This window comes from Rhizobium sp. P1_B8, from assembly GCF_056406515.1.
In genome coordinates, this window is sequence record NZ_JBFTZZ010000012.1 from 110,052 (window position 1) to 219,572 (window position 109,521).

A 109,521-nucleotide genomic window follows, 5' to 3' on the forward strand; every position below is an offset into this window, starting at 1 on the left:
CCTGCGGCGCCAGCGTCCGCAGCACGGCATAACCGTCCGGCCGTGCCATTTCCACCAGGATCGCCTGCTGCAGCTCCTGCGGCAGGTTTTTGCGCAGGTCGGTCAGCTGGATCGGACTGCCGGCCACCACATCGAGCGCACCACCGACCGACGTCCTGTCGTTCATGCTGAAGACCTCGTTGGAGGCGCTGTCGTAAATCGCGATCGACCAGAAGGGCACATTGCCCTTGGCGGTGAAATGCACCGGCGCATCCTCGACATCGAAGGAGCAGACGGCGGTGCGCACGAAGGGGTCGCCATTGGCAAGGCCGGCTTCGTCATACTGGTTGCCGAGCAGGTAGAAATTGTTGAGGTCGCCCTCTGCCTCCACGCGGGTTGCCGCATCCTTGCCGGTGAAATGCGGCAGCGACAGGATGATGACGAGATGCAGCAGGGCTGCGCCGAAAAGACCAGTCAGGACGGCGAAGAATATCCTAAGCATTGCCACATCCGGTCTTGGTGAGTTTCGGCATGGCGAGGTCGATCACGCCGGAACTACCGGCGGTCGGTGTGTCGAACAGTGTCAGCACCAGCCGGAAAGTGCCGGCCTGTGGCAAGGCCAGCCAGTTGCCCGGCTGCGCCACGGCGGATATCTCGATCGAGAAACTGCTGTCTTGCTGGCGCAGCACCGTCCAGGAATTGAGCGCTGAGGGATGCCCGGTCGTCACCGCCGCCGGATTGCCGCCATTGTCGGCGGTAAACAGGGTCCAGAGCCGGGCAGGCGGTGTTTGCCCGCTGATGCGATAGCGGCAGCCGGCATTCAGCCGCGCGCCGTCGTCGTCGACGCTCGCCGTGAAGGTCAGGCCCTCGGCGCTGCCATAGAGCAGCTTGCCGGCGCGCGCCCGGTGCGATTTGGCATAAGGATCGGCCTCGACCGTCTGCAACGCCGGAAAGGCCTCCCAGGCGCCGAGCTTGATCGCCCCGAAACCCTGCGTCGCATCCAGCGCATAAAGCGAAATCATGATCCCGCCGCCAAAGGCGACGATCAGCGTGATCGCGATAAAGAGGGGGAATCGAAACACGTCAAGACCTTGGAAACCATATCGGATGAAAGGGTTACCACTGATTCTGGCAGGGTGGAATGCCACGCCACGACATAGAGGTCGATTGATCCACGGTCATGCCGAGTGTGCGGCAAAGCCGTCATGCCGCAAGCTGCGACGGCAATCCACGCCGATGCATCGATGCAGGCGGACGCTGATGGGAGATCAGGACGTCAGGCGTGGCCGGCTACTCCGCGCTCGCCACCTTCGCCGGCGCGAGCGGGGCGGCATCCTTCAGCTTCTCGCCGAGCTTCTTGAGGATGTCCGTCGATTGAACCGAAAGCATGCGCGGCCGGATAAGCTGCGGCAATCCGTCCTGCGGCTTGGCGGCGGCAGTCTTGGCGAGATCCTTGTCCGAGGGTAGGGGGTTTTCGATGCCTGGGATGGCCCGCAGCGTCACACCTTGATGGGCGTAGTCCATGGCGCGCTTGAAGGTCATCGCCGGCAGCGAGCCGCCGGTCATCTCGTTGGTCGAGGTATAGTCGTCATTGCCGAACCAGACGGCGCAGGTGTAATTGCCGGTGAAGCCGACGAACCAGGCGTCGCGATAGGCCTGGGTCGTACCGGTCTTGCCGGCTGTCACGATACCGTTGTCGAGGGCTGCCTTGCGCGCCGTGCCGAAATAGGGAACGCGCGACAGCATCTGGTTCATATAGGCATCGGCCTTTTCGGAGAGCACGCGTTTCGGCGCCGGCTCGTCGCGGTCGAAATCGTAGAGCACGTCGCCGTCGTAATCGAGGATCTGGGTGATGCCATGGCGGCGCGACTGGTAGCCGCCAGCTGGGAAGGTGGCGTAGGCCGTCGCCTGGTCGAGCACCGTCACCTCGGAGGTGCCGATCGGGATGGTAACGTCGTCGCGGATCGGCGTTTCGACGCCGAGGTTCTTCGCCATTGCCCGGATCGGCTGAATACCGAGCTTTTCCTTGGCGAGCCGCACCGGCACGGTGTTGATCGACTGGGCGATGGCGGTCTCGAGCGTGATGCGGCCGGCATAGCGATTGGCATAATTATGCGGGCTCCAGTTGCCCCAGGAGATCGGTGCGTCGACGATCGTCGTCTGCGGCGTCATCCCGCTCTCCATCGCCACCGAATAGGTGTAGACCTTGAAGGAGGAACCTGGCTGGCGCAGCGCCCTGGTGGCGCGGTTGAACTGGCTCTCGCCGTAATCCCGGCCGCCGACCATGGCGCGCACCGCACCACCGTTCTCGATCATCACCATCGCGCCCTGCTTGGCGTGATAGGCCTCGCCATATTCGCGCAGCGATGTTTCGACCGAATCCTCGGCTGCCTGCTGGATGCCCATGTCGATCGTCGTGCGCACGATCAGCGAATGCTGGTGGAAACGCGGTGAAAGCCGCTGCACCTCGTCGAAGGCCCAGTCGAGGAAGAAATCGGGCGATTCCACCTCGTTGCGGTCGACGACGGTGGCTGGATTGCGCCTGGCGGCGATCACCTGGCCCTCGGTCATCAGCCCGCTCTGCACGAGATTGGTCAGCACTTCGTTGGCGCGGGCACGCGCCGCCGGCAGGTTGACATGCGGCGCATATTTCGCCGGCGCCTTGAACAGGCCGGCAAGCATGGCGGATTCGGCAAGGTTCACATCGGTGATGTTCTTGCCGAAATAAAACTGTGCCGCCGCCGCTGCGCCAAATGTGCCGCCGCCCATATAGGCGCGGTCGAGATAGGTGGAGAGGATTTCCTTCTTGGAAAGGTTCGCCTCGAGCCACAGTGCCAGGAACGCCTCGGTGACCTTGCGGTCGATCGAGCGTTCGTTGGACAGGAACAGATTCTTGGCGAGCTGCTGGGTCAGCGTCGAACCGCCCTGGACGACTTCGCCGGCGCGTGCATTCTCGCTCATGGCGCGGAAGAGGCCGATGAAATCGATGCCGAAATGGTCGAAGAAGCGCCGGTCCTCGGTGGCGATCACCGATTTGATCAGCGAATCCGGCAGCTCGTCGATCGGCACCGAATTCTGGTGGATGACGCCGCGATGGCCGATGACGTTGCCATAGCGGTCGGTGAAGGTGACGGCGAAATCGCCGCGGTTGCGCCAGTCCTCCTTGGTCGCCTCGAAGGCCGGCTGGGCCAGCAGCAGCATCAGCACCGAGCCGGCCGCCCCGAGCGTCAGCCCTTCGCCGGCAAGTTCGAAGACCATGCGCTTCCAGCCGCGCACGCGGAAGCGGCGGAAGAAGATGGTAATGTCTTCCCAGATTTCGGCGGCGCGGAAGCCGGCGTTCCAGACGGTCGAATCGATCCAGGAATCGATGCGCAGCAGAATGTGACGGCTCTTCCTCGGCCGCTTGTCCGCCGCCTCGTTCGCCGCTTTTCCGGGCCTGTTTTCTGGCCCGTTTTCTGGGTTGTCCGGATCCTGCACGTCCTGTATTCCCGCCTGATCGCGCTTCGGTCATATCCGACGAAAGCGCAAGGCCCGCATATGGCCGCAAAGCTCTCCGATACCAGGAGAGAATTCTCCGAGTACCAGGAGTATACTGAGAATTGATTGATTTTGCGGCTGATAACAAGAGAGATGCATGAGGCTCACGCGAATTTGCGGGCCGCTGTTGCAAGAAACGAACGATGAACGATCTGCCCTTCTGGAAGAGCAAGACGCTTGCTGAAATGACCGTCGCCGAGTGGGAAAGCCTCTGCGACGGCTGTGGCCTCTGTTGTCTCAACAAGATCGAGGAATGGGATAGCGGCGATATCTATTTCACCTCGGTCAGCTGCAAGCTGCTCGACGGCGAAAGCTGTCGCTGCTCCAGCTATGAGAACCGCTGGGATTTCGTGCCGGACTGCGTGCAACTGACGAAGGAGAACGTGCCTGACATTGCCTGGCTGCCGCCCACCTGCGGCTACCGGCTGGTCAATGAAGGCCGCGATCTTTACTGGTGGCACCCGCTCGTCTCCGGCGACCCGGAGACCGTCCATGCCGCCGGCATTTCCGCGCAGGGCCGCGCGATCAGCGAAAATGAGATCGATATCGATGATCTCGAGGATTATGTCGTCGACTGGCCGCTGACGGTGGGTGAGGAGAAGGACGAAGAGGAAGCCTAGAACAGGATGATTTTAGGCCGGGTCGGCCTAAAATCTGAATCCTGTTCTAACTTAAAGAGTTAGAGCATGATGTCGTCTGAAAACCGCTTACACTTCTCGGCATCATGCTCTAGGCGGGCTCAGGACTTTATTGCCGCAAGGAAGCGCCGCAGTTCCGTCTCGACATAGGCAGCCACTGGCCCGTCTGCGCCAAAACCCCACCAGAGCAGCGATCCCTGCCATTGCGACAGCATCAGCCGGGCGATTGTCTCCGGCGCCTTTGCCGATCCGAAACATCGGGCGATTGCCGCCGTCAGTGCCGCTCCCCAGGCGGCACCCCGGGCACGCAGCACCGGATCGCGGAAATCCTCGCGAAGTACCAGCAGTCCCTCGCCATAGGCGGCGGCATTATCGCCGTAATCCTGCGACAGGCCGACGAGCAGCGCGACGGCGCCTTCCGGCGTTTTCGGCACGGTCTCGGCGAGCCGCGCCGTTTCCGCATCCAGCCGGTCCCAGGCGTGAAGCAGCGCTGCGCGCAGCATCGCCGCCTTCGTTGCGAAACGTTGCACCAGCGTCGAGCCGGAAAGGCCGCTCGCTTTCGCCACCGCCGCAAAGGTCGCCGCCTCCGGCCCTTCGGCGTGGATCAGCGCCAGCACCATGGCGAGAAGCTGTTCATCGGAAAGTGTGCGGCGACGCGGCATGAAATTCCTCTTGCATTCGCCTCGAATGTAAACGATCATTCGTTTATATACAAGCGGCGCCAGCTGGAGCAATTCCAGGAAAAGTGTGAAGCGGTTTTCCTTCCGGAATTGCGTAAAAACAAAGAGTTAACCCCGGGTGCCTACGGCATGAAGGCCGTTCTAGCGTGGAGGATGGAGAAGTGACAGCGAACTTGCGGGAGAAAGTTGCCTTGGTGGCGGGTGCTACGCGCGGCGCCGGTCGAGGCATCGCGGTGGAACTCGGCGCCGCCGGCGCCACCGTTTACGTGACGGGGCGCACGACGCGCGCTCAGCAATCCGAATATATGAGACCGGAGACGATCGAGGAGACGGCCGAGCTGGTGACATCAGCCGGCGGCAGGGGCATTGCCGTGCAAGTGGACCATCTCGTCGAGGAACAGGTCGAGGCGCTGGTCGCCCGCATCCGCGGCGAAGCCGGCCGGCTCGATATTCTCGTCAACGACATCTGGGGCTGCGAGAAACTGTTCGAATGGGACAAGGCCGTCTGGGAGCATTCGCTGGACAAGGGCCTGCGCATGCTGCGGCTCGGCATCGAGACGCATCTGATTACCGCCCACTACGCCCTGCCGCTGATGATCGAGCGGCCCGGCGGGCTGCTGGTCGAGATGACCGACGGCACGGCCGAATACAATGCCACCCATTACCGGCTGTCGCCCTTTTACGACCTCGTCAAAACCGGTGTCACACGCATGGCCTGGGCGCATGCGCAAGATTTGGCGAAACATGGTGCCACCGCAATTTCGATCACGCCCGGTTGGCTGCGCTCCGAAATGATGCTGGATGCTTATGGCGTCAGCGAGGAGAACTGGCGCGAGGCGACGAAGGTACAGCCGCATTTCGCCATTTCCGAAACGCCGCATTTCGTCGGCCGCGCCGTTGCCGCTATCGCTGCCGATCCCGACCGCGCCCGCTGGAACGGACAATCGCTATCGAGCGGCGCGATCGCCAAGACCTATGGCTTCGACGATATCGACGGTTCTCGGCCGGATTGCTGGCGCTACATGGTGGAAGTGCAGGAGCCCGGCAGGCCGGCGGACGTGACGGGCTATCGCTAGAACAGCATGATTTTAGGCCGGATCGGCCTAAAATCTGAATTAGAGCATGATGTCGTCTGAACCGCTCTCAAGTCCGTTACCGGGCGGCGGCGAGGCGCGCTGCGTCGCGAAACGAGACCAGTCGCTTCGTCTGTTCGTCCCACAGCACCAGCTTGACGCAACGCAGGCTTTCCATGAGCGTGATGCGGCCCATATCGGCAAGCTCAGGATGGTCTCGCAGCACCTCAGGCAGCCGGTAGTAGGGCACCCGGCTCGACAGATGATGCACGTGGTGGATGCCGATATTGCCGGTGATCCAGCGCAGCACTGGCGGCAGGTCGTAATGCGAGGCACCGTGGAGGGCCGCATGCTGGAACTGCCAGTCCGGCTTCTTCGACCAATGTGTTTCCTCGAATTGATGCTGCACGTAGAACAACCAGACGCCGGCAGCACCTGCCAGAAGCACGGTCGGCAGATGCACCAGTAAAAAGGGGACGATTCCGACCGCCCAGATCAGCAGCGCGGCGACCAGTGCGATGGCAAGATTGGTCGCCATGGTCGAGACCCAGGGCAGGGCGCCGGAGCGCATCATGCCGAAAGGCAGGCGCTGCTTGAAGAGGAACAGCCAGGCCGGTCCGATCCCGAACATCACGATCGGATGCCGGTAGAGCCGGTAACCAAGCCGGCCCCAACGCGACAGCGCGTTGTATTCGGCGATTGTCAGGGTTTCGATGTCGCCAACGCCGCGTTCGTCCAGGTTTCCGGCCGAGGCGTGGTGTTCCGCATGCGCCCGGCGCCAATAGTCGTAGGGCGTCAGCGTCAGGATGCCGATCGTGCGTCCAACCCAGTCGTCGACGCGGCGACGGGCGAAAAACGAGCCGTGGCCGCAATCATGCTGGATCATGAACAACCGGAGCAGGAAGGCGGCGGCGGGAAGGACGAGGATCAGGCCGGGCCAGAAGCTGTAATGAACCGCTGCCCAAGCGGCAGCCCAGAACAGCGCGAAAGGGATGACGGTGACGACAAGCTCGAAAGCGCTGCGTCCGGCTCGTGGCTGGCGATATCCGGCAAGGATCTTCAGCCAGCGTTTTTCAGCGAAAAGCTCGGCATTCGCCCGGGATCGCTCAGGGGTTTCGTTCTCCGGGTTTTCGTCAGACTCGCCCAAAGGGGCCACTTGGGTTTCCTCGCACTCGCTGCGGCGCGCAGATTCGATCACAGAGTGACGCCGTGAAAGGCCGCGATGGCCGAAAGGCCGAGTGCAATCACTACGGCCGAGCGAATGAGGAAGAGCGGATAGTCGAAGTGGTACATTGTATGAAGAGTGGTCATGGTTGCAGCAATTCCTTTTTCGAGAACATGTCAATGGGTGATGATGTCACGCCAGCGTGTCCGACAGGACGCGCTATCACTTGCGCCGTTACGCGCAGCGAGGGCGAGAGTGGCGGCTCGATAAGAGGTTCTATTTCTTTGGAGCACTGCCCTGCGGGGCGGTTTTGGTCGCCGTCTTCATCTGGTTGGCGAATGTGCTTTCCACCTTCGCTTCCTGCTTGTCCTTCTTCGGCTTCCGGACCTCGCGATTGCTTCTTACCTGTCCTTTTGCCATGGATAAAATCTCCCTTTAGATCGAAATTGAAAGCCGCAGCCTGCGTGGTATTCGCCCCGTTTGTCGGTCGCGATCGAGATCGCGGGATCGTCATGAGGGGCAACCCGACAACACCGGGCCGCAGGGATGGAATGAAAATGATGCCTGCTGAAACCGCATCGCTGTCTGGAGGCGGATGACCGGAGAGGTCACCGAAAGCCAAACCCGACGTTGAGACGGGACGTCACCATGCTTTCGCGATCGGGAAAATGGCGGGCCGGAAATCCGGTCACCGCAAATGCCGCATCGGCCAAATCAGCGAGCCCTCCTTATAGAGTAAAATTGAGGTGCCATTAAGGCCGTCGCCGCAGGAAAGCCATATTTCCACAGGGCATAACGCCTGTCGCACAAAAACTATGCAGCGGTTTTGCGATCACGACATGCGTGAAAACAAAGAGCTGAAGCGCGAGGAGCGAATCTGAAAGATTGCGACCGCCTTAGTCATTCACCGGAAACAGGCGGATCAGCTTCGTTCTTTCCATCTCCGCCAAGCCTGATGTCGACATGATGCCGCGGGCCAAACAGAGTTCTATGTCCCGTCCGATATCGAGCGGCACCAGCATACCGCCGGCCTTGAGCAGGCGGTCTGTCATCGACAGAAGCAGATCCACTTTCGCCTGGCAGCCATCGATTTCCAGGAGCGCCACCCGGCGCTCCCTGTCGATGTCTGCGAGATCCCTAGCCTGTTGCCGTTGTTGGTAAGCCCCGAATTGCACCCATCCGAAATAACCGGTCGCTGCGACGCAGATACAGAGCAAGAGGATTTTGCGCACAATAATCCTTCGGAGCCGGGCGGCTCGCTCGCCTCTACAGCGCCGTGCGTCTTTTTAGACGCGCAAAGGACGCTGTAGCAATTTGAATTGCTGCATAATTTTGCCCTTAAATCGATTCCGATTTAAGGAATTATGTAGCGGAGGATTTCCTGGTTTCTCCGAGTGACGGAAATGCTCGATCTTTTTGTTTTTGCGCTATCCGGAGGCAAAACCGCTGCGCACTTTTGTTGGTACTGCTCTAGCCGACAGCGCGTCTTTCGCGGGGCAATCCCTGTATCGCATATCGGTTAAAGACGGGGGTTACCGGTTTCGGCGGCGTCTTCAGCTTGCCGAAATGGTGTTCGAGCGCTTGTGAGAGCAAGGCCGGCGAGGTGACGCCCTCTTCGAACAGCCTGATCAACAGTATGGCCGCGACGTTGAAGACACGTTCGTTGCCGATCAGGATTTTGGCGTCGTAGCCGGCGTCGTCGAGCACGCCCTGCAGCATGTCGAGATCGGACGAAGTCAGATGCGGCTTTTCGAAAGTGGAAGACATCGGTCCTCCTTTCATCGGGGCAAGGGTATAAAAACCCTCAGTCGGCAGCGCCCGTACACTGGCTGCCGAAGTTGCGACCATGCGCCTTTCAACCAGGCAACGCAACGGGATTCTTGCAGCAAATATCGCTGCGGTTGATGAGTAGCCCGCACCGGTCAGGGTGCGGGCCGATGACGGTCATTCCGCCGCCTGATAGATGGGCCTCCGGGCGGCCGATCTCCGCGGACCGGCGGCTGCAAGCAGGGTGATCGCCACCGCAAGCAGCGCCACGAAAGCGATTCCGGCGATATAGGGGTTCCAGCCGAAATGTGGCGCGGCGCCGAAGACTGCCGAGGCGGCCGCGAGCACGATGCCGCCACCGATCTGGAAGGAGGCGAAAAGCAGTCCGGAGGCGAGCCCTGACTTGTCGTCTTCCACGTCGGAAAGAGCCGCGACCTGCACCGAGGGGTAGGTCATGGCGTAGCCGAGGCCGAGCGGGATCTGCGAAAACAGCACCAGTAGGATCGGGTCGACATGTCCGAGTGCTGTCACCCAGAAGATGTAGCTGAACGCCTGCAGGCCGACACCCGCCGCCATCAGCCCGGTGGCGCCGCGATTTTGCGCAAGCGTCGCAAAACGCGGCGCCAGGAACATCACGAAGACGCCGCCGAGCGCAAAGCAGAAGCCGGTTGTGAAGGCCGACCAGCCGATGACGTTCTGATAATAGAGCGTCGCCAGGAACTGGAAGCCGACATAGGCGCCCTGGAAGAGAGCGGCGATCGCATTGGCATGCCGGAGCTTGGCCCGGCGGAACATGCCGAGCGGCACCATCGGATCGGCATGCCGCGCTTCGACCACGAGGAAGAGCAGAATCAGCACCAGCGATGCCAGCAGCGAACCCCAAGTCGGGAAGGCTTGCCAGCCGGCGGCCGCAGCATTGGTGATGCCGAAGACGAAGAGCAGCAGCCCTGGCGTGATCGTCAGCGCGCCGGCCCAGTCGAAACTGGGCCGCGGTCCCGTCCTTTTGGGGTCGGCTGGCAGCGCCAGCGGCGCCAGAAAGAGTGTCAGGATGGCGACGGGCGCGCCCATGACAAGCGTCGCCCGCCAGCTGAAGATCGTCGCGGCACCGCCGAGCACCATGCCGAGCACGAAGCCGGTGGCGCCGGTAGAGGCGAAGACGCCGAGCGCCTTTGCTCGCGCGGTTCCCTCGCCGAAGACGGAGAGCAGCAGCGCAAGGGCTGCAGGCGCGGTGAAGGCAGCCGCAATGCCCTTGATCAATCGGGCAGCGATCAGTGTCGGCCCACTATCGACGAAGCCGCCGGCGATGCTGGCGCCGGCAAAGATCGCCAGCGACCAGAGGAAGACGCGGCGATGGCCGAAGACGTCGGCGACGCGGCCGCCAAGCAGCAGGAAGCCGCCATAGCCGAGCACATAGGCGCTGACGGCCCATTGCAGCGATGTCGCCTCCATGCCGAGTTCGGCCTGGATGGCAGGCAAGGCAACGCCGATGGTGGAAACGTCCATGGCGTCGAGGAAATTGGCGGTGCAGAGCAGCAGCAATGCCAGCCCCGCCCCGCTTCGCGATTTGGAAAGAGTCATCGAAATCGTTCCTTCTTTGCTGCCGCCTCATCGGGGGAGGTTGCCGGGCGGCAGGGAACGAGAAAATGTACAGCTTCCTTTCCTATTGCAAATTGATAGTAGCCATGCCAGGTATTACTGACGATGATGAATGACGCCACGCTTCGCAAGATCGACCTCAATCTCCTGCTGGCTTTTTCGGTGCTGATGCAGGAGCGCAATGTCAGTCGCGCCGCCGAGCGCCTGCTGCTCGGTCAGCCGGGCCTGTCGGCCGCATTGCGGCGCCTGCGCGAAGCGCTGGACGACGAGTTGTTCGTGCGTGTCGGCCGCGGCCTGCAGCCGACGCCGCGCGCTCTTTCCATCGCCCCGGCGATCGAGGATGCGCTGTCGGGCATCGAGCGCGCCATCCGCCCACAGGCCGAATTCGATCCGGCAAGCTGGCAGGGCGAGTTCCGCATCGGCATGTGCGACAATCTTGAATCGGCCTTCTTCGGCCCGCTCGCCGCCCGTCTTCTCCAGCTTTCACCCGGCGCCCGGCTGATCGGCATCGCTTCCGAAAAGCGCGATGCCGCACGCCGGCTGGATGAAGGCGTCTTCGATTTTAGCGTCGCGATGCATGACGAACCCGCCTCCTGGCACATTCGCGCGCCGCTGTTCGACCAAGTCTCGATCTGCATCTACGATGAAGCTCAGCTCGGGCTGAAGGCGCCGTTGAGCCTCAAGGATTTCGCCAATGTCGCGCATGTCACCGTCTCGTTTGAAGGCAACACCTCGACCGGTATCGACATGGCGCTGAACCGCACCGGCGATGTGAGACAGGTAGTGGCGACCGTCCCGCGCTTTTCCGCTCTGCCGATGGTGCTGAAGGCGATGCCCGCCATTGCCACCGTGCCGGAATCGATCGGTCGCTGCATGGCGCAGTTACATGGGCTGATGCTTTGCGAGCCGCCGCTTTCGCTGCCGACCGATCCCGTGACGATGCTTTATCGCCGAATCGACCAGACGGACGGCCGGGCGCGCTGGTTCCGTCGTCTGTTCATCGATGTAGCCAATAAGGCGCTCGAAGCTTCCGGCTGCTGCGTATCCATTCCGAGAGCCTCTGCCTGACGGTCAGTTATAGCTCGCCTTTGTGGAAATAAGCTTCGAGGCGATAGCCGTCGGGGTCGATGATGAAGGCGGCATAATAGAAGCGCCCGTAATCCGGCCGGATACCCGGTTCACCATTATCCGTGCCGCCAGATGCGACGGCCGCCGCGTGAAAGGCATCGACCGCAGCCTCATTCGGGGCGACGAAGCAGAAATGCAGCCCGGATCGCATGTCGGCAACAACAGGCTGTTCGACCTGCATCACCCAAAGGCCGACCCCTTCCGGGCCGTAGCCGATCGTGGTGTCGGAATTGGAGAGGCGCTCATATCCGAGCGGCGCCAGCGCCGCATCGTAGAAACGGCGGGCTCTTTCGAGGTCTTTTACGCCGATGGAAATGTGATCGAACATGGACTGCGAAACTCCCTATCTTCCGCTAATGACTGCTCACACCCAAGATGGCTCGACGCCAACATCTTTCAACCGCTGTTCTAAAGCATGTCGCGCAAAAGTGTGTGGGATAGGCAGTCCTACGACCGCTGCCGCCTGCGGCAAAGCCTGCGGCCGGACATTGCCGCATCCACCCAGGTCTGGTTTAAACAGCGCCCTCGGCGACGCTTTGCATCTGCTGCAGCTCCGTCACCTCATAGGTCCAGACTCGAAACGCCTTCAGCACATGCGGTCCGAAGGAATTGATGAGCGGTATGTCGGCGGCATCGCGCCCGCGTGCGACGATGATGCGACCGATCCGCGGTGTGTTGTTGCGCGGATCGAATGCATGCCATGCACCGTCAAGGAAGACCTCGATCCAGGCGCTGAAGTCCATCGGATCAACGACGGGAATGCCGATGTCGCCGAGATGGCCATTGATATATCGGGCAGGAATGTTGAGGCAACGGCACAACGCCACCGCGAGATGCGCAAAGTCGCGACAGACGCCGACGCGTTCGTGGAACGCCTCGAAGGCTGTCCGCGTCGATCGCGCCTGCATGTAGTCGAATTGGATATGGCCGTGAACGAAATCGCAGATCGCCTGAACGCGGCCCCAGCCGGGTGAGACGGTGCCGAACATATCCCACGCAATTTGACTGAGACGATCCGTTTCGCAATAGCGGCTGCCCATCAGGTAGACGAGGCAATCATCCGGCAACTCCGAAACCGGGAGTTCCCTGGCGCCTGGCAGCGACCTGTCCGGTTTGCCGTCGTCTTCGATCGTCGCATCGCCCCATATGGTCAGGTCGCCCGCTGGGGCAACCAGCCGAAGACAGCGGTTGCCGAAGAGGTCGCGATAAGTCGAAGTGGGAACATCGGGCGTGGTGAATACAGTTTCCGKAATTCTGATGTCGGCCGCACGATCCTCATGAACCGACAACAGGCATACCAATGCGGTCGGCTGCGGGCAGGTCAACGTCATTTCATAGCCATAACGGATCAACATGGAGCGTTCTCGCGCGTCCGGATCCGTCTAGCGGAAATCCGCCGCAGTTAGAGTATAGAAGGCGCGGCGGCGGTAGGAATAGGCTTTGTGCGCCACGTCCTGAATGGAGTTGCGCAGGGCGTCGAAGGAGGAAAGCCACCTCGTTTCCGAAGGCTCGGTTCTTTGCAATGAGGCATCGGATTTCGCCAGTGCGCCAACCTCGATGAAGAACAACACCTGGAACATGCCGTCATGGCCGACGAAGCGCACAGCATTTCTCACAGCATCGAAGCTTCGGCTTTGGTTCAGAAAAGCTAGCGCCATGGTTGGACCGGCGGGCTCTTACGAGCACTCCGAGCGGCGCCCGACAGCCTCAACCATTCCTTCCGGTATCCTATGTTGAGGAGATTGAAGGACATCATGTCCTTCCCGGCCTCAGAACGGCTCTTGCCGATCATGGCATGGTCGGCGTGCACGGGAACGCTTGCAGAAACACGATAGACGGTCCACGAACGGGCGGATTCGATCCGGCGGTCGTGTTCGATCTCCATGGAGTAGCGGCCGGGCGCTTCCCATGTGTGGACGGCAAAGGCATTCCGTCTTCGTTCGGCTTCGTCTCCATGGCTATTCACGATGTCAACCTTTCGTCATTCGGGCCGCGGCCTTGGCCAAACGTCCTCTCGATCAGTGTTGCGCCGCTGCCGGCGGGCGATAGGTTTACCAGTTCCAGGCTATCTTCCGTCGCGACCCGCTCATGACGTTCATCATCACTGCGGATGCGGTATTGCAGCACATTTCCTCTCAGAGGCAGCGTGGCGGTAATGCGGTATGTGTCGGGAAGCTTGGAGGGAACGACCAAGAACCCGTCCTTCACCCGGACAGTCTGCCCCACCTTGAAGATATGTGTCGCTGCCTCGCGCCGGACTGAGCGTCCATTGCGTTGCGGGATGCGCGTAGCGGTCATGACGGTTTGTGGTCCTTTTCGAGCACGGTTTCGAGATCTGACAGGTGGATAGGCATCATCTGCTGCGTCGAACTCTGCGCGGCGATCGCCGGCAGGTGGATGAAGGCACCGACCCGTCGCCAGGCAAGCCTGGAAACGCTTTCGATCAATTCCTCGTCATAATCGACGCGGTATTCTCCGGCTGGCTGCGCCCCGTCGAAACCGGGCAGGCGGAATGGGGATGAAAAGCGGACGACGGTTTGTGTGGTGCGACTTGTCACTGCTGAGGCCTCCGCAGGAATACACCGATGCGTTTCCTGTATCGTTGAGATCCGAACCGGACGAACTCGAGGCTGCCGGTACATCCGCGGTCAGCGCCAAGCTCATTCCGGATCGGAACAGGCGAACTCAACGCCGGAACGACGTCATGGATCGCTGTCGAGAATTCAGTGGTGATGGCGGGTCGTAGGTCTCTGACACCGCGAAGCCAAGTTGGCCAAATCGACGAGACCTATCATTGCGCCTCTATTGAGTTTAAATCAAGATAAATTCTGATTTATCTATAAAAAACGCCAAATTAACTCTTCGTTCAGGAAAATAAAATGAAGCGAGATGGCGTATAAAATTCTATTCATTTCCTGATTATTACAAAATATCCGGTCGGATTGATTTCCTGAATATCTCAAAAAAATTCCTCCGCGAATAATATTTCTTGGCACTCCTATCAATCGAGTGCCACGAGTGTTATTTATGAGTTGCAGCCGCCATACGCGCCGGCAGCAGAAAGACCTCTATGAAATTCCGTTCACTTCACGACCGCGTCGTCATTCGACGTGCGGAAGGCGATGTCAAATCCAAGGGCGGGATCATCATTCCAGACACCGCCAAGGAGAAGCCGCAGCAAGGCGAAGTGGTCGCAGTCGGCCCGGGTCTGCGCGACAAAAGCGGCAATCTGGTCCCGCTCGATGTCGAGGTCGGTGATCTCATTCTGTTTGGAAAATGGTCGGGGACAGAGGTCACGATCGATGGCGAAACCCTTCTGATCATGAAGGAGACCGACATCATGGGCATCGTCGAAAAGACCGAGGCGGCTGCCGACAAAGCCGCCTGAGAGTCGAATTTGTGACCGCATCTCAAGACTGAACTGGGAAGAAATATCATGTCTGCCAAGGAAATCAGATTCTCCAACGACGCGCGCGACCGCCTGCTGCGCGGCGTCGAATTGCTCAACAACGCCGTCAAGGTGACGCTTGGCCCGAAGGGTCGCAACGTCGTCATTGACAGGGCCTATGGCGCACCGCGCATTACCAAGGACGGCGTCAGCGTCGCCAAGGAGATCGAGCTCGCGGACAAGTTCGAGAACATGGGCGCGCAAATGGTGCGCGAGGTGGCTTCGAAGACCAATGATCTTGCCGGCGACGGCACGACGACGGCAACGGTGCTCGCCGCCTCCATCTTCCGCGAAGGCGCAAAGCTCGTCGCTGCCGGCATGAACCCTATGGATCTCCGGCGCGGCATCGATCTCGGCGTTACCGCCGTCGTCAAGGAAATCAAGGCGAGGGCGATGAAGGTCAAATCGTCAAGCGAGATCGCCCAGGTCGGCACCATTGCCGCCAATGGCGACGCCGCCATCGGCGAGATGATCGCCAAGGCGATGGACAAGGTCGGCAATGAGGGCGTCATAACAGTCGAAGAGGCGCGAACCGCCGAGACCGAACTCGACGTCGTCGAGGGTATGCAGTTCGACCGCGGCTATCTCTCACCCTATTTCGTCACCAATGCCGAGAAGATGCGCGTGGAACTGGAGGATCCCTATATCCTCGTTCACGAGAAGAAACTCGGCAGTCTGCAGGCGATGCTGCCGATCCTGGAAGCCGTCGTACAGACCGGCAAACCGCTGCTCCTCATCTCGGAGGACGTCGAAGGCGAGGCGCTGGCGACGCTTGTTGTCAACAAGCTGCGCGGCGGCCTGAAGGTCGCAGCCGTCAAGGCGCCGGGTTTCGGTGATCGCCGTAAGGCCATGCTGGAAGACATTGCCGTGCTCACATCAGGCCAGATGATTTCCGAGGATCTCGGCATCAAGCTCGACAACGTCACGCTCGATATGCTCGGCCACGCCAAGCGCGTGCTGATCGACAAGGAATCCACCACGATCATCGACGGCTCCGGCGAGAAAGCGGCCATCCAGGCACGTATCCAGCAGATCAAGGCGCAGATCGAGGAGACCACTTCCGATTACGATAAGGAAAAGCTGCAGGAACGCCTGGCGAAACTCGCCGGTGGCGTCGCGGTTATCCGCGTCGGCGGCGCGACCGAAACGGAAGTCAAGGAAAAGAAGGACCGCATCGACGATGCGCTGAACGCCACCCGTGCGGCGGTCGAAGAGGGCATCGTCCCCGGCGGCGGCGTGGCACTGTTGCGCGCCAAGTCGGCGCTCACGGGCCTGACCGGGGAGAACGCCGACGTGACGGCGGGCATCTCGATCGTGCTCAGGGCGCTCGAAGCCCCGATCCGGCAGATCGCCGACAATGCCGGGTTCGAGGGCTCCATCGTCGTTGGAAAACTCGCGGGCAGCAATAACCACAATCAGGGCTTCGACGCACAGACGGAGACCTATGTCGATATGATCGAGGCCGGCATCGTCGATCCCGCCAAGGTCGTGCGCACCGCTCTGCAGGACGCCGGCTCGATTGCGGCGCTTCTGATCACCGCCGAGGTGATGATCGCTGACATTCCCGCAAGAGACTCCGCCCCTGCAGCCGGAAATGGCGGCATGGGCGATATGGGATACTGAGAACAGCCTGAACCGTCCGGCGTGGCCGGACGGCGAACCCGAACAATAGACAGGGAGAATTCCAATGTCCGTTCAGAGCAGCAGCAAGACATCGATCACCCAGCGTTTCGACAGTTACCAGCCATCCAAGACGCTTCTCGTCTGGGCCTGCGTCGTCACGGCAATCGCCACGATGATTATCGGCTTCAGCTGGGGAGGTTGGGTAACAGGCGGCACGTCAAGCAAAGCGGCAGCCGCCGCCGGCGACGTTGCACGCGGAGAACTGGCGTCCGCCATTTGCGTCGAACGGTTCAATGCGGCGCCGGATGCGGGCGCTAAACTGATCGAGTTCAAGGCGATTACCGAAGGCTACAAGCAGCGTCAGTTCGTCGAGGCCGGCGGTTGGGCGACCATGCCTGGGCAGACCTCACCCGACAGCCGAAGTGTTCAGGCCTGCGCCACCGCGCTTGCCATCTGACACCATTTTTCAGAGCACTCCGATATCTGGGCGGAGCGCTCCCACTCTCAAAGCAGGAAATGACCAATGATCCGTTTTGTGAAAAAGAGCGACCCGCAGCCACCCGCAGACGACGCCGGCGACAACCGCTTCCAGAAAATCCGCGAGGCAGCTGCCGACGAGCATAAGAAAGCCGCCAACGACAGCACGCGTCGCCGCCCGCCGCAGGCAACGGAGGATGACGATCCGCTTATCTGAGAGGGTATGGAAAGGCGTCCTTGAACAGGTCTCCAGCGCAACCGTGTAAAGCCGGCATATGGCGCGATCTGAGGGCAGGGACGCACCAGGGCTCCTTGAAGACCTAGCGATAATCCAGCCAGATCCCGCCAGCGTCGGCGGAACGCACGCAGTTTTCCACCCAGCGTACCCCTTCCAGTCCGGCATCGACATCGGGAAAGACGAGGTCTTCGATCCCCGCAGGGGCGAGGCCGCGCTCTCTGTTGATGGCAAAGCCGAAGCGGCGATAGAGGTTCGCCCAGGCTTCGAAGAGACCTTCCGGGTGACCGCCGCCGATCCGGTCGTCGATCCTGGCTTGTGGATAGAGATAGCCCATGCCGCGCTCGAGGATGCGAGCCGGTTCGCCCTGGATCTCGTAGGAGAGCTGGTTCGGCCGCTCGTCCCACCATTCGATACTGGCCTTCGAGCCGACGATGCGGATCTTCTGGCCGTGCATGGAGCCGGCATTGACGGCGCTCGACCAGATGGTGGCGATCGCGCCATTATCATATTCCATCAGGGTCACCGCATTGTCTTCCAGCGGCGCGCGGCTTTTGACGAAGCTCTGGCGGGTGCAGAGCAGACGCCTGACCTTCAGGTGCGGCAGGATGACCTTGGCGATATAAAGCGGGTGGGTCCCGACATCGCCGAGGACATAGCTGGAACCTGCGAATTTCGGGTCGACGCGCCAGCGCGTCGAGGGGTTCTGCTCCTCCACCGCAGCGCTATGGAAGCCATGGGCGAATTGCAGGTTGACGATGCGGATCTCGCCGAGATCACCATTCCTGACCATGGCGCGTGCCTGCTCGATCATCTGGTGGCCGGCATAGCCGTAGGTCACGCCGACGATCCGGCCGCGCGCCCGGGAAAGCGTCTTCAGTTCTTCGGCCTCGGCGATCGTGAAGCAGAGCGGCTTTTCGCAGATCACATGCAGATCATGTTCGAGTGCCGCTTTGCAGATCGCGAAATGGGTGTTGTTGGGTGTCGCGATCGACACGGCCTCGATGCCGTCGGCGCGCCCGGCTTCGGCCGCAAACATAGTCGCATAGTCCCGGTAGCTCCTGGCTTCGTCGAGCCCCAGATCGAGGCCGAAGGCGCGGCCGCGTTCGGGATCGATATCGAAGGCACCCGCCATAAGGGTAAAGACGTCGTCGCGATGCGCTGCCGAGCGATGAATATAGCCGATCTGGCTGCCTTTGCCGCCGCCGACCATACCCCAGCGGATCGGTTTTTGCCTGTTATTCGTCATAGTTTTTTCCCTAGCAATTCCAGCAAAAGTGCGCAGCGGTTTTGCGTCCGGAATTGCGCAAAACAGAGATGGAGCGTTTCCGTGTTTCGAAGAAAACGGAAATGCTCTAGAACCCGACCGACCTGAGGTAATCGCGGCTTTGCTTCACATCTTCGAGGCTGCCGGCGACATTGAGCGGATCGCGCTCCTGCTCGACGGTGATGAAGCCGTGATAGCCGATCTCCTCGAGCGTCCGCTTGACGGCGGGATAATCGATGACCCCGCGGCCGATCGGGCACATGACGCCCTGTCCGCAGGCCTCGAAGAAGCGGATCCTTTCACCCAGCACACGGTCGAAGACGCCCTGGTCGATATCCTTGAAGTGGACGTAGTCCAGCCTGTCGGCATAGCGGCGAAGCATCTCGACCGGATCCATGCCGGCATAATAGCTATGGCCGGTGTCGAGGCAGAAGCCGGCGATCTCCTGCGGAATGTCACCTGCCACCCGCTCGATTTCATCGGCAAATTCGATATAGCCGCCCGCATGCGGGTGGATGACGGCGCGCACGCCGTATTTCCGCCGAGCGAGTTCGGCGATCGCCGTGATGTTGGCGACCATCCCGGCCCAGGCCTTGTCATCGAGACGCGGCGCACGATCGGAATGGCCGGCAGCATAGTCCCGTTCGTCGTGCCCCCAGTCCATGACCGTGAGATAGGGCGTCCTGAACCGCTGGCCCGCCACCTGTTCCGGCTGCGGCAGCCTGGTGATAACGGCGCAGATTTCGTCCGTCTGCCGCAGCAATGTCTCCCGATTTTCAGGAGAGACCAGATCGTCGAAGATCGTGCCGGCGACGATGAAGAGATTGCGCTCGGTGAGCGCCTTTGCGACGAGCGCATCATCGAGCGGCACGTAACCATAGGGCCCGAGTTCAAGGCCGCCATAGCCGGCTGCCGCCGCCTCGTGGAAGACGCGTTCCCAGGAGGGAAGGTTTGGATTGTTGACGTCATCAACGCCCCAGCAGCAGGGGGCTGTCGTAATCGTGATGGTCACGGTTTTATTCCTGAGTGGGTGCCGGGGCGGATGTTGGCGATCAGCCAAGTTTCCCGGGCCAGTATTTGTCGACATATTTTTGAATTTCGGAGCGCATGAAGCGCCCGGAATCGTCGGCGCGCTCCTCCCAGCCGAAGACGCAGGCGGTGATGATGCCGTCGAACCCGACTGCGGCGAGCGAGGAGAAGAAGACATCCCAATTGATCTCGCCCTGGTACATATCCATGTGCTGATGGATGGTGACCTTCGCGCCCGGTGGATTGATGATGTAGCGCAGCCCGGATGAGGCCTTGTGATTATAGGTATCGGCCACATGCACATGGGCGATCAGCGGGCCGGCATCGCGGATCATCCGCGCCATATCGTCACCGAAATAGAAGGTATGCGGCGCGCAGTAGAGGAATTTGACGTTCTTCGAGCCGATGGTCTTCAGCATGTCGATCGCCGGATGCAGCGTTTCGCACCAGTCTTCCGGATGCGGTTCCATGTTGAGCGTGACGCCCTCACGCTCGAACACCGGAACGAGCTCTTCTATCGAGCGCCACCAGGCAGCCTCGCTGTGCTCGTGGGTATGCATGCCGCCGCAGCAGCTGGCGCGGTGGCTGCGATCCGGCGACGGGCCGCGGCCGAATTCCGAGTTCATCGTATCGCAGCCCATTTCGGCGGCGATCGCGATCGCTTCTTTCCAGTAGCGCACCGCGGCCTGCCGCTCGTCCTCATGCGGGCTCGCCCAGCGATACATCGGCAGGATCGAGGCGAGCTGGACGCCGTGATCCTTCAGGGCCGCCTTGAATTCCGCGATGCGTTCCTTGTGTGCCCGCGGGCGCACCCACCAGGGCAGAAAATCGTCGCGCGGTGAAAGCTCGATATGCTCATAACCGAGCTCCGCCGCCTTGCGGCAGAGGTCGCGCAGGTTGAGGTGACGGTGCATATGCGGGTCAAGTGCGATCTTCATCTGGCTCCTCCGTCATCCCCGGCCGCTTCGCGCCGGCGGATGATCCTTGATCTCGTTCGTTTTGGACCGTCCGGTGCTCCTCCCGGATTGCTGGCACGATACTGCTGCGGCGCCCCGATACTCCAATGCTTCCTTGATCAAATTTGATCATTGACCCCAGAGCATGCCGATGCTCTGCTGTGTCAGCTTTGGGAGTGAGTGAGCCCTGATGAAGGTGACTTTGAAGGATGTCGCGAGGCAAGCCGGCGTTGGCACCGCGACCGTGGAGCGCGTCCTTAACCGCCGCGGCGGCGTGCGGCCGGAGACGGTGGAGAAAGTCTTCCTGGCGGCAAGACGGCTTGAGTACCGGCAAAGCCTGCCGGTCGCCCATCGCGGCCTGATCCGGATAGAGGTGATCCTGGTTCGCCCGGAGACCAGCTTCTATTCGCGTTTGAACCGGGCGTTCGAGCGCATCGCCGCCTCGCTTGACGACAGCATCACCGTTCACCGCACCTTCGTCCGCGAGAACGAGCCGGCGCAATTCGCCCGCTACATCGCCAACCCGATGGCACGCCGATCGGCGCTGATCGTGGTTGCGCCCGACCATGCCGATGTCGTCACCAGCGTGCGGAAGGCGGCCGGTCTCGGCATCCCCGTCGTTCAGATCATGACCCGTCCGGCCCCCGAACTGCCCTATGTCGGCATCGACAATTATGCTGCCGGACGCACCGCGGCTCACTACATGTCGGGCATGCTGGCGCAGCGCCCCGGTTCGTTCGTCGCTCTCTGCCACAGCGGCGCCTATGAGAACCATAAGGAGCGGATCCGCGGCTTCTCCAGCTATCTCTCGGAGAAGGGTTCAAACGAACATCGTTTCATCGAGGTCATGTTCGATCTCGATGATGAGCACAATGCCATGGAGCTGCTGCAAGCGGCCCTCCTGCGGGAGCCCGGCATCATCGGCGTCTATAGTGCCGGCGGCGACAACAAGGGTGTTGCCAGGGTGCTCGAGGCAAACAAGGCTAGGCGGCCGTTCTGGGTCGGCCACGAATTGACGGAGCAGACGCAGGACTACCTCCGCCACGGCATCATGTCGATCGTGCTCGACCAGGCGCCGGAGGTGCAGGCAAGGAGATCGATAGACCTTGCCCTGAACAGGCTGGGTCTCATCGAGGTGGAGGTCAGCGCCGAGCCGGTGCGCTTCCTGACGATCACATCGGAAAATCTCTGAGGCGGGATAAGGATGCCCGGACAATCCGCTCGACTGAGCGCTAGCGGCTTTCTCACGACGCTGGACGCAGCCTTACTGCAGCTGCGGCTTTCTGAGAAAGCTGTTGCGGTCGGCGGATTTGATGCGCAGCCAGGCTTCCCGGCCGTTCCTGAGAATCCGCATGGGGATTTCGGCGCCGGCCGGGCCGCTGCTCCAGAGCTTGCGGTAGAAATCGGCCAGGCCATCGACCTCTTCGTCGCGGATCTCCGATATGATATCGCCCTGACGCAGGCCCGCCTGGGCGGCCGGACCGCCTTCGGCCACGCTCATGACCACCACGCCGCCATTGCTCTCGGCAGAGAAGGCGCCGAGCCAAGGCCGCGGCGGCTTGTTGACCTGGCCGCGGTTCAAGAGATCGTCAAGGATCGGCGGCAAAAGGTCTATCGGCACGACCATGTTGATATCGGCAACCTCGTCGCCATCGCTCATCTGCAGGCGAAGCGAACCGATGCCGAGAAGCTTGCCGTCCGAACCGATCAGCGCCGCGCCGCCCCATGAGGGATGGGCCGGTGCCGTGAAAATCGCCTCGTCCAGCAGATATTCCCAATAGCCGGCGAATTCCTGCCGGGCGACGATATTTGCCTCGACGAATTCTCCGATCCCATCGGCAAGCACGACGGGATCGCCGGGCTTGGCTGTCGCCGCGTCGCCGAGATCTACCGCCGGGGCATTCAGGGCCCCGAGCGCCTGGACCAGGCCGAAGCCGCTTTCCTGATCATAGGCAAGCGCATGCGCGGGAACCACGCGCCCGTCATGGGTCGTCAGCCAGACCTCCTCGGCCTCGGTGATGAGATAACCGATGGTCAGCACCAGCCCGTTGTCGCGAATAACCACGCCGCTGCCTTCCCGGACAGTGCCCAGCGTCTCCGCCGTGAAGGCATCTTCCGGAATGGAGGAACGGACGGCCACGACTGACCGCAAAATCGGATCGATATTCATACTTTCATCCCGATGGGCGCCGGCGCGAAAGGCCGAAATCCGGCGCACTCCACTCTGAATAAGTAAGAAGATGGATGGGCGGAGGCAAGGCTGTGGCGGAGGGAATTTCCGCCACCGCATTTGATGATGCGCTGGAAACGTGGAAAGATCCAAGCGGCTATCGGCGTGGGGAATCGCCAATTCCGTAGGGGAATGCGCAACGCATTCAATCCGCGATCAAATCGGTTGGAATCTGCGATTTTCGTAATATCTCACACGGCGCAACGCTGCGTCATTCCGTCGACCATCCTCTTCAAACTTGTGTGTATGATATTTTTTGATGACAGTGGCACTGCGCAACAATATACGGTCAATCCTATCAGGAATCAGACTGACACGGATCACGACATGAAAGACTGGCATCCCGATCTCAGCCGCAGCAGCAGCCCCCGTTATATGGCGATCGCCGATGTGATCGAAATGGATCTGCGCAGCGGGCACCTGGTGGTTGGGGACCGGCTGCCGCCGCAACGTGAACTCGCCAAGCGGCTGAATGTCGATTTCACGACGGTAGCCAGAGGTTATGTCGAGGCGCAGAAGCGCGGGCTTGTGGATTCGCATGTCGGCCGCGGCACCTTCGTCACCGGTGGTGCGGACAAGGAGCGCCAGGGCTTCGCACCCGACGCCGCGCCCGATCCCCGCCGCGCCTCCGTCGTCGATTTCTCGATGAACATGCCGCCGGAACCGGATGATCCGGAACTGATCGCCCGCATGCGCGAGGGCATGTCGGCAGTGGTGGCGAGCCTCATTCCGCTGCTGCGCTACCAGGGTTTCGGCGGCTCCAGCATGGACAAGGAGGCTGCAGCCTCCTGGCTCAGCCGTCGCGGGCTGGTGCCCTCGCAGGAGCGGATCTTCGTCACACCAGGCGCCCATCCGGCCCTGCTGGCGATCTTTGGCCTGCTGGCAAAACCGGGCGAGACCGTGCTTTCGGAAGTCATCACCTATCCCGGTATGCGCTCGATCGCCGCCCAGCTGCGGCTCAATCTGACCGGCCTGCCGATGGACGAGGACGGTATCTTGCCGGACGCCTTTGCAGACGCCTGTGAGAGATTGAAACCGAAAGCGCTCTATCTCAATCCGACGCTGCAGAACCCGACGACGCTGACCATCCCGGCCAGGCGCCGCGAGGAGATTTGCGCCGTTGCCCGCAAATATCACGTGCCGATCGTCGAAGATGATGCCTACGGCTTTATTCCACAGCAAGGCCCGGCGCCGCTCGCCGCCATGGCGCCCGATCTGACCTGGCATATCGGCGGGCTGGCGAAATGCATCGGCGCGGGTCTGCGCCTTGCCTATGTCGTGGCGCCGGACAGCAAGGCTGTGTGGCCCTTCGTCAGCGCCATGCGCGCCAACAATGTCATGGCCTCGCCATTGACCGTGGCGCTCGCCACCCGCTGGATCGAGGACGGCACCGCCGATACGATCCTGCGTTTCATCCGTGCTGAGGCGGCCGCCCGCCAGCAAATGGTTGCTGCCATCCTGCCGGCCGGCAGCTACCGCGCCGATCCGATCAGCTTCAACATCTGGCTGCCGCTCTCCAACGGCTGGACCCGCTCCACCTTCGGCAGCCATACTCGTTCTTCCGGCATCGGCGTCGTCGCAAGCGATGCCTTCACGGTCGAGGGCGTTGCACCCGAGGCCGTACGCGTCTGCCTTGGCGGACCGATCACCCGAGAGAAACTGCAGGGCGCACTGGAATTCATGGCCCATGCGCTGGAAGGCCCACCGGAAATGGCGGGGTCGTTCTTCTGACGCAGAATTCCGCCACGGGCTGGCACTGACGAAATCCGGAAGCAGTCGGGAATCAGATCGGCCGCACCCTAAGCTGTCCGGGGATGGCGAAGCATATCCGTCACGTTCACGTTTGAACTGCCCAGGCTGCCAAGCCTGGCTGCAGCCCCAAATGCTGCTTCAGAAATCTGCAGTCAGCTTTGCTGCCGGCCTGCGCTGGGAGTTCTGCGGCATTCTGGCGAATTGACTGGTAATTTCTTTCCAATGTAATTATATTGCATGCATTCATTCAAGATATTGAGTGCATCAATGTCCGCGGCACAGGAAAGCGAGATCGTCATGGATACGGAATATCCCCCACTTCCTCCGATACAGACCGGTATCAGGGGGCGCTGCCCGCGCTGCGGCCAGGGTCATATGTTCAAGGGCTTCCTGACACTGCAGCCGGAATGCGAGGTCTGCGGCCTCGACTATTCCTTCGCCGATCCTGCCGACGGTCCGGCCTTCTTCGTCATCTGCTTCGCCTGCATACCAAGCGTGCTGCTCGGCGTCTGGCTAGAGGTGGCCTTTTCGGCGCCGATCTGGGTGCAGCTTCTGGTCACCGGGCCCTTCATGCTCGCCACCTGCATTCCGCCGCTGCGGCCGCTGAAGGGCTGGCTGGTCGCCAGCCAGTATTTCTACAAGGCGGAAGAGGGCAAGCTCGCCTAAAGCATGTCGCGCAAACCTGTGCAGCGGTCTTGCGATAACGACATGCGTAAAAACAAAGACCTAAAGCATGTCGCGCAAAACTGTGCAGCGGTTTTGCGATAACGATATGCGTCAAAACAAAGACCAAAAGCCCGAGGGGCGAATCTGAAAGATCGCGACGCGCTTTAGGGCCTGTTGAGCGTCCCGCGCAGGCGCGGCGTTGCGAAATCGAGCAGCGCCCGCAGCTTCAGCGGCACCAGTCCCTGCGCGGGATAGACGAGATGCACCGGCGCCGGCGGTGGTTCAAAATCGGCAAGCAGCGGCACCAGCAGGTCGGCGCTCTCGGCGTGTGCGGCCTGGTAGGAGAGCACGCGGGTGATGCCGAGGCCGGCAACAGCTGCGTCTACCGCCGCCTCGGCGGTGTTGACGGCAAGCCGCGAGCGGATCGGTACTGAGAGATCGCGTTTCCCCTCGGTGAATGTCCAGCTGAGCATCGAGGCCATGCCCTCGAAGGTGACGCAGTCATGCGCGGCGAGATCGCCTGGATGCCGAGGGAGGGCGTGCCGCTTGAGATAATCGGGGCTGGCATAGACCGTGCGGCGGATCGCGCCGAGCCTTGTGGCGATCAGGTTGCTGTCCGGCAGGTTGCCGATCCTAAGCGCCATGTCGATATGATCCTCGACGAGGTTCGACAGTCGGTCGCCAAGCATCAGCCGCAGATTGATATCGGGATAGGCTTTCAAGAAATCCACCACGACAGGCAAGACATGCAGCCGACCAAAGACGATCGGCGCGGTCATCGTCAGTTCGCCCTTTGGCGCGCTATATTCGCCGGCCGCCGTCCGTTCTGCCTCTTCCACCCGATCGAGAATTTCCCGCGCCGCCTCGACATAGGAGCGGCCGGCCTCCGTCAGCGTGATCTTCCGGTTGCTCCGTTGCAGCAGCTGGGCGTTGAGGTGTGCTTCCAGTTCCGAAACCTTGCGGCTGACGGTTGCGAGCGGGGATCGCAGATGTCGTGAGGCGGCCGAGAGGCTGCCCTGTTCGACAACGGCAAGGAGCACGGTCATGGCGTCGAGGCGGTCCATTCTATCCTTCCATGAATTGGTAACATGCCTTCCAGATTAGCATTCTACTGCAGTCAGGTGGAAGGCAGTAAATTACACCGCAGATGGTTCAAAGCGGCCATCGCCAACCGCGTCCCGTCGATCGAAAGACCAGAGGAACCATCATGAAACTCTACCATCACCCGCTCTCCGGTCATGCACACCGGGCTCATCTGTTCCTGTCGCTGCTTGGCGTGCCCTATGAACTGGTCGAGGTCGACCTGGCAGCCGGCGCTCACAAGGCGCCGGACTTTCTGAAGCTCAATCCCTTTGGCCAGGTGCCGGTCCTCGACGACAATGGGGTCGTCATCGCCGATTCCTCCGCCATCCTCGTCTATCTCGCGCGCAAATACGGCCGCACCGACTGGCTGCCGGAAGAAGCGGTGGCAGCGGCCCGGATACAGAAGTGGCTCTCGGTTGCTGCGGGCGAGATCGCCTACGGTCCATGTGCTGCTCGCCTGGTTACCGTCTTCGGCGCCGATTTTCGCACCGACGAGGTGATCGCCCGGGCGCACCGCATTCTCGCACTGGTCGAGGCGGAACTGGACGCTCGCCGCTTTCTGCTCGGCGACAATGCGACGATCGCCGATGTTGCACTCTACAGCTACATCGCCAATGCGCCGGAGGGCAATGTCGACACCTCGGCCTATCAGGCGGTGCGCGCCTGGCTTGCGCGTATCGAGGCGCTGCCGGGCTTCGTCGGTTTTCGCAGGACGAAAATCGGCCTTGCCGCATGAGAAGCCGCCGGGACGGACTACCGTCCCGCTTTCCCCAACGATACCTGCAAGGAGATCGAGATGCTGGAGCAGACAGAACAGGACGCGCCGTCACCCTGGCATGAGGGTGAACTCGCCATCCAGCGCAGCGTCGGTGTCGTCGAACGCATGGACGGGCCGGGACGGAATTTCGTCCGCAAGGCCATGCCGGAACAGCACCGCGCCTTTTTTCCGATGCTGCCTTTCGTCGTGCTCGGCGCCGTCGATGCCAAGGGTGATGTCTGGGCAACGATAAGGGCTGAGCGACCGGGCTTCATGGCCTCGCCTGAGCCGGAGGTCCTTGAGGTCGGCCTGCCGCGCGACCCGGCCGATCCTGCCGATGCCGGCATGGACGATGGCGACGCGATCGCCATGCTTGGCATACAGCTCGAGACCCGGCGGCGTAACCGCCTGAACGGCGTGATCCGCAGGACGGACGCTAAAGGTTTTGACGTTCGCGTCGGCCAGAGCTTCGGCAATTGCCCGCAATATATCCAGCCTCGCTCTGCCGCCTTTGTCCGCGATCCCGATATGCCGACGGCGACGCAGCCGCTTCATTCCGGTCAACTCGACGATCGGGCGCTGGGGATGGTCGAGGGCGCCGATACGTTTTTCGTCGCCTCCTATGTCGACCGCGCCAATGGCGAGCGGCAGGTGGACGTGTCTCATCGCGGCGGCAATGCCGGCTTCGTGCGTGTCGGCGCCGACAGCGTGCTGACCATTCCCGATTTTGCCGGCAATCGGTTCTTCAACACGCTTGGCAATATCCTCGTCAATTCGAAGGCAGGGTTGGTCTTCGTCGATTTCGAAACCGGCGATATGCTGCAGATGACGGGAAATGCCGAAGTGCTGCTGGATTCCCCCGATATCGCCACCTTTCAGGGAGCAGAACGGCTATGGCGTTTCACGCCGGAAGAGATCGTGCTTCGCCCGGATGCTCTGCCGCTGCGGTGGCGGAAGGAGAGCGTGGATCTGCTGCGCCGTTCCCGCGGGTGAGGGTGCCCCTTGGCTGCCTCTCGATCCCGGGCGAACATCGCTTCGAAGCGGATTGCCAATAATTGTACCAATCAGTACAGTGATAACCGTTCAGTACAGGAGTGATCATGTCCAGCCTTGTCCCGCCCTTCACCCTTGAAACCGCCACCCAGAAAGTCCGCCTTGCCGAGGATGGCTGGAACAGCCGCGATCCCGAGCGCGTCTCTCTCGTCTATACGCCGGACAGCCGCTGGCGGAATCGCGCCGAATTCGTCAACGGCCGCGCCGAAATCGTCGCTTTCCTCACCCGCAAATGGGCCAAGGAGCTGGATTACCGGTTGATCAAGGAGATCTGGGCCTTCACCGACAATCGCATCGCCGTGCGCTTCGCCTATGAATGGCATGATGACAGCGGCAACTGGTTCCGCTCCTATGGCAACGAGAACTGGGAGTTCGACGCCGCCGGCTTGATGCAGCGCCGCTTCGCCTGCATCAACGACCTGCCGATCCGGGAATCGGAGCGCAAGTACCACTGGCCGCTCGGCCGGCGGCCGGACGACCATCCCGGTCTGACCGAACTCGGTCTCTGATCAAGCCAAGGGAAGTTCGCGGGTGAAAACCGTCTACGAACGCGCCGACATCGTCCCGCTGCTCGCCGAAATCTTCCGCGAGCTCGGCTATGAAGGCACGTCGCTCAGCCGCATCACCGAACGCACCGGCATCGGCAAGGGCAGCCTCTACCACTTCTTTCCCGGCGGTAAGGAGGAGATGGCAAGATCGGTGCTCGCCGATGTCGATGCATGGTTCGAACATGCGATCTATCAGCCGTTGAGAAATGGGGATGCCCGTGAGGCGATCGCGGCGATGTGGACGAATATAAACGACTACTTCCGCTCCGGCCGCCGCATCTGCCTGGTCGGTGCCTTTGCGCTTGACGAGACCCGCGAGCGGTTTTCGGCAGCGATCGGCGACTATTTCAGCCGCTGGATCGAAGCCTTGCGTTCGGCGCTGATGCGGGCAGGCTGTACTGAGGAGCAGGCGCAAATGCTCGCCGAGGAGAGCGTCTCCGGTATTCAGGGAGCGCTGGTTCTGTCGCGTGCGCTGGACGATAAGATGGTTTTCACCCGATCGTTGGACACGCTGGCAAAACGGCTCGATGCTGTGATGCGATGAGGGGGCAAACCGCTGGGACGTCTACTGCCCTGTGAAAATTCACCCGGCCACGATCGACTGGCCGGGGCATTGATCGGGCGCTGGGCGGCGCTCGAGCTTACATTGGTACCGCTTTGCGTATATTTCAGCGTTGTTGTTGAGGCTGCTGGGCCGGGCGCGTATTTTCCCGTTCAGGGCGAATCTGGCGCCATTCGTTTTCCATCTGGTCGACGACATGCTGGGGAATGGTGGTTTGGGTATTGGCCGGCGTCTGCATCGGAAGTCTCCTCTGTTCGTAGTAAGGCTTCGGGGCAGTGAGATGCATTGCACAAGACAAAAGGCGTGTAAATCAGTGGTTTAAACACTTTAAACGATTAAATCGAATTTAATCGATTAAGACGGTCTTAACCATGATATTCGAGGGAAGCGCGGAATGGTTGTCCACATGGACCGGACATTCTTTTTCGATACGGTACGGCACCAGCTCTTCAAAGGAAACCTGACTCAGCCTCAGGTAGTGGGCATCACGGCGATTCTCGACGCCTGGGAAGAGCGGTTTGCTGGGGCCGACCGGCGGTGGCTCGCCTATATCCTCGCAACCGCTTACCATGAGACCGCCTATACGATGCAGCCGGTGCGGGAGACGCTGGCGGAAAGCGATGCGCGCGCGGTCGAGATCCTGGAGACGGCCTTCGCGGCAGGCAGGCTCTCCTGGGTGAAGACACCCTACTGGCGGCCGGACGAGGATGGCTGCAGCTGGCTCGGCCGCGGCCTGGTGCAGCTCACCCATAAGCGGAACTATGAGGCGATGAGCGTGCTGACCGGGATCGACCTCGTTGCCGATCCCGACCGCGCGATGGAGATGGATGCGGCGGTGACGATCCTGATCGAAGGTATGCTGCAGGGCAGTTTTACCGGCCACAAGCTCGCCGATCATCTGAACGCGACGACCGCGGACTGGGTGAATGCCCGCCGCATCGTCAATGGCACCGACCGGGCGGAAAAGCTGGCAAGCTATGCCATGGCCTTCGATGCGGCGATACGTCCCGATGCTGCGCATCGCATGCGCGCGCGGTTGAAGGCCTGGGGCTCGCGTGTTATCGCCCGGCTGAGACTCTGAAATCTGACAGGAGCTTCCGCGTGATCCGCCATATCGTCTTTTTCACCGTGCAGGAGGAACATCTGCAGGAGGTGAGGGCCGGGCTTTCTATACTGACCGGCATTCCGCATGCGCGGCTGCTGGAAATCGGCACCAATGTGAAGACCGATCAGCTGGGCACCGAGATCGATCTTGTAGTCTATGGCGAATTCGACGATGAAGCGGCCCTTGCCGCCTATAAGGCGCATCCCGATTATCAGCTCTCGATCGACCGCGTGCGGCCGCTCCGCGAAAAGCGCATCGCCGCCGACTACGACAGTCGCACGGCGGTGACGCGGCCGCTCTGACGCCTGCAGGCATCCGGCTGCCGAGCCGCATTCCGTTTAAATTTCAAATGGATGAATGATTGTCCGGATTCGGTTCGTCGCGAAGCTGACTCAACTTCTGAGCCACCGGATTCAACTTTCGAAAAAGCGGCGGCGAACGATTCAAAAGACTCGGGAAAAGCGGGCGTCCGTTCGTCATCAACTCGCCCCAATGGCCGCGATGTGTGGACGGAAAGTGTTCTCGTCTCTGCGCGGATGATAATCAAGACAGATTAAGAATGGCTGACTTTAGGGTGCAGGCCGTCACGGAGCGACCGGGCTCGGCTGCGATGCATGGGCGCCGCGCACCAGCGCCATCAGCATCAGCACGAAGGCCAGCGACAAGGCCGCGAGAGCGGCGCAGGCGGCGAGCGCCGGGCCGGTGCCGGCGCGGTCGAGGATGGCGGTGAAGATGACCGGGGCGATGGCGTTGGCGAGATTTTGCGGCAGCGACAGCCTGGCCGATTGCAGTCCGAATTCGCGCGGTGAGAACAGCGCCAGCGGCAGCAGCGCGCGGGCGACAGTCATGACGCCGGCGCCAAAGCCGTAGAGCAGGATGAAGGTGACGAGCAGCGGTGTCGACGGGCTGGCGACCAGCATTATCAGGAAACTGATCATCATCAGGCTGATGCCCATGGCTGCGCTGAGCATGGGGTTACCGCGCCGGCCAAGCAGCATGTCGAGGAAACGTGCCGAGATGCCAAGGACGCCGCGTGCCGAGCCGAGCTGCAGCGCTAGGGCTGGCGAGGCGCCGGACTGGCGGAAGATTTCGAGCAGCGATGGGGAGATGCCGAAGGTGATGAAGGTCGAGATCGTCGTCGCCGCGGCAATCAGCAGGAAGACTTTGCGTTGCTCGGCCTTCGACAGCGGCACCGGGGCGATTTCGGCCGCGCTGCCTTCGATATGCGTTGCGAGCGGCTTCGGCAGGGCGAAGAGATGCAGCGGCAGGCAGACGAGGAATTGCAGCGCCGCGCAGACCAGGAAGGTCAGGCGCCAGCCGACCGCCTCGTTGAGCAGGCTGAGGATTGGCCAGAAGATGGCGCTCGAAAGTCCGGTGAACAGCATCAGGATGGCGATGACGCGTTTGCCGTTCGCCCCTTCGCGCTCGACGACGGCGGTGTAGGCCGGTGCCGAGAGGCCAAATGCGCCGCCGATGCCGAGGATGACCCAGGCGCTGGCATAGAGCACGATGCCGTTTGCGGCGGCAAGCACAAGCAGGCCAAGCGCAAAGGTCAGCGAGGCGGCCGAAAGTACCCGAGCAGCACCATAGCGGCCGAGCCAGCGGCCGGTCGCCGGACCGACAATGGCGCTGACCACCATCATGATCGTCAGGCCGGCAAATACCACCTCGTTCGGCAGGCCGAGATCCGGCGCCACGACGCGGCCCATGACCCCGAGCATGTCGAAAGTCGTGCCCCAGCCGATCAGCTGGGTAACGGCAAGGACGGTGACCGTCTGCGCCGAGCGGAAGCGGGAGGATTTTGGCATAGGTGCTGAAACGGTCTGAAATGCGGGGGCAGCAAGGACATAACAGTTTCAACCGGCCCGTGAAAGCTGCGGTCGGCAGGAATCGGAACGGCGCGGCCGATTCGCAAATGACGGCTGTGGAGTCGGTCCCGTCAACTCACCGCCTTTACGGGGCTGACGAAGAATGCGTGGATCCCAAGGCTGGAGGCTATCGTTCTTGGACGCAACGGCGCCGCCGGACCTTGCCGCGGCGGCGATTTCCAGGCGCTGAAACAGGCTGTCCCGACGAGTCGAGAACAGTTCTAAACACCCTGCATTACAGCGCATTCATTTGCCATTCAGGTCGCGTGAGTACATATTCGAGGCAAGTTGGCATTACCTTGAAAGCATAACACATGGCCTTTCCTCTGAGCGTCGCAGCATTGGCCGCCGGACTGGTGGTATCGGCGCCCTCACCGGACGCCACGGGCAGTTTTGTCCTGCGTGTGGGAGGCGATTGCAGCGCCGCCGCAGCCCAGGTCGTCGAGCAGACGGGCGGCCAGCTGCTGTCCGTGCAACCGGTGGGCGATACCTGCATCATCACCGTTCTTGTGCAGGGCAACGGCCAGCGCCCACGCAAAGTGACGGTAAAGGTTCCGATGTAAGCGGAATCGGCTTATTCAGGACATTGATCGATTTGAAGCGGACGAAGGCGGACCGATGCGCATCCTGGTAGTCGAAGACGACGTTAATCTGAACCGGCAGCTGGCCGACACGCTGAAGGAGGCGGGATATGTCGTCGACCAGGCGTTCGACGGCGAGGAAGGCCATTTCCTCGGCGACACCGAACCCTATGACGCCATCATCCTCGATATCGGCCTGCCGGAGATGGACGGGGTCACCGTTCTTGAAAAATGGCGCGGCGCCGGCCGCGGCGTCCCGGTGCTGATTCTCACGGCGCGCGACCGATGGAGCGACAAGGTCGCCGGCATCGATGCCGGTGCCGACGACTACGTCACCAAGCCCTTCCATGTCGAGGAAGTGCTGGCGCGCATTCGGGCGCTGATCCGGCGTGCAGCCGGGCATTCCTCATCTGAGATCATCTGCGGGCCGGTGCGGCTCGATACCAAGTCCTCGAAGGCGACGGTCAACGGCACGACGCTGAAGCTGACCTCGCACGAATATCGCCTGCTCGCCTATCTCATGCATCACATGGGTGAGGTCGTCTCGCGCACGGAACTGGTCGAGCATATGTACGACCAGGATTTCGACCGTGATTCCAATACGATCGAAGTCTTCGTCGGCCGCCTGCGCAAGAAAATGGGCGTCGACCTGATCGAAACGGTGCGCGGTCTCGGTTACCGCATCCAAGCGCCGAAACATGCGAATTAAGTCGCTCACCGCACGTGTTTTGTTGCTGACCACGGTCTGGTCGACAGTGGCGCTGGTGGTGATCGGTCTGTTGATCTCCACCCTCTACCGCAAGAGCGCCGAACGCGGTTTCCAGGATCTGTTGCGGGCGCAGCTCTATAACGTCATCAATTCGGTGACGATCGGCGATCAGGGCGCACTCAGCGGCAGCCCGCAGCTCGGCGACCTGCGTTTTGCCCAGCCGAAGACCGGCTGGTATTGGGTGGTGGAGCCGCTCGGCACCTATACGACCGCTCCGCTGGTCTCGCCTTCGCTCGGCTCGGCGCTCATTCCGGTTCCCTCGGTCGTCGAGGCGCCCTTCGACAAGAATTACGAACGCTACTATCAGGTGACGGACGCCTCCGGGAACCGCGTGCAGGTGGCCGAGACCGAAGTGGTGCTCGATACTGACGGGCGTGCAGCGCGCGTCCGCGTCACCGGCAATGTCGATGTCGTCGAGGATGACGTGCGCACCTTTTCCCACAGCCTCTATCTGGCGCTCGCCGGTTTCGGCGTCGGCAGCCTGATCGTCAACGCGCTGGCGATTCTCTACGGCCTGAAGCCGCTCGACAAGGCGCGTGCCGCGTTGGAGCGCATCCGCGCCGGCGAGAGCGAGCAGCTGAAGGGCGACTTCCCGCGCGAAATCCTGCCGCTCGCCAACGAGGTGAATGCGCTGATCGACAGCAACCGCCGCATCGTCGAGCGCGCCCGCATGCAGGTCGGCAATCTCGCTCATTCGCTGAAGACGCCGATTGCCGTGCTCCTCAACGAGGCGCGGGTCCTGGAGAAATCCCATGGTGAGCTGGTGCGCAGCCAGGCGGAAGCGATGCAGGGGCAGGTGCAGTCCTATCTCAATCGGGCGCGCATCGCCGCGCAGCGCGAATCCGTGCTCGCCCGCACCGATGCAGAGCCGGCGCTGGAGCGGCTGGTGCGCGTCATGCGCCGTCTGAACGTCGATACCGAATTCGATCTCGTCGTCTCGCCGCCGCATCTGGCCGTTGCCATGGAGCAGCAGGATCTCGAGGAGACTGTCGGCAATCTCCTGGAAAATGCGGCGCGTTTTGCCAAGAGCAGGGTGCGGCTTTCGGCCGTCGAGGCCGGCGAGGATGTGAAAGGGGTGGAGGCGAGCGCGCGCCGCCATTGGGTGGAGCTCGCCGTCGAGGATGATGGGCCTGGCCTGGAGCCGGACCAGATCCGCGAGGCGCTGAAGCGCGGCCGCAGGCTCGACGAAAGCAAGCCCGGAACCGGGCTCGGCCTTTCGATCGTCACCGAGATTTCCAACGAATACCAGGGACGGCTCGAGCTTTCCCGCGGTGAATGGGGCGGGCTGAAGGCGAAGCTTATCCTGCCTGGCGTCACAAAGGATGTTGCATGAGCAACTGCTTGATGTCACAAAGATACTGGCAAATGTATAGCATGCTTTGCCTTAATGCTGACACGGGGACGCTGCACTTCGATCGGCTGAAATTGACCCCTGATCGTGGTTCGACGCAATGATTTTACGCTCGCAAGGCATGATCGCTTCCGCTCTTCTCGTCGCCGTCGCGCTATCCGGCTGCACGACGACGAAGAGTGCCGCTTCGCGCGGGATTTTTTCGAGCAAACCCTCGGCATCGGCCGCCTTCATCACCGCGCTGCAGGGCGGCATTGTCGGCCGCAGCGGCGTGAGCTTGACCGACAGCGACAAGCAGCGGGCGCTCGAGGCGGAATATCGGGCGCTGGAAGGGGCCGCCGTCGGCCAGCCGGTGCTCTGGACCGGCAAGGACGTCACCGGCAAGGTCGTCGCGGCGGCACCCTATCAGGTCGGCTCGCAGAACTGCCGGCAATATACCCACACGCTGACCGTCGACGGCAAGGACACGGTGGCGCGCGGCGCTGCCTGCCGCAACGACGACGGCAGCTGGTCGCCGCTCTGAATTGCGGCCAATAGAGCGCCGCGCGTCCCGACAGGACGCGCTAAGGACGCTCTATCACTTTAAATGGCGCATAATCTTTTCCGAAAATCGATTCCGATTCTCGGGGTTATGCGCTAGCCTCAAATCTTCGTCATTCTGGCTTTGGCAGTTGGAATGAAGGCGCTCTTCACGTATTTGGGCGACATGCTGTTCTGGATTCTCGTTGCCGCTTTGACGGCAGCCCTCGCCGTCATCCTGCTCTACCCCCTTCTGCGCGGAGCGAAGGCGGCGGATAATATCCGTGCGGGCGAGGCGGCTGTCTATCGCGACCAGTTGCGCGAACTCGACCGCGATCTCGATGGCGGGCTGATCACCCCGGAGGAGGCTGATTACGCCAGGGCGGAAATCGGCCGGCGGCTGATCGCGGTCTCTGCCGAAGAGCCGGCCGAGATGCCGAAACCCGCGCGGCATCACCGTTTCACCGAGGCCTTCGTCCTCCTGGTCCTGCCGGTTCTCGGGCTCTGTCTTTATTTGACGACGGGCAGGCCGGACCTGCCCTCGCAGCCGCTGGAAGCGCGGCTGGAAAACCCTGGCAACGACGTGGCGGTGCTGATCACCAAGGCGGAACGGCACCTGGCTGAGAAACCTGATGACGGCAAGGGCTGGGATGTGCTGGCGCCGATCTATTTCCGCACGATGCGCGTCAACGATGCGCAAGTGGCCTACCGCAATGCCATCCGGCTTCTCGGCCCGAGCCCGGTCCGGCTCGATGGCCTTGCCGAGGCGCTGATGGTGGTCTCCGACGGCGTGGTGACCGAGGAGGCACGGCAAGTGCTGGAACAATCGCTGACGCTGCAGCCTGACAATCCGCGTGCCCGCTTCTACATCGCCCTCAGCATGGAGCAGGCGGGACGGCCCGATGAGGCGCGCCAGGCCTTCGAGGCGCTGGCGAAACAATCGCCATCAGATGCGCCGTGGCTGCCGCTGGTCAACCAGCATATCGCCACGAACGGCGGCGCGCCGGCAGGCGCCAATCCGGCTACACCAGGCGCCAATCCGTCGGCCCCGGGCAATCCCACGCAGGAAGATGTGGCGGCGGCCGAGAACATGAGCGCCGGCGACCGGCAGCAGATGATCCGCGGCATGGTCGAGAGCCTCGACGCCAAGCTCAGCGAGGATCCGAACAATTTCGAGGGATGGGTGCGGCTCGTCCGCTCTTACGCCGTATTGAACGACAAGGATCGCGCCGCCGGCGCCCTGAAGCGCGGACTTGCGGCCTTTCCGCCGCCTGGCGAAGAGGGCAGGCAATTGCTGGCGCTTGCCAGGGAACTCGGCATAGCCACGGAGGGAGCGACGCAATGACGCGCAAGCAGAAGCGCCTGGCGGTGATTGCGGGCGGCATGGGCTTCATCCTCACCGCCGTGCTGCTGGTGATGTTCGCCTTCAGCCAGTCGGTCGCCTATTTCTACATGCCGGCCGATCTCGCCAAGACGCCGGTGGCGCCGGAAACCCGCATCCGGCTCGGCGGTCTGGTCGGCGAGGGCAGTGTCGTGCGCGGCACCGGTTCGACGGTGGAATTTGCGGTCACCGACGGCAGCACCAATGCCGTGAAGGTCAAATATACCGGCATCCTTCCCGATCTCTTCCGCGAGGGCCAGGGCGTCGTCACCGAAGGCATGTTTGCCGCTGGAACGAACGTCTTCGTCGCCGACACCGTGCTTGCCAAGCATGACGAGACCTATATGCCAAAGGACGTCGCCGACAGGCTCAAATCCCAGGGGTTGTGGAAGGAAGGTCAAGGCCAGGAAGCTCAGGGGAAGCAAGCTCAGGGACAGGAAGTGAAGGCGACGCCATGATCATCGAGATCGGCCATTACGCGCTGGTGCTGGCGCTGGCAACGGCGCTCATCCTCTCCATCGTCCCGGTGATCGGAGCCCGTCGTCACGACCGGGCGATGATGGATGTGGCGACGATCGGCTCGCTGGCGATGTTCTCGCTGGTGGCCTTCTCCTTCGGCGTGCTGACCTATGCCCATGTCGTCTCGGATTTCTCGGTCGAGAACGTCTGGGAGAATTCGCATTCTCTGGTGCCGCTGCTCTACAAATATTCCGGCGTCTGGGGCAATCACGAAGGGTCGATGATGCTCTGGCTGTTGATCCTGACGCTGTTCAGCGCTCTGGTCGCCGTCTTCGGCCGCAATCTGCCGGAGACGCTGAAAGCCAATGTACTTTCCGTGCAGGCCTGGATATCGGTCGCCTTCACGCTGTTCATTCTGTTGACCTCCAATCCCTTCCTCCGGCTCGATCCGGCGCCGGCCGAGGGCCGCGATCTCAACCCGGTCCTTCAGGATGTCGGTCTGGCGATCCACCCGCCGCTGCTCTATCTCGGCTATGTCGGCTTCTCCGTCTGTTTCTCCTTTGCGGTCGCGGCCCTGCTGGAAGGGCGGATCGACGCCGCCTGGGCCCGCTGGGTGCGGCCCTGGACGCTTGCCGCCTGGACCTTTCTGACGCTTGGCATCGCCATGGGCTCTTACTGGGCCTATTACGAGCTCGGCTGGGGCGGCTGGTGGTTCTGGGACCCGGTGGAAAACGCCTCCTTCATGCCATGGCTCGCCGGTACCGCACTGTTGCATTCTGCCCTCGTCATGGAAAAGCGCGAGGCGCTGAAGATCTGGACGGTGCTGCTGGCCATCCTCACCTTTTCGCTGTCGCTGATGGGCACCTTCCTGGTGCGCTCCGGCGTGTTGACCTCGGTGCATGCCTTTGCCAGCGACCCATCCCGCGGCGTTTTCATTCTCTGCATCCTGCTGATCTTCATCGGCGGGGCGCTGTCGCTATTTGCCTTCCGCGCGCCGCGGCTCGCTGCCGGAGGGCTGTTCGCACCGATCTCGCGCGAAGGCGCGCTCGTCGTCAACAATCTGATCCTGACGGTCGCCTGCGGCACCGTGCTCACCGGCACGCTCTATCCGCTGCTCTTGGAAACGCTGACCGGCGACAAGATTTCCGTCGGGCCGCCCTTCTTCAACCTGACCTTCGGCCTGCTGATGGCGCCGCTGATCGTCATCGTACCCTTCGGGCCGATGCTGGCCTGGAAGCGCGGCGATCTGCTCGGCGCCCTGCAGCGGCTCTATGTCGTGGCAGGTCTTGCCTTCCTTGCCGCAGTAATCTTCTTCTACATCGAACATGGCGGGCCGGTGCTGTCAGTGCTCGGCCTCGCCGCCGGGCTGTTCCTGATCCTCGGCGCCGTCGCCGATCTCTGGTATCGCGCCGGCATCGGCAAGGTCGCCGGCCGTCTTGCCTGGCGCCGGCTTTCCGGCCTGCCGCGTTCGGCCTTCGGCACCGCCCTTGCCCACGCCGGGCTCGGCGTCACCGTGCTTGGCATCGTCGCGGTGACGACGTTCCAGAGCGAGCATGTCATCGAGATGAAGCCGGGTGAGGTGACCGAGGCCGGCGGTTATAGCCTGCATTTCGACGGCATGCAGCCGGGGACCGGACCGAACTATACCGAGGAGCGTGGCCACTTCACCATCCGACGTGCCGGCGTCGCGGTTGCCGATACCTGGTCGGCCAAGCGCCTTTATACCGCCCGGCAGATGCCGACGACGGAGGCCGGCATCCTGACCTTCGGGCTGAGCCAGCTCTATGTCTCTTTGGGTGATGCCACCAAGGACGGCGGCATCGTCGTACGCATCTGGTGGAAGCCGTTCATTCTCTGCATCTGGGGCGGCGCGGTGTTCATGGCCTTCGGCGGCCTCGTCTCGCTCAGCGACCGGCGCCTGCGTGTCGGCGCCCCGCGCCGCAAGGCGAAGCCGGCAAAGCCGGCAGCTCCCGCAATGGAGCCGGCGGAATGATGCGGCGTCTGCTCCTGGCTTTTGCTTTGCTGCTGATGGCCGCCCCCGCCTTTGCCGTCAATCCGGACGAGGTGCTGGCCGATCCGGCGCTCGAGGCGCGGGCCCGCGCGCTTTCAGCGGAACTGCGCTGCATGGTCTGCCAGAACCAGTCGATCGACGATTCCAACGCCGATCTGGCCAAGGATCTGCGCCTGCTGGTGCGCGAGCGCATCACCGATGGCGACAGCGACGAGGCGGTGCTGAACTATATCGTCTCGCGCTATGGCGAGTTCGTGCTGCTGAAGCCGCGTGTCGGCATGAAGACGGTGCTGCTCTGGGGTGCCCCGCTGCTGCTGGTGCTGGCCGGCGGGCTGTCACTGCTGGTCTTTGCGCGCAAGAGGGCGGGCAAGCCGACCGGCAGCAAGCTAACGGCGGACGAGCAGGCGCGGCTGAGCGAGCTTCTGAAAAAATAACCGGCCAGCCGGCAACTCCCCAGCGCGACTTGTGCGCCGCGGCGGGTGATGCGCAATCAACTGGAAAATTGCGAGGCTTGGGTGAGCTGATCAGACCGGGACCAGTCCGTGGCGGAGCATGATCTCATTGGCCTTCGCGAGGTCCGGTTTGCCGGGCACGTTCACCACCTCGGCAATTTCCTCGAAATAACGCCGTCCAATTGTACCCGGCGTGATGGTCGCCAAGACCTTGGCTGCGCCATCATGCAGGTTCTCGTGATGGTGCACCGCCCCTCGCGGAATGAATATGGCGTCGCCGGCGCGAATCTCGTGCGTTTGGCCGTCGACGATGACAGTGAGCGCGCCTTCAAGGCCGTAGAGGAATTCGTCAGCATCCCGATGACTGTGCGGAGCGGGGACGCGCGCCCGAGATGGCACTGTGAATTCAAACACCGTCGCGCCGACTTCACAGATGAGAAAACGCAGTTCGAGTTGCCCGATCCGCACAATATCGTTTCGCACCGCTTCCATCAAAGGTCCCCACAATGTAAAGTAACTTTACATCAAAACGTAAAGTGACTTTACATATATGTCAATCCCATTGTCCCCGCATTCAATTCCCGACGCATTGCCCGGTCCGCCGTTCTTCGGCGCGCTGCTGCGCGTTGTCTGGCAGCATGTGCGCGACCGTATGCTGCAAGCCATTCACGAGGCAGGGTTTGTTGACTTCCAGGAGACGCATTTTGCCGTGTTCTCGTTTCCGCTGCCGGATGGCATCAGACCGTCCGAGCTCGCGCGTCAGAAGCGGATGTCGCGACAAGCTGTGAACTATCTGCTCAGCCAGCTTGAAGACCTGGGCTATGTCGAGCGTCGTGCAGCCGACGGCAGCGATCGCCGACTGGTCTATCTGACGCCACGGGGACATGAAGTAGTCGCAGCCATTTTCGGATGTCTTCGGCAGTTGCATGAGCAATGGTCCAAGGAGGTTGGAAAGGAGCGCTTCGATGACTTCGTGGATGTGCTGAAGCAGCTGTCGACCAAAGCACAAGAACCGACAAACCGCTAAAACTCAACTTTGCGACGGTGGTAAGGACTGTCTCAGAATGGTTCGAGAACCGTACCTCTGAAGGTGAGCCGGCCTGAAAACATAAATATTAGCCGACCGAAGTCCACGGGAATTGAAGGCCGCTTCCGCAAAGGAGCGCGTGTAGCGCAGTCTACCTGAGCCGGAGCCGCCGCGGGTGAAGGCCCATATACGTTCGGCCGTTTGCCAAACATTGCAAACATTACCAACTTTTCATTGGCCGGACAGTTCGCAGTAAGGTGCGGCGTCCTATATCTTTACTCATCGACTGATCCGGCATCGCCGGCTCTGAGAACTAAGAACAAGAGAAGGTGCTCCAATGCTCAAGAATTTCAACGGACGTCCGTCCCTCGCCACTGTGCTCAAGGCTTCTACCGTCGCCGGTATCGCAGCCGCTGTGCTCGCAACCGGCGTTCCGCTCGAAATTACCCGGTCTTATGCTGAAGCTGTCAAAGTTCAGGCGCCGGCCGTTCCGAGCTTCGCCAATGTCGTCGACGCCGTTTCACCGGCTGTCGTTTCCGTCCGGGTCGAAAATCGCGTCAATCCCGTCTCCGACAACAACAATGACGGCTTCTCCTTCGATTTCAACGGCCGCGGCTTCGACGACCTTCCCGACGATCATCCGCTGAAGCGGTTCTTCAAGCAGTTCGGTCAGGATCCGAATGATCAGCAGGGCCATCCCAGGCGCTTCGGCCAGAACGGACCGAATGGTAGTCCGAATGGTCCGGGCGGCAAGGGCCGCCTCCGCCCCGTGGCCCAAGGCTCCGGCTTCTTCATCTCCGAGGACGGCTACATCGTCACCAACAATCACGTCGTTTCCGATGGTCAGGCCTTCGTCGCGGTCATGAATGACGGCACCGAACTCGATGCCAAGCTGATCGGCAAGGATCCGCGCACCGATCTCGCCGTGCTGAAGGTTGACGGCAAGGGCAAGAAGTTCACCTACGTCAACTGGGCCGACGACAACAATGTCCGCGTCGGCGACTGGGTCGTTGCCGTCGGCAATCCCTTCGGCCTCGGCGGCACGGTCACAGCCGGCATCGTCTCGGCTCGCGGTCGCGATATCGGCTCCGGTCCTTATGACGATTATCTGCAGGTGGATGCCGCCGTGAACCGCGGCAACTCCGGCGGTCCGACCTTCAACCTCAGCGGTGAGGTCGTCGGCATCAACACTGCGATCTTCTCGCCGTCGGGCGGCAGCGTCGGCATCGCCTTCGCCATTCCCGCCTCGACCGCCAAGGATGTCGTCGCCGATCTGATGAAGGACGGCCAGGTCTCGCGCGGCTGGCTGGGTGTCCAGATCCAGCCGGTGACCAAGGACATCGCCGAATCCATCGGCCTTTCCGAGCCGAGCGGCGCCCTCGTCGTCGCCCCGCAGGCCGGTTCACCGGGTGACAAGGCCGGCATGAAGGCTGGCGACGTCGTCACCGCGCTGAATGGTGAGACGATCAAGGATGCCCGTGATCTCAGCCGCCGCATCGGCGCGATGCAGCCGGGCAGCAAGGTCGAGCTTTCGGTCTGGCGCGCCGGCAAGGCCCAGCCTCTCACCGTCGAACTCGGCACGCTGCCGGTCGACCAGAAGGATGCGTCCGCCGACGACAACAGCCAGCCGCAGCAGCCTGAGGCACCAGCTTCCGAGAAGGCGCTTGCCGATCTCGGCCTGACGGTCGGTCCTTCCGATGACGGCAAGGGCCTGGCGATCACCGCCATTGACCCGGACTCCGACGCCGCCGACAAGGGCATCAAGGAAGGCGAAAAGATCACTTCGGTCAACAACCAGGAGGTCTCCAGCCCCGACGAGGTCGTCAAGGTGTTGAACCAGGCCAAGAAGGACGGTCGCACCCGCGCGCTCTTCCAGATCCAGTCCAACGAAGGAAGCCGTTTCGTCGCGCTTCCGATCAACGGCCAGGGCTGATCCTCAAGACAACGGGAGCCGTGCGGATGAAAGTCCGCGCGGCTCGATTCTTCTGACCTTTGAAGGATGATCGCCATGAGCGCCGCCCCGCAGGAAGATGCTTTGAGCCTTGCCGAAACGCAGCCGGTGGGTAATGTCGGCCGCATGAAGATTCTCATCATCGAAGATGATCTCGAAGCCGCGGTCTACCTCACGAAAGCCTTTCGCGAGGCGGGCATCGTCGCCGATCACGCCAGCGACGGCGAGAGCGGTCTGTTCATGGGGTCGGAAAATACCTATGACGTCATCGTCATCGACCGCATGCTGCCGCGCCGCGACGGGCTCTCCGTCATCAGTGAGTTGCGCCGCAAGGCCATCCATACGCCGGTCCTCATCCTCTCCGCGCTGGGCCAGGTTGATGACCGCGTGACCGGCCTTCGTGCCGGCGGTGACGATTATCTGCCGAAGCCTTATGCCTTCAGCGAGTTGCTGGCGCGCGTCGAGGTGCTCGGCCGTCGCAAGGGCACGCCGGATCAGGACGTCGTCTATCGCGTCGGCGATCTCGAACTCGATCGGCTCTCCCACGAGGTGCGCCGCAGCGGCAAGGAGATCCCGCTGCAGCCGCGCGAATTCCGCCTGCTCGAATATCTGATGAAGAATGCCGGCCAGGTGGTGACCCGCACCATGCTGCTCGAAAACGTCTGGGACTACCACTTCGACCCGCAGACCAACGTCATCGACGTCCATGTCTCGCGCTTGCGCTCGAAGATCGAGAAGGACTACAGCCAGCCGCTGCTGAAGACCATTCGCGGCGCGGGGTACATGATCAAGGATGAGGGATGAGCCGTTTCAAGGTTCTCTTCAAGTCCACCGCAGTCCGCCTTTCGGCACTCTACATCCTGCTTTTCGCCATCTGCGCCGCGACGCTCGTCTTCTATGTGACGGCGATGTCGGAGCGGCTGCTGACGGGCCAGATCCGCGACGCCGTCAGGCAGGAGGTGGAGCAGGTGCAGCGCGCCTTTGACACCGGCGGCATGAACCTCCTGCTGCGCACGATGGAGCGGCGTGCCCGCCAGCCGGGCGCCAATCTCTACATCATCGCCGGTCCCTCGGGCGATATTCTCGCCGGCAACGTCGCCTCGGTGCAGCCGGGTGTCTTCGAGGAGATCGGCTGGACCTCCGCGCCCTTCATCTATCAGCGTTATACCGACAGTGGCGTCGAGCGCCGACATAGGGCGATCGCCAATATCTTCGTGCTCGACAACGGCCTGAGAATATTGATCGGCCGCGACCTCGGCGACCCCGAGCGATTCCGCCTGCTGGTGCGCCAGGCGCTGATGGTAGCCTTGGCGATCATGGGGCTTGGCGCCATCATCATCTGGTTCGCCATCGGCCGCAACGCGCTGAAACGCATCGACCGCATGTCGGATGCCAGCAAGAAGATCATGGCCGGCGATCTGTCGCAGCGCCTGCCGGTGGGCGGATCGGGCGATGAATTCGACCGGTTGTCGATGTCTTTGAATACCATGCTGGAGCGCATCGAGAAGCTGAACGAGGGCCTGCGGCAAGTCTCCGACAACATCGCCCACGATCTCAAGACGCCGCTGACGCGGCTGCGCAACAAGGCGGCCGATGCGCTCGATATCGCCGATGGCGAGACGCGGCGCACCGCGCTCGAAGGCATCATCTCCGAATCGGACCAACTGATCCGCACCTTCAACGCGTTGTTGATGATCTCCCGCGTCGAGGCAGGATCGGTCGCGGCCGAGATGTCGCCGGTGGAGCTTTCGACCATCGTCTCCGATAGCGCCGAGCTTTACGAACCGGCGGCGGAGGAGGCCGGGCTCGGCCTCAGCTTCAGCATCGAGCCTGATGTCGAGGTGCAGGGCAATCGCGAGCTGATCGGCCAGGCAATCTTCAACCTGCTCGACAATGCCATCAAATATTCCTCTAACACGGAAGGAGCGGGCAAGGTGTCACTGAAGCTTGCCCGCCGCCCGGATGGCATCTGCCTTTCGGTCGCCGACCATGGGCCGGGCGTTCCGGCCGACAGGCGCGACGACGTGGTGAAGCGCTTCGTCCGCCTCGATGAAAGCCGGTCGAAGCCCGGGACAGGGCTCGGGCTTTCGCTGGTGGAGGCGGTGATGGAGCTGCACAACGGCCGGTTGGAACTCTCCGATACCGATCCTGACAAGCCCGAACAGCGCGGATTGACCGTCAGCATGATCTTCCCGGCCAAGGCTGCCTGATGACTCGATGCCGATGATCGGCTGAATCGCGTATTGGCGGTTTTCCGCCAAGACCCTAGTTTAATGCCGGTCAGGGAGGCGTTCCCGCGATTCTGCGTGGTCGTTTCCCTAGGCGCTAAAGCAGGGAGAGTGCATGCTGACGAAATCGACGCATGGTCTGAAGGATGTCGCCGAAGGGCTGCTGCGTCCGCTGAACCAGACGGAGTTGAAGCTGGCACTGGCCGACCTTCAGGAGGCCGGCAAGAGCGAGCCGTTAGTGGCTGCGATGCTGAAGACGGAGAGCCCGCTTCGCGATTTCATCGCGGCCGTTCTGACGCTGTCGCCTTATCTACGCGAAATCGTCAATCTCGATCCCGCCATCCTCGCTGGCGCCATCACTGAACCGCTAGAGCCGCAGATCGAGGCGCTGGTCGCCGAGGCGCGGCGCTGCTGGCAAAGGGACGGCGAGGGGGCGGCGCGTTCGGAATCCGTGGTGATGAGCAGGCTGCGCATCATCAAGCGCAAGGTGGCCTTCCTCGTCGCACTCGCAGATCTCGCACGCATCTTCGACGGCCGGGCGACGACGGCCTGGCTGAGCGAGCTTGCCGAAGCTTCGGTTGCCGCCGCGATCGACCATCTGCTGTTGGCGGCGCATGAGGGTGGAAAGCTGCGGCTGCGGGATCTGGCAGCACCGAGCGACGGCTCCGGGCTGATCGTGCTCGGCATGGGCAAACTCGGCGCATCGGAACTCAACTATTCCTCCGATATCGACCTCGTCGTCGTCTTTGACGAACAGGCGGGCATCGTGCCTGACCCGGATGACGCGATCGAGGTTTTCCCGAGGATGATGCGCCGGTTGGTGCGCATCCTGCAGGAGCGGACAGCCGACGGCTACGTCTTCCGCACCGATCTCAGATTGCGCCCCGATCCCGGTTCGACGCCGCTGGCGATCCCGGTCGATGCGGCGATGATCTATTACGAGGGCAGGGGGCAGAACTGGGAGCGGGCGGCCTTCATCAAGGCGCGCGCCGTTGCCGGCGACCTTGCTGCGGGCGGCGATTTCCTGCGCGGGCTCGCCCCTTTCGTCTTCCGCAAATATCTCGATTACGCGGCGATTGCCGATATCCATTCGATCAAGCGGCAGATCCACGCGCATAAGGGCCATGGTGCGATCGCGGTCAAGGGCCATAACGTCAAGCTCGGCCGCGGCGGCATTCGGGAGATCGAATTCTTCGTCCAGACCCAGCAACTGATCGCCGGCGGTCGCATGCCGGCATTGCGCGGTCGGGCGACGGAGGAGACGCTCGGTGAACTCACCAAGGCGAAATGGATTGACGCGGAAACCCGTGACGAACTGACGGAGGCCTACTGGTTCCTGCGCGATGTCGAGCATCGCATCCAGATGGTGCGCGACGAGCAGACCCACCTGCTGCCGGAAACCGATGCCGACATGAAGCGCATCGCCTTCATGATGGGCTTCTCCGACACGCCGAGCTTCTCCGAACGGCTGGTCGGCGTGCTGAAGACAGTCGAGCGGCGTTATGCCCACCTCTTCGAACAGGAGAGCAGGCTTTCCACCGATACCGGAAACCTCGTCTTCACCGGCCAGGGTGACGATCCGGACACGTTGGAGACCTTGAAGAAACTCGGCTTCAACAGGCCGTCCGACATTTCCCGCATCATCCGCACCTGGCACTATGGCCGCTACCGCGCCACGCAATCGGTCGAGGCGCGTGAAAGGCTGACGGAGCTGGCGCCGGAGCTCCTGCGGGTCTTCGGCGAAAGCAAGCGTGCCGACGAGGCGCTGCTGCGCTTCGACAGCTTCATCTCCGGCCTTCCCTCCGGCATCCAGCTCTTCTCGCTGCTCGGCAGCAACCCGGCGCTGCTGTCGCTGATCGTCAATATCATGTCCTCAGCACCCCGGCTTGCCGAGGTGATCGCCGCCAAGCCGCACGTCTTCGATGGCATGCTCGATCCCGGGCTGATGGCAGAGCTGCCGACCCGTGATTATCTCGGCGAACGGCTGAAGGGCTCGCTTGCCCAGGCCCGCCATTATGAAGAGGTGCTCGACCGGCTGCGGATCTTCGCCGCCGAGCAGCGCTTCCTGATCGGCATCCGCCTGCTCACCGGCGCGATCAACGGCCAGATGGCGGCGCGCGCCTTCACCCATCTCGCCGACCTCATCATCGCAGCGGCACTCGATGCCGTGATCGGCGAGATGCAGGCCGCGCACGGCGACTATCCCGGCGGGCGCATCGCGGTCGCCGGCATGGGCAAGCTCGGCAGCTTCGAGCTGACGGCCGGTTCCGACATCGATCTGATCCTGCTCTATGACTATGATGACACGGCCTCCGAATCCGATGGGCCGAAGCCGCTCGACGCGACCCGTTACTTCACCCGCATCACCCAGAGGCTGATGGCCGCCTTGTCGGCGCCGACCGCCGAAGGTGTGCTCTATGAGGTCGACATGCGGCTGCGCCCATCCGGCAACAAGGGGCCGGTCGCCACCCGTATCAATGCCTTCGGCAAGTATCAGCGCGAAGAGGCATGGACCTGGGAGCATATGGCGCTCAGCCGCGCCCGGCTGATCTGCGGCAATGAGAGCCTGATCGCCGAAGCGGAACTGATCGTCCGGGAGGTGCTGTCGGCCGATCGTGACATTGCCAAGGTGGCGCATGACGTTGCCGAGATGCGCGAACTGATCGACAAGGAAAAGCCGCCGGGCGGTCCATGGGACCTGAAGCAGATCCCCGGCGGCGTCATCGATCTGGAATTTATCGCCCAGTACCTGGCGCTGATCGCTCCGTCCAAAGGTGTCGGCACGCCCGTGAACGGGCTTAGCACTGGCGAGGCCTTGAAGGCCCTTGGCGACCGGCTGATGGCGCCGGCAGATCTCGATACCTGCCTTGAGGCCTTTGCGCTCTATACCGGTCTTTCGCAGTTGATCCGCCTCTGCATTGACGGCCTATTCGATCCCAAGGACGCGCCATCAGGCCTCGTTGAACTCGTCTACCGCGCCGGCGATTGCCCTGATATCAAGACGCTGGAGGGGGAGGTGAAGCGGCTGGCAAAAGCGGTCAGGAAGATATTCCTGAGCATCGTGAAGGCCTGACGGATGTCGCCGCGGAAATATGCAGTGATTGTCCGCGCCGCAATCGCCTGACTGACCGACTTCTCCTATGTTGCCGTTTCAATCGCGGGGAATGGAAAATGAAAACCTTCAATTTAGCACTGGCGCCTGAAAGACTCTGGCAGGCCATCAATCCGTGGACATTTTATCAGCAGGGATCACAGATCGGCTTCGTCAACATTGATCTTGGATCGACGCCGGCGCCCGAAACAGAACAAACGATTCTGGACGAGGTGGGGAGCTATGGTCGGCAGATCGGCCGCATTGGCGATGCGCTTGAGGTGCTGCTGAAACATGTTCCCTTGGAGAACCTTTCACAAGAGGAACAAGACGCCTTGGTCGTACTCAAAGGCCAGCTTGCCGAGATTCGGCAGATAAAGGAAAGGCAGGGGCGAAAGCAGTCCCAGGATCGCTCGGAAAATCGATGAACGATTTGAAAAGCCAATTGCTAGACGTCGTCCGGAATCCGCAGCGAGATCACCGTACCCACGGCCTCGCGTGAGCGGATCTTCATGCGACCGCCATGCAGTGAGGTCAGCGAGCGGGAAATGGCGAGGCCGAGGCCGGAGCCGCCTTTGCTCTTGGCATACTGGTTCTGCACCTGTTCGAAGGGCTGGCCGATCTTCGCAAGCGCCGAGCGTGGAATGCCGATGCCGGTATCGGCGATGGTGACGACGACGAAGCCGTCGACGCGGCGCGTACGCACCGCGATGCGGCCGCCGCTGTTGGTGAACTTCACCGCATTGGAGAGCAGGTTGAGCAGCACCTGTTTCATCGCCCGGCGGTCGGCCGTCAGCGTCAAGCCGGAGCAGATGCGCTGTTCGATGACGATGTTCTTTTCAGCCGCCGGAATGGCCGTGAAACGTAGGCTTTCCTCGATCAGAGGCACAAGATCGATGCGCTCGCAATGCAGTCTGACGTGGCCGGCCTCGATCTTCGACATGTCGAGAATGTCGTTGATGACGTTGAGGAGATGTTTGCCGCTGTCATGGATATCGCGGGCATATTCGTCATATTTCAGCGAGCCGAGCGGCCCGAACATCTGGTTCTGCAGGATTTCCGAGAAGCCGAGGATGGCGTTGAGCGGCGTGCGCAGTTCATGCGACATGTTGGCGAGGAATTCCGATTTCGCCTTGTTGGCGGCTTCGGCGCGTTCCTTCTCGGCCTGATAGTTGGCGTTGGCCGTCGAGAGCTCGGCTTTCTGGCTCTCCAGCGTCTGGCGCGAAGCGGAAAGATCGCCGATCGTTGCCATCAGCCGGCGTTCGGATTCGCGCAGCCGTTCCTGATGGCGTTTCATCAGCGTGATGTCGGTTCCGACCGAGACCCTGCCACCGTCGCGGGTGCGCCGCTCGTTGATCTGCAGCCAGCGCTCGTCGGCAAGCTGTACTTCCGTCGTCCGCGAATAGCCGGAGCCGTCGGCATCGGAAATCCGCCGCTCGATGACCGGACGGGCGGCGGCGGCATTGACGGTCGAGCGCTCGGTGCCGGGCACAAGCACGCTGTCCGGCAGGCCATAGGCCTGCTGGAAATGCGTGTTGCACATGACGAGGCGATCGTTCTTATCCCAGAGCACGAAGGCTTCCGAGGTGCATTCGATGGCGTCGGCCAGGCGCTGGTCGGCTTCTGCGTAGCGCTGGGCGAGCCGATGCTGTTCGGTTACGTCCATGGCGATGCCGATCAGGTGCATGCGGCCGGAATTGCTGCGGATCACCTGGGCGCGGGCCCGCATCCAGACATAGTGGCCGCCGGCATGGCGCATGCGGAAGATCTGATCGACCTGGCCGGAAGCGCCCTTGCCGATGGCGCGCGCGATCTCGTAGAGCCCGCCGTCATCGGGATGCATCAGCCGGGCGGCTTCGCCGAAGCCCATCGTCTTGTCGGAGCCCGGCAGGCCGAGCATGTCGTACATCGAGCGCGACCAGAAGAATTCGCGGTTCTCGAAATCGAAATCCCAGAGCCCACAGCGGCCGCGCGACAGCGCCGTCTCGACGCGCAGGTTCGATTCCAGGAAGATGTCGTCGGCATCGCGGGCGCGCTTCACCTGCGTGTAATAGGCATAGAGGATGACGAGCAGGATCGAGGAGATGCCGGCAAACAGCGTGACGTTGAGCGCCAGCTCCTCGCGCCAGAGCCGGCCGATCTCGTCGAGCGAGGTGGCGGCGACGACATAACCGCCGGCATTGCCCACCAGCGTGATCTCGGCATAATGCGGCACGCCGCCGATCGTCGTTTCGATGACGCCGGCGCGATCGCCGAAGCGCCGGATCGCCGAGACTTCGGGGAAGAAATCACCGACATTGCTGCCCACATGCGAAAGCCCGGCGGTGGTCGCGGCAAAAACCTTGCCGCTTGCCTGCACGAGCAGCACGAAGGCGCCGCTGTCGAGCCGGTCCTGCGGCAGGAATTTGGCGAGGCGGGCCTGCGCCTCGGTCATATCGCCGTTGTCGAAAATGTCGGCCGCATCGGCAAACACGGCAGAGGCGGTCGCCGCCGAAAGGGCGGTGGCATGGCGCGCCGAGGCCTCCAGGCGCCCGTACTCGCTCATCATGCCGAAGAAATGCGAGGCGGCGACGACGAAGAGGAAGGCGACGATCAGCGCCGGAATGGCTCGCTTCAAGACCAGCTCGGCCTTCGGCAGATAACGGAGAAGTGGTTCCGATGTCGCATGACCGGAAAGGCTGTCGCGCCAGGCTTTCAGCCCGTCAAAATCGACACGCAGCCGTCCTTCGGCCACGGTTGCCCGCCGCACGTCCATCATCTCTTCGCCTTGTCCCTCGTGTGATTCGCGCGCCGCTCGCTCGAACCTGACCTAGAGAATCATGGGTGATTCGCCTTGTCCAGAGGCAAAGGTAAAAATCCGTTAACTATTTATAATTTCGGGTTTTTCCAGGTGATTCGACGTGCTGGGCGACCGGCCGCCGAATTTTTCGGGACGGCCGGTCGAAGCAAATCACCCTTTAAGCGTGCGCTCGACGATATCGCGCACGTCGGTCGAAAGAGCGGCGGCCCGCTCGATCTCGATGAGGGCCGAGCGGGCGTGATCGGCACGCGTCGGTTCCAGCGAGCGCCAGGAGCGCATCGAGGTGAGGATGCGGGCGGCAAGCTGCGGGTTGCGCTGGTCGATATCGAGAATCTGCTCGGCGAGGAAACGATAGCCTTCGCCGTCGGCGCGGCCGAATCCGGTCGGATTGGCAAAGGCGAAGGTGCCGACCAGTGCCCGCATCCGGTTGGGATTGGTCCGCTTGAAGAGCGGATCGTCCATCAGGCCGCGCACCCGGCCCAGGGTCTTTGCACCCGGAATGCCGGCCTGGATCGCTAACCATTTGTCGATGACGAGCGCATTTTCCGCGAAGCGGTCACGGAAGGTGGCGAGCGCCTCGCGCGTCTCGGCGCTATCGGGGAAACGATGGGCGAGGATCGTCAGCGCGTGGCTGAGATCGGTCATGTTGTTGGCCGCATCGAAGGCGGACTTGGTGCGCGCCGGCGTCTGTTCGGCATGTGAGAGATAGGTGAGGGCGGTATTGCGCAGCGCGCGCAGGCCGGCGCTCTTCGCATCCGGGCTGAAATCGCCTGATGTCGTCATCGCCGCGTAGAGGCCGGTAAAGACGTCCTTTCCAGTATCGGCGATCTGCTTCAGGATCGCCTGCCGGCCGGCATGGATGGCATCGGGATCGTTGTTGCCGCCGAGTTCGCGGGCGATATCGGATTCGCTCGGCAGAGCCAGTGCCTGGGCACGGAAGGCAGGCTCGAGGCTCTCGTCGGCGGCGGCCGCGATCAGCGTCTCGACGAAGGTCGCCTCGCTGACAACAGGCTTGCCCTCGCGGGCGTCACGAGCCGCTTTCAGGAGGTTCGGCAGCGCCAGATCGGTCAGCGCTTGCCAGCGGGCGAAATGATCGGTCTCATGGCGCGCGAGGCGGGCGAGATCGGCTGGGCTCTGATCGAAATGCAGGTTGATCGGCGCCGAGAAGCTGCGGTTGATCGAAACGACCGGCCGCGTGCCAATGCCATGGAACACGGCCGTCTGTGTGCGGCCAGTGAGATGCAGCACCTCGCCGGTATATTCCGCGCCGTCGACCGAAGTCGGTTCGATCTTGCCGCCGTTTTCGCCAAACAGCGCGAGGCTGAGCGGAATATGCATCGGCTCCTTGCTCGGCTGGCCGGGCGTTGCCGGGATCATCTGTTCGAGCGACAGGGTGAAGCTGCTGGCTGCCGCATCATAGCTGCCCGATGCGGTGACGAGCGGTGTGCCGGCCTGATGGTACCAGAGCGAGAATTGGCTGAGGTCGCGCCCGCTTGCATCTTCGAAGCATTTGACGAAATCCTCGATCGTCACGGCCTGGCCGTCGTGGCGGTCGAAATAGAGGTCCATGCCTTTCTTGAAGCCGTCCTTGCCGAGCAGCGTCGCGATCATGCGCGTAACTTCGCTGCCCTTTTCGTAGACGGTCGTCGTGTAGAAATTATTGATCTCGCGATATTTCGTCGGCCGCACCGGGTGAGCGAGCGGGCCGCCATCTTCGGGGAACTGCTCCGATTTCAGGTGGCGCACTTCGGCGATGCGCTTGACGGCGCGCGAGCGCTGGTCGGACGAGAATTCGTGGTCGCGATAGACCGTCAGACCTTCCTTGAGGCACAGCTGGAACCAGTCGCGGCAGGTGATGCGGTTGCCGGTCCAGTTGTGGAAATATTCATGCGCGATGATCGCCTCGATATTGGCATAGTCGGCATCGGTCGCGATCTCGGGATCGGCAAGGACGTATTTGTCGTTGAAGACGTTGAGGCCCTTGTTCTCCATCGCGCCCATGTTGAAGTCGGAGACGGCGACGATCATGAAGATATCGAGGTCGTATTCGCGACCGAACCTCTGTTCGTCCCACTTCATCGAGCGTTTCAGCGCGTCCATGGCATAGGCTGCGCGCGGCTCTTTGCCGTGCTCGACATAGATCTTCAGCACCACCTCGCGGCCGGACATCGTCGTGAACGTGTCTTCGACGACGCCGAGATCGCCGGCGACGAGCGCGAAGAGATAGCTCGGCTTCGGATGCGGATCGAACCAGGCGGCGAAATGTTTGCCGGGGCCGTAGCCGGCGCCGCCGAGGAAGTTGCCGTTCGACAAAAGCAGCGGGTTGGCGTCCTTGTCGGCGATGATGTTGACCGTGAACGGCGCAAGCACGTCAGGCCGATCGGGGAAATAGGTGATGCGACGGAACCCCTCCGCCTCGCACTGCGTGCAGTAGATGCCGCCGGTGCGGTAAAGGCCCATCAGCTTGGTATTGGCCTCAGGATTGATGATGGTGGTGATCGTCAGTTCGAAGGGCGCGCTCTCCGGCAGGTCGCGCACCGTCAGGCCTTCCGGTGTTGCGTCGTAACGCGAAGGGTCCAGCTCCACCTGGTCGAACAGCAGCCCCGACAACGTCAGTTCGTCGCCGTCGAGAACGATCGGCGCTGTCGGATCGGCGCCCGGGCGACGATGGAAGATCAGACGCGCCTCGACCTTTGTCTCCGTTGGGTCGAGTTCGAAAGTGAGGTCCACGCGTTCCAGCACGAAGTCGGTGGGACGGTAATCTGCCAGATGAATGACCTGGCCGGTATCTGTTCGCATGGTGTTTCCTGAAGACCGTTATTGGACAACCGCGGAATACAGAGGCGGGCGCACTCTGCCATAAATTTTGCCGGGCATGATTACATTAAAGTCTGAACTAAACTTAAAGCAAATTGCCCGCGAACGCCAAGTTCGCGGGCAAAATATCTTATTGGCAACGGATGAACACGGCCATAAGGAGATGGACACTACTTCAGATTGAGTGCCGCCTTGATCGTCGCGTCGTTTTCCGTCTGTTGCACGACGACGCCGTACCAGCCGAGCCCGTCGTAATCCTCGTAGCCGAGGGTGCGCGCGAAGGCGACGATAGAGCCGTTATTGTCGTAGTAGCTGCCTTTCGCCTGGCCGGACGGGTTGGCGAGTGCGAAATGGGAAAAGAGCAAGGCGGGATTGGTGGTGGCGATGACCCGGCTCTTGCCGTCGAGCAGCATGACAGTCGTTCTTTCCGCCAACTGCGGCGGCAGGTTGGCCTCCTTCTCGACGATCGCCTGGCCCTGGTTCTGCCAGTCGAAATAGACGCCGAGCGTGCCGATCAGCCGCCCATCGAGCTTGCCCTCTTCGCGGATGCCTGTGGCGTAAACGAGCGCATGCCTGTTGTCGTGCAGCGGGCTCGCTTTGACGTCGTCGACGATATACGCGTCGCCGGAGGAGCAGGTCGACGCCGCCCGGAACCACGGATCGCCGGCAAGGCTCGTGCCTGCGATCTTGCGCTGGAACTTGGGATTGGCGGATGCGATCACCTTGCCCGAGAGATCGGTCATGACGAGATCGAGATAGACGGTGTAGAAGCGGTTGATGGCGCCGAGACGCTCCGCCGCAAAGGCGACGGTTTCCCGGCCCGGTTCCTGCAGTGCCTGCCAGAGTGCCGGGTCCGTCGCCCACCAGCGCACATCGGCCGTGCGTTCGAATAGGTTGCGGACGATGAGCTGCACCAGTGTCTGCGCCAGATCGGTGAGGCGAACGCCCTCCATCTCCTCGACCAGCGAATCCGCCATGGCGCGGCTGAGGCCGATGCGGCCAAGCACGTTGCTCTCGAACCTGCCGGTAATGTCGGTTGCGATCTGCGCCAGCCGCTGCACCTCGTTGGCAACGACGGCGAAGCCCTTTCCGGTTTCGCCGGCTCTGGCTGCCTCGATCAGCGCATTGATCGCCAGCAGCTTGATCTGCTTGACGATATTGGTGTTGTCGGCGCTGAAGCGCTCGAGATCGGTGCTGATGCCGTCCGTGACGACGCGCATGGACCGCGGTGTCGCATTCTGCGACTGGGCAATGGTTTCGGCGCTAAGCGGCTTCATCAAAAGGATCCTGGAAGGAGCGGGCAATTGTTTGTGTGGTGAAGAAAATTTCGAGATCAGCGATAAAAAACGATGCTTGCCTATGGTTTTCAATTGGTTAACGGCTGGCCCCGCGAGATGAACATTTTCGGGGTGAATGGCTCAAAACGAGAAATTTCAGAGCGGTGGCGCATAAGCAGCACGGTTGAGCCTGCCGCTGACGGCGTTTCTGTGATTCTCTGATGTTGCTTGCGGTTTTTTCGCCAATCGGTTTTTTCTTTCGCTACGATGGGAGACGTCACCCGCTGCGTTCCCGAGTCGAACGCGTCCCCCCGTTCCGCTTGAGCAGTATTAAGAGCCAGGATCATGCACTCGGTTCTCAGAAACCCGATGAGAGGCATTGCGCTGAAAGTCTCGTCGGTCGTGGTCTTCCTGGCCATGCAGACCTTCATCAAGCTGGCCGGCTCAGATATCCCGCCCGGTCAGGTCACCTTCTGCAGGTCGTTCTTCGCGCTCTTCCCGATCATGGCCTATCTCGCCTATAACAGACAGCTGCGCGCCGCCTTCTACACGGCCAACCCAATCGGTCACCTGAAGCGCGGCACGATCGGCATCTTGTCGATGGCTTTCGGTTTCTATGGCCTGCTGCATCTGCCGCTGCCGGAGGCGATCGCGCTCGGCTACGCGTTGCCGCTTGTCGCCGTCATCTTCGCTGCCGTTTTTCTCGGCGAGACCGTGCGCATCTATCGCTGGAGCGCCGTCCTGGTCGGCATCGTCGGCGTCGCCATCGTTTCCTGGCCGAAACTCACGCTGTTTCGCGACGGCGGCATGGAAGCAGAACAGGCCGTCGGCGCACTCTGCGTGCTGCTCTCGGCCGTTCTCGGCGGCATGGCGATGATCCAGGTGCGCCGCCTCGTCGAGGAAGAGAAGACGGCGACGATCGTGCTGTATTTCTCGATCACCGCCTCGGTCTTCTCGCTGGCTTCTGTTCCCTTCGGCTGGCTCATCCTGCCATGGCCGACAGCGCTCTATCTGATCGCCGCCGGTTTTTGCGGCGGCGTCGCGCAGATCCTGCTGACGGAAAGTTACCGCCATGCCGACGTCTCCACCATCGCGCCGTTCGAATATACGTCGATCCTGCTCGGCGGTATCGTCGCCTATTTTGTCTTCGGCGACGTGCCGAGCGTTACCATGCTGATTGGCACCGTCATCGTCATCGCCGCCGGCATCTTCATCATCTTTCGCGAGCATCAGTTGGGCATCGAGCAGAGAGAGGCGCGCAAGGCCACGACGCCGCAAGCCTGACGCGGCAAGCGTATGATATAGAAGGTTTTAACGCGGCGATTGCGGTGGCTTGAAACTTGCGCTCACGGGGTGAAAAGAATGGTGAATTCTTGGGATACCGCCGGCCTGTGGAATATGATTGTTGAACATGAGAGAGTATCATTTATTCCAAGCTGTGCATGTCTGAATGGCCGCTGATGCCGGAGGAGCTCTGGGTGTCGTTGCTCCGAACGCTGGCCGGCGAGCGGAGGTGGAGAAAAGCATAATGGCATTCACAGCGGAGCAATTGGTGGGGAACTCTTCCTTTCTGATGAGCATTCGCTTTTTAGCTGGGCAGATGCGCGGCATGTTCGATGCTGGTCCGCGGCTGGCGCGACTGCTCGCTTCGCATCAGCGCTGGCTTCTGACCCAGACTGCCTATGCCCTCCACCTGGAATATGATCCGCGCGACCCGACGTCGGGTTTCACCGCCGTGCGGTTGACCGGGCGCATCACCGCGCACAAGGTGGCGAGCCGCAACACCGTGCTCGCCTTCATCGAGGAACTCTATACCTACCGCTTCATAACCCACACGCCCGGCGACGAGCGGCGGCGGCCACGTCATTTCGAACCGGCCGACGTCAGCCATCAGGGGATGTTTGCCTGGATTTTCTCCAATCTCGGCGCGCTCGACCTGCTCGACGGCGGTGAAAGGGCAGTGTTTTTTCAGGCAAATCCAACACTGATGCGGCTCATTCAGCCGCGCATTGCCCGCCATTGCCTCGAAGATGCCGCCTGGCGCGAACCGCCGGAGCAGGTGGCGCTGTTCCTCTGGACGGAAGCCGGCGGCCTCGTCGTCGACAACTTCATCGCCCGGATGGATTTGGAAAGCAGCGAGCCGGGGAGGCTGTCTGTCGGCCGTGTCGAAACCCGTGCGCTCGCTGCCGATTTCATGATGTCGCGCACCCATCTGCAGCGGCTGCTGGCAAAAGCGGCGCAACGTGGCTGCGTCGGCTGGTATGACGAGCCGCGCAAGACGCACCTATGGATATCGCGGGATTTCGTCGAGGAATATTGCGCTTGGCAGGCGGTCAAGTTCGCCTATGTCGACGAAGCCTTCGAATGGGCGAAGGCCCAGATCGACGAAATGGCCATCTGATTAGAGCAATTCCAGCAAAAGTGCCCAGCGATTTTGCGTCCGGAATGCGCGAAAACAAGGAGATAGAGCATTTCCGTGACTCGGAAAAACGGAATTGCTCTAGAGAACGATCGCCGCTGTACCTGCGCCATTGCGCGTTCCGGCATCGGCCGGCTTGACCGAAAGCTCGCGCTCATATTCCCGCGCGGCGCAGACGGCAACGCGGATATGCTCGAATGTTTCGATGTTGCGCAGAAGCGATATCAGGATCGTCGACATGTTGGGGTACTCTTGATACGAAAGGCAGGCGAAGCGCCTACAGCGCTGCGCGTCTTTTTAAGACGCGCAAAGGAGGCCGCGACACGTTGAATTCCTGCTCAATATTGCTGGAAGTCCGAAAAAATGGCGTTCGGGCGCGCCGTACGGCTGTTGATGCCGGTGCCGCGGGCAATCATCTGTTCGTTCGTGGCAAAGCCGAAACGGCTGTAGCCTTGAGTGGAACGAACCTGGTCGCCGGCGAGGCGAAGGGTTTCAAACCCGCTATGGATAGGACGAAAACGCTTGTTCATGGCCTTGGTTCCTGTGATTCCTCCCAAGACACAGCTGATATTGCGACGCAACATAGATTCCGCAATGCATCACGACGGGATGCAGCCATGCGAAATTCGCATAGATCGATTCATAAATTATTCAACTTTGGCTAATTTCTAAGCAAAGAGAGGGACTTAAGCTTTGCTTGAAAGGCGAGTAGGTCATTCCAGGCCAGCCGCTTGTTTACAGGTGCGGTTAACAGATCCTGCGGATGCAGGCTGGCTATGGCAGGAATGACACAGTCCGCAACGCCAATCTCTTTCCAATGGCCGCGCAGGCCGTGAATCGTATCGCTTTCGCCGAAGAAAAAGCGCGCCGAAAAATTGCCCAGCAGCAGGATCGCCTTGGGTTCGGCAAGCGCGATCTGCCGCTCGATGAAGGGTCGGCAGATGTCCATTTCCGCCGCCGAGGGCGCACGATTGCCAGGTGGTCGCCAGGGGATGACCTGCGTCAACAGAATGGCTGAGCGCGTCAGCCCGATCGCCGTCAGCATCTTGTCGAACAGCTGGCCGGATTTTCCCGAGAAGGGCATGCCCTCGCGATCGTCTTCGGCGCTCGGCGCCGAGCCGATCACCATGATCCCGCTTTCGGCATTGCCGCTGGCAAAGATGGTCGAGCGTGCACTGTGCTTGAGGTTGCAGCCGTTGAAGGATTCGATCGCGGTCTTGAGCTCACTGAGCGATCGCGCGGTTTCGGCGACGAAGCGCGCCTGCTGCACCGCCTCGCCATCCGGGATCGCCGGTTGCGGGCTGGAAGATGCACGTTCGGCAGGCGCCGGGCGCGCCGCGGTATTCGGACGCGGCGGTGCCTGACCTGGGGCAGGGCGTTCCCCAGCGGCAGGACGTTGCTGCTGCGCCTGTGCCGCCGCCGGGCGGCGGGCGGCCTTCATCGCCTCGAACTCGGCGAAACGGTCGATAGCCTCTTCCTCCAGCAGCCATTCCACGCCGGCATCCGCATGGAAATGCAGAAGCGCTGCAAGCTCGGCGGGGGAGAGGTCGTTGGCGGAGATCATGGGGGCAAGCTTAGCGGAGTGACAGGGGCATTGAAAGGGTGGGCGGCAGATTGCCCGCCCTTGCCGGTGCTATTGCACAGTCCATTGCGCGATGTCCTCGCGTTCGCCGATCAGCGCCAGGCCGTGGGCGATCGACAACAGCTCGCCGCCGCTTTCGATCCGGTCGCGCTCGAAGCGTTCGGTGAAGATGCGGCGCACCGCCGGCACGAAGGAGGTGCCGCCGGTGAGGAACACCTTATCGATCTCCGCAGGCTTCGTCTCGGTCTTGTCGAGCACGTCGTCGAGCGCGCCTTCGATGCGGGCGAGATCATCGGCGATCCAGCCTTCGAAATCGCTGCGCTTGATGCTGCGATGCCCACCGCGACCAAGCGGCGCGAAATCGAAAGGCGCCTCCTCCGCGGCCGAGAGCGCCATCTTCGTCGCCGACACAGCCTGATAGAGCGGGTAGCCCTCGTCATGGTCGATGAGGTCGATGAAGATTTCGAGCTTTTCCGGTTCCAGGCTGGTGCGTACCAGCTTCTTCAGATCCTCGAATTCGCGTGTGGTCTTGAAGATCGACAGCTGGTTCCAGCGGCCGAAGCTGGAATAGTAGTTGGACGGCACTTCGAGAATCTTGTCGAAGCTCTTGAAATGGCTGCCTTTGCCGATCAGCGGTGCGACGATGTTGTCGATCATCCTGTAGTCGAAGTGATCGCCGGCGACGCCGACGCCGGAATGGCCGATCGGTGTTGCCGTCAGCTTGCCGGCAACGGTCTCGAAGCGGATCAGCGAATAGTCGGTCGTGCCGCCACCGAAATCGGCAACCAGTACGGTGGCATCCTGCTTCAGGTTCTGCGCGAAGTAGAAGGCAGCGGCGACCGGCTCATAGACATAGTGGATCTCGGGAAAACCGAAGCGCGACAGCGCCTCATTGTATCGTTCGGTCGCCAACGCCGGATCGGGGCTGGCGCCGGCAAAATGCACCGGCCGGCCGGTGACGATACGGCTGACATCAGAAGGCCAGTGGTCGCCGGCATAGTTGCGCAGGCGCCGCACGAAGACCTCCATCAGATCCTCGAAATTATGCCGTTTGGCGAAGATCAGCGTGCCCTGGAACAGCGCGCTTGCCGCAAAAGTCTTGATCGACTGCAGGAAGCGACATTCGCCGGGATTGTCGATGAATTGGCGGATCGCTGCATGGCCTGCCTCCACCTTCAGTGCTGACGCGCCGAGCTGGGCATCCTTCATGAAGGAAAGCGCCGTGCGCATGCTGTCGGCCGTACCCTCCGTGCTGGTGAACGCCATCGAGCGCGTCGCCCCGCCATCCGCCATGGCGAGAACCGTATTCGTCGTGCCGAAGTCGAAACCCAGCGCCTGAGCCATGCCCGCACCTCTTCATGCCGATTGTTATTGGAGACGGAGCATCGCTCCGCGAAAGGGCGTAAGCACGCCCCGGATTCAGGAGGGCGGGTGATGCCACAGAGGCGTGACACATTCAAGAGGAGCGGAAGTTGATGTGATCGCGGGCGCACTTCTTCTCCCGGTTGGAAGAAGAAGGGGTCAATCGGCAATGCCGAACTCAGAGGGCCGTCATCACTCGGCGGCCATTGCCCTTGCCTCCTGCACCTCCGGCTCCTCGACCTTCTTGTGGCCGATCAGGCGGCCGAGGAAGCTTCCGAAGCGGTCCATCTCGACGAAAATGACCGGGGTGATGAAGAGCGTCAGCATCTGCGAGACGATCAGGCCGCCGACGACGGCGATGCCGAGCGGCTGGCGCAGTTCGGAACTTGCGCCGGTGCCGAGCGCGATCGGCAAGGCGCCGAGCAGGGCACAGAAGGTCGTCATCATGATCGGTCGGAAGCGTCGCACGCAGGCTTCGTGGATCGCCACCGTCGCCTTTTCGCCGGTCGTGCGCATGGTCTCCACCGCCACGTCGATCATCATGATCGCGTTCTTCTTGACGATGCCGATCAGCATCAGCAGGCCGATAAGGGCGATGATCGACAGGTCGAAACCCATGATATCAAGCGCCAGCAGCGCACCGAATGCCGCGGCCGGCAGGCCGGACAGAATGGTGAGCGGGTGGATGAAGCTCTCGTAGAGTACGCCGAGCACGACATAGATGGTCAGCACCGCCGCAAGGATGAGGTATGGCGTATTGCCCTGAGACTGCTCGAAGATCTGCGCTGTACCGCCATAGGAGGTGAAAACGTCGGCCGGCATGCTCATTTCCGTCTTGATCTGGTCGATTGCCGCCGTCGCGTCGCTGAGCGAGACGCCTTCCGGCAGGTTGAAGGAAACGGTGGTCGAGACGAGCTGGCCCGTCTGGTTGATTGTTACAGGGCCGACCGTGCGCTCGACATGCGCGAAGTTTGAAAGCGGCACCAGGCTGCCATTGGCCGAGGCGACACGGATTTCCGAGAGCTTCTGGTCGTCCCAGGGCTTGCTCGTGTCGTATTCGACGATGACGTCGTAGCTATCGCCGGTAGACTGGATTTCCGCCGCTGCATATCCGCTGAAGGATTCCTGCAGCGTCGTGCGCAGCGTATCATTGTCGATCCCGTAGGCGGCTGCCCGCTCGGTATCGATGACGATATTGGCCTGCAGGGCGTTGTTCTGGGCATCCGAGGTCACGTCGGTGAACAGCCGGTCCTTACGCATCGCCGCCTGGATCTTGCCGGCCCACAGGTTGGTCTGATCAGCACTCAGCGCCTGCACCACCAGCTGATATTGGCTGGCCGTCTGGCGACCGCCGAAGCGCAGGCTCTGGTTCGGTGTCACGAAGGCCTGCAGGCCGGGGATCTTGTTGATCGCCGTGCGCAGCTCGCGCAGCGTCTGGTCAAGCGGCGCACGCTGGTCCTTGTCCTTGAGTTCGACGAACATCGAGCCGTTGTTCTGTGGCTTGTTGGGGTTGCCGCCGATCGTCGACATCACATGGTTGACCGCCGGGTTCGCCTTGACGACGGCTGCCGCCTGCTGCTGCAGCGCCTCCATGGCCGAATAGGAAATGTCTTGCCGGGCCTGCGTGCTGATCGTCAGGCGGCCGATATCCTCCTGTGGGAAGAAGCTTGTCGGCAGCGTCATGAAGAAATAGATCGTCAGTGCCACCGAGGCGAGGAAAACGCCGAGGATGGTGGGGCGGTGGCGAAGGCACCAGCCGACAGCCCTGTCATAGCCGCGCAGCGTCCGTTCGAAGCCGGCATCGAAGATGCGGATCATGAGCGGCGGGCGGCTCTGGTGGTTGGACAGACGCGAGGCGAGCATCGGCGTCACGGTCAGCGAGACGATTGCCGAAGAGATGATCGCAATCGCAACCACCATGCCGAATTCGTTGAACACGCGGCCGACAACGCCGCCCATCAGCAGGATCGGGATGAAGACCGCGATCAACGAAACCGACATGGAAATGATGGTGTAGCTGACTTCGCCCGCACCCTTGATCGCCGCTTCCCGCACCGGCATGCCATCCTCGACATGGCGCAGAATGTTCTCGAGCATGACGATGGCGTCATCCACCACGAGCCCCACCGCGAGCGTTAGTCCGAGCAGCGAGATGTTGTCGATACTGTAGCCGAGCACATACATCATGCCGAAGGTCGAGATCAGCGACAGCGGAACGGCAAGCCCGGGAATGATCGTTGCTGTCGCATGGCCGGTAAAGAGGTAGATGACGAGAACGACGAGGCCGATCGTTAGGAGCAGCGTGAACTTCACGTCGGAGATGGCATCGCGAATCGGCTTTGCGGCGTCATTCATGACGACCGTGTTGACGGAAGGCGGGATTTCGGCGTGAAGCTGCGGCAGCTTGGCGTTGATCGCATCGACGACATCGACCGTGTTGGCATCCGGCTGGCGCTGGATGGCGAGGATGATGCCGCGTTGGCCGTCATACCAGCTGCCGGTATATTGGTTCTCAACACTGTCTTGCACATCGGCAATATCGCCGAGGTGGATCGGCGCGCCGTTCGGATTGGCAATGACGAGCGAACGGAATTGTTCGGCGCTGGTGCGCTGCGTGTTCGCCGTGATGGTCATGCTCTGCGAATTGTTCTGCAGCGATCCCACAGGCTGCTGGCTGTTGGCGGCAGCAAGCGCCTTGTTCACGGTGTCGATGCCGATGCCGCGGGTCAAAAGCTTATTGGGATCGACCTCGACGCGCACGGCATAGGTCTGCGCACCGTAGACGCTGACCTGGGCAACGCCGGGAAGCGTCGAAAGCGACGGCGAGATGATGTTCTCGGCGATGTCGTCAAGCTTGCTGCGCGGCATGGTGTTGCTCTGCACCGAGAGCAGCATGACAGGCGCATCGGCCGGGTTCGTCTTGCGATAACTCGGCGGCGTCGTCAGATTGTCGGGCAGTTGCCGGGTGGCATGTGAAATCGCGGCCTGCACGTCGGCTGCGGCCGCATCGATATTACGACTGAGGTCGAACTGCAGCACGATGCTGGTGCTGCCGAGCGAACTGGAGGCGCTGATTTCGGTGATCCCGGGAATGGTCTCGAACTGCTTGATCAGCGGCGTCGAAACCGAGGTCGCCATCGTCTGCGGCGAGGCGCCGCTCAACTGTGCCGAAACGTTGATGGTGGGAAAGTCGACCTGCGGTAGCGCTGCGACGGGTACGAGCTGATAACCGACAAGACCGGCCAGAATGACGCCGATCGCAAGCAGCGTCGTCGCGACGGGGCGCTGGATACAGAAATTCGGGATCATTGCTGAGCTCCCACCGCGATCGTCTCGGATGGCTGCTGTTGCCGAGGCTCTTCGGCGGAGGCGACATCAAGCGTCTTTTCATCGAACTGCTCGTTGATCGCCTGCTGGTCGCTGAGCTGGCCCTGGCCCTCGACGACGACGTGATCGCCTGCCTGAAGGCCCGATTCTATGGCGGTGAAGCCGCCGTTCGCGCGGGCAACGGTGACGGCCGTCAGATGCGATTTGCCGTCCTTGGCGACGAAGGCGAAGAAACCCTCCGGACCAGGGCTGACGGCAACCGTCGGCACCACCACTTGCTGTTGGTCATTGTTGAAATGCACGACGATGTTGACCGACTGGCCTGGCCAGAGCGCGCCGGAGGCATTCTCGAATTTCGCCTTGGCGAGGATCGTGCCCGAGGCCGTATCGACCGTGTTGTCGTAGAAGCTGATTTCGCCCTTTCGCACTTGCCCCTTGGTGGAATTGGGGGCGGTGCTGACCTCGACCGGACCGGCTGCCAAGGCGCTCTTCAGCTCCCTGAGATAGCGTTCCTGCAGGTGGAATTTCACGTAGATCGGATCGTATTTCGCAATAGTGACGATTGCCGCGCCGGCACTGAGGAAAGCGCCCTTGCTGACAGCGATATCGCCGAGCCGGCCGTCGAAGGGAGCGCGGATGTCGGTGTGCTCGAGCAAGATCTGATCGGAGGCCAGTGACGCCTTGTCGGCGTCGACCGTGGCTGCAGCGGTATCACGGGCGGCGACCGCCTGGTCGAGGCTCTGCTGGGTGCCGGCCTTCTGATCGAAGAGGTCCTGCGCGCGCGTCAATGCGGTTTCGGCTTCCGAAAGGGTTGCCGTGTCGCGCACGATCATCGCATTGTCCTTGTCGACGGTCGCCTTGGCCGTCCGATCGTCCAGCTTGGCGATCAGGTCCCCGGCTTTGACGGTCGCCCCATCCTGCGCATTGATGCTGACGATCAGGCCCTGTTCCTGTGCGGCAATGGTCGTATTGTCATCGGCATCGGCCCAGCCGGACGCCGTCACATCCATCGGCAGCGTCGTCTTCACGGCCGCGACTGTTTTGACGACGGTCGGGCCGCCACCACCGCGTCTGCGCCCGCCGCCCTGATGTTGCCCGCCATCTTGCCCCTGATCTGCCTGTGCCTGCTGCCCGCCGCCATTGCCGGTTTCCGGCTGCTTGATGAACTGCGAGAGGTAGGGAATGCGAGAGGCATAAGGGACCCGATTCCCGAATTGCCAGACGCCGACGGCGGCAACGGCGATAACGCTGATGGTGATCCAAAATTTCTTCATGGGCGATACCGGTCTTTGGGCAAGGTTGCGGGGGCAAGGTTGCGAATTTTATGCCTCGATTGAGCCACTTATATTGCGGCGCAAAAAAGACATAATTCCCGGGTCGTGATCACTAAGTGGTTATAACGGCTTAAATTTTTGTAATGAATATTCCGTAATATTCAAACTAGACTAATATAATCCCAGTGTAACCCGATGCCGTTTGACGGCGGAGGGCAGGCGGCTCGCGACAAGACCATGTCGATCCGTGCGCCGTCATTTGCCCCCCGCGAAGAACGCGGAAAAAACCAGAGAAGGCAGGTCGTCATGACCGAGTTGGACGCCAGCGAATTTCGTTCTCTCATCATAAGTGTGTTTCCTGAACTCACGGCCTCCGTCTTCAAGCTGGCGGCGAAGGGCTGGGATTCGATGGCGGTCGACGTTGACGATACGCTGATCTTCAAGTTTCCTCGCAATCTCGGCGCGGAAAGAGCGCTGCAGAAGGAAGCCGCCTTGCTCGACATCGTTCGGCCGTCGTTGTCGATGGCGGTTCCAGACATGCGCATTCATGACGGGCCGCCGATCTTCTCCAGCCATGCCAAGCTCGACGGCGAACATCTCATCGCCGAAGATTACGATGCGCTTGGCGAAGGCGATCGTCAGCATCTCGCCGAAGATCTCGCCCGCTTTTACGCCGAGTTGCACGTGCTCGATGCCGATCGCCTGCGCTCGGCCGGTGCCGGCGCGATCCAGCCATGGCAATCGCCGGAGACGGTGCGAACGAGGGCTTTGCCGCTGCTGCCGCCTGACATCAAGAGCTTTGCCCAGGCCATCATTTCCGATTTCGAAGCCTTGCCGCCCGATCCTTACGGCAGCATCTACGGCTTCTTCGATGGTCATGGCTGGAACATGGCCTTCGACCATGCGCAAAAGCGGCTGAATGGCATTTATGATTTTGGCGATTCAGGCTTTGGCCCGTTGCACCAGGAATTCATCTATTCGAACTTCATCTCGCCCGATCTGACCGCCCGCATCGTATCGGCCTATGAAATGCTGACTGGACGCAGGCTCGACCGGCGGCGTATTGCGATCCTGACGGGTTTCCATCGTCTTTCCGAGCTCGCCGACTTTGCGGAAGATCCGGCTTACGTCGAACAGATGATCCGAAGTGCCGCGGCATGGGCGGCGGCGGCCCGTGTCGGCTGAGAGGGAATGGTCAGACGGACCGCGCCGCGCCGCCGTCGCAGCGGATGAGCGAGCCGGTGATGTAGCTTGCCGGCTGGCTGCATAGGAAGGCAGCGGTTGCGGCAAATTCCTCGACCCTGCCGTAGCGGCCGACCGGAATGCGCGCTTCCTTGTCGGTACGGATCTCCTCGAGGCTCTTGCCAGTCCGCTTTGCCGCAGCCCCATCGAGATCGTCGAGCCGCGCCGTCAGGATACTGCCCGGCAGGAGCAGGTTGGTGGTGACGCCGAAGCTCGCCACTTCGGAGGCAAGCGTCTTGCTCCACCCGGCAAGGGCCGGGCGCAGCGTATTCGACAGCGCCAGATTGGCAATCGGTTCGATCACGCCGGATGAGGCAACCGTGAGGATGCGGCCCCAGCCCTGCGCCTTCATGCCGGGCAGCAGCGCATTGGTGAGCGTGATCACCCGAGCGACCATGGAGAGGAAATAGCTTTCGAGCTTTTCGCCCGTCATGTCCTCCGTCGTGCCGGGCGTCGGTCCGCCGGTATTGTTGACGAGGATATCGAGCCCGCCGAACTTCTCCTTCACCGCCGTCGTCGTCATTTCGACGAAGCGTTCGTCCCCGAGATCGGCCCAGATCCAGTCGGCCCGGCCTTTGCCTTCGCTATTGATCGCCTTGCAATTGGCGTCCAGCTGTTCGCCGCTGCGCCCGCAGAGCAGCACGTTTGCGCCTTCCCGCGCCAGCGCCACGGCGATGCCGAGGCCGAGGCCGCGCGAAGAGGCGAGGACGAGTGCCCGTTTGCCCTTGATGCCGAGATCCATGATTGTCCTCCGATATGTCAGAGCGATGTATAAGGCGCAAGCAGCGGAAAAGGAAAGGGAATGTGACCGGTTCGGCAGCGTTTGATAATTGACGTTGACGTAAACGTTATGTAATTCTGCCTCACGAGACGTCATCATTGTGCGAATTGGAAGATTGGCTGTCGTATCCCGGCTCGACAATGCTTTCTCGTTTTGACAAGAAAGTGCCATGACGGGGATGACGGCCGCGTGCCGCCAAGCGGAGACGAGTGAATGACCGAGACGACTGAGCTGCCCGAACGCGAGAGCATGGAATTCGACGTGGTGATCGTCGGCGCCGGTCCTGCCGGTCTTGCGGCGGCGATCCGGTTGAAGCAGGTCAATCCGGAGCTGTCGGTCGTCGTGCTGGAGAAGGGCGCGGAAGTTGGCGCGCATATCCTCTCGGGCGCCGTGGTCGACCCGATCGGCATCGACCGGCTGTTGCCCGGCTGGCGCGACGAGGCCGATCATCCGTTCAAGACCAAGGTCACATCAGATCACTTCCTGCTGCTTGGCCCGGCCGGCTCTGTTCGCCTGCCGAATGTGCTGATGCCGCCCCTGATGAACAATCACGGCAACTACATCGTCTCGCTTGGGCTCGTCTGTCGCTGGCTGGCGACCAAGGCCGAAGAACTCGGCGTCGAGATCTATCCGGGTTTTGCCGCAGTAGAAGTGCTCTACAATGACGAGGGTGCGGTGACCGGGGTCGCCACCGGCGACATGGGCATCGAGAAGAACGGCGAACCTGGGCCGAACTATACCCGCGGCATGGAACTGCTCGGCAAATATGTGCTGATCGGCGAGGGTGTGCGCGGCTCGCTCGCCAAGCAGCTGATTGCCAAGTTCGATCTGCAGAAAGACCGTGAACCACAAAAGTTCGGCATCGGCATCAAGGAGCTCTGGCAGGTGAAGTCCGAGAACCACAGGCCGGGCCTGGTGCAGCACTCCTTCGGCTGGCCGCTCGGCATGAAGACCGGCGGCGGCTCCTTCCTCTATCACCTGGAAGACAATCTGGTGGCGGTCGGCTTCGTCGTCCACCTCAATTACAAGAACCCCTATCTCTATCCCTTCGAGGAATTCCAGCGCTTCAAGACCCATCCAGCGATCCGCACCACCTTCGAGGGCGGCAAGCGGCTGTCTTATGGCGCTCGCGCCATCACCGAGGGCGGCTACCAGTCGGTGCCGAAGCTTTCCTTCCCCGGCGGCGCGCTGATCGGCTGTTCGGCCGGTCTCGTCAACGTGCCGCGCATCAAGGGCAGCCACAACGCGGTGCTGTCGGGCATGCTGGCGGCCGAGAAGATCGCCGCCGCGATTATATCAGGCCGCAGCCATGACGAAGTGACCGAGATCGAGACTGAATGGCGCAAGGGCGACATCGGCAAGGATTTGAAACGCGTCCGCAACGTCAAGCCGCTATGGTCGAAGTTCGGCACCGCACTTGGCGTAGCGCTCGGCGGCTTCGACATGTGGACCAACACGCTGTTCGGCCTTTCCGTCTTCGGCACGCTGAAACATGGCAAGACCGATGCGCAGTCGCTCGAACCTGCCTCGATGCACAAGCCGATCGCCTATCCGAAACCCGATGGCGTCCTGACCTTCGACCGGCTGTCCTCGGTGTTCCTGTCGAACACCAATCACGAGGAGGACCAGCCGGTGCATCTGCAGGTCAAGGACATGGCGCTGCAGAAGAGTTCGGAACACGACATCTATGCCGGCCCGTCGACGCGCTACTGTCCGGCCGGCGTTTATGAATGGGTGGAAAAGGATGGCAAGGACGTCTTCGTCATCAACGCCCAGAACTGCGTGCACTGCAAGACCTGCGACATCAAGGACCCCAACCAGAACATCAACTGGGTGCCGCCGCAGGGCGGCGAGGGGCCGGTCTATCCGAATATGTGAGGCGGCTTGTCCTCGCGGCCGACAATTTTCACGTGCTGACGCCTTCGTGATCGCCTTCTGCCGGAGGCTATTAGCCGTTCGTTAACCATAATTTCCTTAGCTTGCGACATCGTGTTGACGCACTAAGGACACATTCATGACGATCTCCCGCCGGGGCTTCCTGATCGCCCTGCCGCTTTTCGTGGCCGGCTGCTCTTCGACCGGTCTGAACAGCCAGACCAATTATGCTGCACTTCCGGACGAAAAATTCCCGTTGAAGCAGGTGCCGATCGACAAGATCAAGCCGGAGCTCCGCCGCCAGGAAGTGGCCTACGAAACCACCCATGCTGCCGGCACCGTGATCGTCGATACACCCGCGCGCCGCGCCTATTACGTCCTCGGCGGGGGCAGGGCGATGCGTTATGGTGTCGGTGTCGGTCGCGAGGGGCTGGCCTTTGCAGGTAACGCCTATATCGGCCGCAAGGCCGAGTGGCCGAGCTGGACGCCCACCGAAAACATGCAGCGCCATGAAGAGCGCTATCGCAAGCTTGCCGGCGGCATGCCGGGCGGCCCGAACAACCCGCTCGGTGCGCGGGCCATGTATCTCTTTCGCGGCGGCAACGACACCCATTTTCGCATTCATGGCACCAACCAGCCGCAATCGATTGGTCTGGCCATGTCGAGCGGCTGTGTCCGCATGATGAACCACGACGTGATCGACCTCTATAGCCGCGTCGAGGTCGGCGCCAGGGTCGTCGTCATCCAGGCCTGACTTGGCCGTTCGAAGCTCGGTAAGGACGCCGTCTCCATTGAAAAAGCCGCCGCAGCGATGGCTGCAGGCGGCTTCATCTGCCGTTGGTGTTGGATTTCAGCGGCGCGGTGCCGCAATACCCGTCGAAAGCGCCACGCCGATGCCGGTGATCACGGCGGCGCTGATTTCCGTCATGCCGATGGCTTCGCCAAGCAGCAAGCCGCCGCCAAGCGTTGCGAGCACCGGCGTCAGCGCCGTGAAGGCGGCGGCCTGTGTTCCCCCGAGTGTTCTGACGGCGGTGCCGTAGGCGACCATGGCGACGAGGCCGGAAAGAACGCCCTGGCTCAGCACCTGCAGGCCGATCTCCTGAAGAGGAACCTGTGGCAGCGAGATGCCGAAGATGAGGGCGAGCGCGCCCATGATCAGGAAGGACCAGACGGCGATCAAGGCGCTCGCCTGCACGGCGGTCAGGCCCGAGCGGCGGAAGGCATGCGTATAGCTTGCCCAGAGAACGGCGCCGGCCGGCAACAGCACGAAGCTCGTCCATGGCAGCGAGGCGTCCGCAAGGCTGCGCGTGAGCAGGATCAGCACGCCGGCGACGATCGCAACGAGCCCAGCGATGCAGGTGCTGTCGGGTCTTTCGCGAAACAGCATAATGCCGATCAGCGCCGCGGCAAGCGGCATGGAGCCGCCGAGCAGGATCCCTGAGGAGGCGGCCGGCGTCGAGTGGATTGCCAGCGTCGTCAGCAGGAAGAAGACGGCGCCGGAGCCTGATACCATGATTGCCAGCAGGTGAAGTGGCATGGCCTTCGGCAGCAGCCCCGTCTTCAGCCAGACGGGTGAAAGCACCAGCGCCGGAATTCCGAAGCGGATCAGCCCAATGTCGATCGAGCCGAGCGGCGTTGCTGCGCTATGGCGGGTGACAAGAAACCATGTCGCCCAGATCAGCACGGTAATAGTGCCGCCGGCATAACCCAGTACCTGCGACGGCGACTTGTCGTTCGTGAAAGCAATGGTGGTCATCGTCCTGTCCTTTCTTTCATCCGGAGCCTGTCCGGTTGAAGAGAAGACTAGCGCCAGAGGTCAGGGCATGTCCTTGCTATCTCTAGCTCAAAAATCATGTTATGCGCAATCTTCTGCCAATTGATGCCAGCAGGGATCATGAAAATGCCAAATCTCGATAAATTCGATATCGCCATCCTGAAGTGCCTGCAGGAGGATGCGCGGGCCACCAATGTCGAGATCGCCGAGAAGGTGAACCTTTCGCCGTCGCCCTGCCTGCGCCGCATCCGCAATCTCGAACGCTCCGGGATCATCCGCGGTTACACCGCGGATATCGATCGCAAGGAAGTCGGTCTCGGCCTCACCGTCTTCGTCGAATTCAAGGTCGTCCAGCACAGCCGCGAAAATTCCGAGGCGCAGCAGAAGGCTCTGCTCGCCATCCCCGAGATCGTCTCCTGCTTCCTGATTTCAGGCACGGCCGATTTCCTTGCAGAAGTGGTGGTGGAGGATCTCGCCGCCTACGAACGGCTTCTGACCGAAACGCTGTTGACCTTGCCGAATGTCAGCGACATCCGCTCGAATTTCGCCATCCGCAGCATCAAGACGCACGGGCCGCTGAAACTGCCCGAGGGAAAATAATTCCCCTCGGGCATGCTTGCAGGTTAGAGCAGCGTCCCGCTGAGGATGAGCAGCGCCACCGAGAAGTAGATGACGAGCCCGGTGACATCGACCAGCGTGGCGACAAAAGGGGCCGAGGCGCTGGCCGGATCGAGCCGGAGCTTCTGCAGCACGAAGGGCAGCATCGATCCGCAGATCGAGCCGAAGGTGACGATCCCGATCAGGGCGGCAAACACCGTGACGGCGACCATCTGCCAGTGCGGGCCGTAATCGTAGAGCCCGGCCGACTGCCAGAAGACGATGCGGACGAAGCCGACGAGGCCGAGGATCGCGCCGAGCACGACGCCGGTCGGCAGTTCGCGCAAAAGCACCTTCCACCAGTCCGAAAGCTTCAGCTCGCCGAGCGCCAGCGCCCGGATGATCAGCGAGGTTGCCTGCGAACCGGAATTGCCGCCCGAGCTCATGATCAGCGGGATGAACAACGTCAGCACCACGGCCTTTTCCAGCTCGCCTTCGAAATGCTGCATGGCGCTTGCCGTCAGCATCTCGCCGAGGAACAGGGCTGCGAGCCAGCCGGCGCGCTTGCGGATCATGCCAGCGAAGCTGATCTTCATGTAGGGCTGGCCGAGCGCCTCCATGCCGCCGAACCTCTGGGCCGCTTCCGTCGTGTCCGATATCATCGTGTCGATCACGTCGTCGACGGTGACGATGCCGAGCATCTGCCCATGTTCGTCGGTGACGGGCAGGGCGAGCAGGTCGTGCTTGCGGATCAGCCGGGCGACATCCTCCTGCTTCATCAGCGGATCCGCCGAAACCGGCGCGCCCTTCTGTGCCACCGAGAGGATCGAAGCGTCCGGCTCGCCGGTGATGAGGCGACGCAGCGTCACCACATGCAGCAGCGCATGGCTGACCTCGTCCAGCACATAGATGGCGTAGACGGTCTCGCGCGAACGTTCGACCTGGCGCACATGGTCGAGTGTGCGGGCGACGGTCCAGCTATCAGGCACGCTGACGAACTCCGTCGTCATGATGCCGCCGGCCGTGCGCGGCGGATAGCCCATCAGGTGCTGGATCGCGATGCGCACCGGTTCGTCGAGGCTGGAGAACAGCCGGGCGCGAGTCTCGCCGTCGAGTTCAAGCAGCACGTCAGCGACGCGGTCGTTGGACATGCCGTGCAGCAGCCGTGCGGCGTCCTCGGCGCTGATCAGCGCAAGAATCTGTGCGGCGTTGCGAAGCTCCGGCCGGTCGAGAATGTTGACCGCATAGTCGAGCGGCATGCCGCATAGAACACGCCCGGCGTCCTGGACGCTCAGCGCGTTCAACGCTTCGACGCGTTCTGCGATCGTTGCGCCGCGGCTGTTGTTGATGAAGGCACGGGCGGCATGGCCTGCCCGAAGAGGGAAGCGGTTGATATTCATTTGAGGCTCGCCTTTCCGTCGATCCGCCGTAGCGTCCGATCGGGCGAGCCGACAGGAGTCGGTCAGCGCACGAGGGTCGCGTACGGCAAGGGCAATCGACTGCTACTGTCGCTTGGCATCGTTATGATGGCTCCGTTGAAATCCGTGGCTGACGAGTGTCGTCCACGTGAGTGCTAGGTGGTCCCGAACGCGGAAAAAGTCAAGCGGGGTAAATGCTTAACGCCAGAATGTCGCACCCTGCGATGCGGCATTCCAGGCGGGTTTATACGACCTTGCGGGAAATACCGCGCCTGCTGGCTGGAATCTCAGAATCCTGCAAGCACAGCCTTGCCCTTCATCCTGCCGCTTTCGACCATGGCATGCGCCGTCTTGAGGTTTGCCGCATTGATTGGCCCGACGATCTCTGAAAGCGTCGTGCGGATCTTTCCGCCGTCGACGAGCTCGGAAACCCTGTTCAACAGCTTGTGCTGCTCGATCATGTCAGGCGTGCCGTAGAGCGGGCGGGTGAACATCAACTCCCAATGAACTGAGACGGCCTTTCGCTTGAAGGGCACGATGTCGAGCGTCTTCGGATCGTCGATCAATGCGAAGCGGCCCTGCGGCGCAATCGCTTCGACGATGTCGCCAATATGGCTGTCGGTATTGGTGGTCGAGAATATGAATCCCGGCGCGCCGATGCCGAGCGCTGCCACCTGCGGCGCGATCGGTTTGGAATGGTCGACGACGTGATGCGCGCCGAGTTCCTTCACCCAGTCCTGCGTCTCCGGCCGCGAGGCCGTGGCGATCACCGTCAGATCGGTCAATACTCGGGCGATCTGAATGGCGATCGAGCCGACGCCGCCAGCGCCGCCGATGATCAGGATGGAGCGTCCCGCTCCTGAAACCGCGTCCTGCACCTTTAGCCGGTCGAACAGTGCTTCGTAGGCCGTAATCGAGGTCAGCGGCAGAGCGGCCGCAGCAGCGAAATCGAGGCTCTTCGGTTTGGTGCCGACGATGCGCTCGTCGACGAGATGGAATTCGGCATTGCTGCCCGGGCGGCTGATGACCCCGGAGTAGAACACCTCGTCGCCAGGCTTGAACAGGGTGACATCAGCGCCGATGGCCTTGACGATGCCGGCGGCATCCCAGCCGAGCACCTTCAGTTCGTCCGCGGGCGGTGCGGAATGGGCGCGCACCTTCACGTCGACGGGATTGACCGAAACGGCTTTGATCTCGACGAGCAGATCGTGGCCCCTAGCCTCCGGCATCGGCAGCTCGACATCGATCAGCGAGGTCTCGGCGGAGATCGGTTGGGGCGTTTTATAGGCGACGGCGCGCATGGGAAACTCCTGTGTTCGTTGCACGGAAGCTAGATGCGCACTATGGTCTGACAACGCAAGAATGCACAAATTCTGTACGTAGTACCCAAAAGGATACTGTAAAATGTCATTGCCGCGCGCCAAGCTCGTCAAGAATTTCCCCGGCTGCCCGGTCGAAGCGACGCTGACTTACCTCGACGGGAAGTGGAAGGGCGTCATCCTCTTTCATCTGATGGAAGGAACCCTGCGCTTCAATGAATTGCGGCGTAAGCTGCCGGCCGTGACCCAGCGCATGCTGACCAAGCAACTGCGTGAATTGGAAGAGTCCGGTCTGGTATCACGCACCGTCTATCCGGTCGTGCCGCCGAGGGTGGAATATGCAATGACGCCGCTCGGCATGACGCTGAAGCCTGTCATCCAGGCGTTGGCCGCCTGGGGTGACGATTATGTCTTCTGCAGCCCGGAGGGCCGCGAGCTGCGCCTGGCCTCAGACGGCCTGCGCGCTCCGGTCGCGGCGCTCGAGGCGTAGCGAGGCTGCAAAGACGAAGAGGCCGAGAAAGGATAGCACCGCACCGACGTAGCCGGTCGCCGCAAAACCGTAGCCCGCGGCGATGACGAGACCGCCGAGCCAGGCGCCGATCGCATTGGCGATGTTGAAGGCGGAATGGTTGGAAGCTGCCGCTAACGTCTGCGCATCGGCGGCGACATCCATCAGCCGCGTCTGCAGCGCCGGACCGGCGGCAAAACCGCAACCGACGAGGAAGACGCAAAGGCCGAGCATATAGGGGTTGGCGGCGGTCAGCGAGAAGGTGGTCAGCACGACGACATTATAGATGAGCGACCCGCCGATCGTGCCGAGCAGCGATTTGTCGGCGAGCCACGAGCCGATGAAATTGCCCGCATTCATGCCGACGCCGAAAAGGACCAGCATGATCGGAACGGCTGTTTCCGGCAGCATAGCCACCTCAGTCGTCGTCGAGGCGATATAGCTGAACATCGCGAACATGCCGCCGTAACCGACGGCGGCGATGCCGAGCGTCAGCCACACCTGCGGCCGGCGGAAGGCGCCGAGTTCGCGCAGGAAGCCAGCTTCCTCGGAAACCCTGTCCTTCGGAACGTAGAACCAGATCAGCGCCACCGTCAGCAGGCCGAGCACGCCGACCGAGAAAAACGCCACCTGCCAGTCGAGCGACTGGCCGAAGAATGTCGTCAACGGCGTGCCGAGAAGTGTCGCAACGGTCAGGCCGAGCATGACGCGGCCAACGGCACGGGCGCGGCGATGCACCGGCACCATCGAGGCGGCGACAAGGGCAGCGACGCCGAAATAGGCGCCGTGCGGCAGGCCGCTGACGAAGCGCAGCAGCGTGAAGCTTTCGAAGGTCGGCGCCATGGCGCTTGATATGTTGCCGGCGGCAAAGATCAGCATCAGCGTCAAAAGCAGGGTGCGGCGCGCCATCTTCGCGGCGAGCACGGCAATGACGGGTGCGCCGACGACGACGCCGAGCGCATAGGCGCTGATGACGTAGCCGGCTTGTGGCGTCGTGACCGAGAAGGTGTCGGCGACATTGGGCAGCAGCCCCATGATCGCGAATTCGCCGGTGCCGATGCCGAAGCCGCCGCAGGCGAGCGCCAGTTGGACCAGCGCCACGGTCATTGCCGACGGCAGCTCTTCATCCTGGCTATCAATGGAGTCCCGACTATCGACTGAAATATTGGCGGCAATCTCACTCACGAGAGCTCCTCGAGGCGGTTTCTGCTTGGCAATGGCCCCTGGCGCAGGCGCGGCCGCGAGCCGATCGGTGGAAATGGCGGGAGGTGGAGACGAGGTCTCCAATACGCCATCTATCCGTGACCTCTCGGCCGCCGTCGAGTGCATTTTTTGCAGTGCAGCGTCCTGCTATGTGCATACGTCTATTGCAATTTTTGCATTTCTGCCCTTTCTCCGGAAAGATGGCTGCGCTTGAAATCGCCGATACCGCAACCATCTCAAGGGCAAGGCAGGAGCATTTTCCGCGCCAGAGACGGGAGCTCTCATGAAGCTTGTAGGCTTTTTCAATCGCGACGGCGGTACCTTCAAGACCACCGACATGCTGGCCTATGAGAAGAGGGCGGAAGCGGCTTTCCGCGAAGCGGGACACGATTTCGACGCCATCGTCTTCTCAGGAAAGGAAATCATTCCCGCCATGGAGCGGGCGGCCAAGCGCGATGATATCGACGGTATCGTCGCCGGCGGTGGCGACGGCACGATTTCGGCAGCGGCATCGATCGCCTGGAAAAACGGAATTGCGCTCGGCGTCGTGCCCGCCGGCACGATGAACCTCTTTGCCCGCTCGCTGCGGGTGCCGCTCGATATCTGGCAGGCGCTCGATGTGCTTGCTTCCGGCGAGGTCGACAATGTCGATATCGCCAGCGCCAACGGCCGTCCCTTCATCCACCAGTTTTCCGCCGGCCTGCATGCCCGTATGGTGCGCTACCGCAACGCCTACAGCTATCGTTCCCGGCTGGGCAAGATCCGGGCAAGCACGAAGGCGGCTTTGGGTGTTATCTTCAACCCGCCGGAATTCGAGGTCGAGTTCGAGGCGGCCGGCATGCGGGAGCGCCGCAGGGTGTCGGCGATCTCGGTCTCCAACAATCCCTTCGGTGAGAATGCGCTGCTCTACGCCGATAATTTGACAAGCGGCGAACTCGGCTTCTACACGGCAAATCCGCTGAAGCCTCTGGGTGTCGCCCGACTCGCCATCGACATGCTGCGCGGCAAGGTCCGCGAGAATGCCGATGTCATGGTGCTGCACCCGGCCGAAGTGCACCTGCATTTCCCCAAACTGCGCTTCAAGGCCAATTGCGTCATGGACGGCGAGTTGCTGCCGCTCCAACGCGACGTCTCGATCCGGCTGCATCCAGGCGAATTGAAGGTTCTCGTCAAGCAGGGTCTAGCCGCCCAGGTGGACGCCAGCGAACGCCGCGAGCCGGCTGCGTAACTCGGCCGCGACAGAGGCTTCAGAACCGCGGCAGATAAGTGCAGTAGTCGAAATCCGAGACCGTGCGCAGATGCGCGAGCGCTTCCTTGCGCTTGGTGTCGCCATAGAGCGCCTGGTAACGTGGGCCGAAGATATCGGCGATGAAGGGCGAGGTGCGGAAGGTCTCGACGGCGCTGAGGAAATCATGCGTCAGTCGCGTCGTATTCACCGGCGTGTGCGAGGGCGTCGTCTCTTCGCCGGGGTCGAGTTCGCCATCGAGACCGGTGAGCATGCCGCCAAGGATTGCGGCGAGCAGCAGATAGGGATTGGCATCGGCGCCGGCGACGCGGTGTTCGATGCGTGCGGCCGGCCCATCCTTGTCGGGTATGCGGATCGCCGTGCCGCGATGACCGCTGCCCCAGGTCAGATCAACAGGCGCAAACGAGCCCGGCTGGAAGCGCCGGTAGGAATTGGCGAAGGGAGCGAAGATCAGCTGCGCCTCGCGCATGGTGTTAAGCAGGCCCGCTGTCACCGATTTGAGCCGCTTCGGCTCGCCGCCCTTGGCGTCGAGGATGTTGCGGCCTTGCCGGTCGATGATGCTCGCATGCACATGCAGGCCGGAGCCGGCATGGTCGGAATAAGGCTTGGCCATACAGGTCGATTTCAACCCGTGGCGGCGCGCCGACTGTTCGGCGATGCGCTTGAGATAGAGGCAATCATCGGCGGCTGCCAGCGCGTCAGCGCGGTGCAGCAGGTTGACCTCGAACTGGCCCGGACCGAATTCCGCCGTCGTCGCATCCGCCGGCAGTCCCTGCGCGCTCGCATAGGCCCTCAGTGTACTGAGATAGCCGTCGAGCGCATCGACGGCGCTCATGTCGTAAAGCTGGAAACCGTTCGGCTCGCCGCGATAAGTGAGGTTTTCGGGCGGGGAAGGGCGTCCGGTCTCGCGCCAGTCTCCCGACATCACATAGAATTCCAGCTCGGTCGCTACGACGGGCGTCAGTCCGCGCGAGGCATAGCGCTCCAGCACTGCGGCGAGGATGGCGCGCGGATCCATGAAGCTCGGGCTGCCGTCGAATTCGTGCATGCTGGCGAGCACCTGCATCGAGCCCTCCGGCGCCCAGGGCATCGGCGCCAGGCTGCGCCGGTCGGCAACGACCATGCCGTCGGGATCGCCGATCGTCAGCGACAGGCCGGTGATGTCGTCATTGTCGTCGCCCCAGATGTCGAGCGATTGCGTTGAGGTCGGCAGGCGGATCTCGCCGGCCCAGACCTTACCTTGTGCGTCGAGCGGAAGCTGCTTGCCGCGCAGGTCGCCGTTCATGCCGACGATCAGGACCTCGAAACGCGGTTCGCCGCCATCGGTCTTGCCGTTCATCCTGTCGCTCGCCATGACCTTGAAAATCCTCCGGGGCAAGGCCAAGCTCCTATCCCATCGATAGAGGCCTTTCAATCCGCGGGGCTCTTTTCCCAGTCATGCCCGACACTTGCCCCCCCTCCAAGCTTGCCGCGATCGACGCCGCGCACCATCTGCATCCCTTCGCGGACATCAGGAAGCTGAATGCCTATTGGCCAGAGATCGACCGCATCCGCAAGGCGCGCAACATCCTCCTTTGGCAATGGGGCTCTTGCGAGAAAGCAGCTATGTCGATGCCGGGTCAACGTAGCTGCTGTCGGATAATGGGCAAAGCCAAGGTGAGGAGCGCGGCGAAAACCATGACGACACCATAAGGTACCTTCCGGCTCGCCCGGATTTCCTCGACGCGCATGAAAAAGGCGAGATGTGCGACGGGCAGCGGCACCGGCAGCCGCAGGACCAGGAGCGTCACGACGCCGAGCACGAGGAGCAAAAACGAAAACGGCAGCATTCCGTGCCATCCGATAAAAAGGCCGATCGGCAGGAAAAGCTTGGCGTCTCCTGCGCCAAACAGCCGGAACGCCCAGAGCGCCACCCCAAGGGCGAACATCAGCAGACCGGCTCCGACGTCGCCGCCAATTCCGCTTGAAGCAAACAGCGCAGCGCCGACATCCTGTGAGCCAAGGATCACGGCGACCGTGCGCAATGCATAAAGTGCAACGAGCGCGAGCACGATCGTGTTGGGGATCTTCCATGTGCGGAAATCGGTCCAGGCGGCGTAGAGAAAAAGAAATACCGAAAGCGAACTAATAACATCGATCATTTGCGGCATGGTATTCACCCTTTTGGGCTATTATAGCCTGATTTTCAAGTTGCTCTACAGTAAATCCAGACGACTGAGTCAGTTTTTACGAATGGGCACCGGGACTTTGGTCTTAACCATAAAGTATAGATGTCGAGAGCTTGCGTATAAAACGATTGACTAAATTAGAGTTAAGAGATTATTAATGGTCCCAGTCGAAGAGGCGGTCTCGACGACAAGGCGGCCGGGGGGAATACGGCGCACAACTTATCTGGGAGGAAATTCTCGATGAAAGCCTTTGTAAATAGCGTACGCGCTTTCGCGCGGGAAGAAGACGGCGTCGCACTCACTGAATACCTCATTCTGCTTGCCTTGCTTGTTGGCGGTGTGATCACGGCCGTGACATTGGCCGGCACCAATCTGGCTACCGTTTGGAACGGCTGGGCAGGCTGGTTTACGACCAACCTGACCGCCCCGGCAGCCTGATATTGGCGTTCGAAAAAGCGAGGGGTTTTATTAACCCCTCTCTTCTAAATTAGCATCAATGAATGGATGCGCTCCGTCCAGTGTAGCGAGTAACCGCGATGCGTTCCTCAACGATTTTAAGTCTCGTTATTGCGTTTGTGCTCGCAGCAGCAGCCGTTTTCGGCATGCGCGAGTATCTCTCCGATCAGAAGGCCCTGCTGCTGGCGATGAACGGCATGAAGGCCGAGGAAAGAACACTCGTTGTCGCCGACAAGCCAATGCGCTTCGGTGACCGGATCCGATCCGAAAATCTCAGAGCCATTCCGTGGCCCTCGAATGAAACACCCGCAGGCTCGTTCGTCAGCATCGAGGCGGTCGTTGGCAGCGATGCCCAGCCGCGCTATGCCATGGCGGCGATCGACCCCGGCGAGCCGGTGCTATCCTCGAAAATCACTGGTGCCGGCGAACGCGCCACGCTGTCGGCGGCGCTCGACCAGGGCATGAAGGCGGTTTCCATCCGCGTCAACGACGTGCTCGGCGTTGCCGGCTTCGTCAGGCCTTCCGATCGCGTCGACGTGCTTCTGACACGGGTCGTGCGCGGGCCGGCGGGCAACGATCAGAGCTTGGTTGATGTGCTGCTGCAAGGCGTCAAGGTGCTGGCGGTGGACCAGACGGCAGACGAGCGCAAGGACGAGCCATCCGTCGTGAAAACCGTGACCTTTGAGGTCACGACCGATGAGGCGCAGCGCCTTACCCTCGGCTCCAGTATCGGCACGCTGTCGCTGGCGCTTCGCAATATTGCCTCTTCCTCCATCGAGCAAACCAGGCAGATCACCGTCGCCGACCTCGGTGGCGGGGCGATGGCGGCGGAGCTCGGCAATGATCTGGAAAAGAATAAGTTGCCAGAACCTGAAAAACAAGTGCAGATTGTGGAGCCAAAGGTTGAGCCGGTGTTGTCGGTCGAGCCTAAATGGGTGACAGTGGGGGTCTGGAACACGACGAAGCGCGAGGAGCACCGAGTCGGCCTGGTCCAGTGATGTTTATGCGGCCTGCCGCAGGTGCGGCCAGCCGAAGGAGGGGGCTAAAGCAGGCATGGCGAACGGTAAGAGACGAATCGCAAGGACGAAAAGCCTTGCGGCACTGGCGGCAGTGTTTTCGGCCTGTGTGTGTTTAGGGCCCGGATTTGCCGGCTGCGCCAACGCACAGGAAAAGTCGGTCACGCTCGGCAAATCGGTCCAGCGTGTGACGTTGCCTCCGAACGCGACGCTGACGCTCAATACCGGCCAGCCCTTCGGCGATCTCGTTATCGGCAGCGCCGATATGATCGACGTGGTGCCGCTCTCCGACCGGTCGCTGTTCATTCGCGGCAAGCAGATCGGCGCCACCAATATCTCGGTCTATGGCGACGACAAGTCGCTTCTCGGTGTCATCGACATCCGCGTTGCCAGCGATTTCACCGAAGTCGCCGCCGCCATTCGCTCTGCCGCGCCCTCGGCCCGGGTTACCGTGGTCAACTCCAACAATCGCATTCGCCTGACAGGCATGGTCCGTGACGGCGTTGAATTGCAGCGGGTGATGGAAGTCGCCCAGTCCTATTCCGACCAACCGGTGCTGAACCAGTTGCGCGTCAGCGACAGCCAGCAGGTGATGCTGGAGGTCCGTATCATTGAAGCCTCACGCACGACGGGTCGTGACCTCGGGATCGGTTGGTCCGGGCACGGCAACAACGGTATCGGCAAGGCAACGACCAGCCAGGGTATCACCGTGAATGATGACGGCAGCCTGGCCCGTAGCCTCCTTGACCCCAAGGGTGCGGCAACGGGTATGCTGCCCTTCGGCCAGTTGATCGCCAAGGTGCTGGAAATCTCCGGCGGCCGCATCGACGTGGTCATCAATGCGCTCGAGCAGAAGGGATTGGTGCGTCGTCTGGCTCAGCCGAACCTTATCGCCATGAGCGGCTCGACCGCCAGCTTCCATGCCGGCGGTGAAGTGCCGATCCTGAAGACGACGAACAACGGCACGACAGTCGCCACCGAGACGGACTATCGCCCCTTTGGTGTGCGGCTGACCTTCAAGCCGGTGGTGCTTGACGACGGCGTCATCAATCTGGAGATCGAGCCTGAGGTTTCCGAGCTTGATCCGTCGATCAGCGTCAACGGCAATCCGGGTTTCATCTCACGCGCTGCCAGCACGACGGTAGCGCTTCGTGACGGCCAGAGCTTTGCCATGGCGGGCCTGCTGCAGTCGATCAATGCCAAAGATATCCAGCAACTGCCGGGCCTCGGGAAGATACCGATCCTCGGCGCACTGTTCCGTTCGACGAGTTTCCAGAAGAAGGAATCCGACCTCGTTATCGTCGTCACCCCGCACATTGTGCGACCGGCCCGCCCGGGTGAGGACCTCTACAGTCCGCTCGATCAGACGCGCTCGTCCAATGACGTCGAACTTTTCGCGCTCGGTGTCTTGGAAGTCGACAAGGACATGCTCCGACGCTTTCGCAATGGCGTCGGCGTGACTGGGCCCTATGGCCATCGTCTCGACCTGAACCAGGGAGGCCAAGTTGTTGTTACAAAACGCTAAGCGCGTCCTTTTCGTCCTTGCAGCCGCCGGCCTTGCTTCCGGTTGCGCCGACTACATGAACCATCGCGACTCGATCACCTTCGGGCTCGGGAATGCTGTGGAAGCAAACAAGGCCATCCATATCGAGGACCCGTTCCCGCCGGAAGCCCAGCGAACCCGAATCGCAAGCGACGGCAAGGTGATCCGCAGGGTGGTCACGCAGTACCAGAACGGCGGGATGGGCGTTGTTCCGCCGTCGCCGGCCATGGGGGCTAATGGGGCGTCCAGTGTGGCCACCGTTAGCCAATAGCTGGCGAAAGGCATGAACGGCGGTAGCGCGCCGGAAGGGAAAATGCACGAAACAGGGTCGTCACGGCGATAGCGCCGTGATGGGGGTATGCCAATGCTGAGCAGGGTTGTCAGACGGTTCTGGAACGATCATCGTGGCTATGTTATCGCCTTGACGCTCATCGCCATGCCTATGCTTCTCGGCTTTTCGCTGCTGATCATCGACGTCGGCCGCAGCAGCAACCTGCATACCGATCTCCAGAACGCGGTCGATGCGATGGCGTTGGCCGGAGCCCGCGAACTCGATGGCCGCGATGATGCCATTTCGAGGGCGCAGACGTCGATCGAGAAAATCGCCAATAGCGCGGCTTTTTCCGGGGGCGGGGCCGGCATGTCGCTTGGCTCGCATATTACCGTGGCCTACCACGCCGGCAACGATGCCGGAAGCACTGTCACCGTGCTTTTTCTGAAGAGCATCCCGGCCAACGACGACACGCCCATCCCGTCTTCGATGCAAACGACCACGGCCAGCGAAGCGTCCTACGCCTGGGTCATCGCCAAGCCGCAGGCGATGCAGACGATCTTTCCGATCCCCGTTGGCTTCACCCGCAATACGATCAACATCGCTGCCGATGCTGTGGCCGTATACCATGCCAGCGCCTGTGACATCACGCCGCTCTTCATCTGCAATCCCTACGAGCCGGCCGGCAATACGAGCCCGGCCGCCAACGAACAGGCGGCGGCGGATCTCCACACCAACTTCGCGGCCGGCAATCTCTACGGCCGGCAGATCGAAATGAACAGCACGTCTTCGTCCAATCCCGGGCCTGGTAATTTCGGGTTCCTGCGGACACCGCTGGGCAATGGCGCAAACGTGCTGGCGGAGGCTCTCGCCACCGGCAATCCGGGAGCCTGCTATACGCAGGACAGCCTGGATACCAAGACGGGTGCCGTCGCCGGGCCTGTGGAGGCTGGCGTCAATACGCGCTTCGGCATTTATGAGGGGTCGTTCAAGGGCTCGCGCAATGACGGCCGCTATCGCCCGGCCCAGAACGTGCGCTCCGCACAAAAGCAAACGGGACAGAACGGCTGCAAGGATTACGACCCGGCAATGGTCGGCAGCGCGGTCGGTGATGTCACCAAGGCGGTGCCGTTGGGCTACGGTTCAGCCATGAGCACGCTTGGCGGCGGCAAGATCAGCAGCAGCAACAATTGGAACTACGCAAACTACTGGAGCGTCGCACAGGGCGGGACGCCGCCGTCGGTCAGCGCCATTCTCAGCAATCATTCCAGCTATCCGCCGACAGCCACCGGAACACCGAGCCGGCCCTCCGCCTACGATGTCTATCGTTACGAACTCAACACCCCGGCGCTACTCAACCATGCCTCGGCGAACGGCGAGGTCGGCAATCCGACAACAGGCGGCGGCCAGTGCTATTCGGGACCTTCCCTTTCGAACTACACGGCGGACGAGTATGGCGATCGTCGTGAGATCTTCGCCGCGATCGTCAATTGCGGCTACGAAGCATCGATCGGCCATCTGAACGGTCAGAAGCAGACGCAGGCGGTTGCCTTCGCCCGCATGTTCATGACCAAACCGGCGATCAAGGCCGGCAGCGAACGCTATCTGTCGCTCGAAGTGATCGACATCAGCGGCAAGGGTGGACGGGGCACACTCGAAGATTTCCTCCGGGAAGAAGCGGAGCTGGTCAGATGATGGCGCTCCGCAACTTTATCAGGCATCGGCTTTGCCCCGGCTTCTGGCGGCGGGAGGAAGGCGCGGTGCTTGCCGAAGCGCTGCTCGCCATCCCCTTTGTGACGCTCTTTGCGGCGGGGATACTGGAGTTTGGCAGCATCTTCTGGGAGCGTATGCAGATCGACGCAGGCTTGCGCGATGCGGGGCGCTACCTCTCGCGATGCCGGCCGGTGTCGGGAACCTATGTGCCGACATGCAATCAGGCGACTGCGAAGACGATCGCCTTTTACGGAACGCAAACACCTGCGGCAAACGCTAAACCCCGTGTCCCCGGCTGGAAGGACGCTGCCGACATTACCATCACTGCACCCGATGCAGACGGGAACATCACCATCTCAACTGCTCATCTCTACGAGACCTCGCCGGTGTTCGGCTTTCTCGGAATCGACGCCATCACGATCAGCTCATTCCATGAAGAGAGATACATCGGATGGTGACCTCTAGGGCGATCAAGACCTTCTGGCAGGATAGCAGTGGTGCCAGCCTTGTCGAAGCATTGCTGACCTTTCCGATCGTCATGCTGGTATTCGCCGCCTTCATCGAGTTCGGCTATGCCATGTCGCAGTGGAACCAGACCGTCAAGGCACTGCAATATGGTGCCCGTCTGGCGGCCGTATCCGATCCGGTGACGACGAATTTCAATGCCGTTTTCCCGATCGGAGCTGCCGATCCACTCAACAACGGCAAAGCGGCGCCGAACGATGCCACGATATCCTCGACCTGCGGGCCGGCTCTGGCGAACTGCACGGCGGCATTGAACCGGATCGTCCTGGGAAGTGACGGCCTTTGCAACGCGGGAACTGATCCTCACCCCGGCATTTGCGACCTCAATTGGCGCATCACGCCGGATAAGCTGATGGTCACCTACCAGCGATCGGGGCTCGGCTACTGGGGCCGGCCGGACGGGCCCGTGCTGACGATGCGGCTGGAGGTACGCAACATCACCTTCGATCTGCCGATCCTCGGCGGGCTGTTGGGACTTAACGACATCACCATCCCGGCCCATCCGGTGACGATCACGACGGAAGATCTAAAGACGTGCTCAACCTGCTGACTCCTTAAAGTATGCGTAGGAAAGCGAAATGACAGCTCACATGAACATTGCCGCATCCACCAAGATCCTGGTTCTCTCCGACGACGCGGCTGCAGCGAGCTTCATGCTCGATACGTTCGGGTCGCTTTCGCGTTACGATGTCCGCCATCTCTCGCTGAAGGCGCTCGGAGAAAAGGGCCGGTTCGATCCGACGCAGTTCGACCTGATCGTTCTCGACGTCGACAACGGGAAATTGCTGCACCAGCCGGAGCTCTTCGCGTTTCGCACCACCTATCGGGACATTCCGCTCGTCGTCGTTTCCGAAGAGCTGCCGGACGACATGCTGCGGCTGCTCTTCCGCCTGAACGGCAATGACTGGCTGAAGAAGCCGCTCGAGCGCCGCGCACTGATCGACATGATTTCGACCCATGCGCCAGGCACTGGGGCCAGCGACAGCCGGGTGCATGCCGTGGTCTCAGCCGTCGGTGGCGCGGGCGCCAGCATGATCGCTTCGTCGCTTGCGCATGCGCTGGCCCAGCCGACCAAGAACTCGACGCCGCGGGTTGACTTGTTCGACACGGATTTTTGCTCCGGGATGCTTGGCTATTATCTCAACCTCGTCAACGACTACGACTTAAAACCAGTCATCGCCAATCCTTCCCGGGTCGATCTGGAATTCATCGATCTGGTTCGAAAGCGTCATTCGGGCGGCTTTTCACTGCTGTCCTTCAAGCAGCCAGCAGTCCTTCTGGCACCCAAGGGCCGGGAACTCGTGCTGCGTATGCTCGACGTGGCCGCCTTCGAGAGCGACCACACGATCATCGACATTCCCTATTATGACACGCCGTGGAAATACGAGGTGCTCAGCTCGGTCAACAGCATCTGCATCGTCACCGAAATGACGGTCCCTGCGCTTTCTCAAGCCAAGGATTTGTTTGCCAATCTGGTACGGCTGCGCGGCAGCTCGGATCAGATATTCATCGTCATCAACAAATACCGCAGCAAGCTTTTCGGCCTCGGCCTGCGCCGACAACAAACGGAGAAGATCTTCAAGGAGATTCCGACGCATGTCATTGCGGATGACTGGGATACTCTGAGCGAGGCAGTCAACCGCGGCGTGCTGCCATCTCAAGTGAATTCCCGGGCGCGCTTCTGCGGCGCGGTCGGCAAACTTGGAGCACTGGTGCGATGAAGGCGATCGACAGTGGGCGCATAAGGTCCCGCGCCGCCGATGTCGGTCTTGCGGTTTTGGCAATTCTGGCCGCTGTCGGGAACGCTGCGGCAGGCGGGCTTGTGCCGCGGAGCCTTGGGCCGACGACAAGCGCCGTGGTGACGATCGAAAAAAGCTATGCGGCTGGGACAATCGTCATCGTCAGCGGCAATCGTACGCTGGATCTCGTCATCTCCGAAGGACGCGCGATCCGTTACAAAATCGGCGTCGGACGAGACGGATTTCGCTGGAGCGGTACCGTCAAGGTTGGACGCAAGGCAGAGTGGCCTGACTGGCGCCCGCCTGCCGAGATGAAGGCGCGCGCAGCCGGACTTCCGGACCTGGTACCGGCCGGACCGCTTAATCCCTTGGGTGCCCGCGGGATCTATCTCTACAAGGGCGGGACCGACACGCTCTATCGCATTCATGGAACGAACGAGCAGTCGACGGTCGGCGGTTTCGCGTCATCGGGCTGTTTTCGCATGAGCAATGCCGACGTCATCGATCTCTATGAGAGGGTGAAAGTCGGTTCCACGGTGATTGTAAAATAAGAGTTCAGGGGCGGGAAACATGGCGAACGGTATCATCGGGCGTTTCTACAAGCAGCGGGAACCGGAAAGCCGGGAACATCCGGAGGCGGCCGAACTGTCTTTGGTCGGCGCAGTTGAGAACATGCCTGCCCAACCGGCCTCCGACAGCGCCACGGCGAGTGGCGAAGAGGCTTCGTTCGGGCCGGACATGGTTTCCGAGCGGGTCAATCTGCACCGCTACCTGCTCGATCGCATCAACCTCGGGATCCTCGACACACTCGACAACGAGGAGATCGCTACCGAGATCCGGCCGTTGGTCAAGGACTATATTCGGAACAACAACTTTCCGCTGAATGCCAAGGAAATCAATGATCTGATCCGCGATATCACCGACGAGATGCTTGGGCTGGGACCGATCGAGCCGCTGCTGGCCGATGACACAATCGCAGATATTCTCATCAACGGCTACAACAGCGTCTATGTCGAGCGGAGCGGCAAGCTCGAGAGCACCGCCGTGCGGTTCAAAGACGAGGACCACCTGCTTCGGGTGATCAACAAGATCGTCTCGGCGGTTGGCCGCCGTGTCGACGAGTCAACGCCGATGGTTGACGCCCGCCTCAAGGATGGCTCGCGTGTCAACGTCGCCATCAGGCCGATCTCGGTCGACGGACCGCTCGTTTCCATTCGCAAATTCACGCGCAAGCCGCTGACAATGGAGCGCCTCGTGCAATATGGGGCTATGGCCGATGCGATGCGCGTCCTTCTCAGCGCCGCGGTCAAGGGCAAGGTGTCCATGGTCATTTCAGGCGGCACCGGTTCTGGCAAGACCACCTTGCTGAACGCTCTCTCGTCGCAGATTTCTCCAAGGGAGCGCCTGATCACCATCGAGGATGCAGCCGAGCTTCAACTGCAGCAGCCGCATGTCGGGCGTCTGGAAACCCGGCCGCCAACGCTCGACGGGCGCAACGAAATCCGTCAACGCGAACTTTTGAAAAACGCCCTGCGCATGCGTCCCGACCGCATCATCGTCGGCGAAGTACGCGGCGACGAGGCGTTCGACATGCTGCAGGCGATGAATACCGGTCACGAGGGGTCGATGACGACCATTCACGCCAACACGCCGCGCGACGCCGTCGGCCGGCTTGAGCAGATGGTCGGCATGGCAGGGATGCCGATGTCGCAGTTGAGCATTCGCTCGCAGATCTCGTCCGCCATCACCATGATCGTGCAGGTCCAGCGCCTGAGCGACGGCAGCCGCAAGATCGTCTCGATTTCCGAGATCACCGGCATGGAAGGCGAAGTCGTGCAGATGCAGGAGATTATGAAATTCAAGAAAATCGGCACCGATGAAGGTGGGCGGATCCATGGAGAGTTCCGCGCCACCGGCATCCGGCCGCGGTTCGTCGAGGAATTTGCCGAACTCGGGATCGAGATCCCTGTGGCGATTTTTGATCCCGGCAAACCGCTGCAAACGGGACCTGTCAAATGACCCTGACTCTCCTTTACGCCGCCGTTTTCACCGCCGCCCTTGTCGCTGTCGAAGCGATCATGCGCAACTACTTCAAGAGCTCCGAACGACACCGCGCCGTGAACCATCGGTTGAGCTTGCTCGAGGTCAGCGATGATCATCGCAAGACCTATAGCGATATGCTGAAGGAGCGCGGTGCCGGCGGCGGTTGGCGGCAAACCCCCATCACGCAGCGGCTGCTGCAGTTCTACGCCCAGTCGGGAATCAAGTTCGATGCCAGGCGATTTGCTCTCTTCGCGATCGCGGGCGCCCTTTTGACGTGGCTGGCCGCGGGGTTCCTCGTGCCCAGCACTCTGTTCAGGATCCCCGTCTTTCTCCTGATCTGTCTCCTCATCCCGGCGCTCGTCGTCTGGCGCGCCCCGGCAGCTTGGCCGCCGGCCACCCGCTGCCGGCGGCGATTTCTTTGGTGGCACGTGAGATGCCCGATCCGATCGGCACCGAGTTCGGCCTCCTTTCCGATGAGCTCACCTACGGCGTGACGCTGGACGATGCCCTTGTCAACTTGGCGAACCGGGTCGGCGTCGAGGATCTGAACCTGCTTGCGATATCGCTGAGCGTGCAGGCCGGAACCGGCGGAAACCTCGTGGAGATCCTGCAGAACCTTTCGAAGACGCTGCGCGACCGGTATATGCTGAAGGCAAAGGTCAAGGCGATTTCCTCGGAAGGACGCATCACGGCGATCTTCATGTCGGGCTATCCGTTCCTGCTCTACGCGATGATCAAGGCGTTGTCGCCGACCTACTTCGATCCCGTCTGGGATAGCGGCCACGGAACCATGGTGGTGAGCGTGCTGCTGGCCGTCATGGCGATCGGGAACGTCATTCTCTACAAGATGGTCAACTTCGAGTACTGAGGCAGTCATGTCGAGTGAGTATGGAATTTACCTCATCGTCTTCTTTGCAGTGCTGATATTTTCAGCAGCAGCATCGGAATTGTTTTTTCGACAGCGCGAGGTCTCGGTCCGGGTGTCGAAGAGCTCGGCGGCATCAGGCGAGGAGTTCCACCTTGGCGATACGACGATTGCCGATCTCGGCGAGGCGGAAAACCGCCTGATCCGTCGCTATTTCGAGATTGCGCGACGTGACACCAATGTGAACTCCACCCAGAACCGGCTGATCCGGGCGGGGTATTTCGCTGCCGGCGCCGTGACCACCTTCCAGGTGGTTCGCGCGGTGATTTGTATCAGCATGCTGGTCGTAGCGGTCTGGGCCTTAAACCGGTTCGCGCCTGATATGTCGCAGATAGTGACGCTGATCCTTGGCATGTTTGCTGCGGGCGCGACCTTTATTCTGGTCAACATCTATATCGACCGGCGCGGCGCCGCCAAGGAGAGGGAGTACCGCCGCCTCTTTCCCGATTTCATGGATATGCTGATCGTCTGCCTTGATGCGGGGATGAGCATCGAGGCGGCGGCGAACCGCGTTGCCCGGGAATTCGTTGCCAAGCAGCAGGACTTCGGCCTGCATCTCTCGATCATGATGCTGGAAGTGCGGGGCGGCCGGCGATTGCGCGAGGCGCTCGCCAACCTTGCCGTCCGCCTGAGGATCGACGAGGCCCGGGCCCTGTCCGTTCTGTTCCGTCAATCGGAAGAGCTCGGGACCAGCGTAACGCAGACGCTGCGGGTCTACTGCAAGGAAATGCGCGACCTGCGTATCGTGCGCGCGGAGGAAAAGGCGAACGCCCTGCCGGTCAAGATGCTGCTGCCGCTCGGCGCATTCCTTTTTCCGGTAAGCCTCGTCATCGTTCTTGTACCCGTTGTTATCCGTGTCATCAGTCTTCTCATCGGCATGAAACCCGGCGGTTGAGCCAAGTGAGGTCGTATGCAGTATTCGCTCGAACAGAATCGTAACGAGGCCATCATTACCCTCGATCCGCGTATGCCAATGGCACCGGCAAGCATAGAACAAGCCGGACTGGATCCGTCGTTCCTGCTTCGGCTGGCGTCAAAATGCGCGGCCGAGCAGGACACCACCACGGCATCTCATCTCGCTGACCGCATGAAATTGCCGAAAGTGATCGTCAATATCCTGATCAAGGAGCTCGTGAAACTCGCCTATCTCGAGGCGCGCGGCTTGGCTGGTGAGGATGTGAGATCCGATATTCGATATGCGCTTTCCATGAAGGGGTTCGAATATGCCCACGCGGCGTCGCGTCAATGCCAATATGTCGGCCCGGCGCCGGTGTCGCTGGACGCGTTCTGCCGGCAAGTCGTTTTGCAGTCCATCCATCACGAGCGCGTGACCCCGGAGCGGCTGAACGACAGCCTTGACGGGCTGGTGCTCTCGGATGCCTTGGTCGAAAAGCTCGGCCCGGCCATCAACTCCGGTCGCTCTATCCTGCTTTACGGCCCACCCGGCAACGGAAAGACGAGCATCGCCGAGCGGACGTCGCAACTGTTTCGCCAAACAATCTGGGTGCCCTATGCCATCGAGGTCGGCGGCCATGTCATCAGTTTCTATGACGAAGCAGTGCATCACCCCGTATCGGAGGCTGACACGGAATCCCATCCGAAAGCCGATCAACGATGGATCGAATGCCGCCGTCCGGTGATCAAGACGGGCGGGGAATTGACCCTCGATCAGCTCGACCTCACTTTCAACGAAGGACCGAATGTCTATGAAGCGCCCATACACTTGAAGGCGTCCGGCGGCGTTTTCATCATCGACGACTTCGGGCGTCAACAAGTGGCGCCGCAGGCGCTCATCAATCGCTGGATTGTGCCGCTCGAGCGCGGATATGACTTCCTGACGCTGCACACCGGCAAGAAGTTCAGGGTTCCCTTTGACGAACTGGTGGTGTTTTCGACGAATATCGCTCCGAAGGACCTTTCCGACGAGGCGGGCTTGCGGCGACTCAAGTATAAGATCTTTGTGAACACCCCGTCGCGCGACGAATATATCAGAATTTTCAAATCCTATGCCAGCGACGCCGGATTGGCTGTCTCTGATCCAGACCTGAGCCTGTTCTACGATCGCAAGTACAACGGCGATGTGCTGGCGTCTTGCTATCATCCGAAATATCTTCTGGATTTCGTCGGTTCTTACTGCGAGTTCAACGGGATAGCAGGAAACGCTTCGCTCGATATGCTCGAACGGGCGTGGGAAGGTGTATTTACGTCGGAATGATTGCGGGCTTGTCACTGGACACGGCGTGTTCCTGGACAATGTGTCCAACGCAGATTTGATGACTTACGGGGAGTAAACGAATGACTAGCATTCCGGGCATTGAGGTCGAAGCAGACCGCGCAATACCAAGCAATTTGCGAGTGATAGAGCAGCGGGGCTCAAAAAGCTCGCTATTCGTCGGTTTGCTGCTGATGCTCTTGCCTGTGAATGCTGGCGTTCTCGTCTATACCGCCAAAAACTCAGCCGATGTTCGCGAGAGCCGCGAGACCATCGCCGCGCTTAAGAGGTCCATCGATGGTCTGAGGGGACAAATGGAAAAGCAGTCGCGCAACATCGCGGATAATGCCAAGGCTGACGAAGTCGCACTTATCCGCCAGGGGATGGATGGGCTGCAAAAGACTATGATGAACGAACTGCGAAATGACACAAGTGGTCTTCGGATGGGTTCAGCTTTGGTCCTTAGCGCACCCGGCAAGGAGCCAGCACAATTTTTCGCACCCCGTGCCGTGCCGGCGGAAGCTCAAGCTTCGGATAGCAGCCTTGCGTCCCTCGAAGCCGGGGGCATTGCCGTCAGTGACCTGCCGCGTTACGAGCGCACACTCTCGCCGGAAGGCCAGCTCATCCTTCGGAAGGCCCGGTAAACACCGCGTTCGCCGAAATCTCCAAAGCAATCGGTGGATGCTGCCAGGGGGCGCCGATGCTCGCAATGCGCAAGGGCAATCTCATCTCGACCCAGATTGCCGATCGCTGCAGGGCCCATCACCGCTGAGCGTAATTTACGCTGTTCTTCATCAATTCGAGATTACGGGCAGTGACTTCGTTTCCGGGATCAAGCTCATAGGCTTTCAGGAAATACCGTCTGGCAGTGCGCAAGTCACCGCGTAAAAGGTGAGAATATCCGATATTGTTGTAGTAGACCGGGGTGTTGCCGATCATTCGCGAGAGTTGCTGGTAGGCGCGGTCGGACGTGTCGAAGCGGGCAACCATGTCGGCGGATGCAGCTAAGCCCAGCCAAGCGGCCGGATCCTGCGGAAAAACGTCAACTGCTCGCTTGTAAATGGCGTAAGATTTTCCGTAGTTCTTTTCCTGAAATTGCAGTTTGCCGGTGGTTATCAACTCGTCGTTCTTATAGAAGGCGACGGCTGAGTCATCCTCAAGGGTCTTTGCACTATCGCCATAAGCAGCCAGACCATCAACGCTGGATGACTGGCAACCAGCTAAAATCGCTCCAGTCGCTATCAAAAACGCAATGCATCTAGTTCCGGCTCTGATCTGCAACATTGGCAATTTAATCCCCCATCAGACATTCTTACCTGAGACTCGGATGTGTTCACCGGAAATCATCGTAAAAAAAAGCTAACAACTCAAGAATTTGAGCAAATAGTCGCAAAAAAGCGACAGATGCGGTCTTCGACGGAATGCGACAGTATGATAAAACGCCTGCTATCTAAAGTAGGCATCATCTGCCCCGTGACTCCTTGAGTGGAAATCAATCAACGTCGCCTATCCTGCTCGTCAGGTCAAAGGATGGAACGCCGTATGCGGATCGCTATTTTCACGCTGATGCGACTCGGGCCATCGCTGACTTACGCGACAGCATCGATCTTCGTTCTCAGCATACCGCTCCTGGAAAGCCACCCCTCAAGTGCCTTCGCCTGGTGGCTTTACATGACGATACTTCCGGTCATGCGCGAGCCGATCTATCTGCTTTTGGCGGTACCCGGCGTTGGAATTTGGAGCGCCACGGTCCTGTTGATGCTGGCATCGATTTTCGGGGTTCGTGTGGCCATGCAGCCGCAAAGACACCACCGTTCAGGCTTCATCCATGCCCATATCGCGCTGATCGCGACCGGTCTAACCATGGGGCGGGCAGCCGTTGGCCAGGCCGGCCTTTCCGAGTTTGCGCTGCCTCAATTTCAACGAGGCGACTGGTCGTTCCTGCCGCTATCCCAACCGCTTGGGACCTTCCTTTTCATATCCGTGTTTTTGGCTTGCATCTGCAGCCACTTAACAGTCATCAAGCGTGCAATATCGGCGTGATGGAAAAGGGTTGAACCGCCCGCCGGAGGCGCGGCAAGACGTACCTCGAGTTGCGGCAGCGCAGGCAATACCGGCTCTAGCCAAGGCGCAGGAGAAGCCGAAGCTTGGCGCAGCCGCCTTGAAGATTTTCGGTTTCGCCCGGATCGCCGCCATCGGCCTTGCTGTCCATCCTGTCGCTTGCCATGACCTTGAAAATCCTCCGGGACAAGGCCAAGCTCCCATCCCATCGACATCAGCCTTTCAATCCGCGAGGGTCTTTACCACCATGCCCGATACCTACCCACCCTCGAACCTGGCGGCGATCGACGCCGCACACCACCTGCATCCCTTCGCCGACATGAAGAAGCTGAATGCCGAGGGAACGCGCATTATCCAGCGCGGCGAGGGCGTCCACATCTTCGACAATCACGGCAGGAAATATCTCGACGGCTTCGCCGGCCTCTGGTGCGTCAATATCGGCTATGGCCGCCGGGAGATCACGGATGCGGTCGCAAGGCAGATGAACGAGCTGCCCTATTACAACACCTTCTTCGGCACGACCTCGGCGCCGGCGACCCTGCTTGCGCAAAAGGTCACCTCCCATGCCGGCCAGCGTTTCAACCACATATTCTTCACCGGCTCCGGCTCTGAGGCGAACGACACCTGGTTTCGCATGGCACGTGTCTATTGGAGCGCCGTCGGCAAGCCGTCGAAGAAGATCGTGATATCGAGGAAGAACGGTTATCACGGCTCCACCGTCGCCGGCGCCAGTCTCGGCGGCATGAAATACATGCACGAGCAGGGCGATCTGCCGATACCTGGTATCGTCCATATCGGCCAGCCCTATTGGTACGGCGAGGGGGGCGATCTCACGCCCGCCGAATTCGGTCTGAACGTCGCCCGCGAGCTCGAAGCGAAGATCGATGAGCTGGGCGAGGAGAATGTCGCAGCCTTCGTCGCCGAGCCGGTGCAGGGGGCGGCCGGCGTCATCATCCCACCGGAAACCTACTGGCCGGAGATCGATCGCATCTGCAAGGCGCGCAATATCCTGCTGGTGACCGACGAGGTGATCTGCGGTTTCGGCCGGCTGGGCGCCTGGTTCGGCCACCAGCATTTCGGCGTCGAGCCCGATCTGGCGCCGATCGCCAAGGGGCTTTCCTCCGGTTACCTGCCGATCGGCGGCGTGCTCGTCAGCGACCGCATTGCCGATGTGCTGATCAACGAGGTCGGCGACTTCAATCATGGATTCACCTATTCCGGCCACCCGGTCTGCGCCACCGCCGCACTCGAGAACCTGCGCATCATCGAAGAGGAAAGACTGGTCGAACGGGTGCGCGATGATATCGGACCCTATTTCGGCAAGGCCTGGGCAGCACTTGCCGAACATGATCTGGTCGGCGAAGCTGTCAGCATCGGCCTGATGGGCGGCTTGCAGCTTGCCGCGGAGAAAGGCACGCGCACCCGCTATGCCAAGCCCGATCAGGTCGGTGCGCTGGTTCGCAACCACGCGCTGGCGAACGGCCTCGTGCTGCGCGCCACCGGCGACCGCATGCTCGCCTCGCCGCCGCTTATCATCAGCCACGCAGAGGTGGACGAGATGGCGAGGATCACCCGACTGGCGCTGGATTTGGCCTGGAAGGAGCTGAAATCCTGATTTCGCTCAGCCCGGCTGATTGACCCAGGCATAGCCGAAACGGTAGCTGTCGCCGCCGCGCCGATAGAAATAGGGCACGTCGATCACCGACGCCTGCGGTGCGGACGCGCCGAGATTGGCCTGCAGCCATTCAGCCATATCAGGCGGAAGCGCTTCGCTTCCCCCCTTCTGCGGGAGGAGCCACACGAGGAGAAGCGGTCGCCGACCCGCAAGATCCGGGTGGAAGCCGGGATAATCCGCGGAGAGGACCGGCACGCCGGGAATATCCTGCCTGAGATTGCCGGCGAGCAGGCTGTCCCCGGCAAGGACCGCCGCCGGTTCGGCCTGCTTGCGCAAGATTTCCAGCATGCCGGCATAGGGCCTGTTCAGCCGCTCGTAATGGCCGGTGAAGCGTGCAGTCGCGACGCTTCCGTAAAGGGCGGCCGGCACACCGATCATGATGACGGTGACGATGGGCATAAAACGCCGGAACGCCCTGTCTGTCGCGACGCCTGCTGCCTCGATCTTCAGGCAGAAATAGAGCGGCAGGATGAAGAGCATCGGCACTAGCCAGCGATCCTTGATGCCGGCCGCGCCGCCGAAGACGATCAGAAGCAGAATGCCGGCCAAGAAGACGAGCATCATCCGCTCGAGCAGCCGCGTCCATTCCGAACCGGAGCCGAGTGCCGGACGAAGGCTCCTGCCGAAGACGAGCGTGAATACCGCCACGGTCAATCCGGCAAAGCTGATGATGGCGAGAGCCAGTGAACTGACGCCCATGGCCACCTGGGTGAGATAGCTCGCATGGCCGCTCGCGGTCATCTTCTCCAGGGTGCGTGCGGTGGCGAAATCGAGATTGTCCTTCAGCCAGAAGAGATGCGGCAGGATGATGACGAGCGCCACCGCCGCCGTCAGCATCAGCCGCCAGTCGAAGATCCGCGGCCGCAGGCGCGCATCCGAAAGCGCGGCAATCAGGGCTGCCGCGGGCAAGATCGCGAAATTATATTTAGCAAGCAGGCCGAAACCGATGCCGATGCCGGCGATGAGATAGGAGGCGAGGCTCGGCTGCTTCAGGCTGCGGATGAAGCCGTAGAAGAAGATGCTGGCCGAGAAGAACACGGCGACCGTATGCGTCAGGTCGCGCTGCATCTCGAAAGCAATCTGCGGGATCGTCAGCAGCCCGAGCGTGGTGATCGCCACCAGCGCCTTGTCGCGCAGGATAAGCCGCGCGGTCAGGCCGTAGAGCACGTAGGAGCTGAACAGCAGTAGGTTCTTCACCACCGAAAGGGCGGTTAGCGAGACACCGGCGAACTGGAAGACGGTGTATTGCAGCCAGTTGTAGAAGGGCGGCTGCGGGCCGTAGCCGGCGGCAAGCCATTGCGAGCGGAAGACCTGTTCGGCCTCGTCGAGATCGAGAGAATGCGAGGTTGCGAGCCGCACGCCGACCTGAAGCACGAAATAGGCCGCCAGCAGGGCAAAGATCCAACTGATGTCGCGACGGTTGCTCTCGGTCATTCTATTTGCTCTCCGGCCGAACCCAGGCGTAACCGAGCGCGAAATTGTCGCCCTGGCGGCCGAAATAATAGGGAAGCGACAGCGAGCCGATCTCCTGCAGCGCGATGCCGGCCGCCGTCAGCGCTGATGAAAACCGCTCCGGCATGATCGCATCGGCAGCCGTCGCCGTTTTCTTGCCGCGCCAGACGATGAGCACCGGCCCCTTGGCCTCGGCATAGGCCGGAATGCCCGGTGCCGGAAAATCCGGGATCACCACCGGCACATCGGGAAATTGCAGCCGCATATTTCCGCCGATATAGGGGTCGGAAGCGATCACAAGTGCGGGTTGCGCCTGTCGCGTCATCTCGCGCGAAAAACCCGCCATCGGCACATTCGGCCGGCTGTAGGTGCCGATCAGCCCGGCGCCGACGACTCGAAAACCGAGGGCGATCAGCACGCAGGCCATCAGCACCGGCAGCACCGGTCGGAAGCGGCGCAGCCCGGCGGAAAGGTCAAGCCCGGCCGCCTGCATCTTCGCCAGGAAATAGATCGGCAACACCAGCAGGAACGGGTCGAGCCAGCGCTCGCGAACCGTGGTGGAGCCGGTGAAAAGCACGATGAGAGCAATGCCGGCGAGACTTGCGAGCATCATCCGCTCCATCATCCCAGTCCAACGGTTGCCCGCCGAAAGCGCCCGGACAAAATCCCGGCGAAAGGTGGCGGCGAAGATCAGCACCGGCAGCGCCGCAAAGGCGATGATGGCGACGAGAAAGGCGACAAGGCCTTTGCCGACCCGCACGGCGCCGGCCGGTTCGCTGCCGGCGGCCATCTTGACCAGAGTGTCGGAGGAGGCGAATGCGAGATTGCCCTGCAGCCAGACCGCGTGCGGCAGAACGATGACGAGCGCGACAGTGATCGCCGCCAGCATGCGCCAGTCGAGCGCCCTGCGCCGCCATTCGGCATCGGGCAGGATGGCCATCAAAGCGACGACAGGCATCAGTGCGAAATTATATTTCGAGATCAGCCCGATGCCGGTCGCAAGCCCGAGCAGGAGATAGCTGCCGATATCGGGCCGGTCGAGCGTGCGGAAGAAGCCGTAGAGAAACAGCGAGCTGGCAAAGAGCAGCGCCGTCGTGTGGGTCAGGTCCTGCTGGGCCATGTAGGAGACTTGGGGCAGGGTGATCAGCGCCAGCATAGCGACGGCGGCAAGCGCCTGATCCTTCAGCGCCCGCCGCCCGGCGAGGCCGTAGAAGAGATAGGATAGGAACAGCAGGATGTTCTTCGGGACAACAAGCGCGCCGATCGACATGCCCGCCACCGAAACGACGGCATATTGCATCCAGTTGTAGAAGGGGGGCTGTGGGCCGTAGCCGGCCAGCAGATATTGCGAGAAGAAGGACTGCTCGGCCTCGTCGAGCTCCAGCGAATGCGGAAGCGCGATGCGCAGCGCGATGTTGAGCACGAAATAGGCTGCAAGCAGCAGGCCTGCGGTTCTGATCGTGCTCGTCACGCGCTCCAGCATCGTGCTGCCGGCTTAGGCTTGGCTTTGATCGTCGAAGATCTGCCGCACGATGTAGTTCGGAGAGGCGTCGTCGCGATAATAGGTGCGCGCGATCATTTCCGCCAGGATGCCGGTGGTGATCATCTGCACCGACGACAGCAGCAGCACGACGCCGACCATCAGCATCGGGCGCGTGCCGATATCGTTGCCCATGATGAACTTGTCGAAGCCGAGATAGAGCAGGATCAGCATGGCGAGCGCGCCGAGACCTAGGCCGAGCGAACCGAAGAAATGCCCCGGCCGCGCCTTGTAGCGCATGAAGAACATCACCGACAGCAGGTCGAGGATGACGCGGAAGGTGCGCGAAATGCCGTATTTCGAAACACCGTGCTCGCGGGCATGGTGGGTGACGGCCATCTCGCCGATGCGCGAGCTCGGAACGACACCGGCGACCCAGGCCGGGATGAAGCGGTGCATCTCGCCCATCAGCTTCACCTGCTTGATGATCGAGGCACGGTAGATTTTCAGGCTGCAGCCGTAATCGTGGAGCTTGACGCCGGTGATGCGGCCGATCAGATAGTTGGCGCACCAGGAGGGGATCTTGCGCAAGAACAGACCATCCTTGCGGTTCTTGCGCCAGCCGACCAAGAGGTCGAGTTCACGCCGTTCCAGCTCGGAGACCATCGAAGGAATGTCCTTCGGATCGTTCTGCAGGTCGCCGTCCATCGTCGCGATCAGGCGGCCCTGGGCCGTGTCGATGCCGGCCTGCATGGCGGCAGTCTGACCGAAGTTGCGCTGCAACTCGACGATCCTGAGCGCCAGCCCCTCGCGTCCGACGTACTTGCGGGCGTTGACGAGCGTCGCATCCGTGCTGCCGTCATCGACGAGGATCAGCTCCCAGCGATGGGGGTAGCTAACCATCGCAGCCACGACACGCTCGATGAGCGGGCCGACGCTTTCCTCTTCGTTGAAAATGGGTACGACCAGCGACAGCTCGAGCGATTGTACCGGGTCATTCGTACCGCGAATGGGCTCTACCGTTGTCTGCAACTTTCATCTCCAAAAGGCCGGACGGCCGAGCAATCTTTAATGCTGCCGCCGCACTTGCGGAAGGCTACTACATGAAGTGTCCGCCGGTTGCCAGCGGGCAATGCCGGTTTCCCGCAATCGGCTGATCTGCCTGGGCGCTATTTCGCGCCGCCTTCCACCCAGGAGTAACCAATGGAGAAGCTGCGTTTGCCGTCACCGAAGAGATAGGGCAGCGTCAGCGTCTTCAACTCTTGCAGATGAATGCCCGATTGGACGAGGTCATTGGCGAAACCGGGGGAAATTGTTGGATCATCTGCGGTCTCGCCGCGCCAGATAACCAGCACCGGCCCCTTCGCGTCCGCATATTCGGGAACCCCTGGACCGGGGAAGAACGGGATCACGACGGGAACATCGGGAAACTCCAGCCGCATGTTGCCGGCCACGAACTTGGTTCCCGCCACGATGAGAACCGGCTTGCGGGTCGCGGTCAATTCAGCCACGTAACCGGAAAAGGGTACGTTCGTTCTTGTATAAGTGCCGATGTATTGAATGCCGACGATCCGGAAGAGAAGGATCGACAGGATGACGACCATGAAGACCGGCAGCACGGGCCGGAAGCGCGCAAGACCGGCGGAAAGATCGAGACCTGCGGTTTCCAGTTTCAGGAAAAGATAGATCAGAAGGACGAGCAGGCATGGGTCGAGCCAGCGCTCGTGGATATCGCTGGCGCCGGCGAAGAGGACCACGCCGACGAAGGCGAGTAGGCTGATGATCATCATCCGCTCGATCACCCGGATCATCGGGCTGGAAGAGGAGAGCGCGCGAAGGAAGTCGCGCCGGAAAGCGGCCGCGATGAGAACGATCGGCAATGCGACGAAGCCGAGGACGGCGATGATGAGAGACAGCAGTCCTTGCCCGATGCGGGGGAGGCCGGCCGGGGCCAGGTGTTCGGCGGTCATCCGCTCCAGCGTCGGCGCAGACGCGCTGGCGAGATTGTCGGGCAGCCAGAGCGCATGCGGCAGCACGATCAGAATGGCAAGGACGGCCGCCGGCAGCAAACGCCAGTCGATGAGACGGCTGCGCCATTCCCGGTCCGGCAGCACGGCAATGAGGGCGGCAAATGGCAGGATGGCGAAATTATACTTCGAGATGAGCCCGATGCCGGTGGCGATGCCGATGAGGAGGTAGCTCCCGATCGTCGGCTGGCGCAGCGTGCGGAAAAAACCGAAGAGGAAGAGCGAGGTCGCAAACAGCAGGGCAACCGTATGGGTCAGTTCGCGCTGCGCCATCAGGCCAACCTGCGGCAGGGTAATCAGGCTCAGCATGGCGACGGCTGCGAGCGAACGGCTCTTCAGCACCTCGCGGGCAGCAAGCCCGTAGAAGAGATAGCAGCCGAAGAGAATGATGTTCTTAGGCACCGAGAGCACCCACATCGATATGCCGGTCACCGAAACGATGGCATATTGGATCCAGTTGTAGAAGGGCGGCTGCGGACCGTAGCCGGCAAGCAGATATTGCGAGTAGAAGGACTGCTCCGCCTCGTCGAGATCGAGCGTATGCGGCAAGGCGATGCGAAGCGCGATGTTCAGCAGGAAATAGGCTGCCAGAAAAATGCTTGCGCTGGTAATGCTTTTGGTAATCCGCTTCAACATCGATCTCCACGTCAAGCCGGCAAGGCGCCATCATTTACCGGTCGGCCGCTCGGATCGTCGGCGTGGAGGCGTTTTCACCACCATCGCCATCACTCCGCCGTTGTGCGCAACCTTCATTTCTCTTAAAAGGCCTGGCGATGGTATCGGCCCATGCCGACCCAAGCGAGGAATGCCTACTACATGAAGACTTCGATCGTTGAAAGCCGGCAATCCTGGTTTATGCGCAATCGCATGACGGTGCTGACGGTCGCCATCGTCGCAGCCTATGGCCTCTTCATCCAATGGTTCTGGGGTTGGCCTGTTATCATCAGGCAGTGGGCCGATGTCGGCGCGGGTCCGGTGATCGGCGCGCTCGTGCTATTGACGAGCACCTATTTCCTGCGCACCTGGCGCATCTATGATTATTTTCCGAACGAAACGGCCGGCCGGTTCGCGGTCCTCTTCCGCGTCACGCAGATCCACAACCTGCTGAACATCATGCTGCCCTTCCGCACCGGCGAGACCAGCTTTCCGCTGCTGATGCGCACCGAATTCGGCATTCCGCTGACGCGCGGAACCTCGGCGCTGTTCGTCATGCGGCTGCTCGACCTGCATGCCCTCCTGGCCGCTGCCGGCATCGGTTTTGCCGTTGCATCAGCCGATCCGGCTGTGGCCTGGTCGCTCTGGACAGCCTTCCTGCTGTTGCCGGTCGCAGCCTTCGCCGCCCGCAAGCCGCTGCTGCGCCTTGCCGCCAAGCTGCTACCGAAGAAAGCGCAGAAATTCGTCGCCGAGATCGAAAACGGCTTGCCGCTCGATGCCATCGCCTTTGCGCGCGCCTGGGCGATGACCATCGTCAACTGGCTGGTGAAGGTGATGGTGCTGGCATGGGCGCTCGGCCTGATGGGCGTGCTGCCAATGGCGGCGAGTTTCGGCGGCGCGCTCGGCGGTGAACTCTCTTCCGTGTTGCCGATGCATGCGCCCGGCGGCGTCGGCACCTATCCGGCCGGCATCACCGCCGGCGCCATCGCCTTGGGAGCATCGAGCGAGCGGCCGGCCCTTGCCGCGCTGGCACAGGCGAGCGTCAATGCCCACCTGCTGATCATCGTCTCGGCGCTGACCGGCACCGCGATCTCACTGCCGCTCGGACGTCGCGGCAAGCTCTGAAATCCGTTTTCTCAGAAACGCCTGCTCCGGCTCCTGCCGGCAGAGCGACAGCGCCGTTTCATAGGCCGCGATCGCCTCTTGCTTCCGGCCGAGACGGCGCAGGAAATCGGCACGTGCCGAATGGGCGAGGTGATAGGCCTGCAGTTCCCGGCGTGCCAGAATGGCATCGACCAGTTCCAGCCCCTTGGCCGGCCCTTCCGCCATCGCGATCGCCACGGCGCGGTTGAGCTCGACGATCGAGGAGGGCTGCGCCGCCAGAAGCAGATCGTAATAGAAGGCAATCCGTCGCCAGTCGGTCTCTTCGGCAGCCGGCGCCTTGGCATGCTCGGCGGCGATCGCCGCCTGCAGCGTATAGGTGCCGACCTCTCCCGTCCGCATTGCTTCTGTGAGCAGCACCAGGCCTTCCGCAATCTTCGCACGGTCCCAGAGCGAGCGGTCCTGATCGGCAAGCAGCACCAGCGATCCCTGCTCGCCGCGGCGGGCGGTGCGACGGGAATCCTGCAGCAGCATCAGCGCCAGCAGGCCGGAGACGTCGGGATGCGGCAGTAGCGCCAGAAGCAGCCGCGCCAGACGTATCGCCTCTGCGGTCAAGTCGGCCCGGACCACGTCTTCACCCGAAGAGGCCGAATAGCCCTCGTTGAAGACCAGGTAGATGACGTGCAGCACCTGGTCGAGCCGCGGCGGCAGCGCCTCGCGGCCCGGCACCTCGTAGGGAATCTTCGCAGCCCGGATCCTGCTCTTGGCGCGCACGATCCGCTGCGCTACCGTCGGCGCCGGAGTGAGGAAGGCGTGGGCGATTTCTTCGGTGGTTAGCCCGCAGATTTCCCTGAGCGCCATCGCCATCTGCGCATCGGCCGGGATGGCCGGATGGCAGCAGGTGAAGATCAGCCGCAGCATGTCGTCCTCGATCGGCCCCATGTCACCGATGTAAGTTGCGTCGGGCGAGTAGAGGCTGTCCTCGATGTGATGCTGTGAAGCATCGAAACGCGCCCGCCGCCGAATCGTGTCGATCGCCTTGAAGCGCCCCGTGGAAACGAGCCAGGCGAAGGGATTGCCGGGAATGCCATCCGTTGGCCATGTCCGGGCCGCCGCGGCGAAGGCGTCGTGAAGCGCTTCCTCCGCCCGGTCGAAATCGCCGAGCAGGCGGATCAGAGTCGCCAGCACCCGGCGCGATTGCGTTCGGTAGATCTCCTCGATGACGCGTTCCAAAAGGGCACCTCAGTCCGGCAGGGTCAGCATTCGCACGGGCCTCAGTTCGACGGCGCCGTAACGTGCCGAAGGGATCCGCCCGGCAATCTCCCTAGCCTTCACCATATCCGGTGCCTCGATGACATAGAAGCCGGCCAAATGCTCCTTCGTCTCGACATAGGGGCCGTCGGTGGCCGACAGCGTGTTGTTCCGAACGCGCAGCACGGTCGCCGTCTCAGGCATCTCCAACGCATCGGCATGGATCATCATGCCGTCGCGGCGCAGTTCCTCGTCGAAGGCGAAATGTGCCCTGATCAGTTCGTCGGTCTCGGCTGAAGTCAGCGTGCCGTCGGTGTCGGCGCAATTGTAGATCAGGCAGATGTAACGCATGGCTCAGCATTCCTCCTTGATCGAATAGGCCGGCCGCACTTCGATGGAGCCGTATCGCGCTACGGGAAAAGTGGCGGCGATATCAGTTGCTTCTTCCATGTCTTTCGCCTCGATCAGCACGAAGCCACCGAGATGCTCCTTGATTTCCGCGAAGGGGCCGTCGGTCGTCGTCACGGCATTGTTGCGGACCCTGACCGTCATGGCCGTCGAAGGTTCGCGTAGCGCCAACGCCACCAGCAGGTGGCCGCTATCGCGTAGCCTGTCGTCGTTGATGATCGAATCCTGCGTCAGCTTTTCGCCGTCCTCGGCTGAAATGGCACTGATCTTTGCGGTGTCGAACCAGACCTGGCAGAGATATTTCATCGCCGTCTCCTCACGCGTCTTTGCCGAAGGAATGAATGGGCCGCACCTCGATCGCGCCGAGCCTGGCGAGCGGGATGCCGGCGGCAATGCGGATCGCTTCGTTGAGATCCTTTGCCTCGATCAGGATGAAGCCGCCCAGCGCCTCCTTCGTCTCGGCGAAGGGACCGTCCGTCACCGACATCTCGCCGTTGCGGACTCGGACAGTCACTGCCGATTTCGGCGACTGCAGCGCCTGGGCGACGATCATATGCCCGCTTTCGACGAGGTCCTTGTCATAGTTCAAGGAATTGGTGTCGAGTTCGGCCTTCTCTTCTTTCGTCATGGCGTCGAGTACCCCGCCATCGAACCAGACCTGACAGAGATATTTCATCGCGGACAGCCTCCTTGTGAGCGTTTCAATAACCCTGGACGACCGAGCTCCACGCATTTCGACAGCGGCGGAAAAAATCTTTGTGCCGGCCGGCTGTCGAAATCGCAAGGCAGCACTCGACAAGGCTTCATCGAAACCTGTCGAGGAGACCTGTAATGAGCATTCTTGAAATCGCCCTGGCAAGCCAGATCTGGGCACGCCGTCGTGAAAAGCGTCAGCTCGTACTCGACGATGCCGATGCGCTGAAGGTTCTTCTGCGCATCGCTTTCGTCTTCGCAGCCTTCACCCTGCTGATATCAGGGCTGAACCTTGTAGCCGGCAGGCCGCAGATGCTGGCCGACGGTTCGGCGCCTGTCGTGACGGGCAGATGAGGAAACGGCCTATTGGAAGGCCGTTTCGAAGAAGCTGCGCAGCTTGCGTGAATGCAGCGCTTCCTTCGGCATGGCGGCAAGCTTCTGGACGGCGCGGATGCCGATCTGCAGATGCTGGTTGACCTGCGTACGGTAGAAGGCCGTTGCCATGCCCGGCAGTTTCAATTCGCCATGCAGCGGCTTGTCGGAGACGCAGAGCAGCGTGCCATAGGGCACGCGGAAGCGGAAGCCGTTGGCGGCGATCGTTGCCGATTCCATGTCGAGTGCGATTGCGCGCGCCTGGGAGAGCCGCTTCACCGGCCCGCGCTGGTCGCGCAGTTCCCAGTTGCGGTTGTCGATCGTGCCGACGGTACCGGTGCGCATGATGCGCTTCAGCTCGAAACCCTCATAGCCGGTGATTTCAGCAACGGCGGCTTCGAGCGCCACCTGCACCTCGGCCAGCGCCGGGATCGGTACCCAGACCGGCAGGTCGTCGTCGAGAACATGGTCCTCGCGCATATAGGCATGGGCCAGAACATAGTCGCCGAGCCGCTGGCTGTTGCGAAGACCGGCGCAGTGGCCGAGCATCAGCCAAGCATGCGGACGCAACACTGCGACGTGGTCGGTGATTGTCTTGGCGTTGGACGGGCCGACGCCGATATTGATCATGGTGATCCCGGCATGGCCCTTCTTCTTTAGATGGTAGGCTGGCATTTGCGGCAGGCGGGTGAGGGCGGCATCCGTTTCCGGTGCCTTCGAGCCGGGCAGGGTGACGACATTGCCGGGCTCGACGAAAGCAGTATAGCCGTCGCCGTCCTCCGCCATCATCTTGCGCGCCCAGCTGCAGAATTCGTCGATATAGAACTGATAGTTCGTGAACAGCACGAAATTCTGGAAATGCTCGGCATGCGTCGCCGTATAATGCGACAATCGGGCGAGCGAGTAGTCGATGCGTTGCGCGGTGAACGGCGCGAGCGGCGAGGGCTCTCCCGGCGGCGGGATATATTCGCCATTGGCGATCTCGTCGTCGGTGGTATTGAGGTCGGGCGTGTCGAAGATATCGCGCATCGGAATGTCGACGAATGCGGTCGTCGATGCTTCCACATGCGCACCCTCGCCGAAGGCGAAGTGCAAGGGGATCGGCGTCGTCGATTCCGAGACGATGACAGGAACATTGTGGCTCTTCATCAAGAGCGCCAGCTGCTCCTTCAGGTAATGCTTGAAGAGCTTCGGCCGGGTGACTGTCGTCGTATAGATGCCGGGTGCCGTGACATGGCCATAGGAAAGCCGCGAATCGACATGGCCGAAGCTTGTTGTCTCGATGCTGACCTGCGGATAAAAAGCGCGGTAGCGCGAGGAGATCGGAGCGCCCTGCGCAAGTTCGGCGAAGCTCTTGATCAGGAACGCCGTATTGCGCTCGTAAAGCGCCATCAGCGTCTCGACCGCCTTGGCGGGATCATCGAAACTCTCAGGCTGGAAAGGTGGTGGAGAGGATATTTCGAGGGGCGACAAAGGGGAGATTCGTTTGTTCATGACGCATTATAGAGAGTTGTTTTTGACAAGCAAACGACGCGCGCCGGCGGATTCCGTTTTTTTATCCTTTTCCGTGTCGGATTCCAGTCATCGCACCGTAGGCGCGCAGAAGGTGCCGTTTCTCTCCAGGCAGGTATAGCTCGCCCCGAAATGCGACTGCGCCCCGCCGCCACCCTGGTGCACCACGACCGCCGAAAACGTGATAGCGAAGATCGCCGCAAACAGCGTGATAATGCTAAAGCGTCTTGCCAGAATATAGATGTTCATCCCCTTGTCCCCGATACGCAACTCTATCGTGACAATAGTTTTGGCATGCGATGGCTGAACGAGTGCTGAGATGCCGGTTCATCAGCCGTTCAGCTTGCCGGGCAGGCTCGGCTAGGTTGCGGGGAGGATTTGAAGGGGTCGCTGGGCGAATTCGACGCCATTCGACTTCGCCGGCTGGCGTAGCGGAGGAGACCGCAAAAGGCTTCGAGGCATGCCGGCGCGCCGGCATGCCTCAGCGTTTGGGATGATCGTTGCGCCTTCTTATGGCCTCAGAGCCGCGTCCAGGTCTGCGATTTGCAAAGGATCTTCATCACGCAGCCCTGCATCCTCAGCGAATTGCCGGAAACCTTGCCCGCGCCGCTATAGGTTTTTTCGGCGGCCGGGTCGGTGATCTCGCCGGCATAGCTGCCGCCGGTTCCCGCCAGTGTGCCGATCTTCCGGCCGGCATATTTACCGGTCTTCAGTGTCACGCAATAACTGCCGCCGCAGGATGCGATCACCGCCGTATCGCCGGCGGCCGTCTTCCAATTGCCTACGATCGGCTCCTCGGCATGCGCGATACCCGCGATCATTGCGATGGCGCCGGCGAGAACGAAGCTGCGGATCATCTTTTCCTCCATGATGTCCTTGATCGCGGCGAAAATAACTGACGCGAACGTAAAGGTAAACAGGGTCAATCGCTATCATGCTGGCCGGCTGAAAAACGCGAGAAAAAGCCGTTCGTCCAGCTTCTAAAGAGATCGCCTGCTGATTTCATGATGAACAATCCCTTTATTTTCAAATCTGAATCTTTCGTAAAATCCGCTCGAAAATCCTTAATTCGCAGGGAGTCCGATGTTTAACGAAAATCCAATTTTACCAAGTGTTTGCACTTTGTTTGTCTCAAATTAATCATGCATTTTAGGCGTTTTTTGAAAGCCGTTTGGCATAGTGAACCCATCAAACGAGCGGGGCAAACCCGCCGGACCGCAAGGGCCGCAAGCCGCGATAGACGGCAAGGCCCAGAGGTAAAACAGGGTAAGTCATAAACAGGCTAACAGGGATAAAACCGATGGCACGCTTTGAAATGCACAATGCTGAAACGGCCACCATGGGTGGCGACAACAGCGCCGATGTCTTCTGCGAAATGGGTCTGATGTATGCGACCGGCCGCGGCTGCGAAGTCGATCTCGTCTCAGCCCACAAATGGCTGAACATCGCCGCAATCAAGGGCAACGATCGCGCCGCCGAGCTTCGTGCCGACGTGGCCGCCGCCATGGACAAGATGCAGCTCGCAGCAGCGCTGCGCGCCGCCCGCGAGTGGATGACGGTTCACTAAGGAATTCGACAAGAGCAGCAATAACAACCTCGGAAAGAGGGAGCTGGCGGGGCGCTTTGGACGGGGCCGACGCCGGGAGAACGGAACCGCGACCGGATCCTCCACCGGCCGCGGTTTTTCCGTTTTATCGGCCGATCTCTTTCAGGACCCGCGGCAGCGTCTCTTCGAGCAACGCCATATCCGCTTCCGGCCCGACGCTGACGCGAATGCATCGATTGAGCGGCGCCACGCCAGGCATGCGGATGAAAACCCCGTGCTCCATCAGCCCGTCGACGATCGCCCTGGCATAAGCGCCGTCGCGGCCGGTGTCGATCGCCACGAAATTCGTGGCCGAGGGCAGGGGCTCAAGACCGTTCGCCCGGGCGATACCGCCGATCCGCTCCCGCGCCGCATGGATTTTCCCGACCACCTCGACGAGATAGGCCTGGTCCTTGAGGGCGGCGAGCGCTGCGGCCGTTGCCAGCCGGTTCATGCCGAAATGATTGCGGATCTTGTCGAAGGCCTGCGCCGTGCCTGCTGTCGAGATCACGTAGCCGGTGCGTGAGCCGGCAAGTCCGTAGGCCTTGGAGAAGGTGCGGGTGCGAACGACGTTCGGCAGCTCGATCAGCGAGGAGATCGACGGCAGTGAACCTGCCGGCCCCGTTTCGCTATAGGCCTCGTCGAGCACCATCAGTGTCGTCTCGGGCAGCGAACGGGCGAAAGCTACGATACTGTCGGCATCCCACCAACTGCCCATCGGATTATCAGGATTGGCGAAATAGACGAGCGGCGCATTCTCGCGCTTGACGGCATCGAGCAGGCCGTCGAGATCCTCGCGGTCGTTTGCGTAGGGAACGGTCACCAGCCGACCGCCGAAACCGGCGACATGGAAATTGAAGGTCGGATAGGCGCCGAGCGAGGTGATGACGGGCGCGCCCGGCTCGATCACCAGCCGGACGATCTGACCGAGCAATTCGTCGATGCCGCTGCCGATGGCGATATTGGCGGACGAGATACCGAGATGGGCTGCAAGCGCTTCCCGGAGCGCGAAGTTCTCCGGATCGTTGTATTTCCAGATATTGCCGGCTTCCTCGCGCATCGCTGCAAACACGGAGGCAGCTGGGCCGAAGCCGTTCTCATTGGCGCCGATGCGCGCCGAAACGGCAAGCCCGCGCTGGCGCTCGATCGCCTCCGGGCCGACGAAAGGGACTGTGGAAGGCAGGGCGCTGGCAAGAGGTGTGAAGCGCGAAAAGGCGGACATGCGACGGCAGTTTCCCGGACATAATGGCAATTGGCGCAACAATAGGCCCGGGTACGGCCAACGCAAGCAAGATTATTTCCGCAACTGCGGCCTGTTCAGGCGCGGAAGATCGGCGCACGCCGGGCGGCAATTGCTTCCATGTTGCCGACGAGGAAATCGGTGCGGACGACGCGGCGCAGAACCTCGGGGTCCATGATGTTGATGAACCGCACCCCGATGCGTTCCTTATGGCGATAGACCTCGGCGCAGCCGATGCGATAGGCGAGGCCAAGAATGTTGAGATAATAGTGCTTTGGCAGGCCGGCCGTGGTCGAGACGACGAAGGTGGCGCCACCCTGGGAGATATCGATGATCTCGGCGCTTCGCATGGAGACGCCTGTGAGGCACGGCCGGACGGCGACGATGCGGGCTGGCCGTTTGACGCTGAATTCTTCCCAGCGCAGGTCGTAGACGGCGGACTTGACCGTGGCAAGGTGTGTAGCGCGGAGCATAGTCATTCACATTCTCCGTCAGTCAGGACGCATTGGGGGTTTATCTCAATCAAGCTGACCTTG

The 109,521-nt window shown here is 61.4% G+C and carries 112 protein-coding genes and 1 pseudogene (1 of these 113 cut by a window edge); 57 read left to right on the forward strand and 56 right to left on the reverse strand.

The window, feature by feature from the left end:
• The 3 genes from AC1D2N_RS15900 to AC1D2N_RS15910 all read right to left on the reverse strand — a co-directional run.
• Nucleotides 1-481, reverse strand: partial view of a DUF1254 domain-containing protein gene (locus AC1D2N_RS15900; RefSeq protein ID WP_018241270.1) — the 5' portion only. The gene continues 68 nt to the left of window position 1, outside the view; the window shows 481 of its 549 coding nt (coding positions 1-481); it begins with the start codon at nt 479-481; its stop codon lies off the left edge, out of view.
• Complete coding sequence (locus AC1D2N_RS15905; protein WP_018241271.1) at nt 474-1,061, reverse strand: DUF1214 domain-containing protein; 588 nt, start codon at nt 1,059-1,061, stop codon at nt 474-476. The genes AC1D2N_RS15900 and AC1D2N_RS15905 overlap by 8 nt, the downstream gene beginning before the upstream one ends.
• 208 nt (nt 1,062-1,269) lie before the next feature.
• Complete coding sequence (locus tag AC1D2N_RS15910; RefSeq protein ID WP_130716037.1) at nt 1,270-3,456, reverse strand: transglycosylase domain-containing protein; 2,187 nt, start codon at nt 3,454-3,456, stop codon at nt 1,270-1,272.
• A 203-nt stretch (nt 3,457-3,659) separates the two neighbouring features.
• On the opposite strand from AC1D2N_RS15910, the gene AC1D2N_RS15915 reads away from it, so the two are divergent.
• Entirely contained in the window at nt 3,660-4,136 is a 477-nt protein-coding gene (locus AC1D2N_RS15915) for a YcgN family cysteine cluster protein (protein WP_130652066.1), read from the forward strand.
• A 119-nt stretch (nt 4,137-4,255) separates the two neighbouring features.
• Here AC1D2N_RS15915 and AC1D2N_RS15920 read toward each other — a convergent pair whose 3' ends face one another.
• Complete coding sequence (locus AC1D2N_RS15920) at nt 4,256-4,816, reverse strand: TetR family transcriptional regulator (RefSeq protein WP_130652067.1); 561 nt, start codon at nt 4,814-4,816, stop codon at nt 4,256-4,258.
• A 179-nt stretch (nt 4,817-4,995) separates the two neighbouring features.
• On the opposite strand from AC1D2N_RS15920, the gene AC1D2N_RS15925 reads away from it, so the two are divergent.
• Nucleotides 4,996-5,910, forward strand: coding sequence for an SDR family oxidoreductase (locus tag AC1D2N_RS15925; RefSeq protein ID WP_130652068.1), 915 nt, complete (start codon nt 4,996-4,998; stop codon nt 5,908-5,910).
• Between the two features lie 76 nt (nt 5,911-5,986).
• Here the strand turns inward: AC1D2N_RS15925 and AC1D2N_RS15930 are convergent, their stop codons facing one another.
• From AC1D2N_RS15930 to AC1D2N_RS15950, 5 genes are all read right to left on the reverse strand, one after another.
• Nucleotides 5,987-7,054, reverse strand: a complete 1,068-nt coding sequence (locus tag AC1D2N_RS15930) for a fatty acid desaturase (protein WP_027685400.1) — start codon at nt 7,052-7,054, stop codon at nt 5,987-5,989.
• A gap of 294 nt (nt 7,055-7,348) precedes the next feature.
• Nucleotides 7,349-7,492, reverse strand: coding sequence for a hypothetical protein (locus AC1D2N_RS15935; protein WP_003557866.1), 144 nt, complete (start codon nt 7,490-7,492; stop codon nt 7,349-7,351).
• A 476-nt stretch (nt 7,493-7,968) separates the two neighbouring features.
• Entirely contained in the window at nt 7,969-8,304 is a 336-nt protein-coding gene (locus AC1D2N_RS15940; protein ID WP_130652069.1) for a hypothetical protein, read from the reverse strand.
• A gap of 238 nt (nt 8,305-8,542) precedes the next feature.
• Nucleotides 8,543-8,920, reverse strand: a complete 378-nt coding sequence (locus AC1D2N_RS15945; RefSeq protein WP_026230636.1) for a hypothetical protein — start codon at nt 8,918-8,920, stop codon at nt 8,543-8,545.
• 96 nt (nt 8,921-9,016) lie between these two features.
• Nucleotides 9,017-10,417 carry an MFS transporter gene (locus AC1D2N_RS15950; RefSeq protein ID WP_130652070.1) on the reverse strand — a complete coding sequence of 467 codons (1,401 nt, stop codon included), beginning with the start codon at nt 10,415-10,417 and terminating at the stop codon, nt 9,017-9,019.
• A gap of 123 nt (nt 10,418-10,540) precedes the next feature.
• On the opposite strand from AC1D2N_RS15950, the gene AC1D2N_RS15955 reads away from it, so the two are divergent.
• Nucleotides 10,541-11,503, forward strand: coding sequence for a LysR family transcriptional regulator (locus tag AC1D2N_RS15955; protein WP_130652071.1), 963 nt, complete (start codon nt 10,541-10,543; stop codon nt 11,501-11,503).
• Between the two features lie 7 nt (nt 11,504-11,510).
• Here AC1D2N_RS15955 and AC1D2N_RS15960 read toward each other — a convergent pair whose 3' ends face one another.
• The 6 genes from AC1D2N_RS15960 to AC1D2N_RS15985 all read right to left on the reverse strand — a co-directional run bounded on the left by AC1D2N_RS15960 (nt 11,511) and on the right by AC1D2N_RS15985 (nt 14,121).
• The gene (locus AC1D2N_RS15960) at nt 11,511-11,891 is read right to left on the reverse strand and encodes a VOC family protein (RefSeq protein WP_113543395.1); all 381 of its coding nucleotides are present in this window, start codon (nt 11,889-11,891) and stop codon (nt 11,511-11,513) included.
• Nucleotides 11,892-12,075: 184 nt separating this feature from the next.
• Nucleotides 12,076-12,918 carry a transglutaminase-like domain-containing protein gene (locus tag AC1D2N_RS15965; RefSeq protein ID WP_477981566.1) on the reverse strand — a complete coding sequence of 281 codons (843 nt, stop codon included), beginning with the start codon at nt 12,916-12,918 and terminating at the stop codon, nt 12,076-12,078.
• A 27-nt stretch (nt 12,919-12,945) separates the two neighbouring features.
• Nucleotides 12,946-13,221, reverse strand: a complete 276-nt coding sequence (locus AC1D2N_RS15970) for a DUF1488 family protein (protein ID WP_113543397.1) — start codon at nt 13,219-13,221, stop codon at nt 12,946-12,948.
• The gene (locus AC1D2N_RS15975) at nt 13,212-13,529 is read right to left on the reverse strand and encodes a hypothetical protein (protein WP_018241285.1); all 318 of its coding nucleotides are present in this window, start codon (nt 13,527-13,529) and stop codon (nt 13,212-13,214) included. Before AC1D2N_RS15975 ends, AC1D2N_RS15970 begins: the two co-directional genes overlap by 10 nt.
• Entirely contained in the window at nt 13,526-13,861 is a 336-nt protein-coding gene (locus AC1D2N_RS15980; protein ID WP_047619713.1) for a hypothetical protein, read from the reverse strand. The genes AC1D2N_RS15975 and AC1D2N_RS15980 overlap by 4 nt, the downstream gene beginning before the upstream one ends.
• Entirely contained in the window at nt 13,858-14,121 is a 264-nt protein-coding gene (locus AC1D2N_RS15985; RefSeq protein ID WP_105005483.1) for a hypothetical protein, read from the reverse strand. The genes AC1D2N_RS15980 and AC1D2N_RS15985 overlap by 4 nt, the downstream gene beginning before the upstream one ends.
• Nucleotides 14,122-14,633: 512 nt before the next feature.
• On the opposite strand from AC1D2N_RS15985, the gene AC1D2N_RS15990 reads away from it, so the two are divergent.
• From AC1D2N_RS15990 to AC1D2N_RS16005, 4 genes are all read left to right on the forward strand, one after another.
• Nucleotides 14,634-14,951, forward strand: coding sequence for a co-chaperone GroES (locus tag AC1D2N_RS15990; protein ID WP_003557889.1), 318 nt, complete (start codon nt 14,634-14,636; stop codon nt 14,949-14,951).
• 48 nt (nt 14,952-14,999) lie between these two features.
• Nucleotides 15,000-16,634 (forward strand): chaperonin GroEL, encoded by a 1,635-nt coding sequence (gene groL / locus AC1D2N_RS15995; protein WP_130652072.1) that lies wholly within the window; start codon nt 15,000-15,002, stop codon nt 16,632-16,634.
• Nucleotides 16,635-16,698: 64 nt separating this feature from the next.
• Entirely contained in the window at nt 16,699-17,091 is a 393-nt protein-coding gene (locus AC1D2N_RS16000; RefSeq protein WP_018241289.1) for a hypothetical protein, read from the forward strand.
• Between the two features lie 66 nt (nt 17,092-17,157).
• Nucleotides 17,158-17,328 (forward strand): hypothetical protein, encoded by a 171-nt coding sequence (locus AC1D2N_RS16005; RefSeq protein ID WP_165403082.1) that lies wholly within the window; start codon nt 17,158-17,160, stop codon nt 17,326-17,328.
• Nucleotides 17,329-17,431: 103 nt separating this feature from the next.
• Here the strand turns inward: AC1D2N_RS16005 and AC1D2N_RS16010 are convergent, their stop codons facing one another.
• The 3 genes from AC1D2N_RS16010 to AC1D2N_RS16020 form a co-directional block, all read right to left on the reverse strand.
• Nucleotides 17,432-18,595, reverse strand: coding sequence for a Gfo/Idh/MocA family protein (locus AC1D2N_RS16010; protein ID WP_130652073.1), 1,164 nt, complete (start codon nt 18,593-18,595; stop codon nt 17,432-17,434).
• 106 nt (nt 18,596-18,701) lie between these two features.
• Nucleotides 18,702-19,625, reverse strand: a complete 924-nt coding sequence (locus AC1D2N_RS16015; RefSeq protein ID WP_018241292.1) for a TIM barrel protein — start codon at nt 19,623-19,625, stop codon at nt 18,702-18,704.
• Nucleotides 19,626-19,665: 40 nt separating this feature from the next.
• Complete coding sequence (locus AC1D2N_RS16020) at nt 19,666-20,580, reverse strand: sugar phosphate isomerase/epimerase family protein (RefSeq protein WP_047619719.1); 915 nt, start codon at nt 20,578-20,580, stop codon at nt 19,666-19,668.
• 208 nt (nt 20,581-20,788) lie between these two features.
• On the opposite strand from AC1D2N_RS16020, the gene AC1D2N_RS16025 reads away from it, so the two are divergent.
• Entirely contained in the window at nt 20,789-21,790 is a 1,002-nt protein-coding gene (locus tag AC1D2N_RS16025) for a LacI family DNA-binding transcriptional regulator (RefSeq protein ID WP_165403083.1), read from the forward strand.
• A 72-nt stretch (nt 21,791-21,862) separates the two neighbouring features.
• Here the strand turns inward: AC1D2N_RS16025 and AC1D2N_RS16030 are convergent, their stop codons facing one another.
• Entirely contained in the window at nt 21,863-22,768 is a 906-nt protein-coding gene (locus AC1D2N_RS16030; RefSeq protein ID WP_018241295.1) for a S1C family serine protease, read from the reverse strand.
• 387 nt (nt 22,769-23,155) lie between these two features.
• Here AC1D2N_RS16030 and AC1D2N_RS16035 point away from each other — a divergent pair, with 387 nt between their 5' ends.
• On the forward strand, nt 23,156-24,559 hold the full coding sequence (locus tag AC1D2N_RS16035; RefSeq protein WP_130652075.1) for an aminotransferase-like domain-containing protein: 1,404 nt from the start codon (nt 23,156-23,158) through the stop codon (nt 24,557-24,559).
• Nucleotides 24,560-24,877: 318 nt separating this feature from the next.
• On the forward strand, nt 24,878-25,246 hold the full coding sequence (locus AC1D2N_RS16040) for a DUF983 domain-containing protein (RefSeq protein WP_017990843.1): 369 nt from the start codon (nt 24,878-24,880) through the stop codon (nt 25,244-25,246).
• A gap of 164 nt (nt 25,247-25,410) precedes the next feature.
• Here AC1D2N_RS16040 and AC1D2N_RS16045 read toward each other — a convergent pair whose 3' ends face one another.
• Complete coding sequence (locus tag AC1D2N_RS16045; protein ID WP_130652076.1) at nt 25,411-26,310, reverse strand: LysR family transcriptional regulator; 900 nt, start codon at nt 26,308-26,310, stop codon at nt 25,411-25,413.
• A gap of 143 nt (nt 26,311-26,453) precedes the next feature.
• Here AC1D2N_RS16045 and AC1D2N_RS16050 point away from each other — a divergent pair, with 143 nt between their 5' ends.
• From AC1D2N_RS16050 to AC1D2N_RS16065, 4 genes are all read left to right on the forward strand, one after another.
• Nucleotides 26,454-27,065, forward strand: a complete 612-nt coding sequence (locus AC1D2N_RS16050) for a glutathione S-transferase family protein (RefSeq protein ID WP_130652077.1) — start codon at nt 26,454-26,456, stop codon at nt 27,063-27,065.
• Nucleotides 27,066-27,125: 60 nt separating this feature from the next.
• Nucleotides 27,126-28,079, forward strand: a complete 954-nt coding sequence (locus AC1D2N_RS16055; RefSeq protein ID WP_130652078.1) for a pyridoxamine 5'-phosphate oxidase family protein — start codon at nt 27,126-27,128, stop codon at nt 28,077-28,079.
• A gap of 107 nt (nt 28,080-28,186) precedes the next feature.
• Nucleotides 28,187-28,648: a nuclear transport factor 2 family protein gene (locus AC1D2N_RS16060; protein ID WP_130716042.1), complete on the forward strand. Its 462-nt coding sequence runs from the start codon at nt 28,187-28,189 to the stop codon at nt 28,646-28,648.
• A gap of 22 nt (nt 28,649-28,670) precedes the next feature.
• Entirely contained in the window at nt 28,671-29,231 is a 561-nt protein-coding gene (locus tag AC1D2N_RS16065; RefSeq protein WP_018446208.1) for a TetR/AcrR family transcriptional regulator, read from the forward strand.
• Nucleotides 29,232-29,355: 124 nt separating this feature from the next.
• Here the strand turns inward: AC1D2N_RS16065 and AC1D2N_RS16070 are convergent, their stop codons facing one another.
• A complete protein-coding gene (locus tag AC1D2N_RS16070) occupies nt 29,356-29,487 on the reverse strand; it encodes a hypothetical protein (protein WP_018241303.1) in 132 nt (43 codons plus the stop codon).
• Between the two features lie 156 nt (nt 29,488-29,643).
• Here AC1D2N_RS16070 and AC1D2N_RS16075 point away from each other — a divergent pair, with 156 nt between their 5' ends.
• Nucleotides 29,644-30,330 (forward strand): hypothetical protein, encoded by a 687-nt coding sequence (locus AC1D2N_RS16075; protein WP_018241304.1) that lies wholly within the window; start codon nt 29,644-29,646, stop codon nt 30,328-30,330.
• Nucleotides 30,331-30,350: 20 nt separating this feature from the next.
• On the forward strand, nt 30,351-30,656 hold the full coding sequence (locus tag AC1D2N_RS16080; protein WP_003546748.1) for a Dabb family protein: 306 nt from the start codon (nt 30,351-30,353) through the stop codon (nt 30,654-30,656).
• 282 nt (nt 30,657-30,938) lie between these two features.
• On the opposite strand, the gene AC1D2N_RS16085 is transcribed toward AC1D2N_RS16080, so the two are convergent.
• Nucleotides 30,939-32,162, reverse strand: a complete 1,224-nt coding sequence (locus AC1D2N_RS16085; RefSeq protein ID WP_130652079.1) for an MFS transporter — start codon at nt 32,160-32,162, stop codon at nt 30,939-30,941.
• A gap of 374 nt (nt 32,163-32,536) precedes the next feature.
• Here AC1D2N_RS16085 and AC1D2N_RS16090 point away from each other — a divergent pair, with 374 nt between their 5' ends.
• The 8 genes from AC1D2N_RS16090 (at nt 32,537) to AC1D2N_RS16125 (ending at nt 39,727) form a co-directional block, all read left to right on the forward strand.
• Nucleotides 32,537-32,785, forward strand: a complete 249-nt coding sequence (locus AC1D2N_RS16090; RefSeq protein ID WP_018241305.1) for a hypothetical protein — start codon at nt 32,537-32,539, stop codon at nt 32,783-32,785.
• A gap of 55 nt (nt 32,786-32,840) precedes the next feature.
• Nucleotides 32,841-33,512, forward strand: a complete 672-nt coding sequence (locus tag AC1D2N_RS16095) for a response regulator transcription factor (protein WP_018241306.1) — start codon at nt 32,841-32,843, stop codon at nt 33,510-33,512.
• Complete coding sequence (locus tag AC1D2N_RS16100) at nt 33,502-34,905, forward strand: sensor histidine kinase (RefSeq protein WP_003546769.1); 1,404 nt, start codon at nt 33,502-33,504, stop codon at nt 34,903-34,905. Before AC1D2N_RS16095 ends, AC1D2N_RS16100 begins: the two co-directional genes overlap by 11 nt.
• A gap of 118 nt (nt 34,906-35,023) precedes the next feature.
• Entirely contained in the window at nt 35,024-35,446 is a 423-nt protein-coding gene (locus tag AC1D2N_RS16105) for a lipA protein (RefSeq protein ID WP_018446204.1), read from the forward strand.
• Between the two features lie 183 nt (nt 35,447-35,629).
• Nucleotides 35,630-36,787: a c-type cytochrome biogenesis protein CcmI gene (ccmI, locus tag AC1D2N_RS16110; RefSeq protein ID WP_425375775.1), complete on the forward strand. Its 1,158-nt coding sequence runs from the start codon at nt 35,630-35,632 to the stop codon at nt 36,785-36,787.
• Nucleotides 36,784-37,281: a cytochrome c maturation protein CcmE gene (gene ccmE / locus AC1D2N_RS16115; protein WP_018241309.1), complete on the forward strand. Its 498-nt coding sequence runs from the start codon at nt 36,784-36,786 to the stop codon at nt 37,279-37,281. Before ccmI ends, ccmE begins: the two co-directional genes overlap by 4 nt.
• Nucleotides 37,278-39,275: a heme lyase CcmF/NrfE family subunit gene (locus tag AC1D2N_RS16120; protein WP_130652081.1), complete on the forward strand. Its 1,998-nt coding sequence runs from the start codon at nt 37,278-37,280 to the stop codon at nt 39,273-39,275. Before ccmE ends, AC1D2N_RS16120 begins: the two co-directional genes overlap by 4 nt.
• Nucleotides 39,272-39,727: a cytochrome c-type biogenesis protein gene (locus AC1D2N_RS16125; protein WP_028733901.1), complete on the forward strand. Its 456-nt coding sequence runs from the start codon at nt 39,272-39,274 to the stop codon at nt 39,725-39,727. The genes AC1D2N_RS16120 and AC1D2N_RS16125 overlap by 4 nt, the downstream gene beginning before the upstream one ends.
• Nucleotides 39,728-39,817: 90 nt before the next feature.
• Here AC1D2N_RS16125 and AC1D2N_RS16130 read toward each other — a convergent pair whose 3' ends face one another.
• Entirely contained in the window at nt 39,818-40,237 is a 420-nt protein-coding gene (locus tag AC1D2N_RS16130) for a cupin domain-containing protein (protein ID WP_018241312.1), read from the reverse strand.
• 58 nt (nt 40,238-40,295) lie between these two features.
• On the opposite strand from AC1D2N_RS16130, the gene AC1D2N_RS16135 reads away from it, so the two are divergent.
• From AC1D2N_RS16135 to AC1D2N_RS16160, 6 genes are all read left to right on the forward strand, one after another.
• Entirely contained in the window at nt 40,296-40,772 is a 477-nt protein-coding gene (locus AC1D2N_RS16135) for a MarR family winged helix-turn-helix transcriptional regulator (protein ID WP_197728238.1), read from the forward strand.
• A gap of 337 nt (nt 40,773-41,109) precedes the next feature.
• Nucleotides 41,110-42,705: a Do family serine endopeptidase gene (locus AC1D2N_RS16140; RefSeq protein ID WP_130652082.1), complete on the forward strand. Its 1,596-nt coding sequence runs from the start codon at nt 41,110-41,112 to the stop codon at nt 42,703-42,705.
• 66 nt (nt 42,706-42,771) lie between these two features.
• Complete coding sequence (locus tag AC1D2N_RS16145; RefSeq protein ID WP_018241315.1) at nt 42,772-43,527, forward strand: response regulator transcription factor; 756 nt, start codon at nt 42,772-42,774, stop codon at nt 43,525-43,527.
• Nucleotides 43,524-44,933, forward strand: a complete 1,410-nt coding sequence (locus tag AC1D2N_RS16150) for a sensor histidine kinase (RefSeq protein ID WP_028733903.1) — start codon at nt 43,524-43,526, stop codon at nt 44,931-44,933. Before AC1D2N_RS16145 ends, AC1D2N_RS16150 begins: the two co-directional genes overlap by 4 nt.
• Nucleotides 44,934-45,066: 133 nt before the next feature.
• Complete coding sequence (locus tag AC1D2N_RS16155) at nt 45,067-48,024, forward strand: bifunctional [glutamine synthetase] adenylyltransferase/[glutamine synthetase]-adenylyl-L-tyrosine phosphorylase (protein WP_477981576.1); 2,958 nt, start codon at nt 45,067-45,069, stop codon at nt 48,022-48,024.
• Between the two features lie 98 nt (nt 48,025-48,122).
• Nucleotides 48,123-48,470 carry a hypothetical protein gene (locus AC1D2N_RS16160; RefSeq protein ID WP_018241318.1) on the forward strand — a complete coding sequence of 116 codons (348 nt, stop codon included), beginning with the start codon at nt 48,123-48,125 and terminating at the stop codon, nt 48,468-48,470.
• A 20-nt stretch (nt 48,471-48,490) separates the two neighbouring features.
• On the opposite strand, the gene AC1D2N_RS16165 is transcribed toward AC1D2N_RS16160, so the two are convergent.
• From AC1D2N_RS16165 to AC1D2N_RS16180, 4 genes are all read right to left on the reverse strand, one after another.
• Nucleotides 48,491-50,800 carry a PAS domain-containing sensor histidine kinase gene (locus tag AC1D2N_RS16165; protein WP_018241319.1) on the reverse strand — a complete coding sequence of 770 codons (2,310 nt, stop codon included), beginning with the start codon at nt 50,798-50,800 and terminating at the stop codon, nt 48,491-48,493.
• Between the two features lie 192 nt (nt 50,801-50,992).
• On the reverse strand, nt 50,993-53,641 hold the full coding sequence (gene pepN / locus AC1D2N_RS16170) for an aminopeptidase N (RefSeq protein WP_130652084.1): 2,649 nt from the start codon (nt 53,639-53,641) through the stop codon (nt 50,993-50,995).
• Between the two features lie 188 nt (nt 53,642-53,829).
• Nucleotides 53,830-54,936, reverse strand: a complete 1,107-nt coding sequence (locus AC1D2N_RS16175; protein ID WP_032998518.1) for a methyl-accepting chemotaxis protein — start codon at nt 54,934-54,936, stop codon at nt 53,830-53,832.
• Between the two features lie 89 nt (nt 54,937-55,025).
• Entirely contained in the window at nt 55,026-55,283 is a 258-nt protein-coding gene (locus tag AC1D2N_RS16180) for a hypothetical protein (protein ID WP_028733907.1), read from the reverse strand.
• Here AC1D2N_RS16180 and AC1D2N_RS16185 point away from each other — a divergent pair.
• Both AC1D2N_RS16185 and AC1D2N_RS16190 read left to right on the forward strand, forming a co-directional pair.
• Nucleotides 55,282-56,220 carry a DMT family transporter gene (locus AC1D2N_RS16185; protein ID WP_047619748.1) on the forward strand — a complete coding sequence of 313 codons (939 nt, stop codon included), beginning with the start codon at nt 55,282-55,284 and terminating at the stop codon, nt 56,218-56,220. The genes AC1D2N_RS16180 and AC1D2N_RS16185 overlap by 2 nt on opposite strands.
• Nucleotides 56,221-56,464: 244 nt before the next feature.
• Nucleotides 56,465-57,337 carry a hypothetical protein gene (locus AC1D2N_RS16190; RefSeq protein ID WP_130652085.1) on the forward strand — a complete coding sequence of 291 codons (873 nt, stop codon included), beginning with the start codon at nt 56,465-56,467 and terminating at the stop codon, nt 57,335-57,337.
• A gap of 99 nt (nt 57,338-57,436) precedes the next feature.
• Here the strand turns inward: AC1D2N_RS16190 and AC1D2N_RS16195 are convergent, their stop codons facing one another.
• The 6 genes from AC1D2N_RS16195 to AC1D2N_RS16220 form a co-directional block, all read right to left on the reverse strand.
• A complete protein-coding gene (locus AC1D2N_RS16195) occupies nt 57,437-57,595 on the reverse strand; it encodes a hypothetical protein (protein WP_017990856.1) in 159 nt (52 codons plus the stop codon).
• Nucleotides 57,596-57,693: 98 nt separating this feature from the next.
• Entirely contained in the window at nt 57,694-57,885 is a 192-nt protein-coding gene (locus tag AC1D2N_RS16200) for a hypothetical protein (protein WP_003546802.1), read from the reverse strand.
• A gap of 131 nt (nt 57,886-58,016) precedes the next feature.
• Nucleotides 58,017-58,919, reverse strand: a complete 903-nt coding sequence (locus tag AC1D2N_RS16205; protein WP_018446191.1) for a uracil-DNA glycosylase — start codon at nt 58,917-58,919, stop codon at nt 58,017-58,019.
• Between the two features lie 69 nt (nt 58,920-58,988).
• Entirely contained in the window at nt 58,989-60,281 is a 1,293-nt protein-coding gene (locus AC1D2N_RS16210) for an Hsp70 family protein (protein WP_018446190.1), read from the reverse strand.
• A gap of 210 nt (nt 60,282-60,491) precedes the next feature.
• The gene (locus tag AC1D2N_RS16215; RefSeq protein WP_477981582.1) at nt 60,492-63,608 is read right to left on the reverse strand and encodes an efflux RND transporter permease subunit; all 3,117 of its coding nucleotides are present in this window, start codon (nt 63,606-63,608) and stop codon (nt 60,492-60,494) included.
• Entirely contained in the window at nt 63,605-64,900 is a 1,296-nt protein-coding gene (locus AC1D2N_RS16220) for an efflux RND transporter periplasmic adaptor subunit (protein WP_130652087.1), read from the reverse strand. The genes AC1D2N_RS16215 and AC1D2N_RS16220 overlap by 4 nt, the downstream gene beginning before the upstream one ends.
• Nucleotides 64,901-65,206: 306 nt before the next feature.
• On the opposite strand from AC1D2N_RS16220, the gene AC1D2N_RS16225 reads away from it, so the two are divergent.
• Nucleotides 65,207-66,085: a phosphotransferase family protein gene (locus tag AC1D2N_RS16225; protein ID WP_130652088.1), complete on the forward strand. Its 879-nt coding sequence runs from the start codon at nt 65,207-65,209 to the stop codon at nt 66,083-66,085.
• 10 nt (nt 66,086-66,095) lie between these two features.
• Here the strand turns inward: AC1D2N_RS16225 and AC1D2N_RS16230 are convergent, their stop codons facing one another.
• The gene (locus tag AC1D2N_RS16230; protein ID WP_018241329.1) at nt 66,096-66,884 is read right to left on the reverse strand and encodes an SDR family oxidoreductase; all 789 of its coding nucleotides are present in this window, start codon (nt 66,882-66,884) and stop codon (nt 66,096-66,098) included.
• Nucleotides 66,885-67,136: 252 nt separating this feature from the next.
• On the opposite strand from AC1D2N_RS16230, the gene AC1D2N_RS16235 reads away from it, so the two are divergent.
• On the forward strand, nt 67,137-68,801 hold the full coding sequence (locus tag AC1D2N_RS16235) for an electron transfer flavoprotein-ubiquinone oxidoreductase (protein WP_130652089.1): 1,665 nt from the start codon (nt 67,137-67,139) through the stop codon (nt 68,799-68,801).
• 136 nt (nt 68,802-68,937) lie between these two features.
• Nucleotides 68,938-69,552, forward strand: a complete 615-nt coding sequence (locus AC1D2N_RS16240) for a L,D-transpeptidase (RefSeq protein ID WP_130652090.1) — start codon at nt 68,938-68,940, stop codon at nt 69,550-69,552.
• A 96-nt stretch (nt 69,553-69,648) separates the two neighbouring features.
• Here the strand turns inward: AC1D2N_RS16240 and AC1D2N_RS16245 are convergent, their stop codons facing one another.
• Nucleotides 69,649-70,554 carry a DMT family transporter gene (locus AC1D2N_RS16245; RefSeq protein WP_130652091.1) on the reverse strand — a complete coding sequence of 302 codons (906 nt, stop codon included), beginning with the start codon at nt 70,552-70,554 and terminating at the stop codon, nt 69,649-69,651.
• 96 nt (nt 70,555-70,650) lie between these two features.
• Between AC1D2N_RS16245 and AC1D2N_RS16250 the strand changes: the two genes are divergently transcribed.
• Nucleotides 70,651-71,172: an Lrp/AsnC family transcriptional regulator gene (locus AC1D2N_RS16250; RefSeq protein WP_193444731.1), complete on the forward strand. Its 522-nt coding sequence runs from the start codon at nt 70,651-70,653 to the stop codon at nt 71,170-71,172.
• 23 nt (nt 71,173-71,195) lie between these two features.
• On the opposite strand, the gene mgtE is transcribed toward AC1D2N_RS16250, so the two are convergent.
• Complete coding sequence (mgtE, locus tag AC1D2N_RS16255; RefSeq protein WP_028734311.1) at nt 71,196-72,569, reverse strand: magnesium transporter; 1,374 nt, start codon at nt 72,567-72,569, stop codon at nt 71,196-71,198.
• A 305-nt stretch (nt 72,570-72,874) separates the two neighbouring features.
• Nucleotides 72,875-73,888: a zinc-binding alcohol dehydrogenase family protein gene (locus AC1D2N_RS16260; protein WP_130652092.1), complete on the reverse strand. Its 1,014-nt coding sequence runs from the start codon at nt 73,886-73,888 to the stop codon at nt 72,875-72,877.
• Nucleotides 73,889-73,991: 103 nt separating this feature from the next.
• Between AC1D2N_RS16260 and AC1D2N_RS16265 the strand changes: the two genes are divergently transcribed.
• Nucleotides 73,992-74,396, forward strand: coding sequence for a winged helix-turn-helix transcriptional regulator (locus AC1D2N_RS16265; protein ID WP_018241335.1), 405 nt, complete (start codon nt 73,992-73,994; stop codon nt 74,394-74,396).
• Here the strand turns inward: AC1D2N_RS16265 and AC1D2N_RS16270 are convergent.
• Complete coding sequence (locus tag AC1D2N_RS16270) at nt 74,355-75,599, reverse strand: MFS transporter (RefSeq protein WP_018241336.1); 1,245 nt, start codon at nt 75,597-75,599, stop codon at nt 74,355-74,357. The genes AC1D2N_RS16265 and AC1D2N_RS16270 overlap by 42 nt on opposite strands.
• 301 nt (nt 75,600-75,900) lie before the next feature.
• Between AC1D2N_RS16270 and AC1D2N_RS16275 the strand changes: the two genes are divergently transcribed.
• Nucleotides 75,901-76,845 carry a diacylglycerol/lipid kinase family protein gene (locus AC1D2N_RS16275; RefSeq protein ID WP_018241337.1) on the forward strand — a complete coding sequence of 315 codons (945 nt, stop codon included), beginning with the start codon at nt 75,901-75,903 and terminating at the stop codon, nt 76,843-76,845.
• 19 nt (nt 76,846-76,864) lie between these two features.
• On the opposite strand, the gene AC1D2N_RS16280 is transcribed toward AC1D2N_RS16275, so the two are convergent.
• The 3 genes from AC1D2N_RS16280 to AC1D2N_RS16290 are packed head-to-tail and all read right to left on the reverse strand — an operon-like array spanning nt 76,865 to nt 79,013.
• Nucleotides 76,865-78,217 carry a glutamine synthetase family protein gene (locus AC1D2N_RS16280; protein WP_018241338.1) on the reverse strand — a complete coding sequence of 451 codons (1,353 nt, stop codon included), beginning with the start codon at nt 78,215-78,217 and terminating at the stop codon, nt 76,865-76,867.
• A gap of 56 nt (nt 78,218-78,273) precedes the next feature.
• Entirely contained in the window at nt 78,274-78,444 is a 171-nt protein-coding gene (locus tag AC1D2N_RS16285) for a hypothetical protein (RefSeq protein WP_165403084.1), read from the reverse strand.
• A 38-nt stretch (nt 78,445-78,482) separates the two neighbouring features.
• The gene (locus AC1D2N_RS16290; RefSeq protein WP_018447340.1) at nt 78,483-79,013 is read right to left on the reverse strand and encodes an A24 family peptidase; all 531 of its coding nucleotides are present in this window, start codon (nt 79,011-79,013) and stop codon (nt 78,483-78,485) included.
• Between the two features lie 258 nt (nt 79,014-79,271).
• Here AC1D2N_RS16290 and AC1D2N_RS16295 point away from each other — a divergent pair, with 258 nt between their 5' ends.
• The 14 genes and pseudogenes from AC1D2N_RS16295 to AC1D2N_RS16360 all read left to right on the forward strand — a co-directional run bounded on the left by AC1D2N_RS16295 (nt 79,272) and on the right by AC1D2N_RS16360 (nt 92,118).
• Nucleotides 79,272-79,469: a Flp family type IVb pilin gene (locus tag AC1D2N_RS16295; protein WP_018241340.1), complete on the forward strand. Its 198-nt coding sequence runs from the start codon at nt 79,272-79,274 to the stop codon at nt 79,467-79,469.
• 98 nt (nt 79,470-79,567) lie between these two features.
• Complete coding sequence (gene cpaB, locus AC1D2N_RS16300) at nt 79,568-80,485, forward strand: Flp pilus assembly protein CpaB (protein ID WP_047621474.1); 918 nt, start codon at nt 79,568-79,570, stop codon at nt 80,483-80,485.
• A gap of 55 nt (nt 80,486-80,540) precedes the next feature.
• Nucleotides 80,541-82,028, forward strand: coding sequence for a type II and III secretion system protein family protein (locus AC1D2N_RS16305; RefSeq protein ID WP_047621475.1), 1,488 nt, complete (start codon nt 80,541-80,543; stop codon nt 82,026-82,028).
• Entirely contained in the window at nt 82,012-82,317 is a 306-nt protein-coding gene (locus tag AC1D2N_RS16310) for a hypothetical protein (protein ID WP_047621631.1), read from the forward strand. Before AC1D2N_RS16305 ends, AC1D2N_RS16310 begins: the two co-directional genes overlap by 17 nt.
• A gap of 93 nt (nt 82,318-82,410) precedes the next feature.
• Entirely contained in the window at nt 82,411-84,012 is a 1,602-nt protein-coding gene (locus AC1D2N_RS16315; protein WP_047621476.1) for a TadE/TadG family type IV pilus assembly protein, read from the forward strand.
• Nucleotides 84,009-84,488 (forward strand): TadE/TadG family type IV pilus assembly protein, encoded by a 480-nt coding sequence (locus AC1D2N_RS16320; protein ID WP_047621477.1) that lies wholly within the window; start codon nt 84,009-84,011, stop codon nt 84,486-84,488. The genes AC1D2N_RS16315 and AC1D2N_RS16320 overlap by 4 nt, the downstream gene beginning before the upstream one ends.
• On the forward strand, nt 84,482-85,105 hold the full coding sequence (locus tag AC1D2N_RS16325) for a TadE/TadG family type IV pilus assembly protein (protein WP_047621478.1): 624 nt from the start codon (nt 84,482-84,484) through the stop codon (nt 85,103-85,105). The genes AC1D2N_RS16320 and AC1D2N_RS16325 overlap by 7 nt, the downstream gene beginning before the upstream one ends.
• 28 nt (nt 85,106-85,133) lie before the next feature.
• Complete coding sequence (locus AC1D2N_RS16330; protein ID WP_028734309.1) at nt 85,134-86,276, forward strand: P-loop NTPase family protein; 1,143 nt, start codon at nt 85,134-85,136, stop codon at nt 86,274-86,276.
• A complete protein-coding gene (locus tag AC1D2N_RS16335; RefSeq protein ID WP_130652093.1) occupies nt 86,273-86,845 on the forward strand; it encodes a L,D-transpeptidase in 573 nt (190 codons plus the stop codon). Before AC1D2N_RS16330 ends, AC1D2N_RS16335 begins: the two co-directional genes overlap by 4 nt.
• Nucleotides 86,846-86,864: 19 nt before the next feature.
• The gene (locus AC1D2N_RS16340) at nt 86,865-88,313 is read left to right on the forward strand and encodes a TadA family conjugal transfer-associated ATPase (RefSeq protein ID WP_130652094.1); all 1,449 of its coding nucleotides are present in this window, start codon (nt 86,865-86,867) and stop codon (nt 88,311-88,313) included.
• Nucleotides 88,310-89,205 (forward strand): annotated as a pseudogene (locus tag AC1D2N_RS16345) (type II secretion system F family protein). The gene AC1D2N_RS16340 and the pseudogene AC1D2N_RS16345 overlap by 4 nt, the downstream one beginning before the upstream one ends.
• A gap of 7 nt (nt 89,206-89,212) precedes the next feature.
• Complete coding sequence (locus AC1D2N_RS16350) at nt 89,213-90,157, forward strand: type II secretion system F family protein (RefSeq protein ID WP_477981590.1); 945 nt, start codon at nt 89,213-89,215, stop codon at nt 90,155-90,157.
• Between the two features lie 15 nt (nt 90,158-90,172).
• The gene (locus tag AC1D2N_RS16355) at nt 90,173-91,477 is read left to right on the forward strand and encodes an ATP-binding protein (protein WP_130652096.1); all 1,305 of its coding nucleotides are present in this window, start codon (nt 90,173-90,175) and stop codon (nt 91,475-91,477) included.
• Between the two features lie 80 nt (nt 91,478-91,557).
• Nucleotides 91,558-92,118 carry a hypothetical protein gene (locus AC1D2N_RS16360; RefSeq protein WP_130652097.1) on the forward strand — a complete coding sequence of 187 codons (561 nt, stop codon included), beginning with the start codon at nt 91,558-91,560 and terminating at the stop codon, nt 92,116-92,118.
• A gap of 118 nt (nt 92,119-92,236) precedes the next feature.
• Here the strand turns inward: AC1D2N_RS16360 and AC1D2N_RS16365 are convergent, their stop codons facing one another.
• Nucleotides 92,237-92,758: a tetratricopeptide repeat protein gene (locus AC1D2N_RS16365; RefSeq protein ID WP_112906425.1), complete on the reverse strand. Its 522-nt coding sequence runs from the start codon at nt 92,756-92,758 to the stop codon at nt 92,237-92,239.
• Nucleotides 92,759-93,016: 258 nt separating this feature from the next.
• On the opposite strand from AC1D2N_RS16365, the gene AC1D2N_RS16370 reads away from it, so the two are divergent.
• The gene (locus AC1D2N_RS16370) at nt 93,017-93,517 is read left to right on the forward strand and encodes a hypothetical protein (RefSeq protein WP_130652098.1); all 501 of its coding nucleotides are present in this window, start codon (nt 93,017-93,019) and stop codon (nt 93,515-93,517) included.
• Between the two features lie 76 nt (nt 93,518-93,593).
• Here AC1D2N_RS16370 and AC1D2N_RS16375 read toward each other — a convergent pair whose 3' ends face one another.
• Nucleotides 93,594-93,725: a hypothetical protein gene (locus tag AC1D2N_RS16375; RefSeq protein WP_281032795.1), complete on the reverse strand. Its 132-nt coding sequence runs from the start codon at nt 93,723-93,725 to the stop codon at nt 93,594-93,596.
• Between the two features lie 57 nt (nt 93,726-93,782).
• Here AC1D2N_RS16375 and AC1D2N_RS16380 point away from each other — a divergent pair, with 57 nt between their 5' ends.
• Nucleotides 93,783-95,150 (forward strand): aspartate aminotransferase family protein, encoded by a 1,368-nt coding sequence (locus AC1D2N_RS16380; protein ID WP_130652099.1) that lies wholly within the window; start codon nt 93,783-93,785, stop codon nt 95,148-95,150.
• A 6-nt stretch (nt 95,151-95,156) separates the two neighbouring features.
• Here AC1D2N_RS16380 and AC1D2N_RS16385 read toward each other — a convergent pair whose 3' ends face one another.
• From AC1D2N_RS16385 to AC1D2N_RS16400, 4 genes are all read right to left on the reverse strand, one after another.
• Entirely contained in the window at nt 95,157-96,644 is a 1,488-nt protein-coding gene (locus tag AC1D2N_RS16385) for an ArnT family glycosyltransferase (protein ID WP_130652100.1), read from the reverse strand.
• A gap of 1 nt (nt 96,645) precedes the next feature.
• Nucleotides 96,646-98,145, reverse strand: a complete 1,500-nt coding sequence (locus AC1D2N_RS16390; RefSeq protein WP_130652101.1) for a glycosyltransferase family 39 protein — start codon at nt 98,143-98,145, stop codon at nt 96,646-96,648.
• Nucleotides 98,146-98,157: 12 nt separating this feature from the next.
• Nucleotides 98,158-99,174, reverse strand: coding sequence for a glycosyltransferase family 2 protein (locus tag AC1D2N_RS16395; RefSeq protein ID WP_018241359.1), 1,017 nt, complete (start codon nt 99,172-99,174; stop codon nt 98,158-98,160).
• Nucleotides 99,175-99,311: 137 nt separating this feature from the next.
• Entirely contained in the window at nt 99,312-100,805 is a 1,494-nt protein-coding gene (locus AC1D2N_RS16400; RefSeq protein ID WP_130652102.1) for an ArnT family glycosyltransferase, read from the reverse strand.
• Between the two features lie 180 nt (nt 100,806-100,985).
• Here AC1D2N_RS16400 and AC1D2N_RS16405 point away from each other — a divergent pair, with 180 nt between their 5' ends.
• Entirely contained in the window at nt 100,986-101,948 is a 963-nt protein-coding gene (locus tag AC1D2N_RS16405; RefSeq protein WP_130652103.1) for a lysylphosphatidylglycerol synthase domain-containing protein, read from the forward strand.
• On the opposite strand, the gene AC1D2N_RS16410 is transcribed toward AC1D2N_RS16405, so the two are convergent.
• The 4 genes from AC1D2N_RS16410 to AC1D2N_RS16425 are packed head-to-tail and all read right to left on the reverse strand — an operon-like array spanning nt 101,916 to nt 104,259.
• Nucleotides 101,916-103,157 carry an RNA polymerase sigma factor gene (locus AC1D2N_RS16410; RefSeq protein ID WP_130652104.1) on the reverse strand — a complete coding sequence of 414 codons (1,242 nt, stop codon included), beginning with the start codon at nt 103,155-103,157 and terminating at the stop codon, nt 101,916-101,918. The genes AC1D2N_RS16405 and AC1D2N_RS16410 overlap by 33 nt on opposite strands.
• Before the next feature lie 9 nt (nt 103,158-103,166).
• Nucleotides 103,167-103,526 (reverse strand): YciI family protein, encoded by a 360-nt coding sequence (locus AC1D2N_RS16415; protein ID WP_130652105.1) that lies wholly within the window; start codon nt 103,524-103,526, stop codon nt 103,167-103,169.
• 3 nt (nt 103,527-103,529) lie between these two features.
• Nucleotides 103,530-103,889: a YciI family protein gene (locus AC1D2N_RS16420; RefSeq protein ID WP_130652106.1), complete on the reverse strand. Its 360-nt coding sequence runs from the start codon at nt 103,887-103,889 to the stop codon at nt 103,530-103,532.
• 10 nt (nt 103,890-103,899) lie between these two features.
• Nucleotides 103,900-104,259, reverse strand: a complete 360-nt coding sequence (locus tag AC1D2N_RS16425) for a YciI family protein (protein ID WP_018447352.1) — start codon at nt 104,257-104,259, stop codon at nt 103,900-103,902.
• Nucleotides 104,260-104,414: 155 nt separating this feature from the next.
• Here AC1D2N_RS16425 and AC1D2N_RS16430 point away from each other — a divergent pair, with 155 nt between their 5' ends.
• Nucleotides 104,415-104,630, forward strand: a complete 216-nt coding sequence (locus AC1D2N_RS16430; protein ID WP_233942126.1) for a hypothetical protein — start codon at nt 104,415-104,417, stop codon at nt 104,628-104,630.
• Between the two features lie 9 nt (nt 104,631-104,639).
• Here the strand turns inward: AC1D2N_RS16430 and AC1D2N_RS16435 are convergent, their stop codons facing one another.
• The 3 genes from AC1D2N_RS16435 to AC1D2N_RS16445 form a co-directional block, all read right to left on the reverse strand.
• Nucleotides 104,640-106,142, reverse strand: coding sequence for an AMP nucleosidase (locus AC1D2N_RS16435; protein ID WP_026230822.1), 1,503 nt, complete (start codon nt 106,140-106,142; stop codon nt 104,640-104,642).
• An 87-nt stretch (nt 106,143-106,229) separates the two neighbouring features.
• Nucleotides 106,230-106,409 carry a hypothetical protein gene (locus AC1D2N_RS16440; protein WP_018241368.1) on the reverse strand — a complete coding sequence of 60 codons (180 nt, stop codon included), beginning with the start codon at nt 106,407-106,409 and terminating at the stop codon, nt 106,230-106,232.
• A 269-nt stretch (nt 106,410-106,678) separates the two neighbouring features.
• Nucleotides 106,679-107,017 carry a DUF2147 domain-containing protein gene (locus AC1D2N_RS16445; RefSeq protein ID WP_003558027.1) on the reverse strand — a complete coding sequence of 113 codons (339 nt, stop codon included), beginning with the start codon at nt 107,015-107,017 and terminating at the stop codon, nt 106,679-106,681.
• A 443-nt stretch (nt 107,018-107,460) separates the two neighbouring features.
• Here AC1D2N_RS16445 and AC1D2N_RS16450 point away from each other — a divergent pair, with 443 nt between their 5' ends.
• Nucleotides 107,461-107,727, forward strand: coding sequence for an SEL1-like repeat protein (locus AC1D2N_RS16450; RefSeq protein ID WP_018241371.1), 267 nt, complete (start codon nt 107,461-107,463; stop codon nt 107,725-107,727).
• 124 nt (nt 107,728-107,851) lie between these two features.
• On the opposite strand, the gene AC1D2N_RS16455 is transcribed toward AC1D2N_RS16450, so the two are convergent.
• Nucleotides 107,852-108,967 (reverse strand): pyridoxal phosphate-dependent aminotransferase, encoded by a 1,116-nt coding sequence (locus AC1D2N_RS16455; RefSeq protein WP_130652108.1) that lies wholly within the window; start codon nt 108,965-108,967, stop codon nt 107,852-107,854.
• A 95-nt stretch (nt 108,968-109,062) separates the two neighbouring features.
• Nucleotides 109,063-109,464, reverse strand: a complete 402-nt coding sequence (locus AC1D2N_RS16460; RefSeq protein ID WP_003578226.1) for a pilus protein PilZ — start codon at nt 109,462-109,464, stop codon at nt 109,063-109,065.
• Between the last annotated feature and the right edge of the window lie 57 nt (nt 109,465-109,521).

What these genes read in the sequence shown, in the direction of transcription:
- AC1D2N_RS16050 (WP_130652077.1), top strand. Translation starts at nt 26,454, where the DNA reads ATGAAACTCTACCATCACCCGCTCTCCGGTCATGCACACCGGGCTCAT.
- AC1D2N_RS16005 (WP_165403082.1), top strand. Translation starts at nt 17,158, where the DNA reads ATGATCCGTTTTGTGAAAAAGAGCGACCCGCAGCCACCCGCAGACGAC.
- AC1D2N_RS16260 (WP_130652092.1), bottom strand. Translation starts at nt 73,888, where the DNA reads ATGCGCGCCGTCGCCTATAAAACGCCCCAACCGATCTCCGCCGAGACC.
- AC1D2N_RS16075 (WP_018241304.1), top strand. Translation starts at nt 29,644, where the DNA reads ATGGTTGTCCACATGGACCGGACATTCTTTTTCGATACGGTACGGCAC.
- AC1D2N_RS16160 (WP_018241318.1), top strand. Translation starts at nt 48,123, where the DNA reads ATGAAAACCTTCAATTTAGCACTGGCGCCTGAAAGACTCTGGCAGGCC.
- AC1D2N_RS16245 (WP_130652091.1), bottom strand. Translation starts at nt 70,554, where the DNA reads ATGACCACCATTGCTTTCACGAACGACAAGTCGCCGTCGCAGGTACTG.
- AC1D2N_RS16150 (WP_028733903.1), top strand. Translation starts at nt 43,524, where the DNA reads ATGAGCCGTTTCAAGGTTCTCTTCAAGTCCACCGCAGTCCGCCTTTCG.
- AC1D2N_RS16335 (WP_130652093.1), top strand. Translation starts at nt 86,273, where the DNA reads ATGAAGGCGATCGACAGTGGGCGCATAAGGTCCCGCGCCGCCGATGTC.
- AC1D2N_RS16145 (WP_018241315.1), top strand. Translation starts at nt 42,772, where the DNA reads ATGATCGCCATGAGCGCCGCCCCGCAGGAAGATGCTTTGAGCCTTGCC.
- AC1D2N_RS15950 (WP_130652070.1), bottom strand. Translation starts at nt 10,417, where the DNA reads ATGACTCTTTCCAAATCGCGAAGCGGGGCGGGGCTGGCATTGCTGCTG.
- AC1D2N_RS16360 (WP_130652097.1), top strand. Translation starts at nt 91,558, where the DNA reads ATGACTAGCATTCCGGGCATTGAGGTCGAAGCAGACCGCGCAATACCA.
- AC1D2N_RS16280 (WP_018241338.1), bottom strand. Translation starts at nt 78,217, where the DNA reads ATGGCGAGCGACAGGATGAACGGCAAGACCGATGGCGGCGAACCGCGT.
- AC1D2N_RS16400 (WP_130652102.1), bottom strand. Translation starts at nt 100,805, where the DNA reads ATGTTGAAGCGGATTACCAAAAGCATTACCAGCGCAAGCATTTTTCTG.
- AC1D2N_RS16275 (WP_018241337.1), top strand. Translation starts at nt 75,901, where the DNA reads ATGAAGCTTGTAGGCTTTTTCAATCGCGACGGCGGTACCTTCAAGACC.
- AC1D2N_RS16155 (WP_477981576.1), top strand. Translation starts at nt 45,067, where the DNA reads ATGCTGACGAAATCGACGCATGGTCTGAAGGATGTCGCCGAAGGGCTG.
- AC1D2N_RS15915 (WP_130652066.1), top strand. Translation starts at nt 3,660, where the DNA reads ATGAACGATCTGCCCTTCTGGAAGAGCAAGACGCTTGCTGAAATGACC.
- ccmI (WP_425375775.1), top strand. Translation starts at nt 35,630, where the DNA reads ATGCTGTTCTGGATTCTCGTTGCCGCTTTGACGGCAGCCCTCGCCGTC.
- AC1D2N_RS16125 (WP_028733901.1), top strand. Translation starts at nt 39,272, where the DNA reads ATGATGCGGCGTCTGCTCCTGGCTTTTGCTTTGCTGCTGATGGCCGCC.
- AC1D2N_RS16200 (WP_003546802.1), bottom strand. Translation starts at nt 57,885, where the DNA reads ATGAACAAGCGTTTTCGTCCTATCCATAGCGGGTTTGAAACCCTTCGC.
- AC1D2N_RS16240 (WP_130652090.1), top strand. Translation starts at nt 68,938, where the DNA reads ATGACGATCTCCCGCCGGGGCTTCCTGATCGCCCTGCCGCTTTTCGTG.
- pepN (WP_130652084.1), bottom strand. Translation starts at nt 53,641, where the DNA reads ATGCGAACAGATACCGGCCAGGTCATTCATCTGGCAGATTACCGTCCC.
- AC1D2N_RS16140 (WP_130652082.1), top strand. Translation starts at nt 41,110, where the DNA reads ATGCTCAAGAATTTCAACGGACGTCCGTCCCTCGCCACTGTGCTCAAG.
- AC1D2N_RS16105 (WP_018446204.1), top strand. Translation starts at nt 35,024, where the DNA reads ATGATTTTACGCTCGCAAGGCATGATCGCTTCCGCTCTTCTCGTCGCC.
- AC1D2N_RS16025 (WP_165403083.1), top strand. Translation starts at nt 20,789, where the DNA reads ATGAAGGTGACTTTGAAGGATGTCGCGAGGCAAGCCGGCGTTGGCACC.
- AC1D2N_RS16425 (WP_018447352.1), bottom strand. Translation starts at nt 104,259, where the DNA reads ATGAAATATCTCTGTCAGGTCTGGTTCGATGGCGGGGTACTCGACGCC.
- AC1D2N_RS16210 (WP_018446190.1), bottom strand. Translation starts at nt 60,281, where the DNA reads ATGGCTCAGGCGCTGGGTTTCGACTTCGGCACGACGAATACGGTTCTC.
- AC1D2N_RS16000 (WP_018241289.1), top strand. Translation starts at nt 16,699, where the DNA reads ATGTCCGTTCAGAGCAGCAGCAAGACATCGATCACCCAGCGTTTCGAC.
- AC1D2N_RS15935 (WP_003557866.1), bottom strand. Translation starts at nt 7,492, where the DNA reads ATGGCAAAAGGACAGGTAAGAAGCAATCGCGAGGTCCGGAAGCCGAAG.
- AC1D2N_RS16460 (WP_003578226.1), bottom strand. Translation starts at nt 109,464, where the DNA reads ATGACTATGCTCCGCGCTACACACCTTGCCACGGTCAAGTCCGCCGTC.
- AC1D2N_RS16355 (WP_130652096.1), top strand. Translation starts at nt 90,173, where the DNA reads ATGCAGTATTCGCTCGAACAGAATCGTAACGAGGCCATCATTACCCTC.
- AC1D2N_RS16205 (WP_018446191.1), bottom strand. Translation starts at nt 58,919, where the DNA reads ATGATCTCCGCCAACGACCTCTCCCCCGCCGAGCTTGCAGCGCTTCTG.
- AC1D2N_RS16405 (WP_130652103.1), top strand. Translation starts at nt 100,986, where the DNA reads ATGAAGACTTCGATCGTTGAAAGCCGGCAATCCTGGTTTATGCGCAAT.
- AC1D2N_RS16135 (WP_197728238.1), top strand. Translation starts at nt 40,296, where the DNA reads ATGTCAATCCCATTGTCCCCGCATTCAATTCCCGACGCATTGCCCGGT.
- AC1D2N_RS16010 (WP_130652073.1), bottom strand. Translation starts at nt 18,595, where the DNA reads ATGACGAATAACAGGCAAAAACCGATCCGCTGGGGTATGGTCGGCGGC.
- AC1D2N_RS16095 (WP_018241306.1), top strand. Translation starts at nt 32,841, where the DNA reads ATGCGCATCCTGGTAGTCGAAGACGACGTTAATCTGAACCGGCAGCTG.
- AC1D2N_RS16315 (WP_047621476.1), top strand. Translation starts at nt 82,411, where the DNA reads ATGCTGAGCAGGGTTGTCAGACGGTTCTGGAACGATCATCGTGGCTAT.
- mgtE (WP_028734311.1), bottom strand. Translation starts at nt 72,569, where the DNA reads ATGAATATCAACCGCTTCCCTCTTCGGGCAGGCCATGCCGCCCGTGCC.
- AC1D2N_RS16390 (WP_130652101.1), bottom strand. Translation starts at nt 98,145, where the DNA reads ATGCTGGAGCGCGTGACGAGCACGATCAGAACCGCAGGCCTGCTGCTT.
- AC1D2N_RS16295 (WP_018241340.1), top strand. Translation starts at nt 79,272, where the DNA reads ATGAAAGCCTTTGTAAATAGCGTACGCGCTTTCGCGCGGGAAGAAGAC.
- AC1D2N_RS16120 (WP_130652081.1), top strand. Translation starts at nt 37,278, where the DNA reads ATGATCATCGAGATCGGCCATTACGCGCTGGTGCTGGCGCTGGCAACG.
- AC1D2N_RS16030 (WP_018241295.1), bottom strand. Translation starts at nt 22,768, where the DNA reads ATGAATATCGATCCGATTTTGCGGTCAGTCGTGGCCGTCCGTTCCTCC.
- AC1D2N_RS16330 (WP_028734309.1), top strand. Translation starts at nt 85,134, where the DNA reads ATGACAGCTCACATGAACATTGCCGCATCCACCAAGATCCTGGTTCTC.
- AC1D2N_RS16350 (WP_477981590.1), top strand. Translation starts at nt 89,213, where the DNA reads ATGTCGAGTGAGTATGGAATTTACCTCATCGTCTTCTTTGCAGTGCTG.
- AC1D2N_RS16185 (WP_047619748.1), top strand. Translation starts at nt 55,282, where the DNA reads ATGCACTCGGTTCTCAGAAACCCGATGAGAGGCATTGCGCTGAAAGTC.
- AC1D2N_RS16420 (WP_130652106.1), bottom strand. Translation starts at nt 103,889, where the DNA reads ATGAAATATCTCTGCCAGGTCTGGTTCGACACCGCAAAGATCAGTGCC.
- AC1D2N_RS16090 (WP_018241305.1), top strand. Translation starts at nt 32,537, where the DNA reads ATGGCCTTTCCTCTGAGCGTCGCAGCATTGGCCGCCGGACTGGTGGTA.
- AC1D2N_RS16385 (WP_130652100.1), bottom strand. Translation starts at nt 96,644, where the DNA reads ATGACCGAGAGCAACCGTCGCGACATCAGTTGGATCTTTGCCCTGCTG.
- AC1D2N_RS16290 (WP_018447340.1), bottom strand. Translation starts at nt 79,013, where the DNA reads ATGCCGCAAATGATCGATGTTATTAGTTCGCTTTCGGTATTTCTTTTT.
- AC1D2N_RS16175 (WP_032998518.1), bottom strand. Translation starts at nt 54,936, where the DNA reads ATGAAGCCGCTTAGCGCCGAAACCATTGCCCAGTCGCAGAATGCGACA.
- AC1D2N_RS16165 (WP_018241319.1), bottom strand. Translation starts at nt 50,800, where the DNA reads ATGATGGACGTGCGGCGGGCAACCGTGGCCGAAGGACGGCTGCGTGTC.
- AC1D2N_RS16265 (WP_018241335.1), top strand. Translation starts at nt 73,992, where the DNA reads ATGTCATTGCCGCGCGCCAAGCTCGTCAAGAATTTCCCCGGCTGCCCG.
- AC1D2N_RS16320 (WP_047621477.1), top strand. Translation starts at nt 84,009, where the DNA reads ATGATGGCGCTCCGCAACTTTATCAGGCATCGGCTTTGCCCCGGCTTC.
- AC1D2N_RS16225 (WP_130652088.1), top strand. Translation starts at nt 65,207, where the DNA reads ATGACCGAGTTGGACGCCAGCGAATTTCGTTCTCTCATCATAAGTGTG.
- AC1D2N_RS16215 (WP_477981582.1), bottom strand. Translation starts at nt 63,608, where the DNA reads ATGATCCCGAATTTCTGTATCCAGCGCCCCGTCGCGACGACGCTGCTT.
- AC1D2N_RS16230 (WP_018241329.1), bottom strand. Translation starts at nt 66,884, where the DNA reads ATGGATCTCGGCATCAAGGGCAAACGGGCACTCGTCCTCGCCTCTTCG.
- AC1D2N_RS16100 (WP_003546769.1), top strand. Translation starts at nt 33,502, where the DNA reads ATGCGAATTAAGTCGCTCACCGCACGTGTTTTGTTGCTGACCACGGTC.
- AC1D2N_RS16445 (WP_003558027.1), bottom strand. Translation starts at nt 107,017, where the DNA reads ATGATCCGCAGCTTCGTTCTCGCCGGCGCCATCGCAATGATCGCGGGT.
- ccmE (WP_018241309.1), top strand. Translation starts at nt 36,784, where the DNA reads ATGACGCGCAAGCAGAAGCGCCTGGCGGTGATTGCGGGCGGCATGGGC.
- AC1D2N_RS16235 (WP_130652089.1), top strand. Translation starts at nt 67,137, where the DNA reads ATGACCGAGACGACTGAGCTGCCCGAACGCGAGAGCATGGAATTCGAC.
- AC1D2N_RS16085 (WP_130652079.1), bottom strand. Translation starts at nt 32,162, where the DNA reads ATGCCAAAATCCTCCCGCTTCCGCTCGGCGCAGACGGTCACCGTCCTT.
- AC1D2N_RS15990 (WP_003557889.1), top strand. Translation starts at nt 14,634, where the DNA reads ATGAAATTCCGTTCACTTCACGACCGCGTCGTCATTCGACGTGCGGAA.
- AC1D2N_RS16220 (WP_130652087.1), bottom strand. Translation starts at nt 64,900, where the DNA reads ATGAAGAAATTTTGGATCACCATCAGCGTTATCGCCGTTGCCGCCGTC.
- AC1D2N_RS16435 (WP_026230822.1), bottom strand. Translation starts at nt 106,142, where the DNA reads ATGAACAAACGAATCTCCCCTTTGTCGCCCCTCGAAATATCCTCTCCA.
- AC1D2N_RS16415 (WP_130652105.1), bottom strand. Translation starts at nt 103,526, where the DNA reads ATGCGTTACATCTGCCTGATCTACAATTGCGCCGACACCGACGGCACG.
- AC1D2N_RS16045 (WP_130652076.1), bottom strand. Translation starts at nt 26,310, where the DNA reads ATGGACCGCCTCGACGCCATGACCGTGCTCCTTGCCGTTGTCGAACAG.
- AC1D2N_RS16130 (WP_018241312.1), bottom strand. Translation starts at nt 40,237, where the DNA reads ATGGAAGCGGTGCGAAACGATATTGTGCGGATCGGGCAACTCGAACTG.
- AC1D2N_RS16370 (WP_130652098.1), top strand. Translation starts at nt 93,017, where the DNA reads ATGCGGATCGCTATTTTCACGCTGATGCGACTCGGGCCATCGCTGACT.
- AC1D2N_RS16250 (WP_193444731.1), top strand. Translation starts at nt 70,651, where the DNA reads ATGTTATGCGCAATCTTCTGCCAATTGATGCCAGCAGGGATCATGAAA.
- AC1D2N_RS16190 (WP_130652085.1), top strand. Translation starts at nt 56,465, where the DNA reads ATGGCATTCACAGCGGAGCAATTGGTGGGGAACTCTTCCTTTCTGATG.
- AC1D2N_RS16455 (WP_130652108.1), bottom strand. Translation starts at nt 108,967, where the DNA reads ATGTCCGCCTTTTCGCGCTTCACACCTCTTGCCAGCGCCCTGCCTTCC.
- AC1D2N_RS16450 (WP_018241371.1), top strand. Translation starts at nt 107,461, where the DNA reads ATGGCACGCTTTGAAATGCACAATGCTGAAACGGCCACCATGGGTGGC.
- AC1D2N_RS15970 (WP_113543397.1), bottom strand. Translation starts at nt 13,221, where the DNA reads ATGGCGCTAGCTTTTCTGAACCAAAGCCGAAGCTTCGATGCTGTGAGA.
- groL (WP_130652072.1), top strand. Translation starts at nt 15,000, where the DNA reads ATGTCTGCCAAGGAAATCAGATTCTCCAACGACGCGCGCGACCGCCTG.
- AC1D2N_RS16440 (WP_018241368.1), bottom strand. Translation starts at nt 106,409, where the DNA reads ATGAACATCTATATTCTGGCAAGACGCTTTAGCATTATCACGCTGTTT.
- AC1D2N_RS16325 (WP_047621478.1), top strand. Translation starts at nt 84,482, where the DNA reads ATGGTGACCTCTAGGGCGATCAAGACCTTCTGGCAGGATAGCAGTGGT.
- AC1D2N_RS15955 (WP_130652071.1), top strand. Translation starts at nt 10,541, where the DNA reads ATGATGAATGACGCCACGCTTCGCAAGATCGACCTCAATCTCCTGCTG.
- AC1D2N_RS15945 (WP_026230636.1), bottom strand. Translation starts at nt 8,920, where the DNA reads ATGGTCGCAACTTCGGCAGCCAGTGTACGGGCGCTGCCGACTGAGGGT.
- AC1D2N_RS16380 (WP_130652099.1), top strand. Translation starts at nt 93,783, where the DNA reads ATGCCCGATACCTACCCACCCTCGAACCTGGCGGCGATCGACGCCGCA.
- AC1D2N_RS16020 (WP_047619719.1), bottom strand. Translation starts at nt 20,580, where the DNA reads ATGAAGATCGCACTTGACCCGCATATGCACCGTCACCTCAACCTGCGC.
- AC1D2N_RS16365 (WP_112906425.1), bottom strand. Translation starts at nt 92,758, where the DNA reads ATGTTGCAGATCAGAGCCGGAACTAGATGCATTGCGTTTTTGATAGCG.
- AC1D2N_RS16195 (WP_017990856.1), bottom strand. Translation starts at nt 57,595, where the DNA reads ATGTCGACGATCCTGATATCGCTTCTGCGCAACATCGAAACATTCGAG.
- cpaB (WP_047621474.1), top strand. Translation starts at nt 79,568, where the DNA reads ATGCGTTCCTCAACGATTTTAAGTCTCGTTATTGCGTTTGTGCTCGCA.
- AC1D2N_RS15960 (WP_113543395.1), bottom strand. Translation starts at nt 11,891, where the DNA reads ATGTTCGATCACATTTCCATCGGCGTAAAAGACCTCGAAAGAGCCCGC.
- AC1D2N_RS16340 (WP_130652094.1), top strand. Translation starts at nt 86,865, where the DNA reads ATGGCGAACGGTATCATCGGGCGTTTCTACAAGCAGCGGGAACCGGAA.
- AC1D2N_RS16060 (WP_130716042.1), top strand. Translation starts at nt 28,187, where the DNA reads ATGTCCAGCCTTGTCCCGCCCTTCACCCTTGAAACCGCCACCCAGAAA.
- AC1D2N_RS16305 (WP_047621475.1), top strand. Translation starts at nt 80,541, where the DNA reads ATGGCGAACGGTAAGAGACGAATCGCAAGGACGAAAAGCCTTGCGGCA.
- AC1D2N_RS15920 (WP_130652067.1), bottom strand. Translation starts at nt 4,816, where the DNA reads ATGCCGCGTCGCCGCACACTTTCCGATGAACAGCTTCTCGCCATGGTG.
- AC1D2N_RS16430 (WP_233942126.1), top strand. Translation starts at nt 104,415, where the DNA reads ATGAGCATTCTTGAAATCGCCCTGGCAAGCCAGATCTGGGCACGCCGT.
- AC1D2N_RS16070 (WP_018241303.1), bottom strand. Translation starts at nt 29,487, where the DNA reads ATGCAGACGCCGGCCAATACCCAAACCACCATTCCCCAGCATGTCGTC.
- AC1D2N_RS16040 (WP_017990843.1), top strand. Translation starts at nt 24,878, where the DNA reads ATGGATACGGAATATCCCCCACTTCCTCCGATACAGACCGGTATCAGG.
- AC1D2N_RS15980 (WP_047619713.1), bottom strand. Translation starts at nt 13,861, where the DNA reads ATGACCGCTACGCGCATCCCGCAACGCAATGGACGCTCAGTCCGGCGC.
- AC1D2N_RS16035 (WP_130652075.1), top strand. Translation starts at nt 23,156, where the DNA reads ATGAAAGACTGGCATCCCGATCTCAGCCGCAGCAGCAGCCCCCGTTAT.
- AC1D2N_RS16055 (WP_130652078.1), top strand. Translation starts at nt 27,126, where the DNA reads ATGCTGGAGCAGACAGAACAGGACGCGCCGTCACCCTGGCATGAGGGT.
- AC1D2N_RS16180 (WP_028733907.1), bottom strand. Translation starts at nt 55,283, where the DNA reads ATGATCCTGGCTCTTAATACTGCTCAAGCGGAACGGGGGGACGCGTTC.